General features: G+C 63.1%; 106 protein-coding genes and 2 riboswitches (1 of these 108 cut by a window edge). Of the genes, 49 read left to right on the top strand and 57 right to left on the bottom strand.

Annotation, left to right across the window (positions count from 1 at the left end):
* The 3 genes from LMTR3_RS26665 to LMTR3_RS26655 form a co-directional block, all read right to left on the bottom strand.
* Nucleotides 1-354, bottom strand: the beginning of a protein-coding gene (locus LMTR3_RS26665; protein WP_065747970.1) for an SMP-30/gluconolactonase/LRE family protein. The gene continues 513 nt to the left of window position 1, outside the view; 354 of the gene's 867 nt are visible here — the first part of the coding sequence; the start codon lies at nt 352-354; its stop codon lies beyond the left edge, outside the window.
* Nucleotides 355-571: 217 nt separating this feature from the next.
* Entirely contained in the window at nt 572-982 is a 411-nt protein-coding gene (locus LMTR3_RS26660; RefSeq protein WP_065747969.1) for a DUF2000 family protein, read from the bottom strand.
* Between the two features lie 122 nt (nt 983-1104).
* The gene (locus LMTR3_RS26655) at nt 1105-1986 is read right to left on the bottom strand and encodes an AraC family transcriptional regulator (RefSeq protein ID WP_065747968.1); all 882 of its coding nucleotides are present in this window, start codon (nt 1984-1986) and stop codon (nt 1105-1107) included.
* Between the two features lie 363 nt (nt 1987-2349).
* Between LMTR3_RS26655 and LMTR3_RS26650 the strand changes: the two genes are divergently transcribed.
* On the top strand, nt 2350-3999 hold the full coding sequence (locus tag LMTR3_RS26650) for a flavin-containing monooxygenase (protein ID WP_065747967.1): 1650 nt from the start codon (nt 2350-2352) through the stop codon (nt 3997-3999).
* Nucleotides 4000-4112: 113 nt separating this feature from the next.
* Nucleotides 4113-5306 carry a methyl acetate hydrolase AcmB gene (gene acmB / locus LMTR3_RS26645; RefSeq protein ID WP_065747966.1) on the top strand — a complete coding sequence of 398 codons (1194 nt, stop codon included), beginning with the start codon at nt 4113-4115 and terminating at the stop codon, nt 5304-5306.
* 195 nt (nt 5307-5501) lie between these two features.
* Here acmB and LMTR3_RS26640 read toward each other — a convergent pair whose 3' ends face one another.
* From LMTR3_RS26640 to LMTR3_RS26600, 9 genes are all read right to left on the bottom strand, one after another.
* On the bottom strand, nt 5502-5897 hold the full coding sequence (locus tag LMTR3_RS26640) for a DUF4189 domain-containing protein (protein WP_065747965.1): 396 nt from the start codon (nt 5895-5897) through the stop codon (nt 5502-5504).
* A 149-nt stretch (nt 5898-6046) separates the two neighbouring features.
* Nucleotides 6047-7651, bottom strand: coding sequence for an NTP transferase domain-containing protein (locus tag LMTR3_RS26635; RefSeq protein ID WP_065747964.1), 1605 nt, complete (start codon nt 7649-7651; stop codon nt 6047-6049).
* The gene (locus LMTR3_RS26630; RefSeq protein ID WP_065747963.1) at nt 7648-8352 is read right to left on the bottom strand and encodes an XdhC family protein; all 705 of its coding nucleotides are present in this window, start codon (nt 8350-8352) and stop codon (nt 7648-7650) included. Before LMTR3_RS26630 ends, LMTR3_RS26635 begins: the two co-directional genes overlap by 4 nt.
* On the bottom strand, nt 8349-8678 hold the full coding sequence (locus tag LMTR3_RS26625) for an XdhC family protein (RefSeq protein ID WP_025589337.1): 330 nt from the start codon (nt 8676-8678) through the stop codon (nt 8349-8351). Before LMTR3_RS26625 ends, LMTR3_RS26630 begins: the two co-directional genes overlap by 4 nt.
* Before the next feature lie 11 nt (nt 8679-8689).
* The gene (locus LMTR3_RS26620) at nt 8690-9895 is read right to left on the bottom strand and encodes a vWA domain-containing protein (protein ID WP_065748236.1); all 1206 of its coding nucleotides are present in this window, start codon (nt 9893-9895) and stop codon (nt 8690-8692) included.
* A 106-nt stretch (nt 9896-10001) separates the two neighbouring features.
* Nucleotides 10002-10910 carry an AAA family ATPase gene (locus LMTR3_RS26615; protein WP_065747962.1) on the bottom strand — a complete coding sequence of 303 codons (909 nt, stop codon included), beginning with the start codon at nt 10908-10910 and terminating at the stop codon, nt 10002-10004.
* Nucleotides 10911-10959: 49 nt separating this feature from the next.
* Nucleotides 10960-11763 carry an FAD binding domain-containing protein gene (locus LMTR3_RS26610; protein WP_065747961.1) on the bottom strand — a complete coding sequence of 268 codons (804 nt, stop codon included), beginning with the start codon at nt 11761-11763 and terminating at the stop codon, nt 10960-10962.
* A gap of 69 nt (nt 11764-11832) precedes the next feature.
* On the bottom strand, nt 11833-12312 hold the full coding sequence (locus LMTR3_RS26605) for a (2Fe-2S)-binding protein (protein WP_028349934.1): 480 nt from the start codon (nt 12310-12312) through the stop codon (nt 11833-11835).
* Nucleotides 12313-12487: 175 nt separating this feature from the next.
* Entirely contained in the window at nt 12488-12934 is a 447-nt protein-coding gene (locus LMTR3_RS26600) for an SRPBCC family protein (protein ID WP_065747960.1), read from the bottom strand.
* A 157-nt stretch (nt 12935-13091) separates the two neighbouring features.
* Here LMTR3_RS26600 and LMTR3_RS26595 point away from each other — a divergent pair, with 157 nt between their 5' ends.
* From LMTR3_RS26595 to LMTR3_RS26585, 3 genes are all read left to right on the top strand, one after another.
* Nucleotides 13092-14447, top strand: coding sequence for a 3-carboxy-cis,cis-muconate cycloisomerase (locus tag LMTR3_RS26595; protein ID WP_065747959.1), 1356 nt, complete (start codon nt 13092-13094; stop codon nt 14445-14447).
* A 17-nt stretch (nt 14448-14464) separates the two neighbouring features.
* A complete protein-coding gene (gene pcaD, locus LMTR3_RS26590) occupies nt 14465-15247 on the top strand; it encodes a 3-oxoadipate enol-lactonase (protein ID WP_065747958.1) in 783 nt (260 codons plus the stop codon).
* 108 nt (nt 15248-15355) lie between these two features.
* A complete protein-coding gene (locus tag LMTR3_RS26585) occupies nt 15356-15748 on the top strand; it encodes a carboxymuconolactone decarboxylase family protein (protein ID WP_065747957.1) in 393 nt (130 codons plus the stop codon).
* A gap of 164 nt (nt 15749-15912) precedes the next feature.
* On the opposite strand, the gene LMTR3_RS38675 is transcribed toward LMTR3_RS26585, so the two are convergent.
* Complete coding sequence (locus LMTR3_RS38675) at nt 15913-16074, bottom strand: hypothetical protein (protein WP_171578229.1); 162 nt, start codon at nt 16072-16074, stop codon at nt 15913-15915.
* 275 nt (nt 16075-16349) lie between these two features.
* On the opposite strand from LMTR3_RS38675, the gene LMTR3_RS26580 reads away from it, so the two are divergent.
* The 9 genes from LMTR3_RS26580 (at nt 16350) to LMTR3_RS26540 (ending at nt 33590) form a co-directional block, all read left to right on the top strand.
* Nucleotides 16350-17267, top strand: a complete 918-nt coding sequence (locus LMTR3_RS26580; RefSeq protein WP_065747956.1) for an ABC transporter permease subunit — start codon at nt 16350-16352, stop codon at nt 17265-17267.
* A gap of 11 nt (nt 17268-17278) precedes the next feature.
* On the top strand, nt 17279-18598 hold the full coding sequence (livM, locus tag LMTR3_RS26575) for a high-affinity branched-chain amino acid ABC transporter permease LivM (protein ID WP_141686819.1): 1320 nt from the start codon (nt 17279-17281) through the stop codon (nt 18596-18598).
* Nucleotides 18595-19428 carry an ABC transporter ATP-binding protein gene (locus tag LMTR3_RS26570; RefSeq protein WP_065747954.1) on the top strand — a complete coding sequence of 278 codons (834 nt, stop codon included), beginning with the start codon at nt 18595-18597 and terminating at the stop codon, nt 19426-19428. Before livM ends, LMTR3_RS26570 begins: the two co-directional genes overlap by 4 nt.
* Nucleotides 19429-19573: 145 nt before the next feature.
* A complete protein-coding gene (locus LMTR3_RS26565) occupies nt 19574-20308 on the top strand; it encodes an ABC transporter ATP-binding protein (RefSeq protein ID WP_028349942.1) in 735 nt (244 codons plus the stop codon).
* A gap of 285 nt (nt 20309-20593) precedes the next feature.
* On the top strand, nt 20594-21712 hold the full coding sequence (locus LMTR3_RS26560; RefSeq protein WP_057843730.1) for a branched-chain amino acid ABC transporter substrate-binding protein: 1119 nt from the start codon (nt 20594-20596) through the stop codon (nt 21710-21712).
* A gap of 262 nt (nt 21713-21974) precedes the next feature.
* On the top strand, nt 21975-28265 hold the full coding sequence (locus tag LMTR3_RS26555) for a HAMP domain-containing protein (RefSeq protein ID WP_065747953.1): 6291 nt from the start codon (nt 21975-21977) through the stop codon (nt 28263-28265).
* 16 nt (nt 28266-28281) lie between these two features.
* Nucleotides 28282-29775 (top strand): HWE histidine kinase domain-containing protein, encoded by a 1494-nt coding sequence (locus LMTR3_RS26550; RefSeq protein WP_065748235.1) that lies wholly within the window; start codon nt 28282-28284, stop codon nt 29773-29775.
* Nucleotides 29776-29983: 208 nt separating this feature from the next.
* Nucleotides 29984-32377, top strand: a complete 2394-nt coding sequence (locus LMTR3_RS26545) for an MASE4 domain-containing protein (protein ID WP_245320004.1) — start codon at nt 29984-29986, stop codon at nt 32375-32377.
* 217 nt (nt 32378-32594) lie between these two features.
* Complete coding sequence (locus LMTR3_RS26540; RefSeq protein ID WP_065747951.1) at nt 32595-33590, top strand: P1 family peptidase; 996 nt, start codon at nt 32595-32597, stop codon at nt 33588-33590.
* A gap of 12 nt (nt 33591-33602) precedes the next feature.
* On the opposite strand, the gene LMTR3_RS26535 is transcribed toward LMTR3_RS26540, so the two are convergent.
* Entirely contained in the window at nt 33603-34349 is a 747-nt protein-coding gene (locus LMTR3_RS26535; protein ID WP_065747950.1) for an EF-hand domain-containing protein, read from the bottom strand.
* 258 nt (nt 34350-34607) lie between these two features.
* Here LMTR3_RS26535 and rpe point away from each other — a divergent pair, with 258 nt between their 5' ends.
* The gene (rpe, locus tag LMTR3_RS26530; RefSeq protein WP_065747949.1) at nt 34608-35309 is read left to right on the top strand and encodes a ribulose-phosphate 3-epimerase; all 702 of its coding nucleotides are present in this window, start codon (nt 34608-34610) and stop codon (nt 35307-35309) included.
* 389 nt (nt 35310-35698) lie between these two features.
* Complete coding sequence (locus tag LMTR3_RS26525) at nt 35699-36079, top strand: hypothetical protein (protein ID WP_065747948.1); 381 nt, start codon at nt 35699-35701, stop codon at nt 36077-36079.
* A 156-nt stretch (nt 36080-36235) separates the two neighbouring features.
* Here the strand turns inward: LMTR3_RS26525 and LMTR3_RS26520 are convergent, their stop codons facing one another.
* Nucleotides 36236-37642 carry an NAD(P)/FAD-dependent oxidoreductase gene (locus tag LMTR3_RS26520; protein WP_210184731.1) on the bottom strand — a complete coding sequence of 469 codons (1407 nt, stop codon included), beginning with the start codon at nt 37640-37642 and terminating at the stop codon, nt 36236-36238.
* 22 nt (nt 37643-37664) lie between these two features.
* On the opposite strand from LMTR3_RS26520, the gene LMTR3_RS40375 reads away from it, so the two are divergent.
* Complete coding sequence (locus LMTR3_RS40375) at nt 37665-38054, top strand: GFA family protein (RefSeq protein ID WP_084029823.1); 390 nt, start codon at nt 37665-37667, stop codon at nt 38052-38054.
* Between the two features lie 44 nt (nt 38055-38098).
* Here LMTR3_RS40375 and LMTR3_RS26515 read toward each other — a convergent pair whose 3' ends face one another.
* From LMTR3_RS26515 to LMTR3_RS26495, 5 genes are all read right to left on the bottom strand, one after another.
* Nucleotides 38099-39769, bottom strand: coding sequence for a helix-turn-helix transcriptional regulator (locus LMTR3_RS26515; RefSeq protein ID WP_065747946.1), 1671 nt, complete (start codon nt 39767-39769; stop codon nt 38099-38101).
* A gap of 330 nt (nt 39770-40099) precedes the next feature.
* Nucleotides 40100-40696, bottom strand: coding sequence for a TetR/AcrR family transcriptional regulator (locus LMTR3_RS26510; RefSeq protein WP_065747945.1), 597 nt, complete (start codon nt 40694-40696; stop codon nt 40100-40102).
* A 351-nt stretch (nt 40697-41047) separates the two neighbouring features.
* Nucleotides 41048-41656 (bottom strand): hypothetical protein, encoded by a 609-nt coding sequence (locus tag LMTR3_RS26505; RefSeq protein ID WP_065747944.1) that lies wholly within the window; start codon nt 41654-41656, stop codon nt 41048-41050.
* Complete coding sequence (locus LMTR3_RS26500; RefSeq protein ID WP_065747943.1) at nt 41649-42323, bottom strand: DUF2135 domain-containing protein; 675 nt, start codon at nt 42321-42323, stop codon at nt 41649-41651. The genes LMTR3_RS26505 and LMTR3_RS26500 overlap by 8 nt, the downstream gene beginning before the upstream one ends.
* Nucleotides 42320-43087, bottom strand: a complete 768-nt coding sequence (locus LMTR3_RS26495; protein ID WP_065747942.1) for a MotA/TolQ/ExbB proton channel family protein — start codon at nt 43085-43087, stop codon at nt 42320-42322. Before LMTR3_RS26495 ends, LMTR3_RS26500 begins: the two co-directional genes overlap by 4 nt.
* Before the next feature lie 202 nt (nt 43088-43289).
* Here LMTR3_RS26495 and LMTR3_RS26490 point away from each other — a divergent pair, with 202 nt between their 5' ends.
* The 3 genes from LMTR3_RS26490 (at nt 43290) to purB (ending at nt 46779) form a co-directional block, all read left to right on the top strand.
* On the top strand, nt 43290-44660 hold the full coding sequence (locus LMTR3_RS26490) for a histidine kinase (protein WP_065747941.1): 1371 nt from the start codon (nt 43290-43292) through the stop codon (nt 44658-44660).
* Nucleotides 44660-45313 (top strand): response regulator, encoded by a 654-nt coding sequence (locus tag LMTR3_RS26485; protein ID WP_065747940.1) that lies wholly within the window; start codon nt 44660-44662, stop codon nt 45311-45313. Before LMTR3_RS26490 ends, LMTR3_RS26485 begins: the two co-directional genes overlap by 1 nt.
* Nucleotides 45314-45471: 158 nt before the next feature.
* Nucleotides 45472-46779 carry an adenylosuccinate lyase gene (gene purB, locus LMTR3_RS26480; protein WP_065747939.1) on the top strand — a complete coding sequence of 436 codons (1308 nt, stop codon included), beginning with the start codon at nt 45472-45474 and terminating at the stop codon, nt 46777-46779.
* A 24-nt stretch (nt 46780-46803) separates the two neighbouring features.
* Here purB and LMTR3_RS26475 read toward each other — a convergent pair whose 3' ends face one another.
* Entirely contained in the window at nt 46804-47400 is a 597-nt protein-coding gene (locus tag LMTR3_RS26475; protein ID WP_065748234.1) for a TetR/AcrR family transcriptional regulator, read from the bottom strand.
* A 160-nt stretch (nt 47401-47560) separates the two neighbouring features.
* On the opposite strand from LMTR3_RS26475, the gene LMTR3_RS26470 reads away from it, so the two are divergent.
* Both LMTR3_RS26470 and murI read left to right on the top strand, forming a co-directional pair.
* On the top strand, nt 47561-47959 hold the full coding sequence (locus tag LMTR3_RS26470; protein WP_065747938.1) for a RidA family protein: 399 nt from the start codon (nt 47561-47563) through the stop codon (nt 47957-47959).
* A gap of 216 nt (nt 47960-48175) precedes the next feature.
* A complete protein-coding gene (murI, locus tag LMTR3_RS26465; protein WP_065747937.1) occupies nt 48176-48964 on the top strand; it encodes a glutamate racemase in 789 nt (262 codons plus the stop codon).
* Nucleotides 48965-49003: 39 nt separating this feature from the next.
* Here murI and LMTR3_RS26460 read toward each other — a convergent pair whose 3' ends face one another.
* Nucleotides 49004-49471 (bottom strand): GlcG/HbpS family heme-binding protein, encoded by a 468-nt coding sequence (locus LMTR3_RS26460; RefSeq protein ID WP_065747936.1) that lies wholly within the window; start codon nt 49469-49471, stop codon nt 49004-49006.
* A 148-nt stretch (nt 49472-49619) separates the two neighbouring features.
* Nucleotides 49620-50633, bottom strand: a complete 1014-nt coding sequence (locus LMTR3_RS26455) for an acyltransferase family protein (protein ID WP_176721993.1) — start codon at nt 50631-50633, stop codon at nt 49620-49622.
* Between the two features lie 236 nt (nt 50634-50869).
* Between LMTR3_RS26455 and LMTR3_RS26450 the strand changes: the two genes are divergently transcribed.
* The 5 genes from LMTR3_RS26450 (at nt 50870) to LMTR3_RS26430 (ending at nt 55937) form a co-directional block, all read left to right on the top strand.
* Nucleotides 50870-51649 carry an HpcH/HpaI aldolase family protein gene (locus LMTR3_RS26450; protein WP_065747934.1) on the top strand — a complete coding sequence of 260 codons (780 nt, stop codon included), beginning with the start codon at nt 50870-50872 and terminating at the stop codon, nt 51647-51649.
* A 201-nt stretch (nt 51650-51850) separates the two neighbouring features.
* A complete protein-coding gene (locus LMTR3_RS26445; protein ID WP_065748233.1) occupies nt 51851-52630 on the top strand; it encodes an acyltransferase in 780 nt (259 codons plus the stop codon).
* 317 nt (nt 52631-52947) lie between these two features.
* Nucleotides 52948-53565, top strand: coding sequence for a 30S ribosomal protein S4 (gene rpsD / locus LMTR3_RS26440; protein WP_065747933.1), 618 nt, complete (start codon nt 52948-52950; stop codon nt 53563-53565).
* Between the two features lie 117 nt (nt 53566-53682).
* Nucleotides 53683-54828, top strand: a complete 1146-nt coding sequence (locus tag LMTR3_RS26435; RefSeq protein ID WP_065747932.1) for an alpha-hydroxy acid oxidase — start codon at nt 53683-53685, stop codon at nt 54826-54828.
* A 41-nt stretch (nt 54829-54869) separates the two neighbouring features.
* Nucleotides 54870-55937 (top strand): threonine aldolase family protein, encoded by a 1068-nt coding sequence (locus LMTR3_RS26430; RefSeq protein WP_065747931.1) that lies wholly within the window; start codon nt 54870-54872, stop codon nt 55935-55937.
* A gap of 25 nt (nt 55938-55962) precedes the next feature.
* Here the strand turns inward: LMTR3_RS26430 and LMTR3_RS26425 are convergent, their stop codons facing one another.
* Nucleotides 55963-57531 carry a glycoside hydrolase family 17 protein gene (locus LMTR3_RS26425; RefSeq protein ID WP_065747930.1) on the bottom strand — a complete coding sequence of 523 codons (1569 nt, stop codon included), beginning with the start codon at nt 57529-57531 and terminating at the stop codon, nt 55963-55965.
* A 232-nt stretch (nt 57532-57763) separates the two neighbouring features.
* On the opposite strand from LMTR3_RS26425, the gene LMTR3_RS26420 reads away from it, so the two are divergent.
* A complete protein-coding gene (locus LMTR3_RS26420; protein WP_065747929.1) occupies nt 57764-59242 on the top strand; it encodes a GH1 family beta-glucosidase in 1479 nt (492 codons plus the stop codon).
* An 11-nt stretch (nt 59243-59253) separates the two neighbouring features.
* On the opposite strand, the gene LMTR3_RS26415 is transcribed toward LMTR3_RS26420, so the two are convergent.
* From LMTR3_RS26415 to grxD, 4 genes are read right to left on the bottom strand one after another with little or no spacing between them, the layout of a single operon-like run.
* Nucleotides 59254-60558 carry a serine hydrolase domain-containing protein gene (locus LMTR3_RS26415; RefSeq protein ID WP_065747928.1) on the bottom strand — a complete coding sequence of 435 codons (1305 nt, stop codon included), beginning with the start codon at nt 60556-60558 and terminating at the stop codon, nt 59254-59256.
* Nucleotides 60539-61822, bottom strand: coding sequence for a serine hydrolase domain-containing protein (locus tag LMTR3_RS26410; protein ID WP_065747927.1), 1284 nt, complete (start codon nt 61820-61822; stop codon nt 60539-60541). The genes LMTR3_RS26415 and LMTR3_RS26410 overlap by 20 nt, the downstream gene beginning before the upstream one ends.
* A gap of 42 nt (nt 61823-61864) precedes the next feature.
* On the bottom strand, nt 61865-62419 hold the full coding sequence (locus LMTR3_RS26405) for an O-acetyl-ADP-ribose deacetylase (RefSeq protein WP_065747926.1): 555 nt from the start codon (nt 62417-62419) through the stop codon (nt 61865-61867).
* On the bottom strand, nt 62416-62754 hold the full coding sequence (gene grxD / locus LMTR3_RS26400) for a Grx4 family monothiol glutaredoxin (protein WP_057843761.1): 339 nt from the start codon (nt 62752-62754) through the stop codon (nt 62416-62418). Before grxD ends, LMTR3_RS26405 begins: the two co-directional genes overlap by 4 nt.
* A gap of 309 nt (nt 62755-63063) precedes the next feature.
* Here grxD and egtB point away from each other — a divergent pair, with 309 nt between their 5' ends.
* Both egtB and egtD read left to right on the top strand, forming a co-directional pair.
* Nucleotides 63064-64314, top strand: a complete 1251-nt coding sequence (egtB, locus tag LMTR3_RS26395) for an ergothioneine biosynthesis protein EgtB (protein WP_065747925.1) — start codon at nt 63064-63066, stop codon at nt 64312-64314.
* Nucleotides 64315-64362: 48 nt separating this feature from the next.
* On the top strand, nt 64363-65334 hold the full coding sequence (gene egtD, locus LMTR3_RS26390) for an L-histidine N(alpha)-methyltransferase (RefSeq protein ID WP_065747924.1): 972 nt from the start codon (nt 64363-64365) through the stop codon (nt 65332-65334).
* 932 nt (nt 65335-66266) lie between these two features.
* On the opposite strand, the gene LMTR3_RS26380 is transcribed toward egtD, so the two are convergent.
* Both LMTR3_RS26380 and LMTR3_RS26375 read right to left on the bottom strand, forming a co-directional pair.
* Nucleotides 66267-67445 carry a low temperature requirement protein A gene (locus LMTR3_RS26380; protein WP_065747922.1) on the bottom strand — a complete coding sequence of 393 codons (1179 nt, stop codon included), beginning with the start codon at nt 67443-67445 and terminating at the stop codon, nt 66267-66269.
* Between the two features lie 24 nt (nt 67446-67469).
* Nucleotides 67470-67724, bottom strand: a complete 255-nt coding sequence (locus LMTR3_RS26375; protein ID WP_065728623.1) for a BolA family protein — start codon at nt 67722-67724, stop codon at nt 67470-67472.
* A gap of 185 nt (nt 67725-67909) precedes the next feature.
* Here LMTR3_RS26375 and LMTR3_RS26370 point away from each other — a divergent pair, with 185 nt between their 5' ends.
* On the top strand, nt 67910-68269 hold the full coding sequence (locus LMTR3_RS26370) for a DUF427 domain-containing protein (RefSeq protein ID WP_065747921.1): 360 nt from the start codon (nt 67910-67912) through the stop codon (nt 68267-68269).
* 60 nt (nt 68270-68329) lie between these two features.
* Here LMTR3_RS26370 and LMTR3_RS26365 read toward each other — a convergent pair whose 3' ends face one another.
* Complete coding sequence (locus LMTR3_RS26365; RefSeq protein WP_065732717.1) at nt 68330-68503, bottom strand: DUF1328 domain-containing protein; 174 nt, start codon at nt 68501-68503, stop codon at nt 68330-68332.
* A 187-nt stretch (nt 68504-68690) separates the two neighbouring features.
* On the opposite strand from LMTR3_RS26365, the gene LMTR3_RS26360 reads away from it, so the two are divergent.
* A complete protein-coding gene (locus LMTR3_RS26360) occupies nt 68691-69875 on the top strand; it encodes an acyltransferase family protein (RefSeq protein WP_065747920.1) in 1185 nt (394 codons plus the stop codon).
* A 159-nt stretch (nt 69876-70034) separates the two neighbouring features.
* On the opposite strand, the gene purL is transcribed toward LMTR3_RS26360, so the two are convergent.
* Entirely contained in the window at nt 70035-72242 is a 2208-nt protein-coding gene (gene purL / locus LMTR3_RS26355; RefSeq protein WP_065747919.1) for a phosphoribosylformylglycinamidine synthase subunit PurL, read from the bottom strand.
* Between the two features lie 163 nt (nt 72243-72405).
* On the opposite strand from purL, the gene LMTR3_RS26350 reads away from it, so the two are divergent.
* The 3 genes from LMTR3_RS26350 (at nt 72406) to LMTR3_RS37985 (ending at nt 74337) form a co-directional block, all read left to right on the top strand.
* A complete protein-coding gene (locus LMTR3_RS26350) occupies nt 72406-72894 on the top strand; it encodes a PaaI family thioesterase (protein WP_065747918.1) in 489 nt (162 codons plus the stop codon).
* A complete protein-coding gene (locus tag LMTR3_RS26345; RefSeq protein WP_084029820.1) occupies nt 72884-73825 on the top strand; it encodes a DMT family transporter in 942 nt (313 codons plus the stop codon). Before LMTR3_RS26350 ends, LMTR3_RS26345 begins: the two co-directional genes overlap by 11 nt.
* A gap of 203 nt (nt 73826-74028) precedes the next feature.
* Nucleotides 74029-74337, top strand: a complete 309-nt coding sequence (locus LMTR3_RS37985) for a hypothetical protein (protein WP_141686817.1) — start codon at nt 74029-74031, stop codon at nt 74335-74337.
* Between the two features lie 47 nt (nt 74338-74384).
* On the opposite strand, the gene LMTR3_RS26335 is transcribed toward LMTR3_RS37985, so the two are convergent.
* From LMTR3_RS26335 to purC, 4 genes are read right to left on the bottom strand one after another with little or no spacing between them, the layout of a single operon-like run.
* Nucleotides 74385-75338, bottom strand: a complete 954-nt coding sequence (locus LMTR3_RS26335; RefSeq protein ID WP_245320003.1) for a tripartite tricarboxylate transporter substrate-binding protein — start codon at nt 75336-75338, stop codon at nt 74385-74387.
* Nucleotides 75339-75346: 8 nt separating this feature from the next.
* Entirely contained in the window at nt 75347-76048 is a 702-nt protein-coding gene (gene purQ, locus LMTR3_RS26330; RefSeq protein WP_065747915.1) for a phosphoribosylformylglycinamidine synthase subunit PurQ, read from the bottom strand.
* 10 nt (nt 76049-76058) lie between these two features.
* On the bottom strand, nt 76059-76298 hold the full coding sequence (purS, locus tag LMTR3_RS26325; protein ID WP_028349990.1) for a phosphoribosylformylglycinamidine synthase subunit PurS: 240 nt from the start codon (nt 76296-76298) through the stop codon (nt 76059-76061).
* Between the two features lie 20 nt (nt 76299-76318).
* Nucleotides 76319-77086 carry a phosphoribosylaminoimidazolesuccinocarboxamide synthase gene (gene purC, locus LMTR3_RS26320; protein ID WP_008974302.1) on the bottom strand — a complete coding sequence of 256 codons (768 nt, stop codon included), beginning with the start codon at nt 77084-77086 and terminating at the stop codon, nt 76319-76321.
* 318 nt (nt 77087-77404) lie between these two features.
* Between purC and LMTR3_RS26315 the strand changes: the two genes are divergently transcribed.
* Nucleotides 77405-77728, top strand: coding sequence for a DUF1476 domain-containing protein (locus LMTR3_RS26315; RefSeq protein WP_057901808.1), 324 nt, complete (start codon nt 77405-77407; stop codon nt 77726-77728).
* A 117-nt stretch (nt 77729-77845) separates the two neighbouring features.
* Here the strand turns inward: LMTR3_RS26315 and LMTR3_RS26310 are convergent, their stop codons facing one another.
* Complete coding sequence (locus tag LMTR3_RS26310; protein WP_065747914.1) at nt 77846-78763, bottom strand: LysR family transcriptional regulator; 918 nt, start codon at nt 78761-78763, stop codon at nt 77846-77848.
* Nucleotides 78764-78882: 119 nt separating this feature from the next.
* On the opposite strand from LMTR3_RS26310, the gene LMTR3_RS26305 reads away from it, so the two are divergent.
* Nucleotides 78883-79695: an isocitrate lyase/PEP mutase family protein gene (locus LMTR3_RS26305; protein WP_065747913.1), complete on the top strand. Its 813-nt coding sequence runs from the start codon at nt 78883-78885 to the stop codon at nt 79693-79695.
* Between the two features lie 139 nt (nt 79696-79834).
* Here the strand turns inward: LMTR3_RS26305 and cynS are convergent, their stop codons facing one another.
* The 4 genes from cynS to LMTR3_RS26285 all read right to left on the bottom strand — a co-directional run bounded on the left by cynS (nt 79835) and on the right by LMTR3_RS26285 (nt 83704).
* Nucleotides 79835-80323, bottom strand: coding sequence for a cyanase (gene cynS, locus LMTR3_RS26300; protein ID WP_065747912.1), 489 nt, complete (start codon nt 80321-80323; stop codon nt 79835-79837).
* Nucleotides 80324-80353: 30 nt separating this feature from the next.
* A complete protein-coding gene (locus LMTR3_RS26295; protein ID WP_065748231.1) occupies nt 80354-81283 on the bottom strand; it encodes an ABC transporter ATP-binding protein in 930 nt (309 codons plus the stop codon).
* A 5-nt stretch (nt 81284-81288) separates the two neighbouring features.
* Nucleotides 81289-82128, bottom strand: coding sequence for a nitrate ABC transporter permease (gene ntrB / locus LMTR3_RS26290; RefSeq protein WP_065747911.1), 840 nt, complete (start codon nt 82126-82128; stop codon nt 81289-81291).
* A gap of 193 nt (nt 82129-82321) precedes the next feature.
* Nucleotides 82322-83704: a CmpA/NrtA family ABC transporter substrate-binding protein gene (locus tag LMTR3_RS26285; RefSeq protein ID WP_065747910.1), complete on the bottom strand. Its 1383-nt coding sequence runs from the start codon at nt 83702-83704 to the stop codon at nt 82322-82324.
* A gap of 168 nt (nt 83705-83872) precedes the next feature.
* Here LMTR3_RS26285 and LMTR3_RS26280 point away from each other — a divergent pair, with 168 nt between their 5' ends.
* Complete coding sequence (locus LMTR3_RS26280; RefSeq protein ID WP_065747909.1) at nt 83873-85795, top strand: sigma 54-interacting transcriptional regulator; 1923 nt, start codon at nt 83873-83875, stop codon at nt 85793-85795.
* A 132-nt stretch (nt 85796-85927) separates the two neighbouring features.
* Here LMTR3_RS26280 and LMTR3_RS26275 read toward each other — a convergent pair whose 3' ends face one another.
* From LMTR3_RS26275 to LMTR3_RS26255, 5 genes are all read right to left on the bottom strand, one after another.
* Nucleotides 85928-86182, bottom strand: coding sequence for a hypothetical protein (locus LMTR3_RS26275; RefSeq protein WP_065748230.1), 255 nt, complete (start codon nt 86180-86182; stop codon nt 85928-85930).
* A 191-nt stretch (nt 86183-86373) separates the two neighbouring features.
* Nucleotides 86374-86988: a hypothetical protein gene (locus LMTR3_RS26270; protein ID WP_065748229.1), complete on the bottom strand. Its 615-nt coding sequence runs from the start codon at nt 86986-86988 to the stop codon at nt 86374-86376.
* 162 nt (nt 86989-87150) lie between these two features.
* On the bottom strand, nt 87151-88029 hold the full coding sequence (locus tag LMTR3_RS26265) for a sulfurtransferase (protein ID WP_065747908.1): 879 nt from the start codon (nt 88027-88029) through the stop codon (nt 87151-87153).
* A 52-nt stretch (nt 88030-88081) separates the two neighbouring features.
* Nucleotides 88082-89206 (bottom strand): acyl-CoA dehydrogenase family protein, encoded by a 1125-nt coding sequence (locus LMTR3_RS26260; protein ID WP_065747907.1) that lies wholly within the window; start codon nt 89204-89206, stop codon nt 88082-88084.
* Between the two features lie 32 nt (nt 89207-89238).
* Nucleotides 89239-89781 (bottom strand): OsmC family protein, encoded by a 543-nt coding sequence (locus LMTR3_RS26255; protein ID WP_065748228.1) that lies wholly within the window; start codon nt 89779-89781, stop codon nt 89239-89241.
* A gap of 223 nt (nt 89782-90004) precedes the next feature.
* On the opposite strand from LMTR3_RS26255, the gene LMTR3_RS26250 reads away from it, so the two are divergent.
* Nucleotides 90005-90664, top strand: coding sequence for a TetR/AcrR family transcriptional regulator (locus LMTR3_RS26250; RefSeq protein ID WP_065747906.1), 660 nt, complete (start codon nt 90005-90007; stop codon nt 90662-90664).
* Between the two features lie 6 nt (nt 90665-90670).
* Here the strand turns inward: LMTR3_RS26250 and LMTR3_RS26245 are convergent, their stop codons facing one another.
* From LMTR3_RS26245 to LMTR3_RS26235, 3 genes are all read right to left on the bottom strand, one after another.
* Nucleotides 90671-91465, bottom strand: coding sequence for a DUF2182 domain-containing protein (locus LMTR3_RS26245; protein ID WP_065747905.1), 795 nt, complete (start codon nt 91463-91465; stop codon nt 90671-90673).
* A gap of 55 nt (nt 91466-91520) precedes the next feature.
* Nucleotides 91521-92153, bottom strand: coding sequence for a DUF1326 domain-containing protein (locus LMTR3_RS26240; RefSeq protein WP_065747904.1), 633 nt, complete (start codon nt 92151-92153; stop codon nt 91521-91523).
* Between the two features lie 188 nt (nt 92154-92341).
* A complete protein-coding gene (locus LMTR3_RS26235; RefSeq protein WP_065748227.1) occupies nt 92342-93553 on the bottom strand; it encodes a TrmJ/YjtD family RNA methyltransferase in 1212 nt (403 codons plus the stop codon).
* A gap of 408 nt (nt 93554-93961) precedes the next feature.
* Between LMTR3_RS26235 and LMTR3_RS26230 the strand changes: the two genes are divergently transcribed.
* Both LMTR3_RS26230 and LMTR3_RS26225 read left to right on the top strand, forming a co-directional pair.
* On the top strand, nt 93962-95176 hold the full coding sequence (locus LMTR3_RS26230) for an NADP-dependent isocitrate dehydrogenase (protein WP_065747903.1): 1215 nt from the start codon (nt 93962-93964) through the stop codon (nt 95174-95176).
* 200 nt (nt 95177-95376) lie between these two features.
* Complete coding sequence (locus tag LMTR3_RS26225; protein ID WP_245320018.1) at nt 95377-95844, top strand: DUF3455 domain-containing protein; 468 nt, start codon at nt 95377-95379, stop codon at nt 95842-95844.
* A 68-nt stretch (nt 95845-95912) separates the two neighbouring features.
* On the opposite strand, the gene LMTR3_RS26220 is transcribed toward LMTR3_RS26225, so the two are convergent.
* The 3 genes from LMTR3_RS26220 to alaS all read right to left on the bottom strand — a co-directional run bounded on the left by LMTR3_RS26220 (nt 95913) and on the right by alaS (nt 100835).
* The gene (locus LMTR3_RS26220; RefSeq protein ID WP_065747902.1) at nt 95913-96587 is read right to left on the bottom strand and encodes a DUF2270 domain-containing protein; all 675 of its coding nucleotides are present in this window, start codon (nt 96585-96587) and stop codon (nt 95913-95915) included.
* A gap of 343 nt (nt 96588-96930) precedes the next feature.
* Nucleotides 96931-97287, bottom strand: a complete 357-nt coding sequence (locus LMTR3_RS36815; protein WP_084029816.1) for a septal ring lytic transglycosylase RlpA family protein — start codon at nt 97285-97287, stop codon at nt 96931-96933.
* An 875-nt stretch (nt 97288-98162) separates the two neighbouring features.
* Nucleotides 98163-100835: an alanine--tRNA ligase gene (alaS, locus tag LMTR3_RS26210; protein WP_065748225.1), complete on the bottom strand. Its 2673-nt coding sequence runs from the start codon at nt 100833-100835 to the stop codon at nt 98163-98165.
* Nucleotides 100836-101050: 215 nt separating this feature from the next.
* Nucleotides 101051-101141, top strand: a riboswitch (glycine riboswitch).
* A 3-nt stretch (nt 101142-101144) separates the two neighbouring features.
* Nucleotides 101145-101223: riboswitch (glycine riboswitch) on the top strand.
* A gap of 55 nt (nt 101224-101278) precedes the next feature.
* Here alaS and gcvT point away from each other — a divergent pair.
* The 3 genes from gcvT to gcvP all read left to right on the top strand — a co-directional run bounded on the left by gcvT (nt 101279) and on the right by gcvP (nt 105853).
* Complete coding sequence (gene gcvT / locus LMTR3_RS26205; RefSeq protein ID WP_065747900.1) at nt 101279-102424, top strand: glycine cleavage system aminomethyltransferase GcvT; 1146 nt, start codon at nt 101279-101281, stop codon at nt 102422-102424.
* A gap of 27 nt (nt 102425-102451) precedes the next feature.
* A complete protein-coding gene (gene gcvH, locus LMTR3_RS26200) occupies nt 102452-102817 on the top strand; it encodes a glycine cleavage system protein GcvH (protein WP_065728594.1) in 366 nt (121 codons plus the stop codon).
* Nucleotides 102818-102979: 162 nt separating this feature from the next.
* Nucleotides 102980-105853, top strand: a complete 2874-nt coding sequence (gcvP, locus tag LMTR3_RS26195; protein ID WP_065747899.1) for an aminomethyl-transferring glycine dehydrogenase — start codon at nt 102980-102982, stop codon at nt 105851-105853.
* A 159-nt stretch (nt 105854-106012) separates the two neighbouring features.
* Here the strand turns inward: gcvP and LMTR3_RS26190 are convergent, their stop codons facing one another.
* Entirely contained in the window at nt 106013-106960 is a 948-nt protein-coding gene (locus LMTR3_RS26190) for a hypothetical protein (protein WP_245320002.1), read from the bottom strand.
* Nucleotides 106961-107082: 122 nt separating this feature from the next.
* Nucleotides 107083-108174 (bottom strand): recombinase RecA, encoded by a 1092-nt coding sequence (gene recA / locus LMTR3_RS26185; RefSeq protein WP_065747898.1) that lies wholly within the window; start codon nt 108172-108174, stop codon nt 107083-107085.
* Between the two features lie 229 nt (nt 108175-108403).
* Between recA and LMTR3_RS26180 the strand changes: the two genes are divergently transcribed.
* The 4 genes from LMTR3_RS26180 (at nt 108404) to LMTR3_RS26160 (ending at nt 110859) form a co-directional block, all read left to right on the top strand.
* On the top strand, nt 108404-108646 hold the full coding sequence (locus tag LMTR3_RS26180) for a hypothetical protein (protein WP_065747897.1): 243 nt from the start codon (nt 108404-108406) through the stop codon (nt 108644-108646).
* A gap of 687 nt (nt 108647-109333) precedes the next feature.
* Nucleotides 109334-109513 (top strand): hypothetical protein, encoded by a 180-nt coding sequence (locus tag LMTR3_RS26170; RefSeq protein ID WP_065747895.1) that lies wholly within the window; start codon nt 109334-109336, stop codon nt 109511-109513.
* Nucleotides 109514-110220: 707 nt separating this feature from the next.
* On the top strand, nt 110221-110400 hold the full coding sequence (locus LMTR3_RS26165) for a hypothetical protein (protein WP_065747894.1): 180 nt from the start codon (nt 110221-110223) through the stop codon (nt 110398-110400).
* A gap of 216 nt (nt 110401-110616) precedes the next feature.
* Nucleotides 110617-110859, top strand: a complete 243-nt coding sequence (locus LMTR3_RS26160; protein ID WP_065747893.1) for a DUF6894 family protein — start codon at nt 110617-110619, stop codon at nt 110857-110859.
* Nucleotides 110860-110871: 12 nt separating this feature from the next.
* Here LMTR3_RS26160 and LMTR3_RS26155 read toward each other — a convergent pair whose 3' ends face one another.
* The 3 genes from LMTR3_RS26155 to LMTR3_RS26145 form a co-directional block, all read right to left on the bottom strand.
* Nucleotides 110872-111207 carry a PilZ domain-containing protein gene (locus tag LMTR3_RS26155; RefSeq protein WP_065747892.1) on the bottom strand — a complete coding sequence of 112 codons (336 nt, stop codon included), beginning with the start codon at nt 111205-111207 and terminating at the stop codon, nt 110872-110874.
* A gap of 264 nt (nt 111208-111471) precedes the next feature.
* Nucleotides 111472-111702: a hypothetical protein gene (locus LMTR3_RS26150; RefSeq protein WP_065747891.1), complete on the bottom strand. Its 231-nt coding sequence runs from the start codon at nt 111700-111702 to the stop codon at nt 111472-111474.
* 82 nt (nt 111703-111784) lie between these two features.
* Complete coding sequence (locus LMTR3_RS26145; RefSeq protein ID WP_065747890.1) at nt 111785-112060, bottom strand: hypothetical protein; 276 nt, start codon at nt 112058-112060, stop codon at nt 111785-111787.
* A 230-nt stretch (nt 112061-112290) separates the two neighbouring features.
* Between LMTR3_RS26145 and LMTR3_RS26140 the strand changes: the two genes are divergently transcribed.
* A complete protein-coding gene (locus tag LMTR3_RS26140) occupies nt 112291-112752 on the top strand; it encodes a PaaI family thioesterase (RefSeq protein ID WP_065747889.1) in 462 nt (153 codons plus the stop codon).
* The last annotated feature ends 376 nt before the right edge of the window (nt 112753-113128 follow it).

The raw sequence follows: 113128 nt of genomic DNA, 5'->3' as shown, positions 1-113128 counted from the left end.
GAACCGGTTTACGACTTCGCCCTTGGCGAGGTCGATTTCGGCAATCCGGTCCACGTCTGCGGCGTAGAGCTTGCCATTGGCAAGCGCGAGGCCGGTCGGACTATCGAGCCCCTTGACCCACTCGATTGTTACGACCTTTCCATCCGGCCCGAGCTTTGAAACGAAGCCGTTGCCATCCTTTTTCATTGGATCGCCATTGACGTTCGACACATAGACGGCCCCCGCAGCTCGGTCGAAGACCGCCGATTCGGGGTTCTTGAAGCCACTCGCCTCCCACAGCTTCTGAGGTTCCGCGGCGCCGGCGCTGAAGGTAAGAACAGCGAACATTAGTGCGGAGAGCTGAGGTGTCCTCATGGTAGCCTCCTCGTGCTGCCCCGACGAACGAACATGCCTGTCACGGCAGATGTTCCTCGGCTCTTCTTTGAAATTGCGCCGGATTAGTCGGGCAGATGCAGTCTGACTTGGTAGGTCAATCGCAGTGGCTGCCCTGGGGTCACTCGCTATTCTAATACCTCTTCAACGAGGCCAGCCTGGCGCAACGCCGGGCCAATAGCTCAGGCTTTCGAAACGCCTAGCTGTGAAACCTCAGCCCGTCGACGATCTTGTCGATCACCTTGCGCTCGGCGCGCATCGCGAGGCCGACCAGATTGAGCTCTGCGCGGATCACTGTTCTCACCACCTCGCGGTTGGCGGCGTCATGCGTGGTCTTGAACATGTCCTCGGTATAGACCGCGGGCGTCACGTTGCGGGCGAGCGCGCGTTCGAGCGCGCGGGAGATCGCCGGCCGGTCGGCGCCGTAGATCAGGATCGGCTGACCGATCAGCGATAGATATCTGGTGCCTGAGCCGTCGCCATAGGGCTCGCCGATACATTCGGGAAACGCTGCGGCGATGCCACCGGCCAGAAAGGATGCGACGTTGAGTTTCTGCCAGGCTTCGAGATCGGTCCGGATCACGACCGCGATCTTGGTGTCGAATTGCATGAATTTCCCCAAAAGATGTCATTTGCGGATGCGCCGCAGCCACAAACCTCAGATGCGCGATTGCGCAGACTTCCATTCGGCCGACATTCTGTGCCGACCGAACACAGCCTCTTTATTGCTATTCACTGCTGCCTGCGATACTCGGCCGGCGTGATGTTCATGTGCCGGCGAAAGACCCGGTTGAGATGGCTCTGATCGGCAAAACCGCTCAGAAGGGCGATCTCCTTGAGCGGCAGACGATCTTTACGCAGGTGCTGGCACGCACGCTCCACCTTGCGTTTCAAGACATAGGCATGCGGCCGGGTTCCGTAATGCGCCTGGAATTTGCGCGCAAACTGAACCGACGTGCAGTTGCAGATGCTGGCCAATTCCTCGAGCGTGATGTTCCGGAAGATGTTTTGTTCGATGTATTCTTCGATCAGCCGCGCATGGGCTGGCCTGAAACGTCCCTGCGAGCAGGGCAACTTGAACTGTACAGAGGCGTATTTTCGCAAGATGTGCACGTTGGCCTGAAGCGCCAGCGCATCGTAGCAGAGCCGCCCGCCCGGCCCCCCGGCGGTCACCTCCTGAACCATTTGATCGCTGATCCAGGCCAATGCCGGGTCTTCTGCGCGCACCAGGTCATGGAGTTCAACGCGCTCCGCGTCGCGATCGAAAGCTTCGCTTGCTGTCTTCATCATGAGCGCGGGCGAGATGTAGAAATGCGACACTTCGATATCGTGTCGCCATATCCAGTTCGAAGGCTCCGCGCGCGTCAACAATGTCGTCACGCCACGGCCGACGTGATCCTGTTTCCATGGTCCGCTAACGCGACGGTTCATGGATGTCGCGCCTTCCCGATAATTGACGATCAGGAAATTCTCCGCCCCCGGGACCAGGATTTCGGACGGAGCGTAGCGGAACACCCTCAGGCGAAACTCCGGCATGCCCGTCGCCGCGCTGTCCAACTTGAGTTCGCCGCCGGCATATTGCGGAAGCTCCTCCACCGTGATCAATCGGCCCATCGCGTACCTCCCCGCGTCTGGAAGTTTTGGGGGCGGTTGACCGCTCTATTCTTTAGCCAGACAGCACCGGCGAGCATAAGACCGTTTTGCAATTTGCCAAGGGCCAATGCAGACGGCGTTCCAACTCCCCTGCCATTTCGTTCAAAGGAATGCGGAATTCATCCAAGCCGCAAACGCCGGACGGCAACTAGCTTCCTCATCCACCACAGGCAAGAGCCGCAGGCAATCCAGAAGAGACGCAGATCCGAGCGTCCAGCCGCCTGTTCTGCCGTGAACGACACCAGACGACGTGTGAGCCGTCCGTCTCGCGACGGACGAACGAGGTCGCGCGTCTTTCAGCAACGAATGCCAACGGAGGGAAGCATGACCCAAGCAGCAACAGAGTTACGGAGAGGTAACGGGAAGCAGATGACGGCGACCTTCGATGCCGTGGTCATCGGAGCCGGTGTCGCCGGGCTTTACCAATTGTACCGTCTACGCGAGCAGGGATTAAAAGTGAAAGTAATCGAGTCCGCCTCCGGCGTCGGCGGCACATGGTATTGGAATCGCTATCCCGGCGCGCGCTTCGATTCGGAAGCCTATATTTATCAATACCTGTTCTCCGAACAGCTCTACAAAGGATGGAGTTGGAGCGAGAAATTCCCAGGCCAGCCCGAAATCGAACGTTGGCTGAATTACGTCGCCGACCGCCTCGATCTCCGCAAGGATATTCAGTTCAACACGACCGTCGAGCGCGCGCATTTCGACGAGGCAACGCAGCGTTGGACGGTTTTGACCAACGCCGGCGATACGATTGACGCCCAATTCCTCATCACCTGCTGCGGCATGCTCTCGGCACCCCTGACATCGAGGTTTCCGGGTCAAGAGACGTTCAAGGGTCAGCTGTTCCATACGGCGCGCTGGCCCAAGGAGGGCGTCAATCTTGCCGGCAAGCGCGTCGGCGTGGTGGGCAACGGGGCGACCGGCATCCAGGTCATCCAAACGATCGCCGGTGACGCCGGTCATCTGAAGGTCTTCATCCGCACGCCGCAATACATCATCCCGATGAAAAATCCCAAATACAGTGCGGCGGACGTCGATGCCTACAAGGCACGGTTCCAGTTCTTCACCAAGCAGCTGCCGAGCACGTTCACCGGCTTCGAGTATGATTTCGAGCATGCCTGGGCCGATCTCACGCCCGAGCAGCGCCGCGAGGTATTGGAAGAATGCTGGAATGATGGCTCCCTGAAGCTGTGGCTGGCCTCCTTCGGCGAGATGTTCTTCGACGAGGAGGTCAACCGGCAGATATCGGAATTCGTGCGGGAGAAGATGCGCGCGCGGCTGCAGGATCCGACGCTGTGCGAACTGCTCATTCCGTCCGGCTCCGACTACGGGTTCGGAACGCATCGCGTGCCGCTGGAACAGAACTTCCTGGAAACCTTCCATCGTCCCAATGTCGAGATCGTCAGCGTCAGGGCCAATCCGATCGAGCGCATGACCCCTGGCGGGCTGCAGACAGCGGACGGGACGGTCCACGAGCTCGACGTCATCATTCTGGCAACCGGGTTCGACGCTGGCACAGGTGCGTTGACGCGCATCGATATCCGCGGCCGGGGCGGAAGGGCATTGAAAGACGAATGGAGCACGGATATCCGCACCACCATGGGCCTGCAGATTCACGGCTACCCGAATCTGTTCACGACTGCCGTGCCGCTCGCTCCGTCGGCTGCCCTGTGCAATATGACAACTTGCCTCCAGAAGCAGGTCGAGTGGATCGACGACTGTATCAGGCACCTGCGCAGCAGGAATCTGAAGGTCATCGAGCCGACCAAGGATGCGGAAGACCAATGGGTGGCGCATCACGATGAGACCGCCAATGCGACGCTCATTGCCAAAACCAACTCCTGGTATCTCGGCTCGAACGTCGAAGGCAAGCCGCGGCGGGTGCTGTCCTACACTGGCGGCGTAGGCACCTATCACCAGAAATGCAACGAGGTCGCCGCAAGCGGCTATCCGGGCTTCACCATGCAATGAGCGTGGCGCCGCCAGGCGTCGTGACAACGGTGCTGTCGCGTGCGGCCGAGCGCGAGCTCCGGGCGGGCGCAATGTATCGATCGAAAGCATCCATGGAAAAAGGGAGAATGAGGATGAGCACTAATTTCAATGTGACGGCAGACGCCGTCCTCGATGGGATCGTTGCGTCAGACCCGGGCGTCCCCGGCGTGGTCGGGATGGTCACAGACCGCCATCGCAACATCTACCAGGGCGCGGCCGGCAAGCGTCGCCTCGACCAGGCGGCCGACATGACGACGGACAGCGTGTTCGCGATCTTCTCGACGACCAAGGCGATCACCGGCACAGCGATCCTGCAGCTCGTCGAACAGGGCGAACTCGATCTCGATGCCCCCGCAAAGACCTACGCGCCCGATATCGGCAAGCTTCAGGTCATCGAAGGCTTCGATGCCAAGGGCGAACCAAGGTTGCGCCCGCCGAAGCGCGATGTGACCACGCGCATGCTGATGGTCCACACCGCCGGCTTCGGTTACGACTTCTTCAGTCAAACCTATAACCGCTTGGCGCAGGAGAAGGGTCAGCCCAGCGTCATCACGTCGTCCAAGGCGTCGCTGATGACGCCGCTTCTGTTTGATCCGGGCGACAAATGGGAATACGGAACCAATCTCGACTGGTGCGGTCAAATCGTCGAGGCTATCACTGGAAAGCGGCTCGGCGAGGTGTTCAAGGCGCGTATATTCGAACCTCTCGGAATGAACAACACGGCCTTCGAACTGACCGAGGCGATGCGCGGAAAGCTGGCCGGGATGCATGCACGAGGCGCCGATGGCTCGCTCACGCCGATGGACTTCGAGCTTCCCGCCAATCCGGAAGTTCACATGGGCGGCCATGGCCTTTACGCCACTGTCGGCGACTACATGCGCTTCATTCGCATGTGGCTCAACGATGGTGCGGGCGAGAATGGCCGCGTGCTAAGGCCTGAGACCGTACGCATGGCGGCGCAGAACCACTTGGGCGACAAGAAGGTGACGGCCCTCCCGGGAGTCATCCCCTCGCTGTCCAATGACGCCGAGTTCTTCCCGGGCCAGTCGAAGTCCTGGGCGCTGACGTTCATGATCAACGACGAACAGGCACCTACCGGACGTCCAGCCGGTGCTCTCGGATGGGCTGGCCTTGCCAATCTCTTCTACTGGATCGACCGGGCGAATGGGTTTGGCGGATTCTGGGCCACACAAATTCTGCCCTTCGGCGATCCGGCTTCGTTCGTCGGTTACCTGAACTTCGAAACTGCGTTCTACGACAGCCTGAAGCTGCGAAAGGCGAGCTAGACTTCGCAGGCTAGATTTCGAGGTCCAGTTCAAGGTTTTCGCCCAGTTGCGGTCGCCAACGACACCATCGATTTGCTGGACGTAAGGCCGAATGAATTGCACCATTACGGCTGGGAGTAAGCCTGACTGCCGCGTCGCTTAACGTGAGCGACGCAGCATTCTCATGTCGGCTTTTTGAGTGCACGCCCCTTGGCGCTACCCCTTGGCGTCGCAGGCCCAGGCGCGGATCACGCATTCCTTGCCGCCGAATTCGTAGCACTTCTTTGTCGCGGCGTTGAGCGAGCTCGAAATGCTGGGCTTCACGGCATAGCCGTGGGGGCCACAGGGATTGGTCATGTCGACCGCGAACGCGGCGCAGGCGCGCTTCATGGTGATCGCGGTGCAGGCGCCCTTGCACTGCTTCAGCGCCGCGGTGCGCGCGTCGGCTTCGGCGGCATAGTCATAGGCCTGGCCATAAGCGCCGCACTTGCCGATCGCGACAGCGCCGGCCGCCCATGCCTTGGTGATGTAGCTCGAGACGGCCAGTATCAGCGTCAATGCAACGACAAACAGCGCGCGGCGCTGTGCCGCGGCGACAGTCGAAACGATCAAAATCCCCTCCCCCGAGGTAACGGGTAGATTTTAGCGGGGGCGAGTTTCCAGTTGGTGAATGAGAGATTTTGTAGGGTGGGCAAATCGCAGCGTGCCCACCATGGTTCAGCGTAACGGAGAGATGGTGGGCACGCTGCGCTCTGCCCACCCTACGATCTTCGCGCCGCCTCCAGCGCCTGCGGCGTGTCGATGTCGAGAAACGCGCTTTGGCCCTCGACCGGCACTTCGGCCACGGCCTCAGTGTGCTTGGCGATCAGGTGACGAGCGCCGACGTCGCCGTCGAGCGTCATCAATTCCTTGAAAAAGCGGCGCGACCACAGCACGGGATTGCCGCGGCGGCCGTCGCTGACGGGGACGGCGATCAGGTGACCGCGGTCCGGCGCAAACGTCTCGATCAACTGGTCGATCAATTTTGCCGAGATCAGCGGCATGTCGCCGAGGCAGACGATGGCGCCGTCGGCGCTGTCGGGCACCGCGGCAATGCCGGCCTTCACCGATGAGGCCAGCCCGCCGGCGAAATCCGGGTTGCGAACGAACTTTACATTGAGGCCTGCCAAGGCCTGCTCGACCAATTCGGCCTGGTGGCCGGTAACGACGATCACATCCGTTGCCTTCGAGGCCAGCGCCTGCTCGGCGACGATGCGCACCAGCTTCTTGCCGTCGATCTCGGCCAAGAGCTTGTTGGGGCCGCCCATGCGGGTCGAGCGGCCGGCGGCAAGCACGATCGCGGTCACATTGCGGTTGGCTTCGGTATCGGTAACCGTGCGCGGCTGCGGCCGCGTGACGATTTCCATCAACAGGCCGCCGACGCCGAGGCCGGTGATTTCAGCGCGCGTGACCTTCAGCCCAGCGAGAAGCCGCATCAGCACCCAGTCAAAGCCGTTTTCGACCGGCGAACGTGCGCAGCCCGGCGCGCCCAGCACCGGCACGCCGCCGGCGCTGCCGATCAGGAGCAGATTGCCGGGATCGACCGGCATGCCGAAATGCTCGATGGCGCCGCCGATTTCGCTGATCGCGGCCGGAATCACGTCGCGGCGGTCGGCGATCGCGGACGCGCCGAACACGATGACCAGTTCAGCGCCGAGGCCGAGCAATTCCTTGATCGAGGAAGCCAGGGCCGCCTCGTCATGCGGAACGCGCCGCTCGGCGATGATGCTGGCGCCGGCAGGCGCCAGCCGCTCCGCCGTCACCCGCAGGGTCTTGTCGATAATTTTTGGCGAGAGCCCTGGTAGCAGCGTCGAGACCACGCCGACCCGCTTGATGACGTAGGGCGCAATCCGCAGCACATCGCGACCTGCAGCGGCCACGGCCGCATCGCGCAGCTTCGCCTCGATCCCGAACGGAATCAGTTTTACCGTTGCGATCATCTCGCCTTCGACCACCGGCTTGAAGGCTGCGAGCGTCGCAAAGGTGATGGCTTCGTCGACGCCGTTGATGCGGTCGACCGCGGCGCGGTCGACCACCAGCACGCCGGCCTGTGCGGCGAACAGATTGGCGCGGCCGGTAAAGGCGCGCTCGACATTGACGCCCTCGCCCGCAACCGCCTGCGCGATGCTGGCGGCGGCTTCGTCTTCGGAGACGTCGCCCTCCTCCAGCCGCACCACGACGATTTCCTTCACGCCTACCTTGTCGAGCGCCTCGACTTCGGCGGGCCCGATCGTGGTGCCCTTCTTCAGCACCAGCGAACCCTGCCGCAGCGTGTGCACCGTGACGCCGCCAATCGCATCGGCCGGACTGGCGGGACCGAACTTCATGCCGCCTGCACCTTCGCGGTTTCTTTCGGCAGCCGCAGCTCGGCGGTGATCTCGGCCATGATCGCGACCGCGATCTCCGAGGGCGACACCGCTCCGATCGAAAGGCCGATCGGCGCATGGATGCGCGCGATGTCGGCGTCGGACGCGCCCTGCGCCTTCAGCCGCTCGGCCCGCTTGGCGTGGGTCTTTCGCGAGCCGAGCGCGCCGATATAGAAGCAGTCGCGCTCGAACGCGTGCAGCAGCGCCGGGTCGTCGATCTTCGGATCGTGCGTCAGCGCGACAAACGCCGTGTAGTGGTCGATGTTGAGCGGCGGCAGCGCCACATCGGGCCATTCCGCGATCAGCGGCACGTCGGGAAAGCGCTCGGGGCTGGCGAACGCCGTGCGCGGATCGACCACCGTCACGTCGTAGTCAAGCGATCGCACGAGCGGCGCCAGCGCCTGGCTGATATGAACCGCGCCGACAATGACAAGCCGTGCGGTCGGCGCATAAACGTTGAGAAACAGCTTCTTGCCGCCGGACTCGACCATGCCGCTCTTGCCCATGCGGAGCTGTTTCGAAAGCTCGGCGCTCAAGGGATCGGTCGCGATGTCCTTCGCCTTCACCAACCGCTGATCGCCATTGGCGACATCGGTGACCACGACGACCGGGCGGCGCGCGGCGCGCTCGGCATTGACCTGTGTGAGGGTTTCCAGCTTCACGATTGGCCAACCTTCTCGACAAAGACACGGATGGTGCCGCCGCAGGACAGGCCGACATTCCAGGCGGTCTCGTCGGCGACGCCGAATTCCAGCATTTTGGGCTTGCCGCTGGCGATCACGTCCAGCGCCTCGGTGACGACGGCGCCTTCGACGCAGCCGCCGGAGACCGAGCCCAGAAACGTGCCATCGTCGTTGATGACGAGGCTGGAGCCGGCCGGTCTCGGCGCCGAGCCCCAGGTTTCGACCACAGTCGCCAGCGCCACGCCGTGACCGGCCTTCTGCCAGTTTTCGGCGGCCTGCAGAATGTCTTCGTCGCGATTGAGCATGGGATGCCCTTTCAAGCTGCTGAGCGGATGCGGCTCATGTGGTGCGGCGGAGGCGGCGCCGAAAGCGCCCCGATCAGCCCTTCCATCGAGGTCAAGTTATGCACCGGGCGGAATTCGTCAACGTGCGGCAGCATCATTTTGATGCCCTGCGCCTTGGCCTCGAAAGCACTGTAGCGCAGCAACGGGTTGAGCCAGATCAGGCGGCGGCAGGACCGGTGCAGCCGGTCCATCTCGAAGGCGAGCTTGGCATCCGCCTCGCGCTCCAGGCCGTCGGAGATCAAGAGCACGATGGCGCCCTGCCCGAGCACGCGGCGCCCCCACAATTTGTTGAAGGAGTGCAGCGAGGTGGCGATACGGGTGCCGCCGGCCCAGTCTTCCACCGAAGATGAGCAACTCGCCAAGGCCTCGTCGGGATCGCGCGCCCGCAGCGCCCGCGTCACGTTGGTGAGCCTTGTGCCGAACAGGAATACCGAGACGCGCTTGCGCGCATCGGTGATGGCATGGAGAAAATGCAGGAACAGGCGGGTATATTCGCTCATGGAGCCGGATATATCGAGCAGCGCCACGATCGGCGCCGGCTTCTCGATCCGGCCGAGCTTTCGGATATCGATGATCTCGCCGCCGGTGCGGAGACTGCTGCGCAAGGTTCGGCGCATGTCGAGCCGCAGGCCCTTCGCGTCGGGCTGGTAACGGCGGGTGCGCAGCTCGGCCTGCGGAAGCTTCATGTTGGCAATGGCGCGGGTCACTTCCGCGATCTCGGCTGCGCTCATCTGGGCAAAATCCTTCTTCTGCAGGATCTCCTTGTCGGAGACCGACAGCCGCAGTTCCTGCTCCTGGACTTGCGGTACCTCATCGCGCGCCGACGGCTGCGCCAACGCCTCGTGCACGCGGCGCGAGGCCGGCGGCGGCTTCTTCTTGGCGTGATCGGGCAACGGCACCGAATCCAGCATGTGCTTCCAGTCCTCGGCGGCGCGGAAGAACAGATCGAAGGCTTGGGCAAAGATCAGCATATGCTCGTGGCGCTTGACGAAGATCGCTTCCAGCGTGGCGTAGACATCGGCACGGTTGCCGATCTCGATCGCCTGCAGCGCGCTGAGGGCGTCGATGACAGCACCAGGACCCACGGGAATGCCGGCAGCGCGGAGTGCACGGCCAAAGCCGACGACATTGTCGGCCATGTGGCCGGTCGGAGGATTGAGGTGGTCGATGGTGGTCATGGTCGAACCAACTTCCGTCGTCATTCCGGGGCGACGCGTCAGCGTCGAACCCGGAATCTCGAGATTCCGGGTCTGGTCCTTCGGACCATCCCGGAATGACGAGCAATCAACCCTCGCTCGTCGCGTCCTTCAAAACCTTTTGCAGCGTATCGCCCTGCATGCGCGCGATGTCGTCCTGGTACTTCAGCAGCGCGCCGAGCGTGTCGCCGACCAGTTGCGGCGTCAGCGAGCGGGCGTCGAGCTCGGTCAGCGCAGTCGCCCAGTCGATGGTCTCGGCAACGCCCGGCGACTTGTAAAAATCCTGATCGCGCAGCGCCTGCACGAAACGGACGACCTGCTGCGACAGCTTTGCGGAAATGCCCGGTACGCGCGACTTGACGATCGCGAGCTCGCGCTCGGCTTCGGGGTAATCCACCCAGTGATAGAGACAGCGGCGCTTCAGCGCGTCGTGGATCTCGCGGGTGCGGTTCGAGGTGATGATGACGATCGGCGGATGCGGCGCCCTGATGGTGCCGAATTCGGGGATCGTGACCTGGAAATCGCTGAGGATTTCCAGAAGATACGCCTCGAACGCCTCGTCGGCGCGGTCGAGTTCGTCGATCAAGAGCACCGGCGCGCCGGCAACGTCCGGCTCCAGCGCCTGCAGCAGCGGACGCTTGATCAGGAAACGTTCAGCGAAAATATCCGACGACAATTGCTCGCGATCGGTATCGCCGGCAGCCTCCGCCAGGCGGATTGCGATCATCTGCGCCGCGCTGCTCCACTCGTAGACCGCGGAGGCGACGTCGAGGCCTTCGTAGCACTGCAGGCGGATCAGCTTGCGTCCGAGCGCCGCCGACAGGACCTTTGCGATTTCGGTCTTGCCGACGCCCGCCTCACCTTCGAGAAACAGCGGCCGGCCCATGCGCAGCGACAGATAGGTCACCGTCGCCAGCGACCGCTCCGCGAGATAGCCGCGCGAGGTCAGGAGTTCGAGCATCCCATCGACGGATTTGGGTAGCGTCGATGCACTCATGCGATGGCCAATCTTGATGCGCCGGAAATCGGCAAAATAACCGGCAAGCCTACTTCGCCGTCGCGGCTTCGACGGCGCGGCGCGTCAGCACGCCGATCAGATGCGCGCGATATTCAGCGCTGCCGTGCAGATCGCTGTTCAGCCCTTCCGGCGATGCCGAAATGCCGTCGAGCACCTTGTGCGAGAAACGCTTCTTCAGCGCTTCCTCGAACTGGGTGGCGCGGAATACGCCCTCCGAGCCCGCGCCGGTGACGGCAACGCGCACGTCGGACGGGCGCCTGGCGACGAACACGCCGACCAGCGCATAACGCGAGGCCTGGTTGCGGAATTTGACGTAGGCCGCCTTCTTCGGCAGCGGGAACATCACCTTGGTGATGATCTCGTCGCTTTCGAGCGCGGTCGTGAACAGGCCCTGGAAGAATTCCTCCGCCTTCAGCCGGCGCTTGTTGGTGACGATGGTGGCGCCGAGCGCGAGAACGGCGGCGGGATAATCCGCCGTCGGGTCGTTATTGGCGAGCGAGCCGCCGAGCGTGCCCTTATGGCGCACCGCGGGGTCGCCGATTCCACCGGCGAGTTCGGCGAGCGCCGGAATGGCTTCGCCGACGATCGGCGACGTCGCGACATCGGCATGCCTGGCGGTCGCGCCGATCACCAGCGAACGGCCCTTCATCTCGATCGCATCGAGCCCTTCGATGTGCGAGAGATCGACCAGATGCGGCGGGCTGGCAAGCCGCTGCTTCATGACCGGCACCAGCGTGTGGCCGCCGGCGATCACCTTGGCTTCTTCGTTCTTCACCAGGAGATTGGCGGCCTGCCGCACTGTCGCCGGCCGATGATATTTGAATTCGTACATGAGAACTTCCTGATCGCTACTCGAGATGAAATCGATTAGGCGAACTTGTCGATTGAGCGGGCATGTCGGTTAAGCGGATTTGGCCATTGCCTTGGCGCCGGCGGCGATCGAGGTCACGATATTCTGATAGCCGGTGCAGCGGCACAGATTGCCTTCGAGCTCCTCGCGGATGACATGGTCCGAAAGGTCGTGGCCCTTGCGGTTGACCAGATCGACCGCGGTCATGATCATGCCAGGCGTGCAAAAGCCGCACTGCAATCCGTGGTGCTCGCGAAAGGCTTCCTGCATCGGGTGCAGCGGCGCGCCGTCGGGCGCCAGGCCCTCGATGGTCTTGACCTCATGGCCGTCAGCCATCACCGCGAGCGTGGTGCAGGATTTGACCGCCTTGCCGTCGAGATGCACGACGCATGCGCCGCACTGCGACGTGTCGCAGCCGACATGGGTGCCCGTCAGCCGGAGATTTTCCCGCAGAAACTGGACCAGAAGGGTACGGGGATCGACGTTGGCGTTTACGGGATTACCGTTCACGATCAGGGAAATCTTGGCCATCACCACTCTCTTGGGCCGCACTGCCGGAGCGGGCAACGCAGACGTTTATAGTCATTCCAAAGCCCATAATATGGGCCATCCCGACAATGAGCAACCTCAGGAGCCCCCCTCCTGGGACATGGCCTGAGTGACTTGCCTGTTCGACAGGGCTGGCGTGTAAGAATCAGCCTCTGAATCAGCCCTGCACAGCCTTGCCGAAATTGTTGAAAAATTCGTCGGCCAGCTTCTTGGCCGCGCCATTGATCAGCCGCTGTCCGAGCTGGGCCAGCTTGCCACCAATCTGCGCCTCGACATTATAGCTCAGCAGCGTGCCGCCATCCTTGTCGGTCAGCGCCACCGTGGCGCCCCCCTTGGCGAAGCCGGCCACACCGCCCTCGCCTTCGCCCGTGATCTTGTAGCCGTTGGGCGGGTCGAGATCGCTCAGCATGACCTTGCCCTTGAAGCGGGCCGAGACCGGCCCGACCTTCATCTTGGCGACGGCGCGGAAGCCGTTATCCTCGGTCTTTTCCAGCTCCTCGCAGCCGGGAATGCAGGCCTTCAACACTTCCGGATCGTTCAGCTTGGCCCATACGGCCTCGCGCGACGCCGCAAGCTGGACTTCGCCGTTCATCGTCATGGCCATGGGGGTGCCTCCTGGATCGCGTCAACCTGATCTTTCCAAGTAAAGCACGTCCGGACCAAAAGGAAGGGCGATAAACAATGCATATTCGCAAGTGCAACAAGTGCACGGCGACAAGGGCATTGGCATTGACAGGCCGGGATGGTTAGGTCGCACGGAGATGAGCACGCCCCTCTCCCCATTGCTTGCCCCGATGCTATCGAGCGCCGCCATGCGCGCGATCTGCGACGACGCCACATGCCTGCAGAATATGCTGGATTTCGAAGCGGCGCTGGCGCGCGCCGAGGCCGCCCTCGGGGTCATTCCAGCGAGCGCGGCTGCGCCGATCACAAATGCGTGCCGGGCCGAATCATTCGACATCGCCGCATTGGCCGACGCGGCGACCAAGACTGGCAACCTCGCCATCCCCCTCGTCAAGGCGCTGACCGCAAATGTCGCCAAATCGGACGCGGCGGCCGCACGCTATGTGCATTGGGGCGCGACCAGCCAGGACGTCATCGACACCGCCGCCATGCTCGGTCTTCGTGCCGGCATCGATGCGCTCCTCGCCGACATCGATCGCGCGATCGCAGGCTTTGCCGGACTGGCGCGACGGCATCGCCACACGCCCGTGGTCGCCCGCACCTGGCTGCAGCATGCGCTGCCGATGCCGTTCGGGCTGAAGCTTGCCGAATATGCCGCTGCATTGCATCGCTCGAAGCTGCGCCTGCAGCGCGCGCGCAGCGAGGCGCTGGCCCTGCAATTCGGCGGCGCCGCCGGCACACTCGCAGCCCTTGGAGACAAGGGATTGGCGGTCGCGGAAAAACTGGCCGAGGAACTGAAGCTGCCACTGCCGGACGCGCCCTGGCACACCCACCGCGACCGCATCGCCGAAGCGGCCTCAGTACTGGCCATCGTTACCGGCACCTGCGGCAAGGTCGCCCGCGATGTCTCCTTAATGATGCAGACCGATGTCGGCGAAGCGTTCGAGCCCTCGGGCGAAGGCCGCGGCGGCTCTTCCACCATGCCGCACAAGCGCAATCCGGTCGCGGCAGCCAGCGCGCTCGCGGCAGCCACCATGGCGCCCAATCTCGCAGCGACGATATTTGCCGCGCAGGTGCAGGATCACGAGCGCAGCGCCGGTCCGTGGCACGCGGAATGGCCGACACTGCCGACGCTGCTGCTCGTCACCTCGGGCGCGCTAGCGGCCATTGTGGATATTGCGGAAGGGCTCGAAGTCGACGCCGCGCGCATGCGCGCCAATCTCGACGCGACCGACGGGCTGATCATGGCCGAAGCGGTGGCGATGGCGTTGGCCGAAAAGATCGGCAAGAGCGACGCGCATCATCTGGTCGAGGCGGCGAGTAAGAAGGCGGTCAAGGAGAAAAAGCATTTGCGCGATGTGCTGATGAACGACTCGAAAGTTACCGCACAGTTTGGTGCCGATACGATTGCAAATCTTTTCGAACCGATGGCCTATCAGGGCGCCTCGCAAGCCCTGATCGACCGTTTGCTCGCTTCGCTTCACGACGAATAAGAGACCGGAGACCTCCCATGCCGATGATCAACGCCGACGGTTGCCTGCTCAACGTATCCGTCGAAGGCCGCGACGGCGGACCGACGCTGATGCTCTCGAACTCGCTGGGCTCGACCATGCAGATGTGGGAGCCGCAGATGAAGGCGCTCACCCAGGTGTTCCGCGTCATCCGCTACGACCGGCGCGGCCATGGCAAGTCGAGCGTGCCGCCCGGGCCCTACTCGCTGGAACGATTCGGCCGCGACGTGCTGGCGATCCTCGACGATCTCAACATCGCGCGGACGCATTGGTGCGGCCTGTCGATGGGCGGCATGGTCGGGCAATGGCTGGGCGCCAACGCGCCTGACAGGTTCGGCAAGATCATCCTGTCCAATACCACCTGCTATTACCCGGACCCGACGCGCTGGCACGAGCGCATCAAGGCGGTGAAGGACGACGGCATCGCCGCGGTGGCCGATACCGTGATGGCCGGCTGGCTGACGGCGGACTTTCGCGAGCGCGAGCCGCAGATCACCGCCAACATGAAGGCGATGATGCTGACCACGCCGGTCGAGGGCTACATCGCCTGCTGCGAGGCGCTGTCGACGCTGGACCAGCGCGAACTGCTGCCCAAGATCAAGAGTCCGACGCTGGTAATCGCCGGCCGCCATGACATGTCGACGACGGTCGCGGATGCCGAATTCATGCGCAGCCGGATCCCCGGCGCGGGCATGACGCTGCTGGATGCCGCGCACATTTCGAACGTCGAGCAGCCGCACGCCTTCACCGACGCGGTGATCGGTTTCCTGACGCAACGGTAGAACGATCGTCGTCATTCCGGGGCGCCTCGAAGAGGCGAACCCGGAATCTCGAGATTCCGGGTTCGATGCTTCGCATCGCCCCGGAATGACGACGATGGAGGAGACATCATGGACGACAACCAACGCCGCGATGACGGCATGGCCCAGCGCCGCAAGGTGCTCGGCGATGAATGGGTCGACAAGTCGATCAAGAACCGCAACGCGTTCAATACCGACTTCCAGGACCTGATCACCCGCTATGCCTGGGGCGATATCTGGACCCGGCCGCATTTCGACCACCGCACCCGCCGCGTGCTCGTGATCGGCACCATGGTGGCGCTGGGCCAGTGGGATGAATTCCGCCTGCATGTGCGCGCAGCGCTCGCCGAAGGCGGCTTCACGCCCGACGACATCAAGGAAATCCTGCTGCAGCAGGCGATCTATTGCGGCGTGCCGGCAGCCAACCACGCCGTCAAGGAGGCGAACGCGATCATCGCCGAATTAGGTTTGCTGAAGAGCTAGCCATCCCCGTGTCCCGGACGCGGTGCAGCGTGTAACGCTGCACCGCCAAGGGCGCTGCGCCGCGTCCGGGACACGAAGTTGGCAACGCACAAGAAGTTGGCAACGCACAAAAAGAAAAGCCCCACCTTTTCGGCGGGGCCTTTTCTGTCCTGGCATATGCCCTTCTACTCTGGCATCTGCCGTGGATCCTGACTGGGTTTCTGACCCTGACGCCCCGGATCCTGCTGCTGCTGGCCCGGCTTCTGGCCGCCGCCCTGCTGCTGCTGACCGGGCTTCTGACCCGGGTTCTGGTTCTGCTGGCCCGGGTTCTGGTTCATCTTGCTCATCGAGGGATCTCCGTTGTTGAGGCGTAGCCCGAATTAACGGAGAGCCGCGGCGTCGGTTGCAGCGGAACAGCGGTTCCGGTGGGATCATCGGAAGGCAACGCCGTGTCCGGAGTGTGGCGCCGGAACCGCCTGCGCAAAAACTAGCTCTGTACAAGCCAAATAAGCCGCAGCCGGCGCTGTTGCCGCCCCTAGTTCCCACTGTTAGAAAATGCCACGACGCGTCGTCATGGGCTGCCGGAGCTCTCGCCGCGTCCTCATACAAAAAACGGCAGCGCATGGATTATTTCGCCCAGCAACTGATCAACGGCCTCGTGCTCGGCTCGATCTACGGCCTGATCGCCATCGGCTACACCATGGTCTACGGCATCGTCGGCATGATCAATTTCGCCCATGGCGATATTTTCATGATCGGCGGCTTCATCGCCTTGATCACCTTCCTGATCCTGGTCTCCTTCGGGCTTACCGCCATCCCGCTCATCCTCCTGATCGTGCTGCTGGTATCGATGGCGATTACCGCGCTCTACGGCTGGACGGTCGAGCGTATCGCCTACCGGCCGCTGCGGCACTCGTTCCGCCTCGCGCCCATGCTCTCCGCCATCGGTATGTCATTCGTGCTGACCAATTATTCGCAGGTAGCCCAGGGCGCGCGTGTCAAACCGGTGCCGCCGATCATTACCGGCGGCTATACCCTGCATGAGGGCTCGGAAGGCTTTGTGGTGCAGCTTTCCAACATCCAGATCATCGTGGTCGTCACCACCATAGTGCTGCTCGCGCTGTTCACCTGGCTGGTGTCGAACACCCGGCTCGGCCGCGACATGCGCGCCTGCGAGCAGGACCAGACCATGGCCTCGCTGCTCGGCGTCGATGTCGACCGCACCATTTCCATGACGTTCGTGATTGGTGCTGCGCTCGCTGCGGTGGCCGGCATGATGTACCTGCTCTATTACGGGCTGGTCGATTTTTTCATGGGCTTCGTCGCCGGCATCAAGGCGTTCACCGCGGCCGTGCTCGGCGGCATCGGCTCGCTGCCCGGGGCGATGCTCGGTGGTCTCCTGATCGGCCTGATCGAGACGCTGTGGTCGGCCTACTTCTCGGTTGAGTACAAGGACGTCGCCGCGTTCTCGATCCTGATCGTGGTCCTGATCTTCCTTCCGACCGGCCTGCTCGGCCGGCCTGAAGTCGAAAAAGTCTGACGGGCCGCAGCGTGAGCGCACCCCCCGCCGCCCAAACCTCGCGCGCACCTGGCGCCGCCTTCATCCTGAAGAAAGCGCTGATCAGCGCGTTCGTGGCGCTGGTGCTGTTTTCGCTGATGATCGGCGTGCGCACCGAGGCCGGCCCGCAGGGGCAATTGGTCTACTGGACGCGCTTCGACGACCTCGCCATCATGGTCGCAGCCGTATTCGGCGGCAGCATCCTCGTCGAACTGCTGCGGCGATGGTGGGGACCGGTCGACACCGTCAGGGTGGTGCCACCTTCGGTGCAAAGCGCGCTGTCGCTCGCCGGACGCCTGGTCGCGCCGGTGCTGCTGGTATTTACGTTCCTGGTGCCGGTCCTGTTCTACAACGAGCGCTACATTCTCGACCTCGCCATCCTCGTGCTGACCTATGTGATGCTCGGCTGGGGGCTGAATGTGGTGGTCGGCCTCGCCGGCCTGCTCGACCTCGGCTATGTCGCGTTCTATGCGGTCGGCGCCTATTCCTACGCGCTGCTGGCCACCAATTTCGGGCTGTCGTTCTGGATCTGCCTGCCGCTCGCCGGCATCCTCGCGGCGTTCTGGGGCGTGCTGCTCGGCTTTCCAGTGCTGCGGCTGCGTGGCGACTATCTCGCCATCGTCACGCTGGCCTTCGGCGAGATCATCCGCCTCGTCCTGATCAACTGGCAGACCCTGACCGGCGGGCCGAACGGCGTCACCGGCATTCCCCGGCCCACCCTGTTCGGCATTCCGCTGACGCCGGCCGACGACGGGCTGGCCGCCCTGCTCGGCATCGAATTTTCGCCGACGCACCGCATCGTATTTCTGTTTTACATTATCCTGGCGCTGGCGCTGCTCACCAACTGGGTCACGATCCGGCTGAGGCGCCTGCCGATCGGCCGCGCCTGGGAGGCGCTGCGCGAGGACGAAGTCGCCTGCCGGGCGCTTGGCATCAACACCACCACGACCAAGCTGACCGCGTTCGCGACGGGGGCGATGTTCGGCGGTTTTGCCGGCGCGTTCTTCGCCACAAGACAAGGCTTCATCAGCCCGGAATCCTTCACCTTCCATGAATCGGCATTGGTGCTGGCGATCGTGGTGCTGGGCGGGATGGGCTCGCAGCTCGGCGTGGCACTGGCGGCGCTCGCCATGATCGGCGGCTTCGAGCTATTCCGCGGGCTCGACCAGTACCGCATGCTGGTGTTCGGCATGGCGATGGTGCTCTTGATGATCTGGCGGCCGCGCGGCCTGATCGGCCATCGCGCGCCGACCGTGTTCCTCAAACGCAGCGAGGCGATCTCGTCCGACCTCGTCAAGGAGGGGCACGGATGAGCGGCAATCCGATTCTCTCCGTCGATCGCCTGTCGATGCGCTTCGGCGGCATCGTCGCCGTCAACGACCTCTCGTTCGACGCCGAGCGGCGCAAGATCACCGCGCTGATCGGGCCGAACGGCGCCGGCAAGACCACCGTCTTCAACTGCATCACCGGCTTCTACAAGCCGACCTCGGGCGCCATCGGCCTTACCCATGATGATGGCCATGCCATCCGGCTCGAGCGGCTGAACGATTTCCGGATTGCCAAACTGGCCAAGGTCGCGCGCACCTTTCAGAACATCCGCCTGTTTCCCGGGATGACGGCGCTGGAAAACCTGATGGTCGCACAACACAACGCGCTGATGCGCGCATCCGGGTTGACGTTCCTTGGTCTGATCGGCGCGCCATCCTGGCGTCACGCCGAACAGGCCGCGATCGACCTGGCGCGGACCTGGCTCGACCGCATCGGTCTTCTGGATCGTGCCGACGATGCCGCCGGCAACCTGCCCTATGGCGACCAGCGGCGCTTGGAAATCGCGCGCGCAATGTGCACCCAACCCGCCCTGCTCTGCCTCGACGAGCCGGCTGCGGGATTGAATGCGCGCGAAAGCGCTGCATTGAGCGAATTGCTGCTCTCGATCCGCGCCGACCAGGGCACCTCGATCCTTTTGATCGAGCACGACATGAGCGTGGTGATGGAAATCTCCGACCACGTCGTGGTGATGGACCACGGCGTCAAGATCGCCGAAGGCACGCCGCGCCAGATCCGCGACGATCCCAAGGTGATCGCGGCCTATCTCGGCGCCGACGAGGAGGAAGCCATCGCGGTGATGGAGAGCGGAACGTGAGCGAAGGTCTGCACGTTTCCCGGATGCGGTGCAGCGTGCAACGCTGCTCCGCTGTTCCGGGATCCATAACTCCGGATCTGACAGGTCCCGGTTCTGCACAGCGGCACTACGCGCCGCAGTGCGCCCGGGACACAGGGACCATCGCATGACTCACCCCCTGCTCGCGATCCGCTCGCTGCGGGCGGCTTACGGCAAGATCGAGGCGCTGAAGGGCGTCGATCTCGACATCAACGCCGGCGAGATCGTCGCGCTGATCGGCGCCAACGGTGCCGGCAAGTCGACGTTGATGATGACGATCTTCGGCCGGCCCCGTGCCCGCGCCGGCCGCATCGAGTTCGACGGCCGGGATATCACCGGCGTGCCGACGCATGAGATTGCGCGGCTGCGGATTGCCCAGTCGCCCGAGGGCCGCCGGATTTTTCCGCGCATGAGCGTGGCGGAAAACCTGCAGATGGGCGCCGACGCGACCGACAGCAGCGAGGCCGACCGGGCGAGCGGCCTGGAACGCGTCTTCGCGCTGTTCCCGCGGCTCAAGGAACGCATGACCCAGCGCGGCGGCACGCTATCCGGCGGCGAGCAGCAGATGCTGGCGATCGGCCGGGCCCTGATGAGCCGGCCGCGCCTGTTGATGCTGGACGAGCCGTCGCTGGGGCTGGCCCCCCTGATCGCGCGGCAGATTTTCGATGCGATCCGGACCCTGAACCGGCAGGACGGCCTGACCGTGCTGATCGTCGAGCAGAACGCCAACCACGCGCTGAAACTGGCCCATCGCGGCTATGTCATGGTCAACGGCCTGATCACGCTGTCCGGAACCGGCAGCGAATTGCTGCAGCGCCCGGAAATCCGCGCCGCCTATCTGGAAGGTGGCCGGCGGGAGTAACGGTCGATGCGTTCCCCGGATGCTGCGCAGCACGAAGTGATGCGCTGCTGATCCGGGGTCCACCTTTTAAGCGACGAAGCGGGTCCCAGCTCTGGGGAGCAGCGCTGAAGGAGCGCTGCACCGCGTCCGGGACACGGCAAACTGCGGCAAGATGCTGCGAACGGACCGTGGATTTGCCCGAAAATTGCCGATGACTTCGCCGTAAAATCAGCCGACAATAGGCGTGATTTTGGTACCCGGCCTGCCGGGTGCTTCCTGAAATCGACTGACCTGCGAGGACACCTCATGAAATCACTGAAACTTATCGGCCTGGCATTGGGCGCATCGCTGGCGCTATCGACAACGGCGCTGGCGCAGGACATCTCCATCGCAGTGGCGGGCCCGATGACGGGCGGCGAATCCGCATTCGGTCGGCAGATGAAGAACGGTGCCGAACAATTCGTGGCCGACATCAACGCCGCCGGCGGCGTGCTCGGCAAGAAACTGGCGCTGCAGGTCGGCGACGATGCCTGCGACCCGAAGCAGGCGCGCTCGATCGCAGAAAAATTCGCCAGCGCGAAAATCCCGTTCGTTGCCGGTCACTTCTGCTCGTCGTCGTCGATCCCGGCGTCGGAAGCCTACGCCGACGGCAACGTGCTGCAGATCACGCCGGCCTCGACCAACCCGTTGTTCACCGAACGCAAGCTGTGGAACGTGGCGCGCGTCTGTGGCCGCGACGACCAGCAGGGCCTGGTTGCCGCCGACTACATCGTCAAGAATTACAAGGGCAAGAACGTCGCCATCCTCAACGACAAGACCACCTACGGCAAGGGCCTCGCCGACGAGACCAAGAAGGCGCTCAACAAGGCTGGCGTCACCGAGAAGATGTTCGAGTCCTACAACAAGGGCGACAAGGATTTTAACTCGATCGTGTCGCGGCTGAAGCGCGACAACATCGATCTGGTCTTTGTCGGCGGCTATCATCAGGAAGCCGGCCTGATCCTGCGCCAGATGCGCGACCAGGGCCTCAAGACGGTGTTGATGGCGGGCGATGCCCTGAACGACAAGGAGTTCGCCTCGATCACCGGCCCGGCCGGCGAAGGCACCCTGTTCACCTTCGGTCCCGACCCGCGCAACAAGGCAACCGCCAAGGCGATCGTCGAAAAGTTCAAGGGCAAGAACATCGATCCCGAAGGCTACACCCTCTACACCTACGCTGCGATGCAGGTCTGGTCGCAGGCTGTGGCAAAGGCAAAAACCACCGAACCGAAGAAGGTCATGGAAACCATCAAGGCCGGCGAATGGGACACCGTGCTCGGCAAGCTGGGCTTCGATGCCAAGGGCGACATCAAGGTGATCGACTACGTCGTCTACAAGTGGGACGCCAAGGGCAACTACACCGAGATCAATCCGAAGGGGTCCTGATCTCCTTCGTCGATCAGCGCCGATCACAACATCAAACGCCCCGGCCTGCCGGGGCGTTTTTATTTTCGGTTCCGAATAATTTTTAACCCGCTGGAACAATTGGGTTCCCACGGCATTGTGGAGAGTTGGGGCTGAGTTCCATGTCATTGATTTCACGACCTTAACCGTTGTTCCAACTTGATCTGCCATGGGGCAGCGGGTCTATTCGTGAAAAATGCATTTCAGCCAATGAGATTTTGCGCGAACTGGCCGAGGAGACACCATGAGTGATCTTTCCCCTGGAGCATCTCCCTCCGCTCGCCGGGTCGCCAAACCCAAACCACCCCACACCAACGGCACGTCCGATCCGATGCAGGATCTTTTGCACGCGTTGCAGGCCATGCGCGCCGGCGATTTCTCGGTACGCATGACCGGCGATCATCTCGGCATCGAGGGCAAGATTGCCGACACCTTCAACGAAATCGTCGCCTCCAACCAGCGAATGGCGCAGCAACTGGAGCACGTCGGCCAGGTCGTCGGCCGCGAAGGCAAGACGCGCCAGCGCGTCAAGTTCGACCTCACGAGCGGCTCGTGGGCGGACATGGAAGGCTCCGTCAACACGCTGATCGACGACCTGCTGTGGCCGACCCGCGAAGTCACGCGCGCGGTCGCCGCGGTGGCACAGGGCGATCTGCTGCAGACCGTGCAACTCAATGTCGACGGCCGCCCGCTGGGCGGCGAATTTCTGCAGTCTGCCACCATCGTCAACACGATGATCAAGCAGCTCGGCGTGTTCACCTCGGAAGTGACGCGCGTGGCGCGCGAAGTCGGCACCGAGGGCAAGCTCGGCGGCCAGGCCCAGGTGCCGGAAGTGACCGGCGTCTGGAAAGACCTGACCGAGAGCGTCAACTCGATGGCCAACAACCTCACCGGCCAGGTCCGCAACATCGCCGAAGTGACCATTGCGGTCGCAAATGGCGACCTGTCGAAGAAGATCACGGTCGACGTCCGCGGCGAGATCCTGCAGCTCAAGGAAGCCATCAACACGATGGTGGACCAGCTCCGTTCCTTCGCTTCCGAAGTGACGCGCGTGGCGCGCGAAGTCGGCACCGACGGCAAGCTCGGCGGCCAGGCGATCGTTCCCGGCGTCGCCGGCACCTGGAAGGATCTGACCGACTCCGTCAACGCGATGTGCGGCAACCTCACCGCACAGGTCCGCAACATCGCCAATGTCACCACCGCTGTCGCCCGCGGCGACCTCTCGCGCAAGATCACGGTCGACGTCCGCGGCGAAATCCTCGAGCTGAAGGACACCATCAACACGATGGTCGACCAGCTCAACTCGTTCGCATCAGAAGTGACGCGCGTGGCGCGCGAGGTCGGCACCGAAGGCAAGCTCGGCGGTCAGGCCCAGGTGCCTGGTGTGGCCGGCACCTGGAAGGACCTCACCGACAACGTCAACTTCATGGCTTCCAACCTGACGGCGCAGGTCCGCAACATCGCCGACGTCGCGACCGCGATCGCCGGCGGCGACCTTTCCAAGAAGATCACCGTGAACGTCTCGGGCGAAATCCTTCAGTTGAAGGAAACGCTGAACACCATGGTCGACCAGCTCAATGCCTTTGCCGGCGAAGTGACGCGCGTGGCGCGCGAAGTCGGCACCGAGGGTCGGCTCGGCGGTCAGGCCAACGTGCTCGGCGTCGCCGGTACCTGGAAGGACCTCACCGAGAGCGTCAACTCGATGGCCTCCAACCTGACGGCACAGGTCCGCAACATCGCCGAGGTGACGACCGCGGTCGCCAATGGCGACCTGTCGAAAAAGATCACGGTGGACGTCCGCGGCGAAATTCTGGAGCTGAAGGACACCATCAATACCATGGTGGACCAGCTCAACGCCTTTGCCGGCGAAGTGACGCGCGTGGCGCGCGAAGTCGGCACCGAAGGTAAGCTCGGCGGCCAGGCCAACGTGCGCGGCGTCGCCGGCACCTGGAAGGACCTCACCGACAACGTCAATTCGATGGCCGGCAATCTCACCGGCCAGGTCCGCAACATCGCCGAGGTCGCGACCGCGGTGGCCAAGGGCGACCTGTCGAAGAAGATCACGGTGAACGTCTCGGGCGAAATCCTTCAGTTGAAGGAAACGCTGAACACGATGGTCGACCAGCTCAACGCCTTTGCCGGCGAAGTGACGCGCGTGGCGCGCGAAGTCGGCACCGACGGCAAGCTCGGCGGCCAGGCCCAGGTGACCGGTGTCGCCGGCACCTGGAAGGACCTGACCGACTCCGTGAACTCGATGGCCGGCAACCTCACCGCGCAGGTGCGCAACATCGCGGAAGTGGCGACCGCGATTGCCGGCGGCGACCTCTCGCGAAAAATCACCGTCGACGTGCGCGGCGAAATCCTGCAGCTCAAGGAAACGCTGAACACGATGGTCGACCAGCTCAACCGCTTCGCCGGCGAAGTGACCCGCGTGGCGCGCGAGGTCGGCACCGAGGGGCGGCTCGGCGGCCAGGCCAATGTGCCCGGCGTCGCCGGCACCTGGAAGGACCTCACCGACAACGTCAACTCGATGGCCGGCAACCTGACCGGCCAGGTCCGAAACATCGCCGAGGTGACCACGGCGGTGGCGAAAGGCGACCTGTCGAAGAAGATCACCGTCGACGTCAAGGGCGAGATTCTCGAACTGAAGAATACCGTCAACACGATGGTCGACCAGCTCAACGCCTTCGCCTCGGAAGTGACGCGCGTGGCGCGCGAGGTCGGTACCGAAGGCAAGCTCGGCGGCCAGGCCCAGGTGCCCGAAGTCGCCGGTACCTGGAAGGACCTGACCGACAACGTCAACTTCATGGCCTCGAACCTGACGGCACAGGTCCGCAACATCGCCGAGGTCGCAACCGCGATCGCCGGCGGCGACCTCTCCAAGAAGATCACGGTGGACGTCCGCGGCGAGATCCTGCTGCTGAAGGATACCCTCAATACGATGGTCGAGCAGCTACGCTCCTTCGCGGCCGAAGTGACGCGCGTGGCGCGCGAGGTCGGCACCGAGGGCCGGCTCGGCGGCCAGGCCGTGGTGCCGGGCGTCGGCGGCACCTGGAAGGATCTGACCGACAACGTCAACCTGCTGGCGGCCAACCTCACCACGCAGGTGCGCAACATCGCGGAAGTCACGACCGCCGTGGCGCGCGGCGACCTGTCGCGCAAGATCACCGTGGACGTGAAGGGCGAAATCCTCGAACTGAAGAACACCATCAACACGATGGTCGACCAGCTCAACGCCTTTGCCGGCGAAGTGACGCGCGTGGCACGCGAGGTCGGCACCGAGGGCAAGCTCGGCGGTCAGGCGCAGGTCCCGGGCGTCGCCGGCACCTGGAAGGACCTCACCGACACCGTCAACTTCATGGCGGCGAATCTGACCGAACAGGTCCGCGGCATCGTCAAGGTCGTCACCGCGGTCGCCAACGGCGACCTGAAGCAGAACCTGACGGTGAAATCGAAAGGCGAAGTCGCAGCCCTTGCCGACACCATCAACAACATGACCGAGACGCTCGCGACCTTTGCCGATCAGGTCACCAGCGTGGCGCGCGAAGTCGGCGTCGAGGGGCGCCTCGGCGGCCAGGCCAACGTGCCCGGCGCGGCCGGCACCTGGAAGGACCTCACCGGCAACGTCAACCTGCTCGCCGCCAACCTGACCTCGCAGGTGCGCGCGATCGCCGAAGTGGCTACCGCCGTGACCAAGGGCGACCTGACCCGCTCGATCCAGGTCGACGCCCGCGGCGAAGTGGCCGAACTCAAAGACAACATCAACACGATGATCGGCAACCTGCGGCTCACCACCCAGGTCAACACCGAGCAGGATTGGCTGAAGACCAACCTCGCACGATTCACCAACATGCTGCAGGGCCAGCGCGAACTGTCCACCGTCGGCCGGCTGCTGCTGACCGAACTGGCGCCGCTCGTCAACGCGCATATGGGCGCGATCTACCAGGTGGAGAATGCCGAGGCGCCGCAATTGCGCCTGCTCTCCCCCTATGCCGGCGATGGCGCCAATCCGCATCCGCAGCTCGTGCAGCTCGGCGAAGGATTGATCGGCCAGTGCGCCATGGACAAGCGGCAGCGGCTGATATCGGATATCCCCAGCGACACCGCTCCGATCAATTCGGCGCTGCTGCGCGCGATCCCGAAGAATATCGTCGTGCTTCCGGTGCTGTTCGAGAACCAGGTGAAGGCCGTGATCGAGCTTTCCTCGATCGGCTCGTTCACCACGTCGCAGATGACCTTCCTCGAACAATTGACCGACAGCATCGGCATCGTGCTCAACTCGATCGAGGCCACGATGCAGACCGAGGGCCTGTTGAAGCAATCCCAGCAGCTCGCCGGTGAACTGCAGACGCAGCAGAAGGAATTGCAGCAGACCAACGAACAGCTCGAACAGAAGGCCCAGCAGCTCGCCGAACGCAACGTCGAGGTGGAACGAAAGAACCAGGAAATCGAACAAGCCCGGCGCGCGCTTGAGGAAAAGGCAACGGAACTTGCGCTGACATCGAAGTACAAGTCCGAATTCCTCGCCAACATGTCGCACGAGCTGCGCACGCCGCTCAACAGCATCCTGATCCTCGGCCAGCAGCTCACCGAAAACCCCGACGGCAATCTGTCGCCGAAACAGGTCGAGTTCGCCCGCACCATCCACGGCGCCGGCACCGATCTTCTCAACCTGATCAGCGACATCCTCGACCTGTCGAAGATCGAATCCGGCACGGTGACGGTCGATGCAGAGGAAATCCTGACGTCGAGCCTGCTGGAGACCGTCGGCCGCCCGTTCAAGCACGAGGCGGAAAACCGCCACCTCTCGTTCAACATCGATGTCGACGAGAACCTTCCTCGCAGCCTGGTCACCGACTCTAAGCGGCTGCAGCAGGTGCTGAAGAACCTGCTGTCGAACGCGTTCAAGTTCACCGCGGAAGGCGGCGTCAAGCTGAGCGTGTCGGCCGCCGTCGGCGGCTGGAGCGCCGAACACCCGATCCTCAATCACGCGCCCGCTGTCGTCGCCTTCGAGGTGACGGATACCGGCATCGGCATTCCCCTGGAGAAGCAGAAACTGATCTTCGAGGCATTCCAGCAGGCGGACGCCGGCACCAGCCGGAAATACGGCGGCACCGGTCTCGGCCTTGCGATCAGCCGCGAGCTCGCGAGCCTGCTCGGCGGCGAAATCCATCTGCGCAGCGCACCCGGCAAGGGCAGCACCTTCGTGCTTTATCTGCCGCTGAAATATTCCGGCCCCACGATCGCGCCGCGCATCGCCGCTCCGTCGCCATTCACGTCCGCGCCGGCGCCGCAGGCCACCTCGACGCAGGAGCGGGTCGTCGAGCAATTGCCGGACGACCGCCTGGATCTCGCGCCGGGCGACAACATCCTCCTGATCGTCGAGGACGATCCGCATTATGCGCGGGTGCTGATCGATCTGGCCCGCGACAAGGGCTTCAAGGTGCTGGTCGCGAGCCGCGGCGCCGAGGCGCTCGAGCTCGCCAAGCAGTTCCAGCCGACAGCGGTTTCGCTCGACGTGTTCCTGCCTGACATGCTGGGCTGGACCGTGCTGAGCCAACTCAAGCACAGTCCGCTGACGCGGCACATTCCGGTGCAGATCATCACGCTAGACGAAGACCGCCAGCATGCGCTGGCGCGCGGCGCGTTTTCCTTCGTCAACAAGCCGACGACGACCGAGGGCGTCAGCGCGGCGCTGTCGCAGATCAAGGAATACGCCAAGCCCCGCCGCAAGCGCCTGCTGATCGTGGAGGACAATGCCGCCGAGCAGATGAGCATCACCGAACTGCTCGGCCATGACGACATCGAGATCCTTACCGCCGACACTGGCGCCGATGCCTTGTCGACGTTGCGGAACCAGCCCTGCGACTGTGTCGTGCTCGATCTGCGATTGCCTGACATGAGCGGCTTCGAGGTGCTTGACCGGCTTCGCAACGACGAAGCGCTATCGAACGTGCCGGTCGTGGTGTTCACGGGGCGGGAACTTTCGGCCGAGGAGGATGCGGAACTTCACACCATGGCGAGGAGCATCGTGGTGAAAGGCGTCGAGTCGCCGGAACGCCTGCTCGACGAAACGTCGCTGTTTTTGCACCGTGTGATCACGGAATTGCCCGTCGAGAAGCAGAGAATGCTCGAAAAGCTCAATAGCTCCGATGAGGATCTCGTTGGCAAGACCGCGCTTCTGGTTGACGACGACGCCCGCAACATTTTCGCGCTATCAAGCGTTCTCGAACGGCGCGGGATGAAGGTGCTGACCGCGACGACGGGCCATGAGGCCATCGCTCTGGTCGAATCAAATCCAAACATCGCAATCGTGCTGATGGATATCATGATGCCGCAGATGGACGGATATCAGACCATCGGTGTCATCCGCGAAAATCCGGCCTTCAGCCGCCTGCCGATCATCGCGCTGACCGCCAAGGCGATGAAGGGCGACCGCGAGAAATGCCTCGAAGCCGGCGCTTCGGACTATCTCGCCAAACCCGTCAATACCGAGCAGTTGCTGCTCGCAATCCGAATGTGGTTACACCGCTGACCGGCGTAAGCAGATGATGGATCAAGAGAAGGTAAACATTCTTCTGGTTGACGATCAGCCGGCGAAGCTGCTCGCCTATGAGGTCATCCTGAAAGAACTCGGCGAGAACCTGGTCAAGGCCTCGTCCGGGCGCGAAGCGCTCGAATTCCTGCTTAAGAACGATGTTGCCATCATCCTGGTCGACGTCTGCATGCCGGAACTCGACGGGTTCGAGCTCGCGGCCATGATCCGCGAACATCCCCGCTTCCAGAAGACGGCGATGATCTTCATCTCCGCGATCCAGGTCAGCGACATCGACCGGCTGCGCGGTTATGAGATGGGCGCGGTCGACTACGTTCCGGTGCCTGTGGTGCCCGAAGTGTTGCGCGCCAAGATCAAGGTGTTCGCGGAGCTCTATCGCAAAACGCGTCAGCTCGAACGGCTCAACGTCGAACTCGAGGACCGGGTTCGCGCGCGCACCGCCGAACTGGAGGAATCGCACGCCAGGCTTCTGGAAAGCGAGCAGCGCCGCAGTCTGGCGATCGCGGCCGGCAAGATGGGCTCCTGGGACTGGGACTGGGTCAATGGCGACTTTATGTGGGACGAAGGCCAGTATCAGATCCTCGGCGTCGATCCCGGCAAGTTCGAACTGACGCCGGCCAATATCCAGGCGCTGCTTCACCCTGACGACGTTCATGAATTGCACGAGGCGTGGGCCAGCTTCGCCCGGGGCGCGAAATCATACGAAGCGGAATTCCGCATCATCCGGCCGAATGGCGAGGTGCGCTGGTGCGTGGGAACGGCGGCGGCAAGCACCGACAAGGGCGGCCGCGTCATCCGCGTCAGCGGCGTCACCGTCGACATCACCGAACGCAAGCAGGCCGAGGAGCGGCAAAGCCTGCTGGCGCGGGAGGTCGACCACCGCGCCAAGAACGCGCTGGCGCTCGCGCAATCCATCGTCCGATTGACGCGCGGCGACAATGTGAAGAGCTACGTCCGTTCCGTCGAAGGACGGATCAATGCGCTTGCGCGCGTGCACACCGTGCTCTCGCTCTCGAGCTGGCAGGGCGCCGAAATACGCAAACTGATCGATGAGGAACTGGCGCCCTACTCCACCGGCGACCAGATCGACTTGTCCGGCCCGGAGATCCATCTCGAGCCGGCGACGGCTCAGACGGTTGCGCTGGCACTGCACGAGCTCGTCACCAATTCGGCGAAGTACGGCGCGCTGTCTGCGCTGTCGGGCCGGCTGTCGGTGTGTTGGGAAGATCAGGCGGGCCTTCTCAAGATCATATGGTCGGAGACTGGCGGGCCACATGTCGAGAAGCCGGTGTCGCGAGGGTTCGGAACCAGAAGCGTCATCGCCAGCATCGAGTCGCAGCTTGGTGGCCGCGCGGAATTCGACTGGCGCCCGGAAGGCCTCGTTTGCCGCCTATCGGTTCCGTTGTCGCAACGGCAGTTTGCCGCCGATCCGGTTTCGCTCCTCGAGGCTGCTCTCGATGGCAATGGTCTGCGACGCGCCGAGCGGTAAGGCGGCGCTGGACGACCAGCGCATCATAAAAACCCTCACAATCATTCTTCAGCCGGTCGGTAAAGAGGTGGTTACCCCAATCGGATTCCCCTGCTGTTTCCCTCGGGTAAATATGTAGCCTTGGGTTGATTCCCGCCGAGGCGCCGCTAGCGTAGCCTCGGCAGTTTTTATCATGGCGCGTTCGCTGTCAGTTTGGCCGGAAGATGACATGGGTGACGAGCGCAACATCTTTCTTTCCACGATGAAGGCGACGCGCAGCGATCGCATGGCTGCGCTGGCCGTGGTCGGCGTTTCGGCGGTGCTGTTCGCCTGCGCCGTGCCGTTTGCCGGCGTGCCGCTCGCCCCGGTCCCGGCGTTCGTCGCCAGCTACCAATCCGCATTGGCGATCAACGACCTGATCACCGCTGTCCTGCTGTTTTCACAGTTCGCGATTACCCGCTCACGGGGGCTGCTGCTGCTTGCGAACGGATATTTGTTCACGGCGATGGCGGCTATCGTCCATGCCCTCACCTTTCCCGGCCTGTTTGCGCCCGGCGGGCTGCTCGGCGCGGGACCGCAGACCACCGTTTGGCTCTATATGGTCTGGCACGGCGTATTCCCGCCATTGGTGCTCGGTTACGCGCTACTGAAGGCGACGGACAACGACAAGATGCATGGCTCGGCCGTCGCGGCCGTCGTTACGAGCATCGTTGCGGTCAGTATCGCGATGACCGCATTCACCTGGCTCGTCACCGCCCAGCACGACCGTCTGCCGATCCTTCTGAGCGGCGGTCACTACACGCCCGTCATGCTCGCCGTGGTTTCGACCGTATGGTGCATGAGCTTCGCTGCATTGATCGTGTTGTGGCTTCGCCGGCCGCATTTCGTTCTCGACGTCTGGCTGATGGTCGTGATGAGCGCCTGGTTGTTCGACATCGCCCTCTCGGCGATCCTGAACGTGGCGCGGTTCGATGTCGGTTTCTATCTCGGCCGCATCTACGGCCTCTGCGCCGCGAGTTTCGTGCTCGCCGTGCTGCTCGTCGACAACGTCGGCCTGCAAGCCAAGCTTGCGCGCCTGCTCGGAACATCGCGCACGGAAAGCAAGCGAACGGAGCAGGCGCTTAGCCAGGAGATGGAAGAACGGCGGCGCATATTCGAATCTTCGAACGACCTCATCCTGGTGAGCGATTCTGTGGGGAACTTGATCCAGGTCAGCCCGAGCGTCACCGACATCCTCGGCTATCAGCCGTCGGAAATGGTCGGACATAACGCGATCGGGTTCATCCACCCCGACGACCTCGAGCATACCCGCAGGGAGATGCGGGCCGCGCGGCGGGGACAGAGCAAGCGCAATTTCGAGACGCGCTATGTCAGCAAAGAGGGGAAGACCGTCGCGCTGAACTGGACCGGGACATGGTCGGAGCCGGTCCGCCGCCATTTCTTCATCGGCCGCGACCTGACCGAAAAGCAGGCTGCGGAAGCCCAATTGCGGCATGCGCAGAAGATGGATGCGGTCGGCCAGCTCACAGGCGGCGTCGCGCACGACTTCAACAACATCCTGACCGTGATCACCGGCACCATCGGCATTCTGGAAGAAGCGGTCGCCGATCAGCCCCAGCTCGCCGCCGTCACCAAGCTGATCGATGAGGCCGCCGAACGCGGGGCCAATTTGACCAAGCATCTGCTCGCCTTTGCCCGCAAGCAGCCGCTGCAGCCCGTCGAAGTCGACGTCAATGCGCTGGTGCTGGAGGCGGCCAAGCTGCTGCACCCGACGCTTGGCGAACACATCGAAATCACGCCGCTACTGGCCGAGGATGCGTGGACCGCGCTGGCCGATCCGAACCAGCTCTCCACGGCCGTCCTCAATCTGGCCATCAACGCGCGTGACGCCATGCCCAATGGCGGCAAGCTTGCGCTCGAGACCAGCAATGTCTTTCTCGACGAAAACTATGCGAGCATGCAGAGCGAGGTCACATCAGGCAATTACGTCATGATCGCAGTCAGCGACACCGGCTCCGGAATCCCGCCCGCGCTGCTCGAACGGGTATTCGAACCCTTTTTCACGACCAAGGAAGTCGGCAGGGGCACCGGCCTCGGGCTGAGCATGGTGTTCGGCTTCGTCAAGCAGTCGGGCGGCCACGTCAAGATCTACAGCGAGGAAGGCCACGGCACCTCCGTCAAGATCTATTTGCCGCGGGCAACGGGATTGCAGCAGACCGCGGCGGAAGCGCTGATCGCGGGAAATATCGAGGGCGGCAACGAAACTGTCCTCGTCGTGGAGGACGATGCGCTGGTGCGGCGCTATGTGATCACCCAGATCGAGAGCCTGGGCTACACCACCCTGGAGGCAGCCAACGCTTCCGATGCGTTGCGCATCATCGACAACGTCCCGAACGTCGATCTGCTGTTTACCGACGTGATCATGCCCGGCGTCATGAACGGCCGCCAGCTCGTCGACGAAGCGCTGAAGCGCCGGCCTGACCTCAAGACGCTCTACACCTCGGGATATACCGAAAACGCCATCGTCCATCACGGCCGCCTGGATTCCGGCGTGCTGCTGCTGGCAAAGCCCTATCGCAAGTCCGAGCTTGCCCGGATGATCCGGCTGGCGCTGGCCAGTTGAAGCAGCGCTGCGGCTGATATATCCGTGGGAAGCCTTAGTCCTACTGCGTCATAGTCTTTCAACCCTCATCCTGAGGAGCCCGCGAGAAGCGGGCGTCTCGAAGGATGTAGGCCACAGGCGGGGCCTCATGGTTCGAGACGCGCGTTCCGCGCTCCTCACCATGAGGGGCTAATGACGCAGTAGAATTGCGGCGGATGCAGCCTTACGGACCGTCGCTTTGAAAAACCTGCTCACCGATATTTCCGGCGTTCGCGTCGGCCACGCCCACGACGCTAGCGCAGCCTCCGGCGTCACCGCGATCCTGTTCGACTCGCCCGCGGTGGCCTCGATCGACGTGCGCGGCGGCGGCCCCGGCACCCGCGAGGAAGCGCTGCTCAGCCCCGAGAGCACCGTCGAGGCAATCGACGGCATCGCGCTTGCCGGCGGCTCGGCGCTCGGGCTGGATGCCGCCGGCGGCGTGCAGGCCTGGCTTGCCGAACAGGGGCGCGGTTTTCGCATCCGTGACGCGGTCATCCCGATCGTTCCGGGAGCGATCTGCTTCGATCTGCTCAACGGCGGCAACAAGGCATGGGGACGCTTTCCCCCCTACCGCGATCTTGGCTACGCCGCGGCCGATGCGGCGGCTGCCGATTTCGCGCTCGGCAGCGTCGGCGCCGGTCTCGGCGCGACCACTGCCAATTTCAAAGGCGGCCTCGGCTCCGCTTCGGCACAGACCGAGGGCGGCGTGACCGTCGGCGCGCTCGCGGTGGTCAATGCAGTGGGCAGCGTGACGGTCGGCGACGGCCCGTGGTTCTGGGCTGCGCCGTTCGAGAAGGACCGCGAGTTTGGCGGGCACGGACTGCCGCCCTCGTTCACGCCCGATATGCTGAGAGCCCGCCTCAAGGGCGCGCCGTTAGCTACTCCGTCGCAGAACACCACGCTGGTGATCGTCGTCAGCGATGCGGTGCTGACCAAACCGCAGGCCAGGCGGCTCGCGATGATCGCGCAAACCGGCATGGCGCGCGCCATCTATCCCGTGCATGCGCCGCTGGACGGCGACGTGGTGTTTGCCGCCGCGACCGGCAAGAAGCCGATCGATCCGCTGTTCGGCCTCACCGAACTCGGCATGGTGGCCGCCAATGCGGTCGCGCGTGCAATCGCGCGCGGCGTCCATGCTGCGACCGCGCTACCCTTTCCCGGTGCGCTCCCGGCGTGGAGCGATCGTTTCGGTTAGAGCGTGGTCCGCTCAGGCGCTGAGCGAGAGCGATGCGGTGGCGCCCGATGCGATCGCCTTGGCTTCGCGCTGGATCATCTGCTCGATGAAATTGTAGGACGATGTTGCTGATGCGGACGAGCTTCCGGAGGCCGGCGACGTCATCGTCACTTTCGAGCCGTCCGCATAGGTCAGCGACGTCGTTACCGAACCGTCGCTGTTGGTGACGGTCGTGGTGGTGGCGCCCTGCCGTGCCTGTGAGACTGGATCGGAGCCTGATCCGTCGCCACCGCTCGCCTCATCGCGATCGCGATGATGGCCCTTGTCGGGCCGGAGCGCCGATGCCAGCTCCTTGATGCTGACCGAGCCGTCGCCGTCCTGATCGAGTTTTCCGAACACGCTATCGGCCTGCCCAATGTTGGTGCCGCCCGCGCCAAGCGCCTCTTCGAATTCCGTCTTGCTGATCTTGCCGTCACCGTCGCCGTCGATCTGTCCGAACAGGTCCTTCAGCGCGGCGTGGCGGGTCTTTAAGGCCGTCCCCGATCCTCCCGGGGACTGGCCTTGCGCGTCAAGCAGCGCGCTCATGGTTTCGGGCGATATCGACGAAAAGCCGTTGCTTGAGCCTGCCCCTGGAGCGATCGAAGCCGGCGCAGTCGGGGACGACTGGCCGAAGCTTGCGAAGTTCTGGCTGAGGCCGGTGGTCGGCGCAGACGATTTGGACGACGTCAGCGCCTTGAGGACATCGATGGCCGATGACGCGGCGCCCAGAGCAAAGAACATGGCGGAACTCCAACAATGCCGCGCGTAAAGCGGCCCACAGCTCGTGTTCCGTCTTCCTCAGCAAGCACCGTGCCATGAAGAAAACCCAATAAAACCGGCTTTTCCGTATTCCGTCCGATCGGCAAACCCGGCAATAGCTGCCCGCCGCGGCAGATTTTTCCGCCCACAGGAGACGGCGCCGCGGCGCATTGCCCCCAGCCGTGCTGCATGTTACGCGGGGCCGTTCCTCCCTTTCAGAAGCCTTTCGGGAAAGCGCACATGTCCCAGCAATTTGCGTCGCGTCCCCTGGTCATCGCACCGTCGATCCTGGCCGCGGATTTCGCCAAGCTCGGCGAGGAAGTCCGCGCTGTGGATGCGGCGGGCGCCGACTGGATCCATCTCGACGTGATGGACGGACATTTCGTGCCGAACATTTCCTACGGCCCCGACGTCATCAAGGCGATGCGCCCGCATACAAAGAAGATCTTTGACGCGCATCTGATGATCTCGCCCTGCGACCCCTATCTCGAGGCCTTTGCAAAGGCCGGTTGCGATCACATCACCGTCCATGCCGAAGCCGGCCCGCATCTGCATCGCTCGCTGCAGGCGATCCGCGCGCTCGGCAAGAAGGCCGGCGTCTCGCTCAACCCGGGCACGCCTGCCAGCGCGATCGAATATGTCATCGACCTGATCGATCTGGTGCTTGTGATGTCGGTCAATCCCGGCTTCGGCGGCCAGGCGTTCATAAAGTCCGCGCTGGGCAAGGTCAGTGATGTCAGGGCGATGGCCGCGGGACGTCCGATCGACATCGAGGTCGATGGCGGCGTCGGTCCTGATGTCGCCGGCCAGTTGGCCGCAGCCGGCGCCAATGCGCTGGTCGCGGGCTCCGCGGTGTTCAAGGGCGGCACCGTGGACAGCTACAAGGCCAACATATCCGCGATCCGCAACGCAGCGGCCCTGGCGCGCGGCGAAGCGGTCTAGAGCACGATGATTTTTGGTTAGATCGATTTGGCCGCAGACGCGCTTCACCTCTCCCGCTTGCGGGGGGAGGTCGGCGCGAAGCGCCGGGTGGGGGCTCTCTCCACACGGGGAGTGTCAATTGCGGAGACACCCCCACCCCAGCCCTCCCCCGCAAGCGGGAGAGGGAGCGGACGTTCTTCGTGGTCGCAATCAAACTTAATTTCATCATGCTCTAGCCATCTCAATGTTGTGCCTGCGTTCCGCAGGGGCGACGACGATAGCCGGCAGGAAAGCCACACTCGGCGCGCAGCAGTCATGGAACCCGAAAGTCCACGCTGTGGCCACAAAACTTCACGCATCTCGCCATAAACGCGGACCAGCATCCCGTCTTCCACAGACGGGACAGAGATATGATCAAGGCCTTCATCACAGCCGCAATGCTCCTGGTACTCGCGCCCACTGCCGCGCTCGCGCAGCGCGCAGGCGACGCGGCCCTCGGCGCCGTGGCCGGCGCCGTCGTGCTGGGCCCGGTCGGGGCTGTCGCCGGCGCCTTCGTCGGCTATACGGCCGGGCCTTCGATATCGCGCTCATGGGGACTGGAAGGCTCGCGCTCGTCGCGGCACCGGAGACAGGCTTCAAGGGACAGCGTGCGAGGCGCCAGGGCGGAAGCGGTAGGTCCCGCGTCCAATTCCGCCGGACAGGCCGAACGGAGCGGCCGCGTCACCAGCTATCCCGTGCCGAACCCGCCGCGTTCCGGCACAACGCTGCCGCCGGTCCAGCCCCTCGATTGAGCGCACGCGCCGTCGGATCGCGCCGTTAGTCCCTGCCGCCTTCCCGCGCCGGCGCCAAGGCCGACCGTGGCGGGCGCACCACCGTCACGGTACATGCGGCCTCGGTCGCGACCTTGGCCGAAACGTTACCCAGCAACGTCCGCAGCATCGGTCGTCCTAAGCGGCCGTCATCGCATTGACGTTCTCCGGCGCGAAGAACTCAGCAGGTGATATTGTTCCGGCATTCATCCGCGCGAACGCATCCATGGCTCTCTGATTGCCGTGAATCGCGCCAAGGAGGTGCTGCATATCCGGCGGCGGTGGTTCCAGCGTCGCCAGCATGCAGGTGAATTCATACATTGCCGCCACCCGTGTATCGCGCGCGCGATGGTACTCCTTCATCGCCGCGTCGAACGGCTGCGCTCCCGAGAAGACCCTGTCGAGCGCGATCGCGCAGAGCTCGGCGTCATGGAAGGCGTCCATGATTCCTTGTCCAGTGATGAAGTCCCGGTTGTAGCCCGCGTCACCCACGAGCACCCAGCCGGGGCCGTAGGGCTTGCGAAAGTAGTTCGGCACCGCCGCACCGGCGAACCGCGCTTCGCGCTTGGCTTCGTGCAGGCGGTCGGCGAACGCCGGCGCCAACGCGATGGTCTTCAGGTAATTCCCTTCGATGTCCTTCTTGCAATCGTCGAACCTTGCGTATGGCCAACCGGCAATCACCATCGTCAGCCCGTCATGGGTTGGAGCGGCGGCAAATCCGGTCCCGTCACGGATGTATTGCTCAAACTTGCCGAACATCGGCAGTCCGCTCCAGTAGGTGTAATACGCGACGAGCAGAATCGGTTTCTCGTCATAGTGCTCTGGCCGGACCGCTTCGGCCACGAACGAGTGTCTGCCGTCGGCGCCGACGACGATTTCAGCGCGCTCGGTGATAGGGCCGCCATGCTGCGAGCGGCCCTTGATGCCGACCGCCCGTCCGTCCTCGATCAAGATTTCATCCACAGCGAAGCCTTCGCGAACTTCCGCGCCGGACTGAGCCGCAGCATCGACGAGCAGCTTGTCGAGTATCGTGCGGCGCGGACAGTACGCGACCGGCGCTTCACTCGTGCCTGGCGCGCCCACAATCGTGAAAGGACCAAAGTCGAAAGCATAGCTGTCGATCGGCGGGCACCCGGTCACAGTCAGACGATCGAGAAGCCCCCAACCGGACAGGGCACTTACGCCAAGGGGATGCAAGATGTGCGTAGAGACCGTGTCGCTCGGAAAAGTTGCGCGGTCGACCACGAGAACCCGATATCCTTTCCGGGCCAACAGCATTGCGGTCGGCGATCCCGCGCAGCGGGCGCCCACTACGATCGCGTCGAATGCCTTGGTCATCGCGGCTCTCTCCTTGTGCTGACAAATCAGACGCGGGCTCAGCGCATCGCGGGTCCGCGGGCGTACCAAGGCTGGTGCTAGAGAGAAACGGGAGCCGGCGCTTCGGGAGAACGCCCCAATCGGGCCCTTGCAACCGTATGGGTGATCTTCCCCATTCGCGGGCGCCGTAGCTATGGCACGATCGCGACGTGTCGAAGCCGGCGGCAAGCCGCCATGAAGGAGAAACGATATGAGTGATACGTTCGAGGGGCGCTGTCTCTGCGGTGCCGTACGCTTCCGTGCGGCTGGGCGCCCGAAATGGGTCCTGTGGTGCCACTGCGAGAGTTGCCGGCGCCATACCGGAGCGCCGGCATCCGTCTTCGTTGCCTTCGACGACTCCGCCGTCACGGTAACAAGCGGAACGATCAGCAAATACAATTCATCGCCGGGCGTGGAGCGCGGGTTCTGCGCAAGGTGCGGCTCGACCCTGACCTGCGCGAACCAGCGACGGCCCAATGAGACGCACTTTCATCTCGGCGCGTTCGAAGAACCCGAGAAGCTCAAGCCCACGGGAGAGGCGTTTGCGGGCGAAAGGCTCCCGTGGTTGCACCCGGAAGCCGCGTCCGGCTCGCCTGTTTGACCGTCCGAAGCTGATCGAAGAAACCTTCGACCTTAATCTGGTGTTCAGATCAGCTTGTGCCGGCACGCAAAGGCCGTCGCCGCGGCCCGCGAGGGGACATCAAGCTTGGCGAGGATGTTGCTGACGTGCCGGTCTACCGTCTTCTCGCTTCGGGCGAGCCTGCCAGCAATCGCCTTGTTGGTTTCGCCGGCGGCGACCAGGCGAAGAACATCTAGCTCACGCGGGGTCAGGCGATGCACATGGCTGGAAGCTACGCCCTTCGTCAGTGAGCCGAGCTGCGTGAGATCGGGACCGGCACCTAAATGCTCGAAAATGGTCCGGGCCGCGTCGAACTCCAGATCGGCGGCGTCCTCGTCTCCAAGGGCGCGGCAGGCCCGTCCGATCAGCACGCGCACGCGCGCAGCCGCGTAGGGCGCCGGAATCTTCTGCCACACCTCGAAGGCACGGCGCAGCGAACCGAGTGCGGCCCGCGCGTCCCCTTCGGCGAGGTCCACCGCTCCGCGGGCCTGCGCTGCAATTGCATCCGGGACGCTCGTATCGAAGGTCCGCGCAATGTCCTCCAGTTCTCGGCAGGCGTTGCGTGCGTCCTGAACGTCACCGGCGGCCAAGGTGATCTCGATATAGGCGGGCAGCAAACCCATGCGATTCAGGCGGCTCACCGTCGTGCCTGCGACGCGGCGAATGGCGGTGGCGGCCGCGTCGGAGCGTCCCTGCACAAGACGCAGCAACGCCAAGCCCGGCTGGGGCTCCAGGCCAAGCTGGCTCGCGCCTCGATACGCCTCTTCAGCCGCTGCAAACTCGCCTTTCAGACGATGGACCTCTGCCTGCTGGTAGAGCGCTCCGGCGGCAGCCCGCCGGTCGAAGCCCTGCGACCGCGCGCAGGCGCGCCGCGCTTCCTCGATCGCCTCAGCCCAGGCGCCCTGCAACTGCAGGATCTCCGCGCGATGCACTTGGCAAACCCCGGCGAAGGCGACCATATCGGGCTGGCCCTCGCACCACCGCGCCAGGGCGCCTGTCCATTCGCGGGCTCGGTCGAGTGCGTATACCTGCTGACAGGCCGCGATCACGCTGCAATACATCAAGCCAGTCACCAGCGGCGATAGCTCTCCAGCAGTGACCATAACCATGGTCTCATCCAGGAGCGCGAGTCCGGCTCCGAGCTGCGCCTGCTGCAGTCGTATGCGGCCCTGCTGGTGGCGGGCACAGGCGACGAGGTCCGGGTCGCCACAGCGCTCGCCGACTGCGGCGGCCTCGGCTGCAGCGACGAACGCGGCCTCGTACTCTCCAGATCCGAGACGTTGCTCGACGACCGGCAGCAGCAGATAGCCCCGCTCGGCGCATTCGCGCGTGTCACGCTCCAGCAAACGTTGAGCACGGGAAAACCAGCCGCTCGCACGGCCCATCTCGCCGCGCATTAGCAGGCGAAAGCCGAGCCAGAACGCGCAACGGACGGCGCGAAGGCGCCGGGGAGTATCCCGCTGCGCATTGTAGGCCCGTTCGAGCGCCTTGAGATAATCCTCATCCCGGCCGACCAGGTATGCGGCCATCGCCAGCAGTTCGAGAGCTTCGGCAGTTAACGAGGTTTCCTGGTCGGCCCGCAAGAACGCCTGGTAAGCGTCGGCCCAAGCGCGCTGTCGATAATATTCACGGGCCAGATCGAGGTCGCCGGATTTGTTCGCACCTCCGCGCTTCTGCTGGCCCGGACACTGCTTCATGCGTTTGCTCCAGTCCCCAAGAGATAAGCGGACCCATGAGATTTGCCAAAGCATCATATGCGACCAGTCGACCGGCAGGGTGCCTTTCGCGCGGGTAGATTTCCGATGGGAACAGAATTGAGCAGATATCGGCTAGAAAACGTCGGATTACAGCTTCTTGCGCGTCCAGCGCCGCTCGACGAGAGGCGAACGTCCGTTGCTCGAATGTCCGCCTTGGGTCCGTGAGACCTCGGCACCCGAGCTTGGCATGGCCGCTTCTACCGCCCAAAACCAGACATCACGGCTCGCGGGAAAACGGCTTTGTCTTGCAAGTAGGTTTCAGAAGGATCGTCAGTGCGAACGCGGCGTTTCCAGCCCCTTGAGCAGCAGCGCAAGCAATGCATCGATCCGTGCCGGGGCGCCCGGCTCGTTCCATTCCTCGGCATGTGCGGGATGGTGGAAGCGGCTGGTGGCGTCGAAAATGGCGCGTGCCGTCACGTTGACGTCGGCCACCTCAAAGGCGCCCTGCTTCACGCCGTCGGACAGGATCATGGCAATCTGATCGACCAGGCAATCCTTGTGGCAGTTCACGGCCTTGCAGGCCTCGCGCGCCAGCGTCAGGTAGGTCGCAAACATCTCAGGGTCGTCGCCGAGCCGTTTGTGCTTCATTGAAAACATCGTCCGCAGCCACTTATCCAGCCGCGCCGGCGCCGGGCTGGAGCTTTCAGCGATCTTCAGGAGCGGCGCGCTGAGACGGTCGAGCCAGCGCTTGGCCACCGCCTCGCGCAGCGAGGCCTTGCTGGGGAAATGGCGGTAGACGCTGCCGTGGCTGACATCCAGCGCGCGGGCGACGTCCACCACCGTTGCCTTGGCGAGCCCGTAGCGGCGCAAGACGTCCTCGGTGACCTCCAGGATTCGTTCGGGGGTCAAAACCACGACTTCGTTCATGCGCGCACCTGCGAAACGATGGGACGGGTGGTCATTCTAATCCCCTTGCAATCCGCGTTGTAAATCCTTTGGCGGATTAATGTTTCACCGGCTCCAACCGCTCGGCCTGGGCAGCCAGATGGCGGGCGACGCTCTGATTGAGCCAGCGCTGGATTTGGGCGGTGAGATGAATGAGATGGGCAGTCATTGGCGTAGTCCTTTGCAAGTCCCCGGCTCAGGGCCAACGAGCCGGGTGACGCCCGATACCGGCGTCGGCAATGGATATAGCATCTCTCGCTGACAGATTTCAATATCTGTCAGTCAATAATACGTGATTGACCGGGCACCGGGGACCCGTTCCCCGCCCCGAGCCTACTGCTCGTCCTTGGGCGGCATCCGCGGCGGGAGCAGCGGCGTAAACGACACTCCGTCGCCGTCGCGGGGAGCCGCGGCCAATCCCCCACCCGTGGAGGGGTCACCTCCCGACGTATCGATGATCGCCGTGGGCATGATGTACTCCCGGGCGGCCTCGAGCAGGCGGCCCCCGCCATCGCCAAAATCGGCGGCGCGACCGCCCTGCGGGCGGCCGGCGGCGATCTCACTGGCCGCCTTGTCGGTCTTCTGCGCGAGCTTGTCGCTATAGGGAATGCGAAAGGCCCTTGGCACACCGCTCGGCCGGTTGCCGTCATCGAGCGTTTCGACCCAGAGATAGATCGAGCCCGGATCGCCTTCCAGCGAGTGCGGCTCCACGATCCGGGCCTGCAGCAGCTTGAAGCTTGCGGGCAGCCTGTCGATGCTGGCCCACCCCAACAGGCCGCGCACGCCCATGAAGCTCGTAATGTAGAACGCGCTCGTCACCACCACGGCGACTGCCTTTGCCGACCAGGGCAAGCGCGCATAGACCAGGACAATCAGCAACAGCGCGCCAATCAGCGCGTAACTGACGGAGAGCGTGACGACGACCGATTGCAGGTTATTCACGACGCGGCATCCTGACGCCGGTTTTCGGATCGAGATCCGCGCCATTGGCACGGACGTTGCGGAACGTCTCCATCAGCGACTTCTGCCGTTGCTGGACGTCGAGCACCTTGCCCTCGGCATCGAGCCAGAAGCGCAGCGCGGTCTGTTCCTCGCCGGTGTGGTCGAGCGTCAGCTTGTTGTCGAAGATCACCTGCGCGGTCGGATTGAGTTTTTGAACTTTCACGCTCACCGCAACGGGCTGCCCGGTCGTCGCCTGGAAGTGCGAGACGTTGACGGTGTATTCGCCGGCGACGATGCCGCGCACGGTGACGATCTCTTCGCGGATCGGCGACGCAATCTTCTTGCCGTTGACGATGATGAAATTGTTGGCGCCGCCGCGGTCGTCGCGGTCGAGGGTGAGGAAACCGGCTTCGCGGTGGCGATACCAGGCGATGTTGCCGACGGGGTCCTGCACGAACAGGTCGAGATCGTCGGGATGATTGTCCGGCCAGTCCATCGTGATGATGAACTCGGCCTTGGAATCGATCTTGCCGTCCTTCGCGTCCGGCGAGACTGCGAGCAGCGCCAGGAAGAACAGGAACGCAATCACCTGCAGCGCCTTGAACAGCATGACGCCCAGCGGATCGAAGGCCTCCTCGCGCGGATAGAGACCGAAATCGTCCATCATGCCGGCGTTCCAGGATGGCTTTCCAGGGCTGGGGTGACGTGCGTCTCGGTCAGCATGACGGCATCGGAAAATACCCGCTGGGTCGCGGCATCCAGCATGTAGTACTGGATTTTCACGAGGATGGAGCCGATCAGGCCGGCCAGCGTCGTGTACATGGCCACCGCCATGCCGTCGCTCATCAGGCCCATCGATGATTTCATCGCGACCTTGTCGGCCGCATCGAGCGTGGCAATCGGCGCCAGCATGATGATGAAGCCGATGATGGTGCCGAGCAGCCCGAGTTTCATCAGCGTGTCGGACACGAACGCGCCAAATCCGTTGGAGCCACGCAGCCGGTCAGCGAGCGAGCGGAGCAGCAGCGTCTGGTCGATGCGCCCGGCCGCCTGCGCCCTCGCCTTCTGCACCAGGCTGCGGATGTGATCCGTCACCAGCCCGACCGGCAAGGCGCGCGCATCCTCGTCCAGCCCCCTTGCGCCGCCCGGGACAGACAGGATCGCGCGGCAGCGCCGCGTGATCTCGCCTTCCCGCGCGATCGCACGCGTCCGCCAGAAGCAATGGAAGCAAGTGACGATATAGAGGACGGCAATGACGCTCGAGATGTAGGTGCGGTCTGAAATGATCATCAGATGAAGCAGACCGTATCGCCACAAGAGCACCACGGCGAAAACCGAGAGCCCGGTGAAAATCATCCATAGCAGGAGTACGCTGCGTTCCGACGTATCCGCGGCGGATGATGCGGTCTCGGCGCCAGCCGTTGCACTCATGCTGCGTCAGCTCCCTGTAAACGCGCGCGGCGGCCCAAAGGCCGCCTGCGAAATAGGCCCCGGCTTTGATAGATCAGCGGTCACGACCGCGTCCAAAGACATATGCCCACGGTTGGTTGGGAAATTTTCCCGAATTAGAACCCACTGCATTGGCACGGGTTGGCGGTGCTGTTACGCTTATCCGCACGTTCGGAGTGATCGCATGCGCCTCGTGCTTCAGCTCGTCGCCCGCTTGTTTCTCGTGGTCAGCCTGTGCCTGGGAGCGGCGACTATCTGGGCGGCGATCGACGCGCATCGCAGCGTCGATCGCGCCACGGCCGCTTCCGCCGAGCGTGTCTCGGTCGCGCTCGAAGCGCTCTACTGGCGCGAATTGATGTTGCGCAGCAACAGGATGCGCGAGCAACTGCTGCCGGTGCCGGAATGGCGCACCATCGAAACGATGGGATTGATCTCGCCGGGCATCTGCGTCCGGCTCGAGCCGGCAGGCGCGTTCGAAAAGCCGCTTTGCGGTCAGAACAAGGGGATCGGCCAAGCTCCGCCGCGCTGGTTCGCGGCTTTGGCGCAGACACTGCTTGGGCATCACGCCGCGGTCGTGCGGCCGATCAGCACCCGCGCGGCCAACGCAGGCAGCGTCTCGGCCGCTGCCGATCCAGGCGCCGCCATCGCACTCGCCTGGCAGCACATCCTCGACAACATCCACGTCGCCCTGCTGATGGCGGTGGCGATCGCGCTGCTTGCTTCACTTGCGATTGCGCATACGCTTGCGCCGGCGCAGCAGATCGTCGCCGCGCTGCAGCGGATGGCGCGCGGGCAATACAGCACGTCGCTGCCCCGCTTCCGATCGATGGAACTTGCCATGATCGGACAGGCCGTCGGCGATCTCGGCGATCGCCTCGCGCAGTCCATGGAGGAACGCGCAGCGCTGACCCGGCGCCTGCTCGAAATCCGCAGCGACGAGCGGCGGGCGCTTGCCCGTGAACTGCATGACGAATTCGGACAGAACCTGACGGCGATCCTCGCTTTCGCCAACACGATCGAAGCAACCAGCGCGCAGGGAAAAGACAAGAGCGAGGTCGTGCAGGACGCGCGGATGATCTCGCAAGCCACCCATCGCATCATGGCGTGCCTGCGCGATACCTTGAACCGCTTGCGCCATCCGCCCGCCGAGGAACTCGGGCTCGAAGCCTGCCTCGTCGATCTCGTCGATAGCTGGCGCTCGCGGAATGCGACGCAGCCGACGATCCAGCTCGATCTCAAGGGCGATCTCGCCGACGTCCGCGGCGCCGTCGCTGCGACCGCTTATCGGGTCGCCCAGGAATGCCTGACCAATTCCTTGCGGCACAGTTCGGCGCGGGTGATCGTGCTGCGGATCGAGCGGCGCACCGGCGTGGAAAACGCGCTGCTGGTCCACGTCGAGGACGACGGCGGCGGCGATGCGGCCAAACTGGCCCGCTCTCCCGGCTTTGGCCTGACCGGCATTCGCGAGAGGGTCGCCGCGCTCGGCGGCTCGCTGTCGATCGCGGATGCGAACCGCGGGGTGAGCGTGGCCGCCACGATCCCGCTTGCAGCCTGATGACCGCGTCGCAGACCAAAGGCATTTCGATCCTGCTCGTCGACGACCATCCCGTGGTCCGGCAAGGCTATCGGCGCGTGCTGGAGCACCAGGATGATTTCCAGGTGGTGGCCGAGGCCGACAACGCCGCCGACGCCTATCGCGCTTTCAAGGCGCACGCTCCTGACGTCGTGGTCATGGACATATCGATGCCGGGCGCCAGCGGCCTCGAAGCGATCAGGAACATTCGCGCCCGCTCCTCCGACACCCGCATTCTCGTCTTCAGCATGCACTGCGAGGCGGCGCAGGTGAAGGCCGCCTTCAATGCCGGCGCGAACGGCTACGTCACGAAGGGCTCCGACCCATCAGCGCTGATCCGGGCGATCCGTTCGCTTGTCCGCGGCGAACAGGCGATGAGCGACGACATCGCCCGCGTGCTGGCGCTGGAAAGCCTCTCCCCCTCGGGATCGGTGCTCGATCAACTGGGCGAGCGGGAAATCGAGATCCTCAGGCAATTGGCCGCCGGTGCGACCACCGAGCAGATCGCCTCGAACCTCAATCTCAGCATCAAGACCGTGCAGAACTACCACTACCTGATCAAGACCAAGACCGGCATGCGCACGGATGCGCAGCTTGTCCGCCTCGCCGTGGAGTGCGGGCTGGCCAGCCTGTAGCGGCGGCGGGGCGCCCCGAGCGGGTTTCGGTCCCGGTTTTCCCATGTCAGCGCCCCCGTACGGGTGGCCTCCTTCGACGCGATTTGCTAAAGCGCGGCGTAAAAACAAATCCGCCGGGGATAGCCTTCCGCCCCGCCCCTGCTCGTCCGGAGTTTTCGATGATCCCCCGCTATACCCGCCCGGAAATGGCCTCCATCTGGGAGCCGCAGACGCGTTTCAAGATCTGGTTCGAGATCGAGGCGCATGCTGCTGATGCGCTGGCGGAACTTGGCGTGATCCCCAAGGAGGCGGCGAAGACGATCTGGGCCAAGGCCAAGCACGCCACCTTCGACGTGGCGCGGATCGACGAGATCGAGCGCGAGACCAAGCACGACGTCATCGCCTTCCTGACCCATCTGGCCGAAATCGTCGGCCCAGAGGCCCGCTTCGTTCACCAGGGCATGACGTCCTCCGACGTGCTCGACACCTGCCTCAACGTGCAGCTCACTCGCGCCGCAGACTTATTGATATCGGACCTCGACAAGGTTCTGGCCGCGCTGAAGAAGCGCGCGTTTGAGCACAAGATGACGCCGACCATCGGCCGCTCCCATGGCATCCACGCCGAGCCGGTGACGTTCGGGCTCAAGCTTGCCTACGCCTATGCGGAATTCTCCCGTGCCCGCGAGCGCCTGGTTGCCGCCCGCAAGGAGGTCGCGACCTGCGCGATTTCGGGCGCCGTCGGCACTTTTGCGCAGATCGACCCGCGCGTGGAAGAGCATGTCGCCAAGGCGATGGGGCTCGAGCCGGAGCCGATCTCCACGCAGGTGATCCCGCGCGACCGGCATGCGATGTATTTTGCGACGCTTGGCGTGATCGCCTCTTCCGTCGAGCGGCTCGCCATCGAAATCCGCCATCTGCAGCGCACTGAGGTGCTGGAAGCCGAAGAGTTCTTCTCCGAGGGCCAGAAGGGCTCGTCGGCCATGCCGCACAAGCGCAACCCGGTGCTGTCGGAGAATCTGACCGGCCTGTCGCGCATGGTGCGCGCCTATGCGATGCCGGCGATGGAAAACGTCGCCCTTTGGCACGAGCGCGACATCTCGCACTCCTCTGCCGAACGCATGATCGGGCCGGACGCCACCGTGACGCTGGACTTCGCGCTAATGCGGCTTGCCGGCCTGATCGAGAAGCTCCTGATCTATCCCGCCAACATGCAGAAGAACCTCGACCGCCTCGGCGGTCTCGTGCATTCGCAGCGGCTCCTGATCGCGCTGACGCAGAAGGGCGCCAGCCGCGAGGACGCCTACAAATACGTCCAGCGCAACGCCATGCCGGTCTGGCGCGGCGAAGGCGACTTCCAGACGCTGCTGAAAAAGGACCCCGACGTGAAGAAGCACCTGAGCGATGCCGATATCGAGGAGCAGTTCGACCTCGGCTATCACTTCAAGCACGTCGATACGATCTTCAAGCGCGTGTTCGGCGAGAGCTGACAACGCCGTCCGAACGCCTGACGGTCATCTCTCGGTCTGCAGCAAACCGACCGCTAGATATCGGAAAGCCTCGACGGCCTTTGCAAAGACGGCGTGCGGATCGTCGGCTGCGGCAATCCAGAGCGAGGCGTTGAGCGCGGCTCCATTGATGAGCCGCGCGGCAGCCTCCGCATCCATCGGCTTCACCGTTCCTTCGTCGATAAGCGCCTGGATCGATTGCGTCGTCGTGCGAAGACACGCAGTCTGGTTGGGCCATAGCGATGGATCGCCGAGTACGGCCGGTCCGTCCAGCAGCATGATGCGCTGGATCTCCGGCTCCAGCGCCATCTCGATATAGGCGACGCCCTCGGCGAGAAAGCCGAGCCACCGGGTCTCCGCCTGATCTTGCACAGCGCGCATCCGCGCCATCATTTCCGCGTCGATCTGGCCGATCACGGCCTGCAGCAGACCCTTCTTGTCGCCGAAATTGTGATAGAGCGCGCCGCGCGTCAGGCCGGCCTCGGCGGTCAAATCGTCCATCGACGCCGCCGCATAGCCTTTGGTCGCGAAAGCCCTCCGGGCGGCCTGGATGAGCTTGGCCCGGGTTTCCTCCACCATTTGTGCGCGTCGCTTCGCGGCCACCGTCATTCCCCCCAAAAGACATACGCCCCGTATGCTAGTTGACATACGCGGCGTATGTAACATATAGAAGCATACGGGGCGTATGTCAAACCGCCCGATAATGGAATGCAAAGGGCCGGAACCGTGGAGATCTGGTCTACTCTCGAACAGGAGTGACGTTATGGCCAAACGCGATGCAATCTTTCCTGCCGGCAGGCAGGCACTCTATGAGATCAACCGTTATTCGGCGGCGATCCGCTCGGGCGATCTTCTGTTCGTCTCGGGCCAGGTCGGCAGCCGCGATGAAGGGTCGCCGGAGCCGGTCTTCGAAAAACAGGTCCAGCTTGCCTTCGACAATCTCTCGGCCGTGCTGAAGTCTGCCGGTTGCACGTTCGACGACGTCGTTGACGTGACCACGTTCCACACCGACCCGGCCACGCAGTGGGAGGCGGTCAACGCAGTTCGCTTGAAGGAGATCGGTGAGCCACCCTATCCGAACTGGACCGCGGTGGGGGTGAACTGGTTGGCGGGCTTCGATTTTGAGATCAAGGTCATCGCGCGAATTCCTCAGTCCACCTGATCGATTGGCGGCGAGCGTCGTCTCAGGACACCCAATCTTCCATCGACTGCAAGGGCAGCGGACGGGCCTCCGCTTGTGCGTCCTGGGTGCCACCCCAGCAGTTTTCCGGCCTTGCCAAGCCGATTTAGATGGTTCCAAATTGTCACAACCGCCGTGACTCCAGCCGGCCCCCTCGAAGCAACCTAACGGTAACCGCAAATCGGCTAAGGTCGCAGCGTGTCATCCCCGCCGAAAATCCTCATCTTCGACTCCGGCCTCGGCGGCCTCTCGGTCGTGCGCGAGATCGTCCGCGCCCGGCCCGACGCCCACTACGTCTATGTCGCCGACGACGCGTTCTTTCCCTATGGCCATCACAGCGAGGAAGAGATCATCGCCCGCGTGGTGCCGCTGGTCGGCGAGTTGATCGCCCGCCACGCCCCTGCCCTGGTGGTGATTGCCTGCAACACCGCTTCCACGCTCGTGATGTCGCATCTGCGCAACGCCTACAGCGTGCCGTTCGTCGGCACCGTGCCTGCGATCAAGCCGGCCTGCGCCAGCTCGAAGACCAAGCGCGTCTCGGTGCTCGGCACCAAGGGCACCGTCAAGCGCGAATACACCAAGCGCCTGATCGATGATTTCGCGCAAGGCTGCGAAGTGACGCTGGTGGGATCGGCAGAACTCGCTTCGCTCGCCGAAGCAGCACTCAACGGCAACGACGTGCGTGACGAGGATATTGCGGCGGAGTTCGCCCCCTGCTTTGTCGGCAGCGGCGAGCATCGCACCGACACCGTCGTGCTGGCCTGCACCCATTTTCCGCTGTTGCTCGACCGCTTGACACGGCTCGCGCCGTGGCCGGTCGACTGGATCGACCCGGCGCCCGCCATCGCCCGGCGCGTGTCCGAGCTGCTGGCGTCACCAGGCCGGCAAAGCGATGGGGCCGGGGCCGAGATGATTTTCACCTCCCGGCGGCCGCACACGCTGAGCCAGGCGCTGATGCCGTTTTTCGGCGGCCGCATCCTGGCCTAAGATCGCCAAGGCGCGTCGCGGTACGCTGGAAGCAACTTCTTATGTCGTTCCCAGGCCGGCCTTGGCGCATTGCTCGTCCTGGTCACCGGTGACGCCGCTCACTCCCACGCCGCCTGTGACTTTGCCGTCGACCATGATCGGCAATCCGCCCGGCGAGGCGAAGACACCGGGAAGTGTGGCCGTGGCCGGCCCACCTTTGTTGATCGCCTCCATGAAAACGCGTGTCGGGCGCCGATAGGTCGCCGCGGACCTCGCCTTACCGACGGCGATGTCCATGCTGCCGGTCTGCGTGTTGTCCATGCGTTCGAAATACACCAGGAATCCGTGATTATCGACCACAGCGACAGCCACGTTCCATCCGTTCTTCTGGCATTCGGCGAGTATGCCGGCTGCAATCTTCTTCGCGCCCGCGGCATTGACCGCCGTGCCGTAGTCAGGACGCTTGTCCTGAGCGGATGCGCCAATGGTAAGGGCGGCGAGTGCAGCGGCGACAAGAATTGTCCTCATCTTCGACTCCTCCCTAGGTTTATTGTGCGGGGGATCATCATACCGGGACGGATGAAAACGTCGATGTCCAATGATGTCGCAAAAGCCCGGCGCTGCCGGCCAGGCGGGCGAACGTCGGCTCCCGGCGCGCCAGAACTGATGAACCGGTTTATGGCTTCTGAAGGTCGCGCACGTCAGCGAAGGTAAGCGAGACCTCGCCGCCCCTGCGCGTCAGGCTGAGCTTGCGACCCCAATTGAGCGTCGGCACTTCGACGAGCAGGTGCAAGACCGCCGCGAGGCCGATCGAAAGCAGAATGCTGGCGACGATGACGCCGGCCTGAGAGATCTGCCACAGCTCGGGGAAGTTCGCGATCCATCTGATCAGCAAAAAATGTGAGATGTAGAGCGAATAGGAGATGCTGCCGAGCCATTGCAGGATGCGCGAAAACGAAGCGCCGTGGAGTTCGGCCGCGACGACGGTATAGATGAGGAGTGCCGCACCAAGACCATAGGTCGGCACACGTGCGAATTGGGGATTGCTCGTTCCGATGACGAAAATCCAGTACCAGCCCGCAGTGAACAAGGCTGCGGAGATAACCGTGCTGTACGGCAAGACAGGCAGCGTTCCCTTCATCCGGACAAGGTAAGCGATAAAGACGCCGGCGCCGAATTCCAGAATCAGGGGATGCGAATAGATCCCGAGAGGCAGCTTAAAAACGATTGCGACCACCGCAACGCAGAGCGCCGCAAACAAGAGCTCGAAAAGACGGTGCGGTGCAATGGCAAGTATCACCGCGACAACGGCGTAGAAGTGCATTTCAAACGCGATCGACCAGGCGGGTCCGATATACCAGTTCGGATAGTCCCACGCGAAGATGTGGCCGAGGTCCAGCGCAGGGCGATCTCCCGCTTCGAGTGCGATCCAGTACGAACTGATAAACGCCGCCAGCAATACGAGCCAGTACATCGGATAGATTCGAATGGCCCTTCTGAAAGCGAAATTCAGCGCGTCGGTTTGCGATGCGGCCGTCGTCGCAATGATGAACCCGGAAATGACGAAGAAGATGTCGACGCCGCTCGCCAGGATGGTGTGCGCCGCTTCGGCGGCACCTTGTGTCGCCGAATCAGAGCGAGCGATTACCGCGTGTCCGCAGACGACAGCCAGCGCCGCGACGCCGCGCATGGCTTGCACACCATTGAATGTCCGCATAACGCCCCGGCACGCTCATCTTTATGAGCCGCAATTTTTGCGGGCAAGATATTAACATATTGTTGTGAGGTTGATGCATGTCCGTATCGGCATGGATGGCGGGCCGAGTGCGATGCGCAAAAAGCAGGTGGCCCGATGGCCTACGAATTCATCCATATGGTGCCGAGCGCCGAATTTTGAATCGATCGTTTGAAGAGGGAGTTTCCGCCTTGACTTCCGCAAAGCCAGCGCCGCTCAACCGCCTCCGCCAGGCGTGGCGGGAGGGACGCCCGACCTTCGGCGCGATCGCGACCATTCCCTCGATCCAGACCGTGCAGATCATGGCGCGTTCGGGAATCGACTTTATCATCGTCGATCTCGAGCACGGCCCGATCGATCTCGGCTCGGCGCATGCGATGATTACCGCGACATCTGGCACGCCCTGCGTGCCGATGGTGCGGATTGCCGCCAACGAGCCCTGGCTGGCGAAAGCACCGATGGACCTTGGCGCGCTCGGCATCAATTTTCCGATGATCTGCAGCCGCACTGAGGCCGAAAAAGCCGTGCGCAGCGTGCGCTACCCGCCGAACGGCGACCGGCTGTGGGGCCCGTTCCATGCGCCGTTCCGCTGGGGCGTGTCGATGGCGGATTACATGGCGACCGCGGACGACGACATGATCTGCATGGTCACCATCGAGCATGTCGAAGCGGTCGAGCGCATTGACGAGATCATGGCGACGCCTGGCATCGATGTCGCCGTGATCGGCCCCGGCGATCTCGCCACCTCCATCAACAAGCGAGGCCTGCCCGATGATCCCGAGGTGGTGGCGCTGATGAAGCGTGCCGAGGAAGGCATCCTCAGGAGTGGCGTACCAATCGGCGGCGTCGCGCGCACGGCCGAGCAGGCCAACGAGATGATCGACCGCGGCTACGTTGCGCTGGCGCTCGGCTTCGACTGGTCGCTGTTCCAGCGCGGCATCGCGGCAAGCTTTGAAGGGATCAAGCGATAGGTGCCGAGATGGCGGCAAGCCCTTCAAAGTTCTCGGGGTTTACTGGAGCCCCTCGGGACCGCGGCGCCGGCAACCGGGCGATCCGGATCCGAACGTTCTGGCGTCAAAACGCCTTGTTCGTGCTAGATGAGATGCTGGCAGGTTGCCAGGGCGGGGCCTGCCGGCTTTTGATTGATCTATTGCGGAAACGCGGGCGGAGCGATGCGCGGAACGGTTCGAAAAATCACACTACCGCGCCGTCTGGTCGCCGACCTCATGCACGCCTCGAACCGCGTGCCCTTTGTTTCGCTCTCGCGGCCGCTTCATATTCGAGCCCTGCAGGAAGCCCGCGCGCAGGCCGCCCAGCGGCCGGGCTGGGCCGCGATCTTCGTCAAGGCCTTCGCGCTGGTGGCCAGGGAACAGCCGATCCTGCGCACCCTCTACGTCAAATGGCCGACGCCGGCCTTCTACGAACTGCCACGCAGCGTCGCGATGGTGGCGATCGCCCGGGTCGATGACGGCCAGGATTGCGTACTGCCACAAAAGGTCGCCGCGCCCGACGAAATGTCGCTTGCCGAAGTCGACGCCCTGATCCGGCACGCCAAGGTGGCGCCGATCGACGAGGTGCCGGCGTTCCGGAAGATCCTGCGAACCACGCGGCTGCCGCTGCCGCTACGGCGGCTGTTCTGGGCGGTCGGGCTGAACTTCGGCCGCCAGCGGGCCAATTATTTCGGTAGTTTTGGGGTCACCTCCGTTGCCGCCTATGGCGCAGGCCAGCTCCATGCCATCAGCCCCGGACCCTTTGTCCTGAGCTATGGGGTGGAAAAGCCCGATCAAACCATCGATGTCGTCTTGCGCTGGGATCACCGGATTACCGATGCCGCCCCGATGGCCAGGGCGCTGAACCGGCTGGAACAGGTGCTGAACGGCGAAATATCAGCCGAATTGCGGGCCAATCGGCAGCAAACCGAGCCCAAACCGGTCCGCGCGGTCGCGACCTGAGGGGCTTGCCCCCGTCATTCTGGGATGGTCCGAAAGGACCAGACACGGAATCTCGAGATTCTCAGGGGCGCAAGGGCGCCCCCTGGTTCGATGCTGCGCATCGCCCCGGAATGACGGTTTCCGTGGGGCCCTTTTCGTTGACAGAACGGCGGTTTCTCCCTAAGAACCCGCTTGCTCGCGGGCCGGTTTCGGCCCGCGATGCGTTTCGCGACCCGTGGTCCTCCCCGAGCTTTCGAGGCGGACCTGTCGGCCCCGGCAACCCCGGTGCACAGGAGGGCGCGTTTCCTCAAAACTCAAACTCTTAAGCAGAGGACGCGATGACAAAGCGCAGTGAGGCGAAATACAAGATCGATCGCCGTATGGGCCAGAATATCTGGGGCCGCCCGAAGAGCCCCGTGAACCGCCGGGAATACGGCCCCGGCCAGCACGGCCAGCGCCGCAAGGGCAAGCTGTCCGACTTCGGCGTCCAGCTCCGCGCCAAGCAGAAGCTCAAAGGCTACTACGCCAACATTTCCGAGCGTCAGTTCCACGGCATCTATGTCGAGGCCGGCCGGATGAAGGGCGACACCGGTGAGAACTTGATCGGCCTCTTGGAGCGCCGTCTCGACACCGTGGTCTATCGCGCCAAGTTCGTCGCGACGATGTTCGCCGCGCGCCAGTTCATCAACCACGGCCACATCAAGGTGAACGGCCGCCGCGTCAATATTCCGAGCTACAAGCTCAGGCCCGGCGACGTCGTCGAGGTCAAGGAATCCTCCAAGCAGCTCACCCCGGTTCTGGAAGCAAGCCAGCTCGGCGAGCGCGATGTGCCCGACTTCATCGAGACCGATCACTCCAAGATGACGGCGAAGTTCACCCGCATCCCCGCGCTGTCGGACGTGCCGTTCGCAGTGCAGATGGAGCCGCATCTGATCGTCGAATTCTATTCGCGCTGATCGGTTTTCAGTTACGAGATATCAAAGGCCCCGGTTTTGCCGGGGCCTTTTTGTATGCGAGTATGGCGTCGTCTCAACGCCGAGCCTCGCTGCGGGCTTGAACCAAGCGGGATCAACATGCGTTTGCGCGACTGCCACAACTTCCATGATTTCCGCAGGCTGGCCCGGCGACGGCTGCCCGGCCCTATCTTCGATTACATCGATGGCGCGGCTGACGACGAGGTGACCCATCGCCGGAACACCGCAAGTTTCGAGCGCTGTGACCTGGTACCCAACGTCCTGCGCGGCGTCGAGAACATCGATATGTCGGTAACGGTCCTGGGCCAGAAGCTCGCGATGCCGATCTATTGCTCTCCGACCGCCCTGCAACGCCTGTTCCACCATGCCGGCGAACGCGCCGTCGCCGCCGCTGCGGCGAAGTACGGCACGATGTTCGGCGTATCCTCGCTCGGCACGGTAAGCCTCGAGGAACTGCGCAAGGCGCACGACACGCCGCAAGTCTATCAATTCTATTATCACCGGGATCGCGGCCTGAACCGTGCGATGATGCAACGCGCGAAAGAAGCCGGAGTCCAGGTGATGATGCTCACCGTCGACAGCATCACGGGCGGCAACCGTGAGCGCGACAAGCGCACCGGCTTTTCGATTCCGTTTCGGCTGACACTTGCCGGGATGTACCAGTTCGGGATCAAGCCGGCCTGGGGCATCAATTATCTCACGCATGAGCGGTTTAAGCTTCCGCAACTGGACCAGCACGTCGACATGGGCAGCGGCGCGCTGTCGATCTCCAAATATTTCACCGAGATGCTGGACCCCTCGATGAATTGGGACGATGTGGGTGAAATGGTCCGGCTGTGGAACGGGCAATTCTGCCTGAAGGGCGTCATGTCGGTGGCGGACGCCCGGCGCGCCGTCGAGATCGGTTGCACCGGCATCGTGCTGTCCAATCATGGCGGCCGGCAATTGGACGGTTCGCGCGCGCCATTCGATCAATTGGCCGAAATCGTGGACGCGGTCGGCGATCGAATTGACGTAATCATGGACGGCGGAATTCAGCGGGGCACCCATGTCTTGAAGGCGTTGTCGCTTGGAGCCAAGGCTGTAGGCGTTGGACGCTATTATCTCTATCCTCTCGCCGCGGCCGGCCAGGCCGGCGTCGAGCGGGCGCTCGACCTGATGCGGTCGGAACTCGAGCGGGGAATGAAGCTGATGGGATGCACTGCGATCAATCAGCTCTCTCGCGAAAATCTGCGGTTCAGATAATTTCTGTCCCGCCACCAAGTCAAAAGAGACGAGAAACTGCCATGCACTACACCCCTGCCCCGCGCGATCCCAAGGCCGATCCCATCCGCATCAACCTGTTGTCCGACACCCAGACGCGACCGACGCCCGCGATGCGCGAGGCGATGGCGCGGGCGGAAGTCGGCGACGAGCAGATCGGCGACGATCCGACGGTGAATTTACTTTGCGAGCGCGTGGCGGACCTGCTCGGCAAGGAAGCTGCCGTGTTCATGCCGTCGGGCACCATGTGCAACGTCTCGGCCACCCTCGCCCATTGCCGGCCGGGCGATGAAATTCTTGCCCATGCCACCGCGCATGTCATCGCCCGCGAAGGCGGCGCGCATGCAGCGCTCGGCGGCTTCCAGATCACACCGTTGCCGGGCGAAGACGGGCAATTCACCCCCGAAACGTTCCGCGCCGCGCTGCACCCGCGTTCGCGCTACCAGCCGCCGCAGACCGTCGTCAGCGTCGAGCAAACCGCCAATATCGGCGGCGGGACGATCTGGAAGAAAGCGGCGCTGGATGAAATCGTCGAGATCGCCAAGGCGCATGGGCTGATCACCCATATGGATGGCGCGAGGCTGTTGAACGCTTGCGTCGCCACGAAAATATCGGCGCGCGACATGGCCGCGGGGTGGGATTCAGCCTGGATCGATTTCTCCAAGGGCCTCGGCGCGCCGATCGGCGGCGTGATTGCGGGCTCGCGCACCTTCATCGACGACGTCTGGCGCTGGAAGCAGCGCCTCGGCGGCTCGATGCGGCAGGCCGGCATTTGTGCCGCGGCCTGCGTCTACGCGCTCGACCATCACGTCGACCGCCTCGCCGACGATCACGCCAATGCGCGTGCGCTGGCGCGGGGGCTGTCGCAGATCGACGGCATCGAGGTGCAAGAGCCTGAGACCAACCTGGTGTTCTTCAAGCCTGACAGAGCCGGCATCGCCGGCGACAAAATGGTCGAAGCCTTGCGCAAGCGCGGCGTGCTGCTCGCGATGATGGACGGCCGCATTCGCGCCTGCACGCATCTCGACGTCAGCGCTGCGATGATCGAGGAGACGGTCGGGCTGGTGCGCGAGATCGTACGCGGCGCGTGAGAGGCGTCAGCCGGAGGCCGTAAACTCAGGCAACGGCCGATGTGCGCGCCCGCCACAGCGCGCTGCCGAGCAGCAGATACACCGCGCCCGTCCACATGGCCTGCCAGTTCTGGAAGCCTTCGTTGAGGACGATATAGATCGCCGCCAAAGCGAAGAGTCCGGCAAACACGGCCTCAGAGAGCGGCCGCTCGCCGGATTTCGAACCGTTGAGAAACGCCAATGTCCAGAACGGCACCACGGCCATGGTCAGGGCCGCGAACGGAAAATCGCGCCAGCGCGCGTCGAATATCAGGCTGAGCGCGGTCTGCGCCGCGATGAGTGTCGTCACGATCAGGGTCACGCCCAGTATGTTGCTCATGAACAATGGGGTCAGGCCCTTGCGCGGCCCCAACACTTCAAGAAACGCCGGAAGCTCCCGCCCCGACATCAGCGCGTAGGTGGCCAGCAGCGGCGCTGTCACTGCCGCCGTCAGCAGAAACCCCTGAACCAGCCAACCGCCGAGCCCGTAGCTTTCCTGGAGCATCTTGTCGATGCCGATGCCCAGCAATATCCCGCCAGCGGTCGCGGATGCGGCGACCGCGGCCCACGATGCCACCGACGTCAACGGCGGCGGCAGCGCCGGCTGGCGCTTCCACGTGAACCCGGCGACTGCGAAGACACAGAAGCAAAGAAGCAGCCCGCCTGCCATCTGCAGCTTCCAGAACGGGTAATTGCTGATGGCCACGCCCGCCGGATATTTCAGCTTGCGTTCGGCCCCGTCGAACAGTCCCCAATAGCCCCCCACCGTTCCTTCCCAGCGGCGCTTCCATGGCTCGTCGTAGGCCTCGAACAAATTGACGCGGAAGTTATCGCGCCGTGCCCGTTCTAGAATCTCGGAAATGAAACGTGCCTGGTTGACGCGGGAAGCCAGCGCGCCATCGCGCATCCGCCCGTGGCTTGGCCAACCGGTTTCGCCGATCAAAATCTCCTTGCCGGGAAAGGCGGCCGTCACTTGCTTGCGTATCTCATCTACATGCGCGGCCGCATCCTCGGCGCGCGGGGGAACGTCCTCCCAATAGGGCAGGAAATGGGCGGTAACGAAATCGACATCGGCGCCTACCTCGCGGTAGCGCAGCCAGAATTCCCAGACATCGGCATAGGTCACCGGAATGTCCACGCGCGGCTTGACCGACTGGATCGTTTGGCGAAGGTCGCCGACCGTCATGTCGCCGCGCAGCAGCACTTCGCTGCCGACGATGAGCGCTGCGACCGTGCCGGGATGATCTTTGACCAACGAGACCGCAATGTCGGCGAGTTGCGCGTTCTTCGCGCGATCACGCCCGATCCACACGCCGAGCAGAACCTTCAATCCGACCCTGGACGCAAGCTCGGGCACCTTGTCCAGCCCGTTGTCGATGGAATAGGTGCGAATGCATTTGGAGACCTTGGCAAGCTCCTTCAGATCCTCCGCGATCTGCTCCGGCTTGACGATGAGCGTCGGATCGTGCGGCGTCTGATCGTTGCGGAACGGCGCGTAGGAAACGCATTCCAGCTTCGATGCATCATCGATCGGCGCGCGCGTCAGCGCTACCGGCGTGGCCAGCCACCACCACACCGCGACAACGATGCCGAGTGATAGAAATAAAAGCGCCAGCGGCGTGCGAAAGCCGATTGGTCCTGCTCCCCTGATAGGACGAATAGATGAGCCTGTTTAGCCTTGCGCGGCAGGCATGTCGACCCGCTGGTCCCGCCATGTGTACAATTGCGCGAGAGTACGGAAGCGGCGATATTGAGCCCTTCAAGAGTGAACTTTGTTTGCGCAAAATTGATCGCGCCTGACGAGTGAAATGATGGCATTATTTTCCCGGCGACAATTTGGCAGACTTGCAGGCTGGTCGGCGTTTGGCATGTCGATGCTGTCAGCCAAGTCCGGTACGGCGCAATCGGATCAGGCGACCGGAACACAGAACCAACGACCCTCGTCGAATTTTCCGAGCGGCTTTCTGTGGGGCACGGCGACCTCGGCCTATCAGGTCGAGGGCGCGGTCAGCGAAGACGGCCGCGGGCCGTCGATCTGGGACCGCTTTGCCCACACGCCCGGCACCATCTCCGATCGCGGCAATGGCGACACCGCGACCGACCATTATCGTCTCTACAAGCAAGACATCCAGATCATGAAGTCGCTGGGCGCAAAAGCCTATCGATTCTCGATCGCATGGCCGCGCGTCTTCCCGGATGGGACCGGACCGGCAAATCCAAAGGGCCTCGATTTCTATCACCGCCTTGTCGACGAATTGTTGGCCAACGGCATCGAGCCGTTTGCGACGCTGTATCATTGGGACCTGCCGCAAGCGCTGCAGGATCGCTTCGGCGGCTGGACTTCGCGCGACACCTCGAAGGCATTCGCGGACTACGCCGCCCATGTCACTGCCCGCTTGAGTGATCGCGTGAGGCATTTCTTCACGATCAACGAATGCTCCAGGCTCGTTCATCTCGGCCACGGCCTCGGCGCCGACGCGCCCGGCCTCAAACTGCCTCAGTCAGGATTGAACCAGGTCCGTCACCACGTTGCGCTGGGACATGGTCTCGCGGTTCAGGCCATCCGCGCCCATGGGCGCGCCGGAACGAAGGTCGGTCCGGCAGAGAATGCGGTGAGCTGCATCCCCGCCATCGAAACATCAGCCAACATCCGCGCCGCCGAGATGGCGACGCGCGAACTCAACGCGGGCTATCTGACCGTGATGCTCGAGGGAAAATACACCGACGCCTATCTGGCGCGGTCCGGCCAGGACGCGCCGAAATTCACCGCCGATGATCTGCGCGTCATTTCATCCCCGATCGATTTCGTCGGGCTGAACGTCTATACGCCCGACCATTATGTCGTTGCCGCCAACAACGAGCGCGGCTTCACGCTGGCGCCGTTTCCCGCCTCGTTTCCGCACATGAAAGCGAGCTGGCTCAGGCCCGGCCCCGAAGCCATCTACTGGGTGCCGCGTCATGTCGCAAAACTGTGGAACGTGAAGTCGATCTATATCACCGAGAACGGAACGTCAGGGAGCGACCAGCCGGCGCCGGACGGGACCATCTACGACGTCGACCGCATCATGTATCTGCGCAATTATCTCACGCAGTTGCAGCGCGCGACATCCGAGGGCGTGCCCGTGCTCGGATACTTCCTGTGGAGCCTGATGGACAATTTCGAATGGTCTGATGGCTATGAGCAGCGCTTCGGCATCTACCACGTCGACTTCGAGACCAAGCGCCGTACGCCCAAGCTGAGCGCGTCGTTCTATCGCGAGACGATCGCGAAAAACGCCGTGGCGTGATCAGGCGATTGTCAATCCTTGCGCAGGCCCTTGCCTAGCGCCTCATACATGATCGTCTTCAGTGCCAGTTGAATTCGCCCGCCCTGCGTCGGAGCCTGCACCATGAAGACAACGAGCAAGTCGTCCTGTGGATCGACAAAATAGAAACTTCCGCCTGCGCCATCCCACCGGTATTCGCCGAGCGGCCATGTCGTGTTTGGCGGTGGCGAGGTGCGCACGGCAAAGCCAAGACCGAAGCCGCTGGATGGTCCCGGAAAATAGAAGGGATCGTGAATGACCTTGGTCTCCGGCCCGATCTGATCCGAGGTCATCAGCGCGACGGTCTCAGGCTTGAGATAGCGCTTGCCGTCCAGCTCGCCGCCATTCAGCAGCATTTGCAGAAATCGCGCGTAGTCCCCGGCCGTCGAGACCAGGCCTGCCCCGCCGGATTCCCAGCGCCGCGGCTCTGTCGGATCCTTGATTCCGGCCACCCGAAAGCGATCGACGGGAAATGGCTGGGCGATGCGCGGCCACTTCGCTTTATCTGCGACATAGTATTCGGTCTCGGACATGCCGAGCGGATCGAACAGTCTCTGCTTCTCGAATTGAAACAGCGTCTGCCCCGACACCACCTCGACGACACGGCCGAGCACGTCTGTCGAATGGCTGTAGTTCCAACGCGTTGCCGGCTGATCGGCGAGCGGCAGTGTCGCGATGCGGTCAGCGAATTCGGCGTTGTCGAAGTCGCCGGCGTATAATCGCGGATTGGCGTAGAGTTTCTGCACCGCGGTTTCGCCGAAGAAACCGTAGGTGATACCCGACGTGTGCCGGAGCAGATCCCTGATCGTGATTGGGCGCTTCAGCGGCTCGAGCTTGAGCGGGTACTGCCCTGCTTCATCGGAAAGATCGACACCGACTTTCGCATCCGCAAAGGCACGAATGTATTTGGACACGGGATCGTCGAGGGCCAGCTTGCCGTCGTCGACCAGCATCATCGCGGCGACCGAGGTGACGGCCTTCGACATCGAATAGATCTGGAAAATGGTATCCGGCGTCATCGGCTGGCTGGACGCAGGGTCCCGCACGCCGAAACATTCAAGATCGACCAGCTTGCCATGCTGCTGGATCAGCAGGACTGCCCCGGGAATCTTGCCGGTCGCGACCTCGTTGCGGACGTAGTCGCCTATCCGGTCAAGGGCCGCTCGCGAGAAAGTTGGCGCGCCCAGCGCCTTCGGCTCGCCACGGAGCTCATGCGGCGAGCCGCCGAGAACAAGCAGGGCGAGCGCCGCCGCAACAAGGCGACGCCCGATCGCGCCATCACTTCTCCAGTGCTTCATAAACCAACTGCTTCAGCGTCCGCTGGATGCGCTGGCGTTCCGTCGGCGTCTGCTCGAGCAGCACGAAGAACATGTCCTGCTTGCGGTCGACCACGAAATAGCAGCCGCTGGCGCCATCCCATTTCAATTCGCCCAATGAACCCGGCGGCGGCGGCTTGGCATTGCCTGGATCGGTGCGCACCGCGAGGCCGAGGCCCATTCCGAAGCCGTCCCCGGGGAAATAGAAATAGTCCCGCTCGACCCCAGACCCGGGGCCGACATAGTCGGACGTCATCAGCTTGAACGTTTCGGGCTTCAGATAGGTCTTGCCCTCGAACGTGCCGCCATTGAGCAGCATCTGCGTAAAGCGGCGGTAGTCCGCCATGGTCGAGTACATGCCGCCGCTGGCGAACTCGATCTTCTTGACATTGGTCGGGTTGGTGTCGCGGCCGACACGAAAGTTGCTGTCGTTCGGTACCGGCAGCGCCATCCGCTTCTGCTTCTCCGGATCGGTGATGTAGAAGCCGGTGTCGACCATGCCAAGCGGATCGAGCAGCCTTTCGCGCATGATCGTGAACAGGGATTTTCCCGACGCGACTTCCATCACGCGCGCCAGCACATCGGTGGAATGGCCGTATTGCCAGAGCGCGCCCGGCTGATTGTGCAGCGGCAGTTTGGCGATCCGCTCGGCGAACCCGGCCAGATCGAAATCTCCGTCATAGATATTGGCGGCCGCATAGGCCTTGCGGACCAGGGTGTCGCCGTAGAAGCCGTAGGTGATCCCTGACGTATGCACCATCAGGTCGCGGACGGTCATCGGCCGGATCGTCGGCACCAGTTCGAGCGTCTTGGTGCCATCCTCGGCCTTCTTCTCGACACCGACCTTCACATTCGCGAAGGACGGAATGTACTTTGAGACGGGATCGTCGAGCTTGATCGTGCCGTCCTCGACCAATTGCATGGCCACGACCGACGTGATCGCTTTCGTCATCGAGAACAGGCGGAAGATGGTCTTGTCGGTGATTGGCTTCTTGGACTCCACGTCCTGAACGCCGAAGGTTTCATGATAGACCGGCTTACCGTGCTGCTGGATCAGGACGTTCGCACCCGCGATCTTGCCGGTCGCCACCTCATTCCCAAAGAACTCGGTAATCTTCGCAAGCTTTTCCTTGTTGAAGCGCGCGCCGGCGGGAATGTCGAACGTGCCTTCGGCGCGGACCTGCGGCGTAACCGCCATCATCACCGCGCCGCAGGCAAGCGCGCGCAGCATTTGACGCAAGTTCATTGGAACCCCCTCCAGAATTCGGAGAGGAGTGTAGCTGCGGCGTCAGTCCGCGCAAGGGCTGCCAAAGGCTGCCAGCGCCTCTTCATGCAACCGGGCGCTGTCGCGGGAGAAGCAGCAGAAGATGACCCTTGTCACGGCAGGCGCCGCGGCCAGTCCATCGACGACGGTTGCGACTGCGATGCCCGCCGCACGGTCGGCAGGGAAGCGATAGACGCCCGTAGAGATCGCGGGAAATGCCAGAGAGGAGAGCGCATTGGCCTGGCAGAGCTCGAGGGATCGCCGATAGCAGGAAGCGAGCAGCCCGTCCTCTCCATCATTGCCGCCGTGCCAAACCGGCCCGACGGCGTGGATCACATGCCTGGCCGGCAACCGGTATCCTAGGGTGATTTTGGCGTCGCCGGTCGCGCAGCCGTTTAGCGTTTGGCACTCGCGCTTCAGTTCTGGCCCTGCCGCCCGATGGATCGCACCATCGACGCCGCCCCCGCCAAGCAGCGACGAATTCGCCGCGTTGACGATGGCGTCAACGCGCAACGTGGTGATGTCGGCAACAATGACTTCCAGCCGCGCCTGGCCGACCTGGCGCGCCAGCCCGCTCAGGCGGAAGCCGCCGCGTTGACGGTGACGCCCTTGTCGACGAAGAGCTGCTGCAATTCACCGGCCTGGAACATCTCGCGGATGATGTCGCAGCCGCCGACGAATTCGCCCTTGACGTAGAGCTGCGGGATGGTCGGCCAGTTCGAATATTCCTTGATGCCGTTGCGAAGCTCGGCGGATTCCAGGACGTTCAGCCCCTTGTAGCCGACCCCGACGTGGTCGAGGATCTGGACCACTTGGCCAGAGAAACCGCACTGCGGAAACTGCGGCGTGCCCTTCATGAACAGCACGACGTCGTTCGACTTCACTTCGTTGTCGATGAATTGTTCGATGCTCATATTTGCTTCCTTTTGGGGCTCAGCCCTGCGGCGTCGCGTAACGGGCCGGCTCGTCCATGTAACCCGGATACTTGCCATATATGTAGCCCAAACCGTTGTGCATCCAAAGTAAAATGGCGAAGAGCTGGCATGCGCGGGGCCGGCTCGGGGCGCCCGGGCGACCGCAGCCCATAGTCTGACGGCATCAATATCATAGTGGCCGAAGGCTTTTTTCCCGGAACGGAGCCCCTATTTAGGACGGACTGCCCGCCGGGAACCAGTTTCCTGGCCTAACGTTCTCTACGTTCTCTCCAGCGACCGGAGACACCTGTGACGAAACCAGTATCCGCCGCCGCGTTTGCGACCCCTGCCCCGTCACTTTTCTCGGATTCCGGCGCCCTCGCCCAGAATTTGGTGGAGGCCTATCTGGCCGTCCGCGGCGAGACCGAGCGCCGGGCCGCTCCGTTGAGCCCCGAGGACCAGCTCATCCAGTCGATGCCGGACGCCAGCCCGGCCAAATGGCATCGCGCCCATACCACCTGGTTCTTCGAGCAATTCCTGCTCGGCGAGCATTGCGATGGTTACCAGCCCTTCCACCCTGATTATGCGTTTCTATTCAATTCCTATTATGTCAGCGCCGGACCGCGGCACGCCCGTCACCAGCGCGGCCATCTGACCCGCCCGAGCGCCGACGAGGTCACCGCCTATCGCCGGCATGTCGATGCCGCCGTGGTCAAATTCTTCCAGACCGCCGGCGAAGAGCGCCTCACAAAACTGGTCCCGCTGGTCGAGGTCGGCCTCAATCACGAGCAGCAGCATCAGGAATTGATGCTGACCGACATCCTGCACGCCTTTGCCCAGAACCCGATCCCGCCGGCCTACGATCCGGAGTGGCGCCTCCCGGCATCACACCGTTCGGCGGAGGAATGGACCACCCTCAACGAGGGCATCCACACGGTAGGCCACGCCGACGACAGCTTTCATTTCGACAATGAAAAGCCCGCGCACCGCGCCCTGGTCGGCCCGGTCAGGCTGGCCCGCAACCTCGTGACCAATGCGGAATGGCTCGCCTTCATGCAGGACGGCGGCTACGGCACGGCCACGCTGTGGCTGATGGATGGCTTTGCCACGGCGACTGGCGAGGGCTGGCAGGCCCCCGGCCACTGGCGCCAGGTCGACGGCGAGTGGCGGATCATGACGCTCGGCGGGCTGCAGCCGATCGACCCGGCCGCTCCGGTCTGCCACGTCAGCTATTACGAGGCGGACGCGTTTGCACGCTGGGCCGGCCGCCATCTGCCGACCGAAATGGAATGGGAGGTCGCCGCCCGTGCCGGCCAGCTCAACGATGCCTTCGGCATCGTCTGGCAGTGGACCCGCAGCTCCTACTCCCCCTACCCCGGCTACCGCGCCATCGAGGGGGCGCTCGGGGAATACAACGGCAAGTTCATGGTCAATCAGCTCGTGCTGCGCGGCTCCTCGCTTGCAACTCCGGCCGGCCACAGCCGTATCACCTACCGTAACTTCTTCTATCCCTTCCACCGCTGGCAATTCACGGGGTTACGCCTCGCCGATTACGCCTGACATTTTCGATCATCGAAGCGCGCCGGAAAGCGCGTTCAGGAGAATATCATGAATGTGCATGCCGCCGCTTTGGCCCAAACGCACCTATTCGACGAACAGACCTCCGCCTTTGCCGGCGACGTGATCGGCGACCTCTCGCAGTTCCCCAAGCGGCTGTCGCCGAAATATTTTTACGACGCCACGGGCTCCGAGTTGTTCGAGCAGATCACGGTGCTGGCGGAATACTACCCGACCCGCACCGAGCTCGGCATCCTGCGCAGCCGCGGCGATGAAATCGCCGCACTCATTCCGAAAGGTGCGGCCCTGGTCGAATTCGGCGCCGGCGCGACCACCAAGGTCCGCCTGCTGTTGGAGCGCTGCGATTTTTCCGCCTATGTCCCGGTCGACATATCAGGCGATTTCCTGAACGCGCAGGCCGGCGGCTTGCGCAAGGATTTTCCCGATCTCGGCGTTTATCCGGTTGCCGCCGATTTCACCGCGCCGTTCGAGCTGCCGGCCGAAATCGCTGACCAGCCCAAGGTCGGCTTCTTTCCGGGATCGACGCTTGGCAATTTCGAGCCGCACGAGGCGCGCGCCTTCCTGCGCAGCGCACGCGACATTCTGGGCAAAGGCGCACAGATGATCATCGGCGTCGACCTCGAGAAGAACGAGCGGGTGCTTTACGACGCCTATAATGATGCCGCCGGCGTCACCGCACGGTTCAATCTCAACGTTCTGGTTCGGATCAACCGCGAGCTCGGCGGCAATTTCGACGTCTCCGCCTTCATGCACCGCTCGGTCTATAATCGCGAGCGCCATCGCATCGAGATGCACTTGATTTCCAAGAAGGCGCAGAACGTGCGCATCCTGGGACGGAATTTCTCATTCCGTCCCGGCGAGAGCATCCACACCGAGTCGAGCTACAAATACAGCCTCGACCGCTTCACCACCTTGGTGCGCGACTCGGGTTGGTCGGTACGGGAATCCTGGAACGATCGCGACCAGATGTTCTCCGTTCACGCGCTGGTGGCGTCGGACTGAGGGTTCGCGTCAAGAAAACGAGTCAAAACAAGAATCAAGAGCCCGGTTCTGATTCAATCAGAACCGAAAGGGTTCTAGCCGCGGGCTGTGCAGCTCACGTCTTGCAGACGGACCGCCTGCGGTCCGGTCGCGGCCTGCGTGTCGGCGCAATGCGGGGGGCGACAGATATCCAATCATCGGACAATCGGTCTGCACCCAACAGCCACGCGTGAATGATCCGCCATTTGTCCTGTCCGCGAGACTGGAAATCCAGTAGCGGAGATCCTGCGTCCTGCAGTTCGTGAAAGAACTTCAACGAGTCTTTTCCAGTCGGTCCGTCCGGTTCGACCGCCTGCGTCAAGATCCAGCGGTCCCACTCTTGAATAATCCGTACTCTTGCTTCGCTCTGTTTCATAGGCGCGTATTTCCAGCCACGGCACCCCCGTGGGCACTGAGTGATCGCGCTGGTCAAGGTTTGATGGAAAGGTGCTTACGCCGCCGCGCGTCCCCACACCTTGTCCGGGCTCAGTATAACCAAACTTCTTAACAAGTATTCATCTTTATCGACCCGCCCGCAAAAGGGTCCATCTGCGCTGTCGTTTCCCCTTCGAAATGTCCAATTTTTGACGCGGACTCAGCCCAGCCTCCGCGGCAGCATGGCTTGGGGTGAGTTCGTGCCAGGGGATATCAGTTATGGGCAACGCATTTCCAGCGTCCAGCAACCACAGGCAACGTTCGGCATCTTCTTCTGTTCACAGTGATACGGACACGGGCTGGGACGAGGGAGCAGACACCGAGCGGCTGGCGCTTCGCGAGGAAAATGCGAGGCTCCGGGCTCTCGTCGTTCAACTGTCAGACCTCGTTCTCAGAAATGTCGCGGATCGGCACAACTCGCCGCAACTGGTGCCGATGAGGCGGCCCAGGCTGGATTAGCCCAGGCTGGATTAAAGGTACTACTCTGCCGGGTCGGATCGCAGCGAGACCGTTTCCCACACCGCGACCGCGATCATGATCGCGGTGGTCAGGATCGACAGCATCAACGGCGACAACTCGCTTGCGAACCAGGCGAGCGCGCAAAGCGCGATGATGCCCGCCCCGTGGGAGAGTTGAAGGAAGCCGCGAAAGCTGAGCTTGAACAGGATGGTCCCGAACAGAAACAGCAAGGGGCCGCCGATCGCGCTCGTTACCGTCTTGAGATCGGAATGTCCGGCGGGGTGTTTCAGCACCAGTTCGTCCGCCACCGCCGCGACGATGATGCCGGCCACGATCGGCAGGTGCAGATAGGTGTAGGCCAGCCGTGCCAACCTTCCCGGCTCGCTCGATTTTGAAAGCTGCTCGGAGCCGGCCTCGGCGCCGATGTGGAAATAGATCCACCACATCGCAATGCTGCCAACCAAGGCCGAGACGAACGCCAGAACGTTTTCGGTGGTCCAGGCGAGTTCGGCAAAAGTCGCGCCGATGACGACGATGGATTCGCCGAGCGCGAGGATGATGAACAGCCCGCAGCGCTCGGCCATGTGGCCGCCTTCGATCATCCAGTCCGCGACCGAGGATGCGCCATAGCGGGGAATCCAGAACCGTACCGCCGGCGAGATATATTCGATGACGAGCGCAATGGCCCACAGCATCAACCGCGTCTGCCCTTCCGCTATCCCTCCGGCGATCCAGAAGGCGGCCGACACCGAAAACCAGGCGGCGATCCGGACGGCATTCATGCGTGTCCGCGGCCGCGACGGCGGCGTCGACAACCACAGAAATATCGTCTTGCTGACCTGCATCGCCGCATAGGCAATGGCAAACCACAAGCCGCGCTCGTCGAATGCCTTTGGGATGGATGTCGATAGCACCAGCCCGCCCAGCATCATCGCGAACAGCAGCAGCCGGACCGGCGTCTTTTCAGGATTGAGCCAGTTGGTGATCCAGGTAGTGAAGACCCATACCCACCAGACCGCGAGAAACAGCAGCGTGACCTGCAACGCGCCCAGCGGCGTAAAATGAGCCAACAGCGTGTGCGAAATTTGCGTGACCGCAAAGACGAAGACGAGGTCGAAGAACAGCTCCGCGTAGGTGACGCGGCTATGCTGGTGCGGCACGATCCGGCGAAACAGCGCGCCGTGTGCGTTGTCTGTCATCGATGCCCAGCCGCCAGTCGGGGACTAGCTGTCCGGCACCCCGGGTCCGCCAGGTACCCCGGTCTGCAGCGCCAGCGCATGCAGCAAGCCGCCCATCTGCCCCTTGAGCGACTGGTAGACGATCTGGTGCTGCTGCACGCGCGACTTGCCGCGGAACGACTCCGAGATCACGGTCGCGGCGTAGTGGTCGCCATCGCCTGCGAGATCGCGGATCGTCACCTCGGCATCGGGGATAGCTGCCTTGATCATCGACTCGATATCGTGGGCATCCATCGGCATTCCAGCATGTCTCCGTCAGGTGTTTCGAATCACGGCCGGCTCGCGCGACCGTGACGGCCAAACCTAGCGCGTACGCTCTTCTAGGTCACGCCTGGCGGCACTATATTCCGGGCCGAAGCGTTTGACACCGCGAGATCGCGTCGCGCCCGATCATTTCGGGCTGACCTAAAAAGAGGCTCAAAATCATGAAATTGCCCGGTCCCGACCATCCGATCACGATTACGGCAAACCCCAAGCGCGTCCGGGTTTCGGTGGGCGGCGTGGTCATCGCCGATACCACCCACGCGCTTACCCTGAGGGAAGCCAGCTATCCGGCGGTGCAATATGTGCCGCGCGAGGACGCCAATATGGCGTTATTGTCCCGCACCGAGCGGACCACGCACTGCCCTTACAAGGGGGACGCGAACTATTTCAGCATCAACGCCAACGGCAAGAGCCTCGAAAATTCGATCTGGACCTACGAGACGCCCTTCCCGGCCATGGCCGAGATCGCCGGCCATCTGGCGTTCTATCCGGACAAGGTGACGATCGAGGAAGTGGCGTAGTCAGAGGCGATATCATTCCGGGGCGATGCGAAAGCATCGAACCCGGAATGACGGCGGGAGCTAAGCCCTGAATATCGTCAGCCCGAGGATCAGGAGCACCAGGAAGATCACGACGAAGACATAGAACAGGAAGCGGGCGATGTCGGCGGAGGCTTCCGAAATGCCGGTGAAGCCGAGGATGCCGGCGACGATCGACACCAGAAAGAAGATCAGCGCCCATTTGAGAATTGTCATTGCGTGCTCCGCGACCTCTGTGGCCATGCTTAATCGGTGGCCCATTCGCCAAGCCTAACGGCGAGTTACACCGCCGGTTCCGAAGCAGCCTGACGCGGATGGACGGCTCGTCAGCGTTCGATTTGGCCTTGCTGAATCGGGTTCCCGGCTGCAACATTTGATCACACAGCCTGGCTGGGAGGCGCGCATGACATCGATTTCCACCGTGGGGCATGCCGACGTGGGCGCCGTGCCCCAAGTCAAATCGCGAAACCTTTCGCTTGATCGCGCCCGCACCTTCCTGACGCTGGTGGTGCTGCTCCACCATGCCGTCATCCCCTATACCTATTTCGGTCATACCGATCCGAAGTACTTCTTCGGCTTCGACATGATCGTGCTCGCCACTGACAGTTTCTTCATGGCGATGTTCTTTTTCCTGTCGGGACTGTTCGCCTGGTCTGGTATCGCCCGGAAGGGACCGCTGAGCTATTTGGCAGATCGCCTGCTTCGGCTTGGCTTACCCTTCGTGATCTGCGCCTTCACGGTCATTCCGCTCGCCTATTACGCCATCTCCCTGCGGCACAATCCCGAGATCGGCTTTTCGGAATACTGGTGGAATATGATCACGAAGGGCCCGTGGCCGAGCGGGCCGATCTGGTTCCTTTGGGTCCTGCTCAGTTTCGATGTGGCGGCCTGCATCCTGTATCGGCTGTCACCCAACCTGCTCGATCCGATCAACCGCCTCTCGTTGCACGGCCGCCGCCGGCCCGCAGTGTTCTTCGCGGTCATGCTTGGCGTCACCGCTGCATTCTACATTCCCGGGCTGGTTCACTACGGACATAGCAGTTGGTTCGAGTTCGGGCCGTTCTCGGTCCAGCACGGGCGCGTGATGCTCTATGCGAGCTACTTCTTTTTCGGTGCCGGCATTGGCGTTGCGCAAATGGATCGCGGGCTGCTCGCTGCAGACGGCCGGATGGCCAAGGTCAGTTGGGACTGGATGGTGCTGGCGATCGTTCCGTATTGCCTCTTGTGGGTGCTGATCTTCATCAAGCGCGAAATATTGGGCAACCCGTCGCCGTTGCCGGACTGGTACGAAGCGCTCTATGCCATCTGCTTCACTGTCTTCAGCGTAGCCATCATGTTTCTGATCCTGGCCTTTTTCCAGAGGTTCAGGCAATCAGGCTCAGCCAGGCTACTCGATCCGATGCAGGCGGACGCCTACGGCATGTTCCTGGTGCACTACCCGATCGCACTGTGGCTGCAATACTGGCTGTTCGACTACGACCTGCCAGCGATCGTCAAGGTCACGATCGGGTTCGTACTGACAGTCGCGGCGAGCTGGGCGCTGACGCGAGCGTTGCGGCAGATCCCGGGCGCGACGAGGGTGCTGTGAGGAATCCTAGCGGCCTCACATCGTCATTGCGAGCGCAGCGAAGCAATCCACACCTCTACACGGGGAAAGATGGATTGCTTCGTCGCGGAGCCTGTCATCGGGCGCGCATTCGCGCGACCCGTTGGCTCCTCGCAATGACGGGGAGATAGCGCGCCTAGTCTACGCCGCCTTGCCGCTCATATAGGCCGGCAGCCAGTGCTCGAACGCCGTTTTCAGCGCATCCACCGCGACCGGCGCTTCACCGGCAACGGCGATCGCATCGCCGCCCGTGGTGCCGATCCGCGCGCATGGCACGCCCGCGCCCATCATCTTCGCCAGCACCAGGCCGGCGTCGGCCGCGGACACCGTTACGATGTAGCGCGCCTGATCCTCGCCGAACCAGTAAGCGTGCGGCACGATCGCGTTCGGCGCCGCCAATAGCTGCGCGCCGATGCCACTGGCAATCGCCATCTCGGCCAAGGCGATCAGCAGGCCACCGTCGGAGACGTCATGCACCGCGGTCGCGGTGCCGGCATGGATCATGCCGCGCACCACGTCGCCATTGCGCTTTTCGGCCGCCAGATCGACTGGCGGCGGCCCGCCTTCTTCGCGGCCGCAGATGTCGCGCAGGTAGACGGTCTGTCCGAGCCAGCCTTGCGTGTCGCCGATCAGGAGGATCGCATCGCCGGCCGCCTTGAAAGCCAGCGTCGCCGATTTGGTGAAATCGTCGAGCAGACCGACGCCGCCGATCGAGGGCGTCGGCAGGATGCCGCGGCCGTTGGTTTCGTTGTAGAGCGAGACGTTGCCCGACACGACCGGGAAATCGAGCGTGCGGCAGGCTTCGGAAATGCCCTTCAGGCAGCCGACGAACTGGCCCATGATCTCGGGCCGTTCCGGATTGCCGAAATTGAGATTGTCGGTGATCGCGAGCGGCCGGCCGCCGACCGCGGTGATGTTGCGCCAGGCTTCGGCGACGGCCTGCTTGCCGCCTTCGAACGGATCGGCCTCGCAATAGCGCGGCGTGACGTCGACGGTGAGCGCGAGCCCCTTCGGCCCGTCCTCGACGCGCACCACGGCGGCATCGCCGCCCGGACGCTGCACGGTATTGCCCAGAATGACGTGGTCGTATTGCTCCCAGACCCAGCGCTTCGAGCACAGCTCCGGCGTGCCGATCAGCTTCTCCAGCGCCGCGGAAATGCCGATCGGCGCCGTCACCTCGCGCGCCTGCACCATCGACAAGGCTGCGGATGGGACGTGCGGGCGGTCATACACCGGCGCCTCGTCGCCCAATTCCTTGATCGGCAGATCGGCCATGACGTCGCCGCCATGCTTCACCACGAAGCGCTTGGTCGGCGTGGTGTAGCCGACCACGGCGAAATCGAGCCCCCACTTCTTGAAGATCGCCTCGGCCTCTTTTTCCTTCTCGGGCTTGAGCACCATGAGCATGCGCTCCTGGCTTTCCGAGAGCATCATCTCGTAGGCGCTCATGCCGGTCTCGCGGGTCGGCACCGCGTTGAGATCGAGTTCGACGCCGAGGTCGCCCTTGGCGCCCATCTCGACCGCCGAGCATGTCAGGCCTGCCGCGCCCATGTCCTGGATCGCGATCACGCAACCCTTTTCCATGATCTCGAGGCAGGCTTCCAGCAAGAGCTTCTCGGCAAAGGGATCGCCGACCTGCACCGTCGGCCGCTTCTCGGCGGAGTCATCGTCGAATTCGGCCGACGCCATGGAGGCGCCGTGAATGCCGTCGCGGCCGGTCTTGGAGCCGAGATAGACGATCGGCATGTTCACGCCGGAGGCTGCCGCATAGAAAATCTTGTCCGTCTCGGCGAGACCGACCGCCATCGCGTTGACCAGGATGTTGCCGTCGTAGCGGGTGTGGAAGCGCACTTGGCCACCGACCGTCGGCACGCCGAAGGAATTGCCGTAGCCGCCGACACCGGCCACCACGCCCGACACCAGATGGCGTGTCTTCGGATGCTCCGGCGCGCCGAAAGACAGCGCATTGAGGCAGGCAATGGGCCGCGCACCCATCGTGAACACATCGCGCAGAATGCCGCCGACGCCGGTGGTCGCGCCTTGATACGGCTCGATGTAGCTCGGGTGGTTGTGGCTCTCCATCTTGAAGACAACCGCCTGCCCGTCCCCGATGTCGATCACGCCGGCGTTCTCGCCCGGGCCCTGGATCACCCAGGGCGCCTTGGTCGGCAAGCCGCGCAGATGGATACGCGAGGATTTGTACGAGCAGTGCTCGTTCCACATCGCCGAGAAAATCCCGAGCTCGGTGAACGTCGGCACCCGCCCGATCAGCTTGAGGATGCGCTCATACTCGTCGGGCTTCAGACCGTGGCTGGCGACGAGTTCGGGGGTGATCTGGGGCTCGTTCATGGGTGCCTTAATAGGAAGATCGAAGGGGTGCGAAAAGGCCTTTTATGGCGCATTTCCGCCCTGTCCAGAGCTTTGCGCGGGCGCGCTTTTGCGGGATCGGCGTTTGCACATCGTTCCCGGATCGGATTTAAGGGTTGAAACATCGAATTGAAGGTCATTTTTAGTGAACGAACTCCCCCAAAATGCATTTCACCGCCGCCCCGATCTGCATGTCGAAACCGAGGGCGAATTTGCCGGCTGGCGGACCTGGACCCGCGACAGTTTCGAGACCCATAACGGCCCTTTCTGGCACCGCATGGACGAAAACGGGAAGGTCCGCTGCGCGTTCCGGGTCGAGAAGAAGCACCTCAACGGCATGCGCAACGTCCATGGCGGCTGCTTCATGTCGTTCGCTGATTATTGCCTGTTTGCAATCGCCTCCTCCGTGCTTGAAGGGCCCGGCGTGACGGTATCGTTTGCCTGCGAATTTCTCGATGCCGCGCACGAGGGCGAACTGGTCGAATGCGAGGGCGAAATCACCCGCGCCGGCGGCTCGCTGATCTTCCTGCGCGGCGTGCTGAAATCCGGCGAACGGCCGCTGTTCACCTTCTCCGGCACCATCAAGCGGGTGAAGTGGAAGAAGCCGACTGGCGCCGCCGCCGTTGCCATCTGACGCGCCACAGGCACGTCGCGGCTGGCGCGACTATGCATTGCTGCTCGCGCTGGCGTGCTGCTGGAGCTCGACCTATCCGCTGACCAAGATCGGTCTCGGCTCGATCCCGCCGGTCACTTTCATCTCGGTGCGCTCGCTGATCGCGGCGGGCTTCCTGCTGGTGATCCTGCGCGCCCGCGGCTTGCGGCTGCCGACGGACGGCAAGGCCTGGAAGCTGTTTGCGTTCCAGCAGACCATCAACTCGACGATTCCTTTCCTGATGATCACCTGGGCGCAGCAATATGTGGCGGCGGCGCCGACCGTGGTGCTGGCCTCGACCACGCCGATCTTCGCTTTCCTCATCACCTGGGCCGTCACGCGGCACGAGCCGGCGACGCTGCTGAAGCTGATCGGCGCCATCCTGGGCCTGGCCGGTACGGCCGTGACCATCGGCCTCGACACGCTCGGCGGGCTCTCCAGCAACCTCTTTGCCGAAATGGTCATCCTCATCGCCACCATCTCGTTCGCCTGCGCCACGATCTTCGGGCTCAAGCTGACCGACTACGACCCGATGGTGGTGGCGGCGGGCTCGCTGTTGTTCGGCGGCACCGTGCTGCTGCCGTTCGCGCTGATCGTCGATCATCCCTGGACCTTGCGGCCGACGACTGAAGCGCTGATTGCCACCGCCGCGATGGGAATATTCTCCAGCGCCTTCGGACTGATGCTGTTCTACATGTGCCTGACGCGGCTCGGCACGCTGACCACCAATGCGCAAGGCTATTTGCGAATTCCGATCGGCGTCGGCCTGTCGGTTCTGCTGCTCGGCGAACCCGTGCCGCCGAATCTGGCGCTCGGCCTGGTGTTGGTGATGGCCGGCGTCGCCGCGATGACCATCCCGCGCGGCCATTATCGCAAGTGGATCGAGCGCCTGCGCGGGAAGCCGAAAGGCTGATGAAGACCGTCGGCGGATTCAAGCCGACAATTGCTTTTCGGCGATCGAAAGCCACTCCGCCTGGTCTCGCGCAAATATTTCGACGCGCGTCACATTTCGCCTGCCGGGAACGGTGGTGGAACAGCAATCAACCGTGATTGACACGCCGGAACGCATGCGAGCGCATCGTGTTGCGCCGTTACGCAGCAAGAAAAGGAGCAATCATGAAACTCGCAACAATCGGGTTGGCCATGACGCTGGCATTCACGAACACCTTCGCCCTGGCGCAAGCCGGCGGCAGCGGCGCGGGCGGAAGTGGCGCGGCAGGTGGTGCGGCAGGATCCTCCACCAGCGGAACGACCGCCGGCAGTGGAACGGGCGGTAATTCCACCACCGGCATAAGCAACGATGCCGGCAGTGCAGCAGCCGGCCGGAACAGTCCAGTGAACCCGTCAGGGAACACCCACATCAACCCCTCGCCGAGCGGCTCGACGCTGTCGCCGACGGGTCCGGGTTCGACCACCGGCCGATAATAAAAAGCCCCGCTCGGCGGGGCTTTTTTATCACATGATCGCCGGTGCTACTTCTTCTCTTCCAGCAGCTTCCTGTATTTCTCGACGTCGCGCGTCACCAACCGGCCGAGCACTTCGCTCGCATGCTCGTTGGCGTCGGGCGCAACGGTGGAGAGATCGTGAAAACGCTTCTTCACCACCTCGCTCTCGACGGCGGTCCTGGCGGCGGCGTTCAGCTTCGCGATGATCGCAGGCGGCGTACCTTTTGGCGCGAACAGGCCGTTCCAACCCTGCGCCTCGAATTCGGGAAGGCCGGCCTCGGAGGACGTCGGCAGGCCGGGCAAGGTTGCAAGCCGCACCGTTGAGCCGACGACGAGGCCTTTCACCAGCTTGTCATCGATCGCCTGCGATACCGATGCGGCCGCGTCGCAGACGCCGTCGATCTGGCCGCCGATCGCGTCCGTCAGCGCCGGCGCCGCGCCGCGATAGCCGACCAGCGTCACATCGATGCCGGCCGCCTGCACAAAGCTCTTGCAGATCAGGAAATTCGACGAGCCGACGCCGGCATGGCCAAGATTGACCTTGCCGGGATTTTGCTTCGCATAGGCGATGAAATCCTGCAGATTCTTGGCGGGGAAATCCTTGCGCAACGCGACGATACCGAACGTCTTTGCAACGACCGCGATCGGCACGAAGGATTCCGGCGTGAACGACAGTTTCGGATAGATCGTATAGGTCGCGGCGCTGGTGCCGGCATTGCCGATTGCGATAGTATAGCCGTCTGCTTCCGCCCGCGCGGCACGCGTCAGCGCGGTCGAGCCGCCGGCGCCCGCGACATTCTCGATCACGATCGGCTGCCCGAGCGACTTGGTCATCTCCTCGGCAACCACACGCGCGATCACGTCGGAGGTGCCGCCGGCCGCGAACGGCACGATCATGGTGATGGGGCGCTTGGGATAATCCTGCGCGTGGGCTGCCGCGGCGCATAGCAGCGCCACAACGACAATCGTCAGGCGCGACACCAGGAACCTCACGCGGCCTTTTGCAGATGCGCTGCAAGCCCTGCGAACAAGCCTCGGCCGTCGGTGCAGCCCATGATGTCTTCGACATGGTTTTCCGGGTGCGGCATCATGCCGAGCACGTTGCCGCGCTCATTGACGATGCCGGCGATCGACTGCGCGGCGCCGTTGATGTTGGACTCCTCGTCGACGATGCCCTCGGCCGAGCAATAGCGGTAGAGCACGCGCCCCTCGCCTTCCAGCCGCTTCACCGTCTCCTCATCGGCCTCATAGTTGCCCTCGCCATGCGCGACCGGCACGCGAATGACCTGGCCGGCATTGTAGCCGCGCGTGAAGGGCGAATCCGAGCGCTCGACCCGCAGATGCACGTCCCTGCAGACGAATTTGAGCCGCGCATTTCGCATCAAGACGCCGGGCAGCAAGCCCGCTTCGCATAGGATCTGAAAACCGTTGCAGACGCCAAGCACGAGCCCACCACCGGCCGCATATTTGCGCACCGCATCCATGACAGGTGCGCGCGCGGCGATGGCGCCGCAACGAAGATAGTCGCCATAGGAAAACCCGCCGGGTACCACCACGAGATCAGTTCCCTTCGGCAGCTCGGTCTCGGCGTGCCATACCATCGCCGCCTCCTGGCCGGAGACGAGTTTCAGCGCCCGCGCCATGTCGCGCTCGCGGTTGATTCCGGGAAAGACGAGAACGGCTGATTTCATGAATGCACGCCTAGAGCAATTCGACCCGGTAGTTCTCGATCACCGTATTCGCCAACAGCTTGTCGGCGGCATCCTTCAATGCCGCCTCGGCCTTGGCCTTGTCCGAGCCTGATAGTTCGATGTCGAACACCTTGCCTTGGCGGACGCTGGCGACGCCATCGACGCCGAGCGATTTCAGCGCGCCTTCGATGGCCTTGCCCTGCGGATCGAGGATGCCGGACTTCAACGTAACGGTAACGCGTGCCTTCACGAGATTTGCCCCAGTTCTTCTCAGCTCTTCACCAGCACCGGACCCGAACCGGCCGGGCGCTCGTTCTCCATCAGAATGCCCAGACGTTTCGCCACCTCGGTATAGGCTTCCAGCAAGCCGCCGAGATCACGGCGGAAACGATCCTTGTCGAGCTTCTCGTTCGACTTGATATCCCACAGCCGGCATGAGTCGGGCGAGATTTCGTCGGCGACGATGATCCGCATCATCTCGTTCTCGAACAGCCGGCCGCATTCCATCTTGAAGTCGACCAGGCGGATGCCGATGCCGAGGAACAGCCCAGTGAGGAAGTCGTTGACGCGGATGGCGAGCGCCATGATGTCGTCGATTTCCTGCGGCGTCGCCCAGCCGAACGCGGTGATGTGCTCTTCCGACACCATGGGGTCGTTGAGCTGGTCGTTTTTGTAATAAAATTCGATGATCGAGCGCGGCAGTTGGGTGCCCTCCTCGATGCCGAGGCGCTGCGACAGCGAGCCGGCCGCGACGTTCCGCACCACCACCTCCAGCGGCACGATCTCGACCTCGCGAATCAACTGCTCGCGCATGTTGAGGCGGCGGATGAAATGGGTCGGCACCCCGATGTCGTTGAGGTGCTGAAACAGGTACTCCGAAATCCGGTTGTTGAGGACGCCCTTGCCCTCGATCACCTGGTGTTTCTTGGCATTGAACGCGGTCGCATCATCCTTGAAGTGCTGGATCAGGGTTCCCGGCTCCGGACCTTCATACAGGACCTTGGCCTTGCCTTCATAAATACGGCGTCGACGGCTCATTGGGATGTACCGTGTTTTGTTGAAATCCATGAAATTGGTGTGCTCCGGATGACAAGGGTTTGCGACCACGACGGAGCTGCCGTGAAGGCTAGGTCCTGAACTTGAGCGACCGGAAACAGAACAAGAACCTCGCCTGATGGCAACCTATCCGATTGGCCCACCCAGCACAATCGACCCGTCCCGATTGGGCCCAACTTATCCCGATTGCCTGCGGCTTAACGGACCGTTGTTTTACCGATTCGCCCCCTCTATCTAGGTAGTCCATCGGGCCGCGACAACGCGGCCTTGTTTACCGTTTACGGGGATTGGAACCGAAGAATGACCACTTTCGACAAGCGCGAGGAAGGTTTTGAGAAGAAATTCGCCCTCGACGAGGAGCAGAAGTTCAAGGCGGAGGTGCGCCGCAACAAGCTGCTCGGTCTTTGGGCAGCGGAAAAGCTCGGCCTGTCGGGCGATGCCGCCACCGCCTATTCCAAGGAGGTGGTCGCGGCCGATTTCGAGCAAGCCGGCGACAAGGACGTCCAGGACAAGGTGGTGAAGGATCTTACCGCCAAGGGCGTCGCCGTCACCGCGCAGGAAGTTCGCGTCAAGATGGACGAACTGATTGCGGTTGCCGCCGCCCAGGTGAAGGCGGGCTCGTAGGAGCCTCCCCAGCCGTCATTCCGGGGCGCGCGAAGCACGAACTATGGTGCGCAATTGCGCACCTGAGAATCTCGAGATTCCGGGTCTGGTCCTTCGGACCATCCCGGAATGACGGCGCTAACGTCCGAGGGCCTTAGTTTCTCGATATTCCTTCCGAACGATCTCCATCAATCGCCGCGCCGCCGCGCTCAGGAAGCCGCCGCGGCGCGTTACTGTGACGACGTCATGGCTTGCCTTGAGATCGCGCACGGCGATCGTCGAAATCGTCTTGTGTCGCAGTTCCTCTGCAGCGTTGCTCTCCGATAACAGCGCAATGCCGAGGCCGGCTTCGACCAGGCGCTTCTGCGCGGTCAGGCTGTCGACTGGCGTCCAGTCGATTTCGCCTAGGCCGTGGGTCTGGAACAGCGCAAAGACATGCGCGGCCGTGATCTCGCGCCGTCCCGGTACGACAGGAAATGCGATCCAGCGCTCGCCGCGCAGATCGGCGAGTTTTGCGATCCGGCGGCCGGCGCGCGGATGATCCAGCGCGCATACGACCTGCAGCCGCTCGGAGAACAGCAATTCGCAGTCGAGATCGCGCGAGCGATCGCGATCATAACGCAGGCCGATGGTCACTTCGCCGCGGCGGACCATGTCGCTGACCTCCGCGCTGGTCGCGGTACGCAGGCTCAATTCGACCTCGGGATGCTCGGCCGCGAAGCGCCTGAGAACCGCCGACAGCCGCCCGCCGGCAAGCGTGCCGACGACGGCGAGCGCGACCGGTCCTAAATCCGGCCGCGCCAGCGCGCGCACCGCATTCTCCGCATCCTGGGCCGCAGCCACCGCGCGCTCGGCATGAGGCACCAGCACTTTTCCGGCGTCACTCAACGTCGTGCGCCCCGCGATCCGTTCGAACAGCGGCACGCCGAGTTCCTGCTCCAAGAGCGCAATGCGCCGCGAGATCGCCGGCTGCGAGCGGTGCAGCGCTTTTGCGGCATTCGAAATGCCGCCGCGGCGATGAACGGTCAGGAAGGTGAGAAGCGCATCGCTGTCCATGTTTCACCCATGCAGAAAGCTGATGAAGCGTAGAGAAATAACAAATTTGGCTAATGGCAGATAGCCCGCTAGTTTCGTCGCCAACCAGACTCGACCAGCAAACGAAGCGGAGATTGCCGATGCGAAGTCAGACGGAAAAAGCCGAGGCGTTTCGCGCGCTGCATGCGCGGCCCGGCGCGTTCATCATCCCCAATCCATGGGACGCCGGCACCGCAAAGCTGCTCGCAGCGATGGGCTTTGAAGCGCTCGCGACCACGAGCCTGGGGCTTGCCAATACGCTCGGCAGCGCAACCGTGAGCTTAGACGCCATCCTCGAGAACTGCCGGGCGATCGCGGAAGCCACCGACCTTCCCGTCAACGCCGACCTGGAGAACGGCGGCGCCAACGACCCGAAAGCGGCGGCGAAGGCGATCGCGCGCGCGGCCGAAGCCGGCGCCGTCGGCGGCTCGATCGAGGATTTTTCCGGTGTTCCGGAGAAGCCGATCTACGACTTTTCGCTCGCGGTCGAGCGCGTGCAGGCGGCGGTCGAGGCGGCGCGCGCACTGCCTTTCCCGTTCACGCTGACCGCGCGGGCGGAGAATTTCCTGCACGGCCGTAAGGATCTCGACGACACCATCAAGCGTCTGCAGGCGTTCGAGGCCGTTGGCGCCGACGTCCTGTACTCCCCCGGCCTCTACGACATCGAGACGATCCGCACGGTAGTGTCGTTGGTCGGCAAGCCGTTCAATCTGGTGATGGGATTTGCCGATCCGACGCTGACGCTTCCACAACTCGCCGAGGCGGGCGTCAAGCGCATCAGCGTCGGCGGCGCGATGGAACGCTATGCGCTGGCGGCGTTCTTGAAATGCGCTCGCGAGATGAAGGAGCGTGGCGCGTTTACGTTTGTGCGAGAGATGGCGCCGATCGCGGAGGTGCGGGCGGCGTTTGGGTGACACGTGTGTCTCCGTCATTCCGGGATGGTCCGAAGGACCAGACCCGGAATCTCGAGATTCCCCGATGCGCAATTGCGCATCTGAGATCGCCGCTTCGCGTCGTCCGGAATGACGTTACCGTCGCGACGCGACGCTAACGTCACTCCTCCTTAAATCCATACTCCGGCACATTCCCGCTCGCGCCGTAATACTTGTACGGCAGGAATTTGCCGGACATCGTGATCTTGACCCGGTCGCCCTTGGGATTGGCGACGCGGTCGATCGCCATGTCGAAATCGATCGCCGACATGATGCCGTCGCCGAATTCCTCTTCGATCAGCGCCTTCCACGCCGGGCCGTTGACCATCACCATTTCGTAGAAGCGGTAGATCAAGGGGTCGGTCGGCGGCATCGGCGTGCCGGTGCCGCGCATCGGCACCTCGTTGAGCATCGCAGTTTCCGCTTTCGACAGCCCGAACAACTCGCCGGCATTGGCGGCTTGCGGCTTCGTCAGTTTCATCTGGCCCATGATCGCGCCGACGATCAGCACTTCCGAATAGCCGCCGATCTTTTCGCAGATGTGTTTCCAGCTCCAGCCCTTCTCGCGCTTGATGTCGAGCAGCTTTTCGGTGAGGTCTTCGCGCTTCATGCTTCGTCTCCTTGACAACCGTCACGTATTTTATGAGCAAGACGTGGATGGCCGGGCCAGGCTCGGCCATGACGCCTCAATCGAATCCTCCGCCTCCGCAGCCAGCACCAGTTCCGGCTTGCCCGGCCGCACGACCGGCACGTTGCGCGGATCATGATCGGTCACGGTGGCGGCAAACGTCTTGCTGCGGCTGACCAGGAAATCGACGATGTGATTGCGCACCGCGTAATAGAGCGGATGGCGGTGCAGATCGATGCGGCCGCGATCCTTCGGCAGCGGATTTTCCACGATCTCCGCCAGAACGGCGCCGGGGCCGTTGGTCATCAGAAAAATCTTGTCGGCGAGATAGATCGCCTCGTCGACATCATGGGTAATCATGAACGCGGTCTGCCCGGTCTCGAGGCAAATGCGCCGCACCTCGTCCTGCAACGTTCCGCGCGTCAGCGCATCCAGCGCCGAGAACGGCTCGTCCATCAGCATGATCTTCGGCGTGATCGAGAGCGCCCGCGCAATGCCGACGCGCTGCTTCATGCCGCCCGACAGTTCCGACGGCCGCTTGTGCTCGGAGCCGGTCAGCCCGACCAGATCGATGAACTTCTGCGCATGCGCCTTCACCTTGGCGCGGTCCCAGTTGCGCCACTTCGAGGTCACGGCATAGGCGACGTTGCCGAGCACCGTGCGCCATGGCAGCAGCGCATGGCTCTGGAAGATCACGGCACGATCGAGGCTCGTGCCTTCAATGGCCTGCCCGTCGACGATGACGGCTCCCTCGCTCGGCTGGTCGAGCCCCGCCAGGATGTTCAACACCGTGGTCTTGCCGCAGCCGGAATGGCCGATCACGCAGCCGAATTCGCCGCGCTTCATCGACAGCCAGAGATCCTCGAAAATCGTGGTCTCTTTGCCATCCGCGCCGGGATAGCGCCGCGCGATACCCTCGATGGAAATGAATTTGTCGGTCATCGCCATCACTCCGGGAATGTGACCATGCGCGTGAACCGCGCCAGGATCTGGTCGAGCAGCATGCCGACGATGCCGATCATGAGGATGGCGATGATGACGTTGGTGATCGAAAGGTTGTTCCACTCGTTCCAGACGAAGTAGCCAATGCCGGTGCCGCCCACCAGCATCTCGGCCGCGACGATCACGAGCCAGGCGATGCCGATCGAAATCCGCATGCCGGTCAGGATGGTCGGCGCCGCTGCCGGCAGGATCACGGTGAAGGCACGCCTGACGGTGCCGACTTCCAGCGTGCGCGCGACGTTGATCCATTCCTTGCGTACCGCGGCGACGCCGAACGCGGTGTTCAAGAGCATCGGCCACACCGAGCAGATGAAAATGACGAAGATCGCCGAGATCGAGGAATCCTTGATGGTGTAGAGCGCGAGCGGCATCCAGGCCAGCGGCGAGATCGGCTTCAGCACCTGGATGAACGGATCCAGCGCCTTGCTGATCAGTGGCGACATCCCGATCAGGAAACCGAGCGGGATCGCGACAATGACGGCGAGAAAATAACCGAGGCCGACGCGCGCGATGGAATAGCCGAGCTGGATGCCTAGCCCCTTGTCGTTCGGCCCGTTATCGTAGAACGGTTGCCTGAGGTGCTCCCACAATTTGGCGCCGACATCGAGCGGCCCCGGCATCGCCGATTTGCCCTGGGTGGCCGTCAGCCCCATCAGCTTGGCGTATTCCGGCGACATGTTGCCGACGGCACCCGTCGAACGGGTGGCGAGATGCCAGATGCCGAGAAACGCCGCGAACAGCACGATCGAGACGACGGCGGCACGGAAACGAAGGGAGAAAGTCATTGAGGACAGTCCCTCAGCATGTCGTCCCGGCGAACGCCGGGACCCATACTCCGCGGCGTTAGTAATGAAGCAGGGTCTCTAACATCGCGCCCAAAAGAAGCTGCATGGCGCCGCGACGAGCGCAATTTGCGCTCGCGCTGGGGTCCCGGCGTTCGCCGGGACGACAGCGGCAAATGTGGTTGCGCCCCTGCCATCACGACGCCTTCCTGATCTTGAAGCTGGCGAGATAATCCTCGGGCTTGGCCGGATCGAACGTCTTGCCCATCACCGAAAAACTCTTGGTGGTGGCGGCGGGCGGCGTCAGTCCTGCTTGCTTCATCAGCTTGGCGGCGTCGGTGGCGAGATAGACCTGCGCGGCGATGCCGGCATAGTCGATGTCGCCCTTGATCTGCCCCCAGCGCTTCATCTGGGTCATGATCCACACCGCAAACGACTGCCACGGGAACGGATCGAAATCGACGCGGTTCGGCTGCTGGACGATGTTGCCGAGACCATCGGCGAAGGTGCCGGTCAAAATCTGCTCCAGCACGATCGGCGGCTGGTTGAGATAGTTCGCCGGTGCGATCGCCGCCGCGATCTCCTTGCGGTTCTCCGCCTTGTGCGCGTACGCGGTGGCTTCAATGATCGATTTGAGCAGCGCGCCATAGGTATTCGGCATCGTGGTGACGAATTCCTTCGACGCGGCGAAGGCGCAGCATGGATGGCCTTCCCAGATGTCCTTGGTGAGAATGTGGATGAAGCCTGCGCCGTCAAACACCGCGCGCTGGTTCATCGGGTCGGGCCCGAGAAAGCCGTCGATGTTGTCGGCCCGCAGATTGGCGACCATTTCCGGCGGCGGCACCGCGCGAATCTGCACGTCGGTATCGGGATCGATGCCGTGCTCGGCGAGGTAATAGCGCAGCAGGTAATTGTGCATCGAATAGTCGAAGGGTACGGCGAACTTGAAGCCCTTCCAGTCCTTCGGATTGCGTTTGTCCTTGTGCTTGATCGACAGCGTGATCGCCTGGCCGTTGATGTTTTCCACGGCCGGCATGGTGTAGGGAATTGGATTGGAGCCGGCGCCCATGGTGATGGCGAGCGGCATCGGCGACAGCATGTGGGCGGCGTCGTATTCCTTGTTGATGGTCTTGTCGCGAATGACGGCCCAGCCGGCGGTCTTGATCACTTCGACGTTCAGGCCGTTCTTGGCGTAGAACCCCATCGGCGCGGCCATGATGATCGGCGTGGCGCAGGTGATCGGGATGAAGCCGACCTTGAGGTCCTTCTTTTCCAGCGGCCCGCCTTGCGCGAACGCTTCGGTAGCCGTCTTGAGCGGGAAGAATTGCGATAGTGCCGCCGCTGCGGTTGCCGCGCCTACCGACTTCAAAAACGCGCGTCGCGCGACGTCCTGCGGAAACATCGCGCGCATTACGGTGGAGGCGACCACCCCTTCGTAGCGTTTCTGCTCGCTCTCGATGGCGGATTGCGCCTGAAGTTGCGCGGCCTGGTGCTCGGCCTCGCTGACATGCTGGCCGCAACTGCAGCCACCGGCACGAAGACGATGGTTGGGATCGAATGGATTGTCGAAGGTAGACATCAGCCCTCCTGCGCGACGTTTGCCCCCTTATTAAGCAAGGCACATGCCAGCCCCGTTCTGCGGCGATAGCTCTGAGATCACTGAGATTCTGCTGACGTTGGCGGCTACGAAAATTCGTGATACACGAAATGTCGTAGTTGAATTACGAGATTTCGGAGTACCGACCGGATGGATCTGGCCCTCGGCTCAACCGCCCCGCCGCAGGACATCGAACTGCGCACCGCCGCGTTCGAGTTCGCGATCGAGCCCGCGTTACTGCTCGATCCCCATGCCGACCAGATCCTCGACGCCAATCCGGCGGCCTGCACCCTGCTCGGCTATGACCGCGCCTTGCTGCGCCAGACCAAGGCCAGCGCGCTGCATGCCGGGCAATTGCCCGTTCTGATCGTGTTCACGCAGGCCGTGCTCGACAAGGGCGCGTACTGGACCAACGCGCTCACCCCGCGCCACGCGACGGGGCAAAGCCTGCGCCTGGAATATGCCGGCTCACTCGTGCCGGGCGAAGGCCGCTCGCTGGTGCTGCTCACCATGAGCGATCTCGACGCACGGCGCCGACGCTATGTCGACGCGGCGGCCGAAGACCACATGCGCGGCGGGATCGCGACCTGGCAGCGGGTCGAACGGGTGTTCCAGGATATCGAGCGGGAAAACCAGTTGATCCTGCGCGCTGCCGGCGAAGGCATTTACGGCGTCAACGCCGAGGGCAAGACCACCTTCGTCAATCCGGCCGCCGAGCGGATGCTGGGCTGGGCGGCGGAAGAACTGGTGGGGAAGGAAATTCACCCGATCGTTCATCACACCCATCATGACGGGCGGCACTATCCCGATCATGACTGCCCGATTTACGCGGCATTTCGCGACGGTGCCGTGCACCAGGTCGAGGGCGAGGTGTTCTGGCGCAAGGATGGCACGCCGGTCTGGGTCGAATATACCTCGACGCCGATCCGCGACCGCGGCGTGGTGGTCGGCGCCGTCATCGTATTCCGCGACGTCAGCCAGCGCCGCGAGGCTGACGAGAAGCTGCACGCGGCGCTTGCCGAAGTCGACCGCCTGCGCGAGCGACTGGAGCTGGAAAACGCGTACCTCCAGGAAGAAATCCGCATCGAGACCAATCCGCGCGGCATCATCGGCCAGAGCGAGGCGATCCAGAAGACGCTGCGCCAGGTCAAGCTGGTGGCGCCGACCACCGCCGCCGTCATGATCACCGGCGAGTCCGGCACCGGCAAGGAACTGATCGCGCGCGCCATTCACGAAGCGAGCAGCCGCCGCGATCGGCCGCTGATCCGCGTCAACTGCGCGGCGATCCCGCGAGAACTCTTTGAAAGCGAATTCTTCGGCCATATCAGAGGCGCCTTCACCGGCGCGATGCGCGATCGCATCGGGCGCTTCGAGCTTGCCGATGGCGGCACGCTGTTTCTCGACGAGGTCGGCGAAATCCCGCTGGAGCTGCAGGGCAAGCTGCTACGGGTGCTGCAAGAGGGCAATTTCGAGCGCGTCGGCGAAGAGCGCACCCGCGCGGTCGACGTGCGCGTGATCGCCGCCACCAACCGCGACCTCAAGCAGGAAGTGCAACGCGGCCGGTTTCGCGAGGACCTCTATTTCCGCCTCAACGTCTTTCCGGTCGAGTCGGTGCCGTTACGCGAGCGGCGCGAGGACATTCCGCTCCTGGCGCAGCATTTTTTGACGCGCGAGAGCAAGGCGCTGAAATCCGACCTGCGCCTGTCGGAAGGCGATGCAAGGCGGCTCGCGCGTTACGACTGGCCCGGCAATGTCCGCGAACTGCAGAACGTGATCGAGCGCGCGGCGATCCTCGCCCAGAACGGCCGGCTGCGCATCGACCTGCCCGATTTACCGGGCACATCGCCCTCCTCCGGCGCAGCCCGCGAGAAAGCCGACGCTCGGCCGACCGTCATGACGGCAGCGGAAATGCGCGCGCATGAACGCGCCAACATTCTGGCCGCGCTTCAGGCTTGTTCCGGAAAAGTGTTCGGCCCCGGCGGCGCCGCCGAGATGCTCGACATCAAGCCGACCACGTTGGCCTCGCGCATCAAGGCGCTGGGGATTGCGAATGGACGCGGCTTGGCTGGCTAATCAGGCGCGCACTCATAAACGTCGGCTTCCCACGCCAATGCGGAGATCACCCGGCTTGCCGTGATCGGCGGCTTGTGTGACCCATCGCGGACATCGCTGGACGGCCCACTGCGAAACAGGTCTTGAGCATGCTCAGTCGCGAGTCATCGCGATTACCTTGAAGTCCTTGTCGAGCTTGATGTCGTACTGCCCGTCCTTGCATTTGGCGTCATCGACTTCAAAGTAGCCGCTGCCCTCGGTCTCCTTTTCCATCTTGCCGCCCATGCAGCCAAAGACTTCCAAGGCAGCCTTGATCTTCTCGGCCTCTGCCGGTGTCACTGGGGTGTCAGCAAGCGCGAAAGTGCTGCTTACAAGTGCAGTAGCGAACGCCACCAAGAAGGGCTTCATCTGTGCATTCTCCAATTCAGCAAAGGAAACCAGCTTAAGCCAAGTCTGTTCCAACCTAAAGGCGTCAGGAGGAAGCCCCGACCTTGAAGTACGGATGTCTGAATGTCGCCCCAAAGGCGACATGCATCAATGTCAGCTTCATGATCGCCTTCGAGCGTAAGGCGGACCTGACTTGATCACGAGTCCACGCCCTAGTAGCGGCGGCCGCCGACGGCGAACGACGAAGCGCCGGGCAGCGAGTTGAACTCGCTGTCGAGGCGGCCCGACTGCTGGACGTAGCCGACCCCGAGCGACAGGCTGAGATTGGACGTCGGCTGGAATTCGACGCCGGCATACGCGCTCGAAACGGGCAGCGTGCCGGACTTGGAATCGAACGGCGCGAACGGCCCGCCGATGCCGGTATTGTATTTCAACGTGTCGAAGCCGGCATAGAAGGTGACGGGCGGCCCGCCGCCGTTCTTGAGGCTGTAGCCGAACAGCGTGCCTTCGCTGTAGATCGATCCGAAGCCGCCGAACGCGCTCTGGCTGAAGCTGCTGAAACCCATGCTGCTGCGCTGGCTGCCGACAAAAAAGCCGTTGGAGAAATTGTAGCGCGCATAGGAGGAGCCGTTTCCGGTGTCGCGGAAGTCGAAGCTCGGGAAGTCGCCGTAAGCGTTCGGGCTCTCGCCCGCATCCCCGCTAAAACCCATCGGCCAGCCCGGAATCCAGTAGTTCACCGGCGAGGCCTGGGCGTGAGCGGCGCGCGCGCCAAGGCACAGCGTCGCCGCGACCAATACGAGACCGAATTTGCGTGAAAACATCGACATCCGCGACCACCCGACTGCGCCGCGATTATACGCAGCGGAGATCGGGAACGCCAGAGCGACGCGATGGCGCGGTTCCATCACGTGGCGATGTTGCGTCGATGTCGACGCAGCTTGATTGCAGTCCAACTCCGTGGAATCAGACTGCAACGCCGTATGCTTCCGTCACGCCGCCTTGGTGGTGAGCTTGGCCTCCATCGGCAAGCCCTCCTCGATCGGCAGCGACGGATCGCGCGACCATTCGTTCCAGGAGCCGAAATACATCCGGACATCCTTCACGCCGGCGTTCTTCAAGGCGAGGAAGGTGTTCGAGGCACGCGCGCCCTTGAAGCAATAGAGATACACCGGCGTATTCTGCGTGATGCCGACGGTGGCGCATTCCGCCAAAATCTCGTTCTTGGACTTGAAGCGCGGCCCTTCCGCGGTCGGCTTCATCATGCGGTACCATTCGAGCCAGACCGCGCCGGGAATGCGTCCCTTGCGCGGGCAGAAATCCTTCCCATACGGAGAAGAGCTTTCGCCGATCCACTCGTCGATGTCGCGCACATCGAGCAAGGCGACACCGGGCTTGCCGACGGCGGCGAGCATGGTCTTGGCATCGATCAGGATGTCGGCCGCTTCAGGCAGAACCGAGAACGACGCCTTCACCGGTGACGGCACGTCCTGGCTCACCGGCAAGCCGGCTGCCACCCAGGCATCGTAACCGCCATGCAGCACCTTGACCTTGGGATAGCCGAGCATGGTCAGCAGATAGTAGCCGCGGCAGGACTGGCCGAAACCGGAATTCATCGACTGCTCGTAGATGACCGCGGTCTCCTTGCCCGAAAGCCCGGCGGCGCCAAACGCATCGGCGAATTTCGTCTTGAGCTCGTGAATTCCTTCCGGCGTCGAGGTCGCGAGATAGGTGAAGATTTCATGGACGTTGACGGCGTTCGGGAGATGCCCCGCGCCGTAGCCTTCCGGATTGCGGGTGTCGATGACGACACACGGCTCTTGCTTGAGGAATTCCGCGAGTTCGCCGGCAGTAATCAGAACGTCCGTCATGGCAGGCCTCTCCTGTTTTGTGGTTGCTGGTTCGGGTCGATCGGAAATCCCTTTAGTGCTCGTCGCCGGCCAGCATCTTGCGAAGCTGTTTGGTGGCGGGGGTGACGATGGCGACGAAATAGGCTTCGCGCAGCCGGCGCTGGGCGCGGTGGCTCTTCAGGTAACCGCGCGCGCCGCAATGAAGCATCGCCGCGTGCGCGGCCGCGACGCTGGCGTCGCCGAGCCGGAGCCGCAGCGCGATGACGCGGCGCCAGTAGCTGTCGTCGGAATTGTAGGGGTCGCGCGCCAGCGCCATCGTCTCCTGCTCGAACTCGGCATGGAGTTCGCGGAATTGAGTGGGCTGTTGCGGCAAATAGCGGTTGATATGGCTCAAGGGCGCCTCGGCCTCGTCCATGATCTGGATGCAGTCCTTGATCAGGCCGAGCGCCATGCCGGCCTGCAGAAGGATGAAACCGGCGCGGATTTTCTTCACGAACGGTCCCGCCGGTTCGGCAAGGATCAGCTCATCCGGCACGAAGACGTCGCGGAACTGCACGGCATAGGTGCCGGTGCCATCCATCGCGAGGAACGGCTTGCATGGCTGCAGCGTGATCGCAGGATCGGAGCAATCGGCAAGGAACATCACGATGCCGCCGCCCTCGTCCTCCCGCTCGAAGATGGTGCCGAAGTAATGATCGGGACCGAGGTTCGACACCCAGGGCAGCGCGCCTTTGACGATGTAGCCGCCCTCGACCTTGCGTCCCCTGAGTTTGAGTTTCTCGATACCGAAGAAGCTCTTCATCGGGTTGGAGAGCCCGGTGCCGCCGAGCATCTCACCGCTGGCAAACTTGCCGGCGAATTTGGCAACGAGTTTTGGATTGTCCGAATTCGAGGCGTACCAGACCAGCGTGTTCTGGCACCACGCCATGAAGGCGGTGGCCCCGCAGACATCGCCGAGCGCGGCGATCGATTGAATGCCGCAGCGCAGGTCGGCCACGCCATCCGCCGGCCGGTGACTGCCCCACGCGCCCACATCCCCGAGCCGCCGCAGCAACGCATCCGGATAGACGGTGCCCTCGTCGATGGCCGCGGCGTGGGGTGCGAGTTCTCTACGCGCAATCGCCGCGACCTGATCCACAATCGATGCCGCGGGGAGATCTTCGGCAACTGCGAGCCGCGATACCGCCACTGAACCCATGAGACCCTCCGCACCCCAGTTGTTGCGACTGCTTATGCGCCGACTTCGAGATTGACGGGCCGCGTAAAGGTGTTGGCGACCGGCGACCATTTCTTGACGTGGGCGACCAGCGCATCGATCTCGCTCTTCGGAATGCCCTCGCATTCCATGTCGACCTTGACGCGCACGTCGGTGAAGCCGACCGGCTTTTCGCTGACGTCGCCGGTACCCCATACCGCCGTGATATTGAGGTCGCCTTCGAGCTCGAGTTCGAGCTTGTTGACGATCCAGCCGCGGTGCACGGCGTTGGCGTGCAGGCCGACCGCAAGGCAGGAGCCGAGCGCGGCGAGCGAGGCTTCAGAAGGATTCGGCGCGGTGTCGTCGCCGAGCAAGCCCGGCGGCTCGTCGACGATGTAAGGCGCGAGGTTACGAATGTAGTTGGCGTGGCGGAATTTGCCCTCCGCCACCGTCTTGCACTTCAAGGTCTTGATGACCTTCGGATTGGCCTTGCCGTTGGCAATGAGCTGCTCGAGCCCATTTTTGTCGATCGGGGCCAGGCAGCCTGTGAGCACCGTTTTTTGAGCGACCGCGGTCATCATTTCTCTCCCTGTAGGATACCGAACGTTCTGTTTCCTGCATGAAGCGTGCCAGATCCGGCCGAAATCAAAAGCCGAACGTCTCTCGTCGCTTAGCGTGCCTGCCCGGAAATTGATCAGCGCCGCGCTGCACAGGCGCGAAGCAATTGCCGCGTGCTTGCGATTATTTTCGGCGCAAAGATGCTGCTTGATGAATGCGCCGCGCTCCGATTAACTGCAGCGCATGGGCAAATCAGTTTCGAAGAGGAAAGCTGTCGCGGCATCGGCCGCAGGCGACGAGGAGTCCGCGCGGGGGCGTCTGCTAAGCGCGGCGACGCATCTGTTCTGCAAGAACGGCATCAACGCCACCGGGATCGATGCGATCATCGACGAAGCCGGCACCGCCAAGACCACGCTCTACAAATTGTTCGGCTCGAAGACCAACCTCGTCAACGCCGTGCTGGAAAGCGAAGGCAAGGCCTGGCGCGAATGGTTCATCGGCGCGATGGAGGATGGCGGCGGCGATGCGCTGGCGAAGCTGAAGCGGATTTTTCCGGCGCTGAAGCGCTGGTTCGCCGAGGAGCGCTTCTACGGCTGCCCCTTCATCAATGCGGTGGCCGAGCACGACAAGGACGCCAAGCAGTTCCGCAACATCGCACTGCGCCATAAGAAGGTTGTGCTGGCGCACATCGAAAAGCTCACCGCTGAGATGGGCGCCGCCGAGCCGCAGGTGCTCGCCCATCAACTCGCGCTCTTGATCGACGGCGCCATCGTCGCCGCCATGGTCTCGCGCGATCCCGGCGTCGCGGATACCGCGGGGCTTGCGGCGGCCAATCTGTTCGGGGCTTCCAAGGTGAAGAAGACAAAGCGCGCCGGTCACCCTGCGGAGCTTGTCGCCGTCTGAGGCGAGCTACAGCGATGCGGAAGCCGTAACGACAAGACTGCGCGCCAGAACAACCCCGCCGGCTACGATCAGGCCCACGCCCACGGCGCGGCTGAGCCACTGGCTGCGCGGCAGCAGCTTTTCGAAGGCGACATAGATCGCGACCGCCGCGATCCAAACCAGGTTCATCACGCCGGCAACGAACAGCAGCGCCATCAAAAACCAGCAACAGCCGACACAGTAGCTGCCGTGACGAAACCCCATGCGCAACGCGCCCATGGCGCCCGGTTGCCAGTAGCGGCTGAGGAAGAACACCGGGCTCTGGCAGTAGCGCAGGCACGCGCGCTTGATCGGCGTGAGCTGATAGAGCCCGGCGGCAAGCAGGATGATCCCGGCGAGTATGCTGCTGGTGCTAGCCATCATACCGGACAGCAGCCCGGCCTGGTCGAGTGCCCACTGCACCGCGACCGCGGCGAGGCTAAAGCCGGCCCATATCGCGAGATAGCCGGCGAGAAAGAGCCAGCTTGTGACGACGGGATTTTCGGCCGCCTGCCTGCGTTTGATTGCCGTGAACAGCAGCACCATCGGCGCCGCGCTCGGCACCATCATCGCGATCATCATCACCCACCACATCGCGAACATCAGCGCAGCCTGTGAGGGCGACCATGGCTCGGGGTCCATCGGCATGTCGGCCATGCTCATGTCGATGCCGGCACCGGCGACCAGATAGCCCCAGGCGAAGGCGACGACGGCAGCCATGCCGAATGCCACGATCAGGCGATCGTGGCGTAAGGTCTGTTCAAGCGCAGAGGTCCCGGACATGGACTTAACCTCCGCCATCGAGCCGGCGCGTCGAAATGCCGTCTCCAATGCAGCGTCAGGCCGCGACGCCCTCCGGCGTCTGCACGACGTTGGCGAGCGAGCTGTGCGACCCAGCGGTGTCGAACTTGATCGCACCGGTCGAGCGGATGTTGGCCGAGGCAATCTCGGCAGCGCGGTGTTCGAAGCCCTCGGGCATCACGACCTGAATGCGATGAGGGTCTCCGGTCACCGGATTCTTGATCGGCTCGACCTCGGTCTCCAGCAAGCCCTTCGCCACGACACGCGCGACGCGTCCATCCTTGTCGAACGAAAACTCGAACGGCGCAAATACCGGGTCGTGAATCTTGGTCACGATCAGGCTGAAGATATGAAACAGCGTACCTTCAGCGGAATGCTTGCCGGACATGATGCTGAACAGCGCCTCACGTTGCTCCGGCGTGGCGCGCTCGTCGATGATCGGCTGCATCTGGCCATTGCCTTCATGCAGCGCTCCGGGAAAATCGACGGTCACCGCAAAAACCAGACCATCGAGCCTGGTGCCCTCGAAGTGCCCTTTGGTGATCCTCATGCCGACCAGGCCCTTGCAATAGCCCAGAGTCGGCCGCGCGTTGAAATCGCACGGACAGCCAAACGCGCAATTGCAGTTCTTGATCCATTCGCCTTCGAGACGCCAGTCAGATGTCGCCATCGCACACCTCCTTTTGCGTTATCGATTGCACTGCAGCCGCTTGAACGCGAGCTTACTCCGTTTGCGCGCCAAGGGACAGCTACTGGTAGGGTGGGCAAAGCCGCCGGGTCGCGCAAATGCGCGCCCGATGACAGGCTCCGCGTGCCCACCATTCAGGACAACAGTGCGGACGGATGGTGGGCACGGCGCTAGCGCGCCTTTGCCCACCCTACCATTTTTTCCAGCCGCTCCAGCTCAGTCGCCAAATCAGCCTCAACATCGGCCACCCGCATCTCGATCACGCGGTAATCCCGTGCCTCCAGCCATGCCTTCCGCCTAGCGCGGTCGGCGACGATGGTCTCCGTCTCATTCGGGTTGACCAGTTCGATGGCGAGGCGATGCACGAAGGAGACGAAATCCGGAATGTGGCGGCCGACCGGGGTCTGGCGCTTGAACTGGCCGGCGAAACGGCGGTCGCGGGTCAGCGCCTGCCACAGAATGCGCTCGGCATCGGTCGGATTGCGGCGGAGCAGCCGGGCGAGCCCGCGCACGGTAGAGCTGTCGCCGGGCACTGCCGGCCCCTGCCCGTGCTCGGCTAACAGCGCCCGCAGCCTTGTCGCCTGTTCACCGTCGAGCACGCCGCCCTTGGCCGGTCCCTTGCGTCCCTCCGCAATCGCCATCACCACGCCATGCAGGGTGTGCATGTCCTGCTTGGTCGGGTCCATCCGGGTGAAGATGTTGCGCAGGTTCACCAGCATGGTGTCGCGCTTCTCGCGCGGGCGGAGGAATTCGACCTTGTCGAGTTCCCGAACCAGATTGTCGAAGAAGGCCTGCATCTGGTGCTGCGACGCCGGCTCGGAGCGTTCCGGCATCGCGAACGGCAGGGCGCCGCCGGTCGACAGCTTGAACCACTCGTAGCCGATCAGCAGCACCGCCTGCGCCAGGTTGAGCGAGGCGAAGCCGGGGTTGACCGGAAACGTGATGATCCGGTTGGCCAGCGCCACCTCCTCGTTCTGCAGGCCGTACCGCTCGCGGCCGAACAGGATGCCGGCCCCGCCGCCGGCTCCGACATGCGCCACGATCTCGGCCGCCGCCTGCGCCGGCGCGACCACCGGCTTGGCCTGGTCGTGCGCGCGGGCGGTGGTCGCAAACAGCAGCGTCAGGTCGGCGACCGCCTGCTCCACCGTGTCGAACAATTGCGCCTGTTCCAGAATCTGGTCGGCGCCCGCCGCCGCCCGTTGCGCCGCGATGTTCGGCCAGCCGTCGCGCGGATTGACGATTCTGAGGCGCGACAGCGCAAAATTGCCCATCGCGCGCGCGGCCATGCCGATATTCTCGCCGAGCTGCGGCTCGACGAGGATCACAATGGGTCCGGCTAAGTCCAACCCAGACTTGGTTTTATCGGTGCCCGAACCGGACATTTTGGCTTCACTTTCTAATTCAACTTTCCAAAACTGATTCAACTTCTGAAGATTTGAATCCGCGCGCGGTGCGCGCACGATTCAAACTCTCATGCTTGCCCGTTTTAGAAAGGCGGCCGGAATTCCCCAGCCTGAGAATCGGGTTAGTAGCGTTTCCGCTAGTTCGCTCAAAGCCTCAATTGGGCCTCATCCGGAACGTCGTCGCAGCGCTCCCGGACGATGCTGCGCATCGCCTGGGCCGTACCGCGTCCGGGACACCCGACAGCCCATGCATTTCGCGCCTGAAAGATGGGCTAAAAGTCAGGGCCGCACCAGCTTTCGCCGGCCGATTTGCGGTGCTATAGCCCCGCCTGTAATCACCCACCCCGCCCGAAATGCGCGGTTTTCCGAGAAAAGGCCCCCTCCATCATGGCAAAAATCAAGGTGACCAACCCCGTCGTCGAACTCGATGGCGACGAGATGACCCGGATCATCTGGCAGTACATCAAGGACAAGCTGATCACCCCGTTCCTCGATGTCGAACTGCTCTATTTTGACCTCGGAATGGAGTACCGCGACCAGACCAACGACCAGGTCACGATCGACGCCGCCAACGCCATCAAGAAGGTCGGCGTCGGCGTCAAGTGCGCCACCATCACCCCTGACGAAGCCCGGGTGAAGGAATTCGGCCTGAAGGAAATGTGGAAGTCGCCGAACGGCACCATCCGCAACATCTTGGGCGGCGTGATCTTCCGCGAGCCGATCATCTGCAAGAACGTGCCGCGGCTGGTTCCCGGCTGGACCAAGCCGATCATCATCGGCCGTCATGCCTTTGGCGACCAGTACCGCGCCACCGACTTCAAGTTCCCGGGCAAGGGCACGCTGACGATGAAGTTCGTCGGCGAGGACGGCACCGTCATCGAGAAGGAAGTATTCAAGGCGCCCGATGCCGGCGTCGCGATGGGGATGTACAACCTTGACGATTCCATCATCGATTTCGCCCGCGCTTCCTTCAATTACGGCCTGCTGCGCGGCTACCCGGTCTACCTCTCGACCAAGAACACCATCCTGAAAGTCTATGACGGCCGCTTCAAGGACATCTTCCAGGACATCTACGACCGCGAGTTCAAGAAGGAATTCGAGGCCAAGCGGCTCACCTACGAACACCGCCTGATCGACGACATGGTCGCCTCCGCCCTGAAGTGGTCCGGCGGCTACGTCTGGGCCTGCAAGAACTACGATGGCGACGTGCAGTCGGATACGGTCGCGCAAGGCTACGGCTCGCTCGGCCTGATGACCTCGGTGCTGCTGACCCCCGACGGCAAGACGGTCGAAGCCGAAGCCGCGCACGGCACGGTGACCCGGCACTACCGCGAGCACCAGAAGGGCAAGGAGACCTCGACCAATTCGATCGCGTCGATCTTCGCCTGGACCCGCGGTCTCGCCCACCGCGCCAAGCTCGACAACAACCCGCAGCTCGCAAAATTCGCCGACACGCTGGAGAAGGTCTGCGTTGCGACCGTCGAGGACGGCTACATGACCAAGGACCTCGCGCTCCTGGTCGGCGCCGACCAGCGCTGGCTGTCCACGACCGGCTTCCTCGACAAGGTCGCCGGCAACCTCGAGAAGGCGATGGCGGCATAAGCCGCCTTCGCAACTCCCCCACATCGGTACCGAGGGGCAGCGCGACGAAGCAATCCACGGCCCAGTTTGGCGCGGTGGATTGCTCGGAGCCTGCCGTCGGGCGCGCATTCGCGTGGCCCGCCGCCTCGCAATAACAGAAAAATCAACGACGGAGCATCACCGTGTCGTTCTCCAGGAGCATCGCGCTCGCCGCCTTCCTACTGATCGGGTCGCTCGTCAATGCGACCGCCCAAAAATCGCTTCCCGAGGCTATTGCAGCTCCCGGTGAAACCGCCGTTCTCACGCTGCATGCCGAAGGCGCGCAGGTCTATGAATGCAAGACCGGCGCCGATGGCACACTGGCCTGGGTGTTTCGCGAGCCGATCGCGACGCTTTTCTTGGACGGCAAGACGGTCGGCCGGCATTATGCCGGGCCGAACTGGGAATACAGCGACGGCAGTGCGGTGGTCGGTCAGGTCGTCGGCACCGCCCCGGGGCAAGTGGCAATGGACATTCCCTGGCTGAAGCTCGCAGTAGCTTCCCGGCGCGGCAACGGGGTTCTCAGTCCGGTGACGACAGTGCAGCGGATCAACACGGTGGGTGGAAGGGCCAATGGCGCCTGCTACAAGGCAGGCACCTATGAAAGCGTCCCCTACTCGGCGGACTATGTGTTCCTCCGCAAGGGCTGACCCGGGATGCCGATGGAGCGATTGATGGAATGCGTCCCATTCCATCAATACCGCGGGCGGCAGGCGCGCTAACCCATCGCCACCTTGTCGCCGCGGTGCTCGCGTTGGTCGAGCCACATCGTGCCGAGCGCGAACGCCAGCCAGCCGAAATTGTAGACAAGGCCAATTATCAGAACGACCCAGCCGGGAATCGGTCCGACTGCGGCGCGATCGACAAATTCCGCCAAGGTTGACGCGGGCGTCGGGTGGATTGCGATCTTGCCGTAATAGGCAATCACCTGGACGGCGAGAATCCAGACGTAGTTGCGGCGCAGCCGCCGCCCCGCCGCGCGGACAAATGAAATGTGGTGGCGAGGCGCCGTGTAGTCGCGCCCGAGTATCACCTGCCAGCTATTATCGCGGGCTTCACCGGTGAATATCGGCGCGTAGAAATTCGTTTCCATCCACCGAGCTCGGGCGCGCCAGACATTGAAGTAGCGATAACGTCGCGCCTCCATGCCGAGAAACACGGCAATGAGCAGGCCTACGAGCAGCAGTGGCAGCGGTGAAGCTTCCGGGCTCGAAAAGGTCGTCGACAGGGCGATGCCCATTGTGACGATCGCCCAGTTGGTCGTGTTGTCGAGGCGTGTGCGCCAGATCGTCGAACGGTAGACTTCGCCCCGGTAGAGATGAGCGATGGCGCCCATTTCGGCAGAATTGAAGCTGTGTTGGTGCTGTGTTTCGCTGGAAGCCGTAACAGACATGGCGGGACTCCGGTTGTCCGAACCGGGGATCGCCGGCGTTGACCGGGAGCGTCCACATCATCAACACCGATGAACCTATCCGGAATTGTGACGTCGCAACTATGCTCGCCCTGAGGCCGAATTGCCAGCCACAGGTCGAGCAACAGAACGATGCACCGCACTATCGCGGCCAGGCGTAAGCATTGGCTCTCGCGTTGCGGCTACAATGACGATGACATCGCGCAACCCGACAGGGCGCGGCCTTCTGCAGCAAGGCGTTGTTGCAGGACAAGCCTTCGATGATCACCGTATCGACGGCTACAAGTGACCGTAGAGCACCCCCTTGGGGATGCGCTTGAGCCCCTCACGGCGTAGCTTCCCACTTGTGCTTATCTACCTCAGCGAGAGAGACCTTCGTAATCCCAGCAAAGCCAAGCACACGGGCGGCCGCCGCGGATAGGTCTATGCACCGTCCCTTCACGAACGGACCACGATCATTTATCCGGACGGTTACGCTTCGCCTGTTGGAATGTGAGGTGACTGTGACGTGAGAGCCGAATGCTCTGGCGCGATGCGCCGCGGTCATCGCATTTGGATTCATCCGCTCTCCCGATGCGGTTCGGCCGCCGCCGTAGCCGTAGCGTGAAGCAATGCAGGTTTCGGCAAATACAGGCGCAGATAGGCAGGTAAGCGCCAAGGCGGCGCATATCGGGCGGATCATCGTCAGCCTTCCAGGACCGAGGCTCAACTGGCCAACTGCCAACTCTTCCCGGGCTCCTGAGTTCCAGCAGGCGCGTCAGAATGACGAAAGCAGACCCGCAATTACATTGGGATGTTCACCATTCAACGGAATCGCTGAAGCCGTGATGCCTGCGAGATCTTCGGAATGCAATTGACCAGGTGATACGCCCGGATAATCGGCGCCCTACCGCTTGGCCCCGAGATACGTCGTCCATGCAGCGCTGGCTAAGGTCTGTGATGTTTTGCGAGCGCATGCCTTTTCGACTTCTGCAACGATCGATGAGACATTGATTCTCGGCTGTGTTTGGCCGCTCGCCGCAGCAACGTAATTGAGTCCCGTCCAGAAACCGTGAATCCAGACCGTCCCCTCCAACAGATGCTCTTCCGTAGACCGCCAGTGAGCGCAACTCATGCTCCCCACTCCGATCATGTCGACTGAAACCTTGGCGTCCTGCGCTGACGCTATGCAAACCGACGCGCCAAGGACGATCGACGCAAACGGAGATGGCTTTATCATCGACCAGGTCATGCTGGCACCTTTCGCTCGAACGCCCAAAGTCGGCTGTCGCGTAAGTCCAGCGATCGGGTTGTTTACCGGATGCCGCTACCAACGATGCCCGCAAGGTCCACGGCACCATCGAGGGTTCCATCAACGTGGACTCCCTACAGTCTCACCACGAATTAGGCTGCGGCGTGACGAATGCAGATGGCGTCAGCCCATTCTGCTGTTCCGCTCGTGGGCGGGATAGATGGCGCCTGCTCGGCAAGTTGATCCATCAGCCATTGCATTGCGGCGGACAGCGCTGGCGATCGCGGCCAAGATGCCCGCGATTTCACACCTCAGCTTGCCCGCCCCTAGGCCCCCGCCATCGCCTGTTCGATCGCAGACAGCGCCGCATTGGCCTTGGCGCCATCGGGGCCGCCGGCCTGCGCCATGTCGGGCCGGCCGCCGCCGCCCTTGCCGCCGAGTGCCTCGGAGCCCTTGCGCACCAATTCGACGGCGTTGAATCGCGCCGTGAGATCGGCGGTGACGCCGACGACGATGCCGGCCTTGCCGTCCTCGGTGACGCCGACGATCGCGACGACGCCGGAGCCGATCTGCTTCTTGCCGTCGTCGACCAGGCTCTTGAGATCCTTGGTCTCGACGCCCTCGACCGCACGGGCCAGCAGCTTGACGCCGCCGGCTTCGCGCACGCCGCCCGCTGCTGCGCCGTTGCCGGCGCCGCCGCCCATCGCGAGCCTCTTGCGCGCATCCGACAGATCGCGCTCGAGCTTCTTGCGCTCTTCCATCAGCGCTGCGATACGCGAGGGCATGTCGTCGACCGAGGTGCGCAGCTCGAACGCCGCCGTCTTCGCAATCGCCATCGTATCATTGGCGTGCTTGCGGGCGTGACGTCCGGTCAACGCCTCGATGCGCCGTACCCCTGAGGCCACCGCGCTTTCGCCGGTCACCGAGATCAGCCCGATGTCGCCGGTGCGGCGCACATGGGTGCCGCCGCACAGTTCGACCGACCAGCCGAGCGCATTCTGGCCATGGGCGCGTGCCTGCTTGCCCATCGACACCACGCGGACTTCGTCACCGTATTTCTCGCCGAACAAGGCGCGCGCGCCGGCCTCGCGGGCGTCGTCGACCGCCATCAGCCGCGTCGTCACCTCGTCGTTTTCGAGCACCACCTCGTTGGCGATGTCCTCGACGCGGGCGAGCTCTTCCGCCGTGATCGGCTTCGGATGCACGAAGTCGAAGCGCAGACGGTCCGGCGCCACCAGCGAGCCGCGCTGGGCGATGTGGTCGCCGAGCACCTGGCGCAGCGCCTCGTGCAGCAGGTGCGTCGCCGAGTGATGGGCGCGGATCGACGACCGGCGCGCATGATCGACCTCGAGCTGCAGCGCGGTGCCTACCTTCAGCGTGCCCTGCTCCACCGTGCCCAGATGCACGAACAGATCGCCCGCCTTCTTCTGAGTATCGGTAACGCGGAACTTGACGCCCTCGCCCGTCAGCAGGCCGATGTCGCCGACCTGACCGCCGGACTCCGCATAGAACGGCGTCTGGTTCAGCACGATCGCGCCGGTCTCGCCAGCCTTCAGGCTGTCGGCATCCTTGCCGTCCTTCACCAGCGCCGTCACCACGCCCTCGGCGCTTTCGGTGTCGTAGCCGAGGAATTCGGTGGCGCCGAGCTTTTCGCGCAAGGGAAACCAGATGGCCTCGCTGGCAGTATCGCCCGAGCCGGCCCATGATGCGCGCGCCTTCACGCGCTGCCGCTCCATGGCGTCAGAAAACGCTGCCTGGTCGACGCTGATGCCGCGCGACTTCAGAGCGTCCTGCGTCAGGTCGAGCGGGAAGCCGTAGGTGTCGTACAGCGTGAAGGCGGTATCGCCGTCGAACATGTCGCCCTTCTTCAGGCCGGCGCTCTTCTCGTCGAGGATCGCTAGCCCCCGCTCCAACGTCTTGCGAAAGCGAGTCTCTTCCAGCCGCAGCGTTTCCTCGATCAGCGTTTCGGCGCGCACCAGATCCGGATAGGCCTGGCCCATCTCGCGCACGAGCGCCCAGACCAGACGATGCATCAGCGGCTCGCGCGCGCCGAGGAGCTGCGCGTGGCGCATCGCACGGCGCATGATCCGGCGCAGCACATAGCCGCGACCTTCGTTCGACGGCAGCACGCCGTCTGCGACGAGGAAGGCTGAAGAGCGCAGATGATCCGCGATGACCCGGAACGACGCGACGTTCTTCTCGTCCGGTCCATGCCCGAGAGCCGAAGCGGCGGCATCGATCAAATGACGGAAAAGATCGGTCTCGAAGACGCTGTCGACGCCCTGCAGGATGCAGGCCATGCGCTCCAGCCCCATGCCGGTGTCGATCGAGGGGCGCGGCAGCGCGACGCGCTCGTCCTTCGTCACCTGCTCGAATTGCATGAAGACCAGGTTCCAGAATTCAAGGAAGCGATCGCCGTCCTCTTCCGGGCTGCCCGGAGGCCCGCCCCAGATATGCTCGCCGCGGTCGATGAATATCTCGGAGCACGGACCGCACGGGCCGGTATCTCCCATCGCCCAGAAATTGTCCGAGGTCGCGATCCGGATGATGCGGTCGTCGGAGAAGCCGGCGATGTTCTTCCAGTGGCGCGCCGCCTCCTCGTCGTCGTGGTAGACGGTAACGAGCAGCTTGTCCTTCTTCAGCCCGAATTCCTTTGTGATCAGGTTCCAGGCGAGCTCGATCGCACGCTCCTTGAAATAGTCGCCGAACGAGAAATTGCCGAGCATCTCAAAGAATGTGAGATGCCGCGCGGTGTAGCCGACATTGTCGAGGTCGTTGTGCTTGCCGCCGGCGCGCACGCATTTCTGCGAGGTGGTGGCGCGCTGGTAAGCGCGCTTCTCGACGCCGGTGAAGACGTTCTTGAACTGCACCATGCCGGCATTGGTGAACATCAAGGTCGGGTCGTTGCGCGGCACGAGCGGCGACGACGGCACGATCTCGTGGCCGTTCTCCGCAAAGAAATCCAAAAATTTCGACCTGATCTCGTTGACGCCGCTCATGTTCATCCAATCGGAAAAAAGGGCCGGGTCAGGCTACAATCAGCCCTTTAACCTTCCGGCGGAACGCTTTTAGACAAGGCGGCCTGCGGTGTCCAGAAACTGTGCAGGCGGATCATAGGCTTGCCGCAGCACACAAGATGGGCGCGCAAGTCCCGTTGATAATGCTGCGGCTGCGTTGACAGGCTTGGCAGGGCTGTGTTTCCCTCTTATCTGTAAGACGTCACGTCGGGAGAGATCGGCTTAAGCGCCGGCGCCGAAGGAGCAACCGCCCCGGAAACTCTCAGGCAAACGGACCGCGTGACGAAATAGCATCTGGAAAGAGACGCCGGGCAACATGCGCCCAGGGCGTCCGCCGACGGGATAATACTCTCAGGCACAGCGACAGATGGGGCTTTCTTTGGGTTTTTGGAGACTGGTCTCCGGAACCCATGAGGGCCTTAACGATGCTGGCAAGCGACAAATCCTCCCTCAAACGCACCCCGTTGCACGGGCTCCATGTGGCGCGCGGCGGCAAGATGGTTCCGTTCGCGGGTTACGAGATGCCGGTGCAATTCCCGGCCGGGGTGTTGAAGGAACATCTGCATACCCGAAGCGCCGCCGGGCTGTTCGACGTATCCCATATGGGCCAGCTCGCGCTGCGGGCGAAATCCGGCAAGGTCGAAGACGCGGCGCTGGCGCTGGAGCGGCTGGTGCCGCAGGACATCTTGGCCGTTGGGCCGGGACGGCAGCGCTACGCCCAGTTCACCAATAGCGACGGCGGCATTCTCGACGATCTGATGGTGGCGAATTTCGGCGACCACCTGTTTCTGGTCGTCAACGCCGCCTGCAAGGCCGAGGACGAGGCGCATCTGCGCGCGCATCTCTCCGAGACCTGCATCATCGATTCGCTTAGCCAGCGCGCGCTGATCGCACTGCAGGGACCGAAGGCGGAATCAGCGCTGGCGAACCTTTGTGGAGACGTCGCCACGATGCGGTTCATGGATACCGGGCCGCGCAAGGTCGCCGGTTTCGACTGCTTCGTCTCGCGCTCCGGCTATACCGGCGAGGACGGTTTTGAGATTTCGGTGCCGGCCGAACAGGCCGAGGCGCTGGTGGCGCTACTCCTGGACAATCCGGACGTGCTGCCGATCGGATTGGGCGCGCGCGACAGCCTGCGGCTGGAGGCCGGGCTCTGCCTCTACGGCCACGACCTCGACACCACGACGACGCCGGTCGAGGGCGCGCTGGAATGGTCGGTGCAGAAAAGCCGCCGCAGCGGCGGCGCCCGAGCCGGCGGCTTTCCGGGCGCAGAAAAAATCCTCTCACAGTTTGAAACAGGCGCATCGCGCCGCCGCGTCGGCTTGCGCGCGCAAGGCCGCGCGCCGGTGCGCGAAGGTGCCGTGCTATTCGCAGATAGCGCTTCCGGCGAGCCGGTCGGCAACGTCACCTCGGGCGGCTTCGGCCCGAGCCTCAGTGCACCGGTTGCGATGGGCTATCTGCCGACCGCGCTTGCCGCTAACGGCACGCAGGTTTTCGCCGAAGTGCGCGGCCAGCGCCTGCCGCTGCAGGTCGCAGCCATGCCATTCGTTCCCAACACCTACAAACGCTGAACCTGCAAACGCCAAAGGGAAGTTTTCATGACGACGCTGTTCACATCCGACCACGAATGGCTCCGCATCGAGGGCGATGTCGCCACCATCGGCGTCACCGATTATGCGCAATCGCAGCTCGGCGACGTCGTGTTCGTCGAATTGCCGAAAGTCGGCCGCGCCCTGAAGAAGGCCGAAGCCGCCGCGGTCGTGGAGTCGGTGAAAGCCGCCTCCGACGTCTACGCGCCGATCTCGGGCGAAGTGATCGAGGTCAACGAAGCGCTCGCCGCCGAACCCGCGCTGGTGAATTCCGACGCCGGCGGCAAGGCCTGGTTCTTCAAGCTGAAGATCGCGGACAAGAGCGAACTCGGCGGCCTGATGGATGAGGCAGCGTACAAAGCACACACGGCGTGAGGATGAAGCGCTCCGCCACCATACACTCACTGTCATCGCCCGGCTTGACCGGGCGACCCAGTACGCCGCGGCCTTTCGGCCCTATCGCTGATGTCACGGCGTACTGGATCGTCCGCCTGCGCGGACGATGACACCGAATTTGCAAATTCTAGCGAGGCACCCATGAACGCGCCGCTCAAGACCACCGCCGCAGCCGCCACCGATTTCGTGCGCCGGCATATCGGCCCCTCGCCCCGCGACATCAGTGTGATGCTGGAGAGCGTCGGCGCGAACAGCCTCACCGAGCTGATCGGCCAGACGCTGCCCTCCTCGATCCGGCAGAAGCAGCCGCTCGATCTCGGCCCCGCGCTGAGCGAAACCGAGTCGCTCCAGCATATGCGCGAGCTCGCCGCGCAGAACCAAGTGTTCACCTCGCTGATCGGCCAAGGCTATTCCGGCACCATTTTGCCCGCGGTGATCCAGCGCAACATTTTGGAGAACCCGGCCTGGTACACGGCCTATACGCCGTATCAGCCGGAAATCAGCCAGGGACGGCTGGAGGCGCTGTTCAACTTCCAGACCATGATCTGCGACCTCACCGGCCTCGATGTGGCCAACGCCTCGCTGCTCGATGAAGGCACCGCCGCGGCGGAGGCGGTGGCGCTGGCCGAGCGCGCCTCGCAAGTGAAGGCAAAATCGTTCTTCGTCGATGCGGAAGTGCATCCGCAGACGCTCGCGGTTCTGCGTACCCGTGCCGAGCCGCTGGGCTGGAATCTGATCGTCGGCGATCCGCTCGCCGACCTCGAAGGCGCCGATGTGTTCGGCGGCCTGCTGCAATATCCGGGAACGACGGGTGCGGTGCGCGACCTCCGGCCGGCGATCTCGGCGTTGCGTGCGAAGGGCGCGCTCGCCGTCGTTGCGGCCGATCTCCTGGCGCTGACGCTGATCGCCTCCCCCGGCGAACTCGGCGCCGACATCGCCATCGGCTCGGCGCAGCGGTTCGGCGTGCCGATGGGCTATGGCGGCCCGCATGCAGCCTACATGTCGGTGCGCGACGCGCTGAAACGCTCGCTGCCCGGCCGCATCGTCGGCTTGTCCGTGGATTCGCGGGGACAGCCGGCCTATCGGCTGGCGCTGCAGACCCGCGAGCAGCACATCCGCCGCGAAAAGGCCACCTCCAACATCTGCACCGCGCAGGTGCTGCTGGCAGTGATCGCCTCGATGTATGCAGTCTATCACGGTCCCGAAGGGCTGACGCATATCGCGCGCACCGTGCACCGCCGCGCGGCGGTGCTGGCGGCGGGGCTGACAAAACTCGGCCATGCGCCGGCGTCGCCGGCGTTCTTCGATACGATCACCGTCGCCGCGGGCGCGAAGCAGAGTGAAATCGTTGCACGCGCGCTCGCCGAGAAGATCAATCTGCGCATCGGTGACGGCACGCTCGGCATCGCCGTGGACGAAACGACCACGCCTGCGACGGTCGAAGCGGTGTGGCGCGTCTTCGGCGGCAAGCTGTCCTATACAGATGTCGAGTTGGGCGCGCGCGAAGCGTTGCCCGCCGAACTGAAGCGCGACAGCGCCTTCCTCGTCCATCCCGTGTTCCACGCCCACCGCTCGGAGACCGAGCTGCTGCGCTATATGCGCAAGCTCGGCGATCGCGACCTCGCGCTCGACCGCGCCATGATCCCGCTCGGCTCGTGCACCATGAAGCTGAACGCAACCACGGAAATGATCCCGCTGACCTGGCCCGAATTCGGCTCGCTCCATCCGTTCGCCCCGCGCGAACAGGCGGCCGGCTATCACGCGCTGTTTGCGCGGCTGGAAAAATGGCTGTGCGACATCACCGGCTATGACGCGATCTCGCTGCAGCCGAATTCCGGCGCGCAGGGTGAATATGCCGGGCTGCTCGCGATCCGCGCCTATCACGCCGCGCGCGGTGAGCCGCACCGCAAGGTGTGCCTGATCCCCTCCTCCGCGCACGGCACCAATCCGGCGTCTGCCCACATGGCCGGCATGGAGGTGGTAGTGACGGCCTGCGACGCGCGCGGCGACGTCGACGTCGACGATCTCCGCGCCAAGGCGGAGAAGCATTCGAAGAATCTCGCCGCCGTGATGATCACCTATCCCTCGACGCATGGCGTATTCGAGGAGCATATCACGGAGATCTGCGACATCGTGCACAGCCATGGCGGCCAGGTCTATCTCGACGGCGCCAACATGAACGCGCAGGTCGGTCTCTCCCGGCCCGGCGACTACGGCGCCGACGTCTCGCATCTCAATCTGCACAAGACGTTCTGCATCCCGCATGGCGGCGGCGGCCCGGGCATGGGCCCGATCGGCGTAAGAGCGCATCTCGCGCCCTACCTGCCCGGCCATCCCGCAACCGACGGCGCGGTGCCGCATCCCATCGGCCCGGTGTCGGCGGCGCCGTTCGGCTCAGCGTCGATCCTGACGATTTCCTACATCTATATCCTGATGATGGGTGGCGAAGGCCTGACGCGCGCCACTGAAATAGCGATCCTCAACGCGAACTACATCGCCAGCCGCCTCGATCCGCATTTCCAGGTGCTCTACAAGAACGCCAAGGGACGCGTCGCGCACGAATGCATCGTCGATCCGCGGCCGCTGAAGACCACGAGCGGCGTCACCGTCGATGACATCGCAAAGCGGCTGATCGACTACGGCTTCCACGCGCCGACCATGAGTTTTCCGGTGCCGGGCACGCTGATGATCGAGCCGACCGAATCGGAATCGAAGGCGGAGCTGGACCGGTTCTGCGACGCGATGATCGCGATCCGAAGCGAGATCACGGAGATCGAGATCGGCCGCTGGAAGGTCGAAGCCTCGCCCTTGCGCCACGCCCCGCACACCGTGCACGACATTGTCGATGATGCATGGAACCGCCCCTATAGCCGCGCCACGGGTTGTTTCCCCGATGGCATCTCGCGCACGGACAAATACTGGAGCCCGGTCGGCCGCGTCGACAACGTCTATGGCGACCGTAATCTGGTGTGCTCGTGCCCGCCGGTTGAGGATTACGCGCAAGCGGCGGAGTGACGTCGTTGTAGGATGGGTAGAGCGCAGCGATACCCATCATCGGGCCGCATCTGCGGTGATAGATGCGATGGGTTTCGCTGCGCTCTACCCATCCTACGGTCTGCGGACAGTGGCGTCCCCTACGGCACGAGCAGCACCGGGTCCCAGCGCCATAGCCGGTCATTGGTCAGGCGTGCCGCCCCACCAGCGGTCGATTGAATTGTGGCGGCTAAAATCCTCCTTGTGGGCGAGAACCGCTTTGCCAAATTCGGTGATCGAGAGCTTGCTTCGCAAATAGGCCGCATGCCGATCCCGCAAATTCTTGCGGTCGAGCGTGCGCAGCTCCTCGTCGAGGCCCGCCACGGCAGGGCGTGGGCCAAACGCAAGTCCGTCCAGCAGATAGCCGTATTCCCACTCTCCGAAGATGCGCGTTTGCCGCAGTTGATAAAGATGGAAGAGCCAATTCGTGCGCGAGTATCCGCGTGCGATAAGCTCGAGCATCCGCATTTCCGAGGCGCCCAGCCCCGTCGAACTTGACGGCAGTTCTTCGAGCAGATCGATCAGGACGGGTTTAAGCAGCGGCAAGGCGCTCAAATCCTTGGCAAGCAGATCGAAGCAGGCAACCGGCGTGGGCGATCGCCAAGCCTGCCAGGCCGCACTCGCCGTCGCCAATTCCCTTTCCGTGACGTCAACCGCCGGCGGATCCCACCGGCCGAGTTTTTCATGCGCGCTCATCTCGAGATCGACGAGACGCAGTTTCAGCCTGGCAACGGTTTCCGGATAAGAGCGAAAATAATCGAGCAGCCAGATCAATTTCAGCTGCGCTTTCGGCCGCACGTCAAACCATAGTTCGACGGTTTCATAGTGCTGGCAGAACTCAGCCAGGCTGAGATCACGGTGCTTCCTGCTTTTGCTGTGTTTCCACTGGCTACCGCCCCAGTCCGACCAGTGTGTGGCTTGGTCGGGGCTGTGGCTCGCAGTACGGGGACCGAGGTGAGCTGCGAGTTCATCCGGCGAGGGCTGCGGTCCCCAGATGAAATCGAAAAATGCTAAATCCAGTGCGAGATCAACGGAGTCATTCTTTAGAAAATCCGGCGTCAACCAGCCGGTCATGACCAGAGGCTTCATTGACTTTCACCATCTCGACACACAGCACCCAGCAAAACGGGCGCTGAGAACGTCGGCAACTCAACGTCCGCAGCGCCCGTCCGTCACGTTTCAGGCCTTAACCCCTGAAGCGTTTCTGAAGCTTATTCGTCGTCGCCAGGCTCCTCGCCGTCAGCGTCGCGCTCGGCGGGACCGGCCAAAATCTGCTCGGCGATCAGGCCGGAGTTCTGGCGGATCGCCATCTCGATCTTGGCGACCATGTCGGGATTGGCCTTGAGGAACGTTTTTGCGTTCTCGCGACCCTGGCCCAGCCGCTGGCTGTCATAGGAGAACCAGGCGCCGGATTTTTCGACGATGCCGGCCTTGACGCCGAGGTCGAGAATCTCGCCCATCTTGGAGACGCCCTCGCCATACATGATGTCGAATTCGACCTGCTTGAAGGGCGGCGCCAACTTGTTCTTCACCACCTTGACGCGGGTGGTGTTGCCGACGACTTCGTCGCGCTCCTTGATCGCGCCGATGCGCCGGATGTCGAGGCGGACGGAGGCGTAAAATTTCAGCGCGTTGCCGCCGGTGGTGGTTTCAGGCGAGCCGTACATCACGCCGATCTTCATGCGGATCTGGTTGATGAAGATCACCATGGTGTTCGACTTGTTGATCGAAGCCGTGAGCTTGCGCAGCGCCTGGCTCATCAGCCGCGCCTGCAACCCCGGCAGCGCATCGCCCATCTCGCCTTCGAGTTCGGCCTTCGGCACCAGGGCCGCCACCGAATCGACCACCAGCACGTCGATCGCGCCAGAGCGCACCAGCGTGTCGCAGATTTCCAGCGCCTGCTCGCCGGTGTCGGGCTGCGAGATCAGGAGTTCGTCGATGTTGACGCCGAGCTTGCGCGCATAGACCGGATCGAGCGCATGTTCGGCGTCGATGAAGGCGCAGATGCCGCCCTTCTTCTGTCCTTCCGCCACCGTGTGCAACGCCAGCGTGGTCTTGCCCGATGATTCCGGCCCGTAGATTTCCACCACCCGCCCCTTCGGCAGCCCGCCAACGCCGAGCGCGATGTCGAGCCCGAGCGAGCCCGAGGACACCGTCTCGACGTCCATCGAGCGGTCGTTCTTGCCCAGCTTCATCACCGAGCCCTTGCCGAACTGGCGCTCGATCTGGGAGAGCGCGGCAGACAGGGCCTTGGTCTTATCCATGGAGGATCCTTCAACGATACGCAGGGCAGTGGCGGACATAATACGTGCTCCTTATGGCGGGGATTCGCGAGCGGGACAAACGACGGTGAGCAGCTTTTTGGATTCGATTTTGGTAAGAACCCATGTACCACCTTTGTTCTATGTTCGCAATATGTTCTTTTCGAGAGTGCTAAGCTCGCGGCCCCTTTAGGGGGTGGTCTTGCTTTGTCTTCGAACCAATTTATCCCCGCCCAGTTACATTGCCCCGAACCCTGGAGGAGGAGCGCACATGAAATGGGCCTTAGTGGTTGTCGGCGTAACAATGCTCGCCAGTCCGGCATTGGCCGACCCATGGAAGGACGAAAGCGGCAAGCGCCGCTGGGGCTATGATCGCGGCGGCTACTATGGCCGCAGCTACAACGAAGCACGCGAGTACAAGCAGGAATTTTACCGAGGCCCCTGCAAGATCGAACGCAAGTGGGAGCGCAACGGCGAGTATAAAGAAGAGACAAAGTGCAAGGGCTACCGTTAGCGCCCCAAGAAGAGGCCGCCTCTGTTGGCGGCCTCGCCGCAAAGCCTCACGGCGCGAATTGAAAGGGCCGCCTTTCGGCGGCCCCCAGCCGGTACAAATTGGTTCGGGATGAAAAGCAGCCCCGGCGACATCAAGCATAGAGTTTTCCACACCCACTTTTGGAGTCCGTAACACCACGGTGTTTCCGATACCGGAACCTCAGGAATATCCGACCCAGCTCCCGGTGCGTCCTGACGAAGATTGCCGCCCCGCTCCTCGCCTGTCGCTGCGCCCAACTACGCAAACATACGGAGGTGACCCGGCACCGCGCCTCTGCATATCTCTCGGTAATGACGGGCCGACATATCCTTTTCACATGCCCACGGCTGGGCACGAAGGTGCAGCATTGGCTTCCGGCGACCGCGCCGGAGGACGAGCCCAATTCCTATGTGTCCGTCGTCTGCCTCGCCTGCACCCGGCTTCACTTCATCCATAAGGAAACCGGGAAGCTTTTGGGCGAGGACACCGCGCCCACTGCCTCGTGAGGTTGCCGCCTTCGGCGCCGGCCCCAACCAGTCCGAACGCACGATCCGCGTGAGCCCACCCGACTTAAGTATAGTTTTGCACTTTTCCCGGAACGGATTTCGCCGCAGTGCGTAATTGCAGCGGGTGCGGCAGGGTGACGGGTAGTAACGGGGAACCAGTATTGTGGCGGGCAAGAAATACCTCACGGAACAAGCGGCAACCTTTCTCAAATTTGCGATGGCCACCACGGATCCGGAGATCGCTGCGGGCTTTCTCGACAAGGCCGTCGACCTTCGGGCCAGAAGTGAAGAGGCGCCCGACGCCAGCCCCCGGGCGCCCGACGTAGAGCAGCCGAAAGGCTAGCTCTCGCGATGAGGCCGCCGGACCGGCGGCCTCATCGTTATCGACCCGCAGATCGGGACGTGACGTCGCCTACAATTTTAAGCGTGCTTGCGGCTCCATCTGAACCGTCCTTCAAGGCGCTGTACGCTATGCCCAGCGGCATGCAGAAACAAACGACCGCCCCTGTGACCGTCCTTGCCTACGAACCCATCCTGCCGACGCTTCAACACCATGGCGCCCATCTCCTCACCCGGCTGTTGAATCTGAGCCGTGCGCCGGAACCCTCAAGGGTGCCGCAGCCCGTCCGGCCGGACGCGCCGTCGAGAACCCATATTCCACCGCGGCAGCCTTCTCCATCGCGGCAGGAATAGGAAGCCGGCCCCGGGCGGCCCAGCCTTATCCGTGCCAATCGCCGGGCAAATTTGTCTCGGCACGTTGAACCTTTTTCATGTCCCCCCGACAAAATTCTTGCCTGGGACATTGCATCACTCGGGGAATAGGCCTGCGCCGCCAAGCGACCATACTCCGCTTGCGCGGCGCAGTGCTTTTTGCGCGCCGCGGAAATTGGGTCGGCAAGGGGAATTCGGTCACGCCCATGGGGTTGAAAACCCGGGAACGGATTTCGGCCGTGCGCGTCGCGGCAAAGGCATTGTCAGCGCCTGGAACAATTGCAACTTTAAGTCAGAGGTCCGGTTTGAAGCGCTCGGGAGCCGCAGCGGGATTTCTCTATGATCCACAAGGGCGTCGAATACACCGTGACGGCGGTCGCTCCGGGCATCTGGAAATGGCAATTCCGTATCGGCGACAGGGTCGTCACGGGCAAGACCGAAGCCAGGCTCAATCTGCTTGCCATCCGGCGGGTCCAGCTTCGGATTGATCGGGAGTTGAAAAAAGCCGAACGGAAGTAACCGCTCGGCGGGCGCTTCCGCAGGCCTTCCACCGGAGAAGTTTCTCTGCAACTACATCAGGTTAGATCTAAGCGATAACCCGGTTTATATGCCCGGCAACGTGCTTGGGCCCGTAAAAACCCGGAGTTGATCTTTCAATATGCGAGGAATCCACTCCCCGCCGGATGGGGGATCTCAGGGCCAGCGGCGGCCCATTTTACATTTGGTCAGCTTGCCATGCCGATCTTTTTCTTCAGCGTTCGACATGGCGAGGATGCGTGCGTCAGCAATGACGGTGCGGAATTTGTCGATCACAACGCCGCGTGGAAGGAAATGACCGGGGTCTGTGGCGACATGATCGCGGACGTTTCCCGCAAGCTGCCCGAAAACACCGAGTGGCAGATGGAATTGCTGGATGAATCCAAAAAGCCGGTATTCCGGATTCGCCTGGTGGCCGAGACGCTGCAGGATACTGATTAAACGAACGGCAAATTAGGCGTGGGCCTTCCGGGAAGCGGTATCGGGTTCACTTGGCGGCGCCACGCCGTTACGCAGCTCCCGGGCGGAGACGAAGCGGACGCCGACCAATTCGCCCCTGCGCCAGATCAGCGTACATACCCGCCGCACCTCGCCGCCCGCGGTGAGAGAAAGGCCGAACATCTTGGGAACCGCGAGGTCGCCCACATCCAGGCAGGCACCGTTGTCGGAAATGTCGAGGATGTAGCACTCGATCCATGGCGCATCCGGCGCCGGAATCAGGAATCCCGGCTTGCGCAAGTCGACCCGAACGAACTTGCGGGCACCAAGGTCTTTGCGGTCTCTCGCCATGATTTCTCCTGTCGGGTCGTCCTGTCGCAGTCTGCGTCATTCCGGGGCTCGCGGAGCGAGAGCGGACCGCATGCGCCGGGGTGAAATGGATTCCGGGCTCGTGCTCTGCACGCCCCCGGAATGACGGAGAATGCAACGGCGTCCGCCATTCCTCGCCCGCGTCTGCCCACAGAACTAGGCGGAATACCTCAATACCGGGTTATCGGAATCCGGCAAAAATCGAGGAGTCGACGTTAAATTCCGGGGCCAGTGGATCCGCGTCACCTAATCGGCGCTGGCAAGCCGGCGCATGGTGAATTCGATGTCGCCACTGGGCAGCTCGCGCCAGCTTTCGACCGAACTCATATAGGCCGCCTTGGGATAGCGGTTGAGGAAGTCGCGCGCCCTCAACCTCGCTTGGTCGCGCGGCAGCGTAAACGTCTCGCGCAGGTAGCCGTCGCCCAGCTTGCGCCGGCCGGCCATCCGGCTCGCGAGATCGCGCGGACGAAAGACCATGTCGCAACTCCAGACACGATGACGACAGGTCAAATATAGGGGTAGCGGCGAACGAATCCTACCCGCCGCTTTGGCGGGGAAGCTACTGGCTGCTGCTGCCGGTCTTGTTCTTCTTGGCGGGCGCCGCGGCCTTGGGCGCCTCGGTGCTGCGCACCGTGCCCCAGGGATCGGAAGAGGTCTTGGCGTCGGGAATCTTCCTTAAAGAGTCCTTGTAAGCCTTATCCCTGATCGCTTCTTGCTCCTTTTCCTCCGGCGATTTGGACTGGAGTTCCGGCATCAGGTTGATATTAGGGGTCATCTGCGCGTTGGCCGGCACCATCAACAACACCATCATTGCGGCCGCGCTCAGCATTCTCATGACGCTCTCCTTTGCGATGCTTTCAGCGTTTCGGCAAAGATACCACCGACGTAACCGCCAAGCCAAGCACGCGCGGACAAGCTTTTGGTTCGACGCCTGCAGGGTTTCGCGCGCTTGCGCCCAATCGCTTTGCGGATCGTGCCGGACTTGCAGCCCACGCCGCTGTTCCCTTCGTCGCAATGACCACTACAATGCGCCGACAACAAGATCGGACGAGGAAACGGACGTTCATGCAACAACAGCCACAAGCGGGCGAATTCGGCATCGCGGAAGCAACGCGCGTGCTCGGCGAGGTATTTGCGCCATGGGTGATGGATCTCAACCTGTCGATCGAGCGCTTTGACTCTGCTCCGCCCGGCGACGCCGCCGACTGGCAGCCGGGCGCGATCCTGCGCCTGCCGTTCTCGGAGCGGCTGTGCCGCAATGGCGGCACGGTCTCGGGCCAGGCGCTGATGGCATTCGCCGACACCGCGATGGTGATCGCCAACCTCGCCGCCAACCGCGGCTACCGTGCAATGACGACGGTCGACCAGACCACGCATTTCATGCGCGCGGTGTCTGCCTCCGACGTACTGGCCGATGCGCGCGTGGTCCGCCTCGGGCGCACCATGAGCTTCGGCCGGGTCACGCTGCTTTCCGCCGCCGACAACAAGCCGGTGGCGATGGTCTCGAGCGCGTTCGCGATGCTTTAGGAAATTGTAGTGCTGTAGGGTGGGCAAAGCGAAGCGTGCCCACCATCCATCATCGAGCACGCTTCCCGATGGTGGGCACGCACCCGATCTTCCCCGCGCCCTCTGAATGCGAGGGCGGGAAGTGAAGAGCAAACCTCGGGCGCAATGCGTCGCGAAAATGCGGCCTTATATTCCGCTGTCCTCACCCGCGAAGGCGGGTGACCCAGATGCTATGAGGGGGGTGGCGGCAGGGTCAGCGGCGGCGAGGGTATGGACACCCTCGGGCGCCGTGGTCACGCAAAGGAGCACCCCATGTCGCAACCGTTCGACGTCAGCAGGTCCCTCACCGCCTTTGAGCAGGATAACACACTCGTTGCAGTTATCGAGATGAGCCAGT

Origin of the sequence: Bradyrhizobium sp. LMTR 3, assembly GCF_001693485.1 — a bacterium.
In the GTDB taxonomy this organism is placed as follows: Bacteria; Pseudomonadota; Alphaproteobacteria; order Rhizobiales; family Xanthobacteraceae; genus Bradyrhizobium.
The sequence above is the reverse complement of the archived record's forward strand: the minus strand, read 5'-3'. Positions and strand labels throughout refer to the sequence as shown.

Excerpts from the sequence above, each read along its gene's own strand:
- LMTR3_RS26565 (WP_028349942.1), top strand. The coding sequence starts at position 19,574 with ATGACTCACCCCCTGCTCGCGATCCGCTCGCTGCGGGCGGCTTACGGC.
- purQ (WP_065747915.1), bottom strand. The coding sequence starts at position 76,048 with ATGAAATCAGCCGTTCTCGTCTTTCCCGGAATCAACCGCGAGCGCGAC.
- LMTR3_RS26190 (WP_245320002.1), bottom strand. The coding sequence starts at position 106,960 with ATGAAGCCTCTGGTCATGACCGGCTGGTTGACGCCGGATTTTCTAAAG.
- LMTR3_RS26500 (WP_065747943.1), bottom strand. The coding sequence starts at position 42,323 with ATGATGGACGATTTCGGTCTCTATCCGCGCGAGGAGGCCTTCGATCCG.
- LMTR3_RS26310 (WP_065747914.1), bottom strand. The coding sequence starts at position 78,763 with ATGGACAGCGATGCGCTTCTCACCTTCCTGACCGTTCATCGCCGCGGC.
- purL (WP_065747919.1), bottom strand. The coding sequence starts at position 72,242 with ATGAACGAGCCCCAGATCACCCCCGAACTCGTCGCCAGCCACGGTCTG.
- LMTR3_RS26555 (WP_065747953.1), top strand. The coding sequence starts at position 21,975 with ATGAGTGATCTTTCCCCTGGAGCATCTCCCTCCGCTCGCCGGGTCGCC.
- gcvH (WP_065728594.1), top strand. The coding sequence starts at position 102,452 with ATGACGACGCTGTTCACATCCGACCACGAATGGCTCCGCATCGAGGGC.
- grxD (WP_057843761.1), bottom strand. The coding sequence starts at position 62,754 with ATGAGCATCGAACAATTCATCGACAACGAAGTGAAGTCGAACGACGTC.
- rpe (WP_065747949.1), top strand. The coding sequence starts at position 34,608 with ATGTCCCAGCAATTTGCGTCGCGTCCCCTGGTCATCGCACCGTCGATC.
- LMTR3_RS26150 (WP_065747891.1), bottom strand. The coding sequence starts at position 111,702 with ATGGTCTTTCGTCCGCGCGATCTCGCGAGCCGGATGGCCGGCCGGCGC.
- LMTR3_RS26410 (WP_065747927.1), bottom strand. The coding sequence starts at position 61,822 with ATGAACTTGCGTCAAATGCTGCGCGCGCTTGCCTGCGGCGCGGTGATG.
- LMTR3_RS26460 (WP_065747936.1), bottom strand. The coding sequence starts at position 49,471 with ATGAGGACAATTCTTGTCGCCGCTGCACTCGCCGCCCTTACCATTGGC.
- acmB (WP_065747966.1), top strand. The coding sequence starts at position 4,113 with ATGAGCACTAATTTCAATGTGACGGCAGACGCCGTCCTCGATGGGATC.
- LMTR3_RS26660 (WP_065747969.1), bottom strand. The coding sequence starts at position 982 with ATGCAATTCGACACCAAGATCGCGGTCGTGATCCGGACCGATCTCGAA.
- LMTR3_RS36815 (WP_084029816.1), bottom strand. The coding sequence starts at position 97,287 with ATGATCCGCCCGATATGCGCCGCCTTGGCGCTTACCTGCCTATCTGCG.
- LMTR3_RS26360 (WP_065747920.1), top strand. The coding sequence starts at position 68,691 with ATGACATCGATTTCCACCGTGGGGCATGCCGACGTGGGCGCCGTGCCC.
- LMTR3_RS26610 (WP_065747961.1), bottom strand. The coding sequence starts at position 11,763 with ATGTACGAATTCAAATATCATCGGCCGGCGACAGTGCGGCAGGCCGCC.
- LMTR3_RS26445 (WP_065748233.1), top strand. The coding sequence starts at position 51,851 with ATGCGCGGAACGGTTCGAAAAATCACACTACCGCGCCGTCTGGTCGCC.
- LMTR3_RS26655 (WP_065747968.1), bottom strand. The coding sequence starts at position 1,986 with ATGGGCCGATTGATCACGGTGGAGGAGCTTCCGCAATATGCCGGCGGC.
- LMTR3_RS26140 (WP_065747889.1), top strand. The coding sequence starts at position 112,291 with ATGCAACAACAGCCACAAGCGGGCGAATTCGGCATCGCGGAAGCAACG.
- LMTR3_RS26545 (WP_245320004.1), top strand. The coding sequence starts at position 29,984 with ATGGGTGACGAGCGCAACATCTTTCTTTCCACGATGAAGGCGACGCGC.
- LMTR3_RS26380 (WP_065747922.1), bottom strand. The coding sequence starts at position 67,445 with ATGACAGACAACGCACACGGCGCGCTGTTTCGCCGGATCGTGCCGCAC.
- LMTR3_RS26145 (WP_065747890.1), bottom strand. The coding sequence starts at position 112,060 with ATGAGAATGCTGAGCGCGGCCGCAATGATGGTGTTGTTGATGGTGCCG.
- LMTR3_RS26220 (WP_065747902.1), bottom strand. The coding sequence starts at position 96,587 with ATGTCTGTTACGGCTTCCAGCGAAACACAGCACCAACACAGCTTCAAT.
- LMTR3_RS26515 (WP_065747946.1), bottom strand. The coding sequence starts at position 39,769 with ATGAAGCAGTGTCCGGGCCAGCAGAAGCGCGGAGGTGCGAACAAATCC.
- LMTR3_RS26525 (WP_065747948.1), top strand. The coding sequence starts at position 35,699 with ATGATCAAGGCCTTCATCACAGCCGCAATGCTCCTGGTACTCGCGCCC.
- LMTR3_RS26595 (WP_065747959.1), top strand. The coding sequence starts at position 13,092 with ATGAGCACGCCCCTCTCCCCATTGCTTGCCCCGATGCTATCGAGCGCC.
- LMTR3_RS26420 (WP_065747929.1), top strand. The coding sequence starts at position 57,764 with ATGATGGCATTATTTTCCCGGCGACAATTTGGCAGACTTGCAGGCTGG.
- LMTR3_RS26235 (WP_065748227.1), bottom strand. The coding sequence starts at position 93,553 with ATGTCCGGTTCGGGCACCGATAAAACCAAGTCTGGGTTGGACTTAGCC.
- egtD (WP_065747924.1), top strand. The coding sequence starts at position 64,363 with ATGAATGTGCATGCCGCCGCTTTGGCCCAAACGCACCTATTCGACGAA.
- LMTR3_RS26415 (WP_065747928.1), bottom strand. The coding sequence starts at position 60,558 with ATGAAGCACTGGAGAAGTGATGGCGCGATCGGGCGTCGCCTTGTTGCG.
- LMTR3_RS26535 (WP_065747950.1), bottom strand. The coding sequence starts at position 34,349 with ATGTTCTTTGCTCTGGGCGCCGCGTCATCGGCCATCGATGTCCTCAAG.
- cynS (WP_065747912.1), bottom strand. The coding sequence starts at position 80,323 with ATGAAGCGCGAAGACCTCACCGAAAAGCTGCTCGACATCAAGCGCGAG.
- alaS (WP_065748225.1), bottom strand. The coding sequence starts at position 100,835 with ATGAGCGGCGTCAACGAGATCAGGTCGAAATTTTTGGATTTCTTTGCG.
- LMTR3_RS26275 (WP_065748230.1), bottom strand. The coding sequence starts at position 86,182 with ATGAAGCCCTTCTTGGTGGCGTTCGCTACTGCACTTGTAAGCAGCACT.
- LMTR3_RS26230 (WP_065747903.1), top strand. The coding sequence starts at position 93,962 with ATGGCAAAAATCAAGGTGACCAACCCCGTCGTCGAACTCGATGGCGAC.
- LMTR3_RS26495 (WP_065747942.1), bottom strand. The coding sequence starts at position 43,087 with ATGAGTGCAACGGCTGGCGCCGAGACCGCATCATCCGCCGCGGATACG.
- LMTR3_RS26470 (WP_065747938.1), top strand. The coding sequence starts at position 47,561 with ATGGCCAAACGCGATGCAATCTTTCCTGCCGGCAGGCAGGCACTCTAT.
- LMTR3_RS26250 (WP_065747906.1), top strand. The coding sequence starts at position 90,005 with ATGGGCAAATCAGTTTCGAAGAGGAAAGCTGTCGCGGCATCGGCCGCA.
- purC (WP_008974302.1), bottom strand. The coding sequence starts at position 77,086 with ATGAGCCGTCGACGCCGTATTTATGAAGGCAAGGCCAAGGTCCTGTAT.
- LMTR3_RS38675 (WP_171578229.1), bottom strand. The coding sequence starts at position 16,074 with ATGAGCAAGATGAACCAGAACCCGGGCCAGCAGAACCAGAACCCGGGT.
- LMTR3_RS26260 (WP_065747907.1), bottom strand. The coding sequence starts at position 89,206 with ATGGGTTCAGTGGCGGTATCGCGGCTCGCAGTTGCCGAAGATCTCCCC.
- LMTR3_RS26375 (WP_065728623.1), bottom strand. The coding sequence starts at position 67,724 with ATGCCGATGGATGCCCACGATATCGAGTCGATGATCAAGGCAGCTATC.
- LMTR3_RS26580 (WP_065747956.1), top strand. The coding sequence starts at position 16,350 with ATGGATTATTTCGCCCAGCAACTGATCAACGGCCTCGTGCTCGGCTCG.
- LMTR3_RS26365 (WP_065732717.1), bottom strand. The coding sequence starts at position 68,503 with ATGACAATTCTCAAATGGGCGCTGATCTTCTTTCTGGTGTCGATCGTC.
- LMTR3_RS26605 (WP_028349934.1), bottom strand. The coding sequence starts at position 12,312 with ATGGCCAAGATTTCCCTGATCGTGAACGGTAATCCCGTAAACGCCAAC.
- LMTR3_RS26255 (WP_065748228.1), bottom strand. The coding sequence starts at position 89,781 with ATGACCGCGGTCGCTCAAAAAACGGTGCTCACAGGCTGCCTGGCCCCG.
- LMTR3_RS26585 (WP_065747957.1), top strand. The coding sequence starts at position 15,356 with ATGGACGACAACCAACGCCGCGATGACGGCATGGCCCAGCGCCGCAAG.
- LMTR3_RS26270 (WP_065748229.1), bottom strand. The coding sequence starts at position 86,988 with ATGTCGATGTTTTCACGCAAATTCGGTCTCGTATTGGTCGCGGCGACG.
- LMTR3_RS40375 (WP_084029823.1), top strand. The coding sequence starts at position 37,665 with ATGAGTGATACGTTCGAGGGGCGCTGTCTCTGCGGTGCCGTACGCTTC.
- recA (WP_065747898.1), bottom strand. The coding sequence starts at position 108,174 with ATGTCCGCCACTGCCCTGCGTATCGTTGAAGGATCCTCCATGGATAAG.
- LMTR3_RS26265 (WP_065747908.1), bottom strand. The coding sequence starts at position 88,029 with ATGACGGACGTTCTGATTACTGCCGGCGAACTCGCGGAATTCCTCAAG.
- LMTR3_RS26635 (WP_065747964.1), bottom strand. The coding sequence starts at position 7,651 with ATGAAGTTCGGTCCCGCCAGTCCGGCCGATGCGATTGGCGGCGTCACG.
- LMTR3_RS26245 (WP_065747905.1), bottom strand. The coding sequence starts at position 91,465 with ATGTCCGGGACCTCTGCGCTTGAACAGACCTTACGCCACGATCGCCTG.
- LMTR3_RS26560 (WP_057843730.1), top strand. The coding sequence starts at position 20,594 with ATGAAATCACTGAAACTTATCGGCCTGGCATTGGGCGCATCGCTGGCG.
- LMTR3_RS26180 (WP_065747897.1), top strand. The coding sequence starts at position 108,404 with ATGAAATGGGCCTTAGTGGTTGTCGGCGTAACAATGCTCGCCAGTCCG.
- LMTR3_RS26550 (WP_065748235.1), top strand. The coding sequence starts at position 28,282 with ATGGATCAAGAGAAGGTAAACATTCTTCTGGTTGACGATCAGCCGGCG.
- purB (WP_065747939.1), top strand. The coding sequence starts at position 45,472 with ATGATCCCCCGCTATACCCGCCCGGAAATGGCCTCCATCTGGGAGCCG.
- LMTR3_RS26305 (WP_065747913.1), top strand. The coding sequence starts at position 78,883 with ATGCGAAGTCAGACGGAAAAAGCCGAGGCGTTTCGCGCGCTGCATGCG.
- LMTR3_RS26430 (WP_065747931.1), top strand. The coding sequence starts at position 54,870 with ATGCACTACACCCCTGCCCCGCGCGATCCCAAGGCCGATCCCATCCGC.
- LMTR3_RS26620 (WP_065748236.1), bottom strand. The coding sequence starts at position 9,895 with ATGACCACCATCGACCACCTCAATCCTCCGACCGGCCACATGGCCGAC.
- LMTR3_RS26295 (WP_065748231.1), bottom strand. The coding sequence starts at position 81,283 with ATGACCGACAAATTCATTTCCATCGAGGGTATCGCGCGGCGCTATCCC.
- rpsD (WP_065747933.1), top strand. The coding sequence starts at position 52,948 with ATGACAAAGCGCAGTGAGGCGAAATACAAGATCGATCGCCGTATGGGC.
- LMTR3_RS26315 (WP_057901808.1), top strand. The coding sequence starts at position 77,405 with ATGACCACTTTCGACAAGCGCGAGGAAGGTTTTGAGAAGAAATTCGCC.
- LMTR3_RS26160 (WP_065747893.1), top strand. The coding sequence starts at position 110,617 with ATGCCGATCTTTTTCTTCAGCGTTCGACATGGCGAGGATGCGTGCGTC.
- LMTR3_RS26615 (WP_065747962.1), bottom strand. The coding sequence starts at position 10,910 with ATGAGTGCATCGACGCTACCCAAATCCGTCGATGGGATGCTCGAACTC.
- LMTR3_RS26435 (WP_065747932.1), top strand. The coding sequence starts at position 53,683 with ATGCGTTTGCGCGACTGCCACAACTTCCATGATTTCCGCAGGCTGGCC.
- LMTR3_RS26455 (WP_176721993.1), bottom strand. The coding sequence starts at position 50,633 with ATGCGCGGCGTCGCGGCGCTGGCTGTCGTCTGCGGACACGCGGTAATC.
- LMTR3_RS26600 (WP_065747960.1), bottom strand. The coding sequence starts at position 12,934 with ATGGCCATGACGATGAACGGCGAAGTCCAGCTTGCGGCGTCGCGCGAG.
- LMTR3_RS37985 (WP_141686817.1), top strand. The coding sequence starts at position 74,029 with ATGAAACTCGCAACAATCGGGTTGGCCATGACGCTGGCATTCACGAAC.
- gcvT (WP_065747900.1), top strand. The coding sequence starts at position 101,279 with ATGCTGGCAAGCGACAAATCCTCCCTCAAACGCACCCCGTTGCACGGG.
- LMTR3_RS26370 (WP_065747921.1), top strand. The coding sequence starts at position 67,910 with ATGAAATTGCCCGGTCCCGACCATCCGATCACGATTACGGCAAACCCC.
- LMTR3_RS26650 (WP_065747967.1), top strand. The coding sequence starts at position 2,350 with ATGACCCAAGCAGCAACAGAGTTACGGAGAGGTAACGGGAAGCAGATG.
- LMTR3_RS26280 (WP_065747909.1), top strand. The coding sequence starts at position 83,873 with ATGGATCTGGCCCTCGGCTCAACCGCCCCGCCGCAGGACATCGAACTG.
- pcaD (WP_065747958.1), top strand. The coding sequence starts at position 14,465 with ATGCCGATGATCAACGCCGACGGTTGCCTGCTCAACGTATCCGTCGAA.
- LMTR3_RS26490 (WP_065747941.1), top strand. The coding sequence starts at position 43,290 with ATGCGCCTCGTGCTTCAGCTCGTCGCCCGCTTGTTTCTCGTGGTCAGC.
- LMTR3_RS26510 (WP_065747945.1), bottom strand. The coding sequence starts at position 40,696 with ATGAACGAAGTCGTGGTTTTGACCCCCGAACGAATCCTGGAGGTCACC.
- LMTR3_RS26155 (WP_065747892.1), bottom strand. The coding sequence starts at position 111,207 with ATGGCGAGAGACCGCAAAGACCTTGGTGCCCGCAAGTTCGTTCGGGTC.
- LMTR3_RS26570 (WP_065747954.1), top strand. The coding sequence starts at position 18,595 with ATGAGCGGCAATCCGATTCTCTCCGTCGATCGCCTGTCGATGCGCTTC.
- LMTR3_RS26285 (WP_065747910.1), bottom strand. The coding sequence starts at position 83,704 with ATGTCTACCTTCGACAATCCATTCGATCCCAACCATCGTCTTCGTGCC.
- LMTR3_RS26240 (WP_065747904.1), bottom strand. The coding sequence starts at position 92,153 with ATGGCGACATCTGACTGGCGTCTCGAAGGCGAATGGATCAAGAACTGC.
- LMTR3_RS26165 (WP_065747894.1), top strand. The coding sequence starts at position 110,221 with ATGATCCACAAGGGCGTCGAATACACCGTGACGGCGGTCGCTCCGGGC.
- gcvP (WP_065747899.1), top strand. The coding sequence starts at position 102,980 with ATGAACGCGCCGCTCAAGACCACCGCCGCAGCCGCCACCGATTTCGTG.
- ntrB (WP_065747911.1), bottom strand. The coding sequence starts at position 82,128 with ATGACTTTCTCCCTTCGTTTCCGTGCCGCCGTCGTCTCGATCGTGCTG.
- LMTR3_RS26625 (WP_025589337.1), bottom strand. The coding sequence starts at position 8,678 with ATGCTCAATCGCGACGAAGACATTCTGCAGGCCGCCGAAAACTGGCAG.
- LMTR3_RS26485 (WP_065747940.1), top strand. The coding sequence starts at position 44,660 with ATGACCGCGTCGCAGACCAAAGGCATTTCGATCCTGCTCGTCGACGAC.